We start from the raw sequence: 115,343 nt of genomic DNA, 5'->3' as shown, positions 1-115,343 counted from the left end.
AGGCTATGGCAGCATGAGGGATTCGCAGGCGGCGCAAAGCGATGCATATGACCGTTGGGGGGAATCGAGTTGTTAGCTTGGCAGTGGACAAAGGTCGAAGCGGGAATTTGGAAAGGGACGGTTGGGGTTACGGAGACGGTGACGCCGTTAAGCGCGGCCGCCGTGCAGCCGAAGCGGGATGCGCTGGAGCGGATGGGCGACGCCGCGATGCCGTTGTTTCCCGAAGCGATCGAAGCTTACGTGTCTCCTGAGGGCACGGTTATCCAAATGCCGCTTCAGGAAACGGAACGCATCTATGGATTCGGCCTGCAGTTCATGCGTACGAATCACCGCGGACGCACGCGGCATCTGCGCGTCAACAGCGACCCGAAGGAAGATACGGGCGAGACGCACGCGCCCCTGCCATTCTGGGTGACTAGCGAAGGGTATGCCATCCTGATCGACTCCGCCCGGCCCCTTACCGTCTATGCCGGCTCGGCCGTGAGAGTAGACAGCAAGCGACCGCCGGCGGCCAAAAATCGGGTGGATGACGCAGACTGGATGGCGACCCCGTTGTCGGACACGCTGGAGGTCCTGATTCCTTACGAGCAAGGAGCGACCGTCTATCTATTCGCCGGCAGCGCCTCCGGGGAGCGGAGCGAATCGTCTCTGCTGGACGCCGTGCGCCGATATATTCTGTTCAGCGGGGGAGGCGTTCTTCCGCCGCGGTGGGGGCTTGGATTCTGGCACCGCGTCTCCATCCATGCGAACGCAGAGGAGACGCTGCGCGAGGCGCGGCAATTCAGGGAACGGAATATACCGTGCGACGTGATCGGCTTGGAGCCGGGCTGGCATTCGCATGCGTATCCGGTATCTTACGAATGGAGCGAAGAGCGATTCCCGGACCCGGAGGCGTTCGTGCGGTCGATGGCCGAGGAAGGCTTCCGCATTAATCTCTGGGAGCATCCTTACGTGTCTCCGGAAGCGCCGATCTATGAGGAGCTGCTGCCTTATGCCGGCACGCATTCCGTCTGGTGCGGCATCGCGCCGGACTATACCTTGCCGGAAGCGGCGGCGATCTTAGAGCGGCAGCACGCGCAGCGGCATGTGAATATCGGCGTCTCCGGTTACAAAATCGACGAGGTCGACGGCAGCGAGCTTACGGGCAACTCCTGGATGTTTCCGGCGCAGGCCCGATTCCCGTCCGGGCTCGACGGCGGGCGGATGAGGCAGATTTACGGCCTGCTCATGCAGAATATAACGGAGCGCGCATTCAAGAAGAAAAACGTGCGTACGCTTGGCCTTGTCCGCGCTACGAACGCCGGCGGCGCCTCCAAGCCGTACGTACTCTACTCGGATCTGTACGGCCACCGCGAATATGTGCGTGCGCTTTGCAACTCCGGCTTCAGCGGGCTTCTGTGGACGCCCGAGCTGCGAGAGGCGGATACGGCGGAGGAGTTCATCCGCAGGCTGCAGACGACCTGCTGCTCGCCGCTGGCCATGCTGAACGGCTGGGCGAGCGGAACCGCGCCGTGGTCCTTCCCCGAATACGAGAGCATCGTAAGGTCGACGATCGAATTGCGCATGCGGCTGATGCCGTATTTGTATTCGGCCTTCGCCGCGTACCGCGAAGAGGGGATACCGCCTTTCCGTGCGATGGCGCTCGAGATGGGACGCCCATGCGAGAAGCAGCCGACGGATCAGGATCTCGGCCAGTTCGATTCTTCTTCCGCGCCGTACGGCTTGTACGGGGAGGACTTCAGCATCGACGACCAATATATGATGGGGGAGAGCATCCTGGTCGCCCCATTATTCGCTGGAGAGACGTCGCGGGACGTTTATTTGCCGCCGGGAGACTGGTTTGAATTCCACACCGGCGTTCGGCATAGGGGCGGGCAATTCATCGCGTATGCGGCAGGGCTCGACGAGATTCCGCTCTTCGTCAAAGACGGCGGGATTATTCCGCTCATGCCCGTTCGCCCGAGCGCGCCGCGGCCGGGGGAGAAGGTGCCGCTGGAGGTTAGATGCTATGGCAGCAAGCAATGCGTGTTCCGGCTGTACGACGACGACGGGGAAACGACGGCCCATGAAGCGGGCCATTGCCGCTGGATCGACCTGCATGCGGACGGCACGAGCGTCATGCACGCGGAATTATCGCAGAGAGCGGACGATCGGGCGTTCACGTACGGAGAAATGAAGTGGACGTACATGCAATCGAATGGATAAGCATGGCGCCTCGGCAGCCGAGATATCCTCTACACGAGCATCTTTGAAGCGCATCGCGCTTGAAGGATGCTTTTTTCTATTCCCGCCGGCAGTCGGCCGTCTTGGACTTTGGTCCAGCACGGACTCGACTGCGGTCCATTGCCGCTCCTAACCTGCCGATCTATGATGAAACAGTGACTTTCGGTTAACGGAATCGCAGGCAAAATGAAGCGCAATTGGAGCTGATGAAATGGCAGAGTTAAGTATGGGTATAGGCAAGAAAAAGAAGCGGACATGGAAGCGGATCGGAACGACGATCGGGGCTCTGATCGGAATCGTGATCGTTGCTGTCGCGGGCAGCTATATTCATCATAAGGTGAAATTAAATCAAGAGGCGAGGCTGTTTCAACCGCTCGGCCGGATGGTCGCCGTCGACGGACATCAGATGAGCGTATATACGGAGGGCAGCGGCCCGGCGACGCTGGTGTTTCTGGCGGGAGGCGGTACGGTATCCCCGATTTTGGACTTCAGAAGCCTGTATTCGCGCTTAAGCGATGCATACCGGGTCGCTGTCGTGGAGCGGGTGGGATATGGCTTCAGCGAAGCTGCGGATGTTCCCAGAGATCTGGACACCGTGCTGGAAGAGACGAGGGGGGCCTTGCGCGCCGCGGGCGAGAAAGGTCCGTACATCCTGTTCCCGCACTCGATGTCGGGATTAGAGGCACTGTATTGGGCGCAGAAGTACCCCGAGGAAGTGTCGGGGATCGTAGGACTGGATCCGGCGGTTCCGGGTGCGTATGCGGATGCGAAAATCCCCAACAAACTGCTGCTGGAGCTGTTCTCGTTCGGAGCGAAGACGGGCATTACGCGGTTCATTCCCGCGCTTGTCCAAGGCGAGCCGGCCCATGAAGCGGGCACGCTGACGGCGCATGACAAAGAGATTTATAAAGCCGTCTACTACCGCAGGACGGAGACGCGGCCGATGATAACGGAAATCGAGAGCGTGAAGGATAATGCCCGCCAGGTAAATGAACGGCCCCTGCCGCAGGTTCCGATGCTGTTCTTTACTTCGAACGGCAAGGGAACGGGAATCGATACGGCAGATTGGCAGCATTATCAGATCGAATTCCTAACCCATGTCAACGACAGCGAACAGGTCGTGCTCGATTGCGGACATTATGTTCAGGATTTCAAGTACGAACAGATCGCGCGCGAAAGCAAGGCCTTCATCGAGCATTTGATGGCGGGTAGTGACGCCTCAGAGTCGGATGAGGTCTAGCGGGATGCTATAAGCGGTGTTGGAGCGAAGGGGATTTCCTGACCAGGGGAATCCCCTTTTTGTTTCTTCTTCTTCTTCTTCTTTCTGCTTCGACTTCTTGAAATCCACACCAACGGCGTACACATTTGTATACAAGAGTTATGAGTATGCAAATGTATACGCGAAGCGGACCGCATACGCCAGACCTCGGTCACGTAACCCGGTCGAATGATCTAGATTACGTCTGTCGGATTCGCGCATAGATTACGGATCTCGGACCGTATGTCTCCGAGGGGACAAGACCGCAATTACTAATCCGATGCATATGGAAAATAGGTGTGGAAATGCAACTATTCCGCATGAAAAATTACAAATAAAAGGAATAAGTGCAAAAATGCAACTACTATAACCATAATCGTCATATGGGAGCAGAAACCTTGGGAATAAGTGCATATTTGCATCTATTCAGCCGCGAAGGCATGTGCCGCTGCGAAATAAGTGCATATTTGCACTTATTAATCGTTCTCGACGTCGCGCGCCGTGGCGACATGGGCAACTAACGCGTTCACAGATGGCCTAGCCACGTGACCGCGAAGGCCTCGTCCAGTGTAGAAAACGCGAAATAGTCGCGGCAGCCTGCCCTCAGACGGGACCTAGATAAAGTCCGATCAATGCGCGGATGTGCGTCCGATACCACAGCTCCCAGTCATTTGCATGTAAATAATGCACATGTTCATGCGTAATTGGCTTATGCTCCTCGAACGCAGCCCCGCCCAGCACGAATCGCATATAAGGCGCTTCTCGCAGGGAGGAACCGATCCAATCCCCGAGCGACCCGATTTTGTCCGAATCTGTAACGGATATGGCGACGATGGAGACGCGCTTCTTGCGCATCATGTCCAGCAGGCCGCCGAATGGCGTGTCCGGTCCGAGGTAGATGACCTCCGAACCCTTCTGTCTCAAGAACAGGCTGAAGAGCATCAGTCCCAAGTGATGGCTTTCCCCTTCGGGACAGAAGGCGAGCGTCACCGGAAGCGCGGCATCCACCGGGAACACGCGGAAGAACGCGCTGATCCGGGACATCACCAGCTGAGAGGCAAAATGCTCCTGCGCCACGGTAATCACACCCGCTTCCCATTCCGCTCCCGCGCGGTAGAGGACGGGGACGAGAATGCGATGGAAGACCTCGTCGACATCGCACATCGAGAAAGCGTAATCGACCCACTCGTTCGCTTTGGCCGAATCGTAGGCAATCAAGCTTTCGTAGAGCCGATTGATCGTGTTCGCATGCGCAGGCGCGTTAGGCGGTTCTTCCTTGGACCGGGACACAAGGTCCGCGGCCGGCTCCGATTGCCGCAGCAGACGAACGGCTTCGCTGATCTTAAGCCCGTTCTCATCGAGCTGCCGCTTCAGGAAACGGAGCGTGAGAACATCCTCCTCGCTGTAAATGCGATGTCCGCCTTCGCTGCGGCGGGGAGCAATCACCCCGTATCGATTCTCCCATGCGCGAATGGTGACCACCTGCATGCCCAGCAGTTCGGCTACTTTCTTAATACTATACATCCGATAACCCCTTCCATTGGGATTATTATACATAACCTCTACGGTTGTGACTATATGCAGTCATATCCATCTGTTATCGCGGAAGAAACTAGAAAAAACTTGCACATATTGTATAGGTTTTGTACAGTTGAGGTTAATAACTATACATAATCGCTACGAAACTGGAAAGGTGCAGGTGATTCCATAAATGAGGGAAAGCAAGTCGGTATCGGCCGCGTCCACGCAAGAACTGGATCGGGAGAGCGTTCTCGCGGCCATCGAACAATCGCTGGCGATGATTCAATTCGATCTGCAGGGATATGTGCTGTGGGCCAACGATAACTTTGCCATGGCGCTCGGTTACCGTTCCGAAGAGCTGATCGGGATGCAGCATCGCAGGTTCTGCACGCCTGAGTTCGCCGCGAGTCCGGCATATCGCGATTTGTGGGAAGGGCTGGGGAACGGAAGGGCGTTTCAGGACAAAATCATGCGCGTTACCAAGGACGGCCGCCTCATATGGTTAGAGGCGGCTTATATGCCCATCATGAATGAACATGGCCAAGCGCAGGCGGTTCTGAAGATCGCGACGGATATCAACGCCAGGGAGCAGGCGACGACCAAGATCACCGGCGAACTGCTGCATATGTCCGAGGAACTGCTGTCCCGGGCGAACGAGGGGATCGCCAGGAGTCAAGAAGTGGAATCCGCCATCGCCAAAGCCGTTCAAGGAGCCGGCGGCAACATCGAGTCGCTCCTGCAGCTTGAGCGGCAGATCGCTTCGATTCGGGGAATCGTGCGCACGATTCGCGAAGTGGCCTCGCAAACGACTCTTCTCTCGCTGAACGCTGCCATCGAGGCCGCGCATGCGGGCGAGCACGGCCGCGGCTTCAACGTGGTCGCAAGCGAAGTCCGCAAGCTGGCGGCGCAGGTTCAGGAAGCGGCCAAGGAAGTCGGCGGCTATGTGGAAGGAATCATCGCGCATGTGCAGGAGATGGCCCAGGGAACGAAGCATTCCCAGCAAGTCGTTGCCGAGAGCCAGCACCGCATCCGGCTGGCCCTCAACGAATTCATGAGCATCGGCGAAGCCTCGCGGCTTCTTGATGCGCAGGCCAAGGAATTGGGCGCCGCGATGGGCTGAGGCTGACGGGGTATTGCTGCCCGTTCGGACGGGGGACAACCGCCGACAATGAAATTTCGACATGCATGTTAAGCCTAGCAGTGATACAATATGTATCAATAGAGGCGAGGCGCCGTGCAGACTCGGTTGACCGCTTCATTGGCTGGCCTGCAGATGAGCAGAGGCTTGCCGGTCTGGCTGGCGGCGTTACCTTGCTTCGATGCCATGGCAACGGATACCGGCCTTCGCATGCAGGCGATTGAAGAAGCGAATCTTTTGCCGCGATGCTGTACGACACGGATATTCTCCTCTTCTACGCGTACAAGCTCATCCTGCCGCTGATTCTGCTGACGCTGGTCCGTCGCGTGAACAGGCCTTCGTTCATTGCGAAGGGGGTCCTTCCCGTAACGATGCTCTATGGCATCGTGGCCGTCTACCGCATCGCGTGGCTGGTCATCGTCTTGACGGGCTGGCAGTAGGGGTCGCGATCAAGCGGCACAAGAAAACAGAACCGGCTTCCCCGTCTCCGTACGGGGAGCCGGTTTTGTCTTGGAGGAGCGGCTAGGAAGCGCATCCGCTGGAGGACTATGAGGCTGCAGCGCGAATACCTATAGAGGCTTGATTATTCTTGTTGGAGGTGGCGTATGAAAGCGCTGTTCATCGGAGGAACGGGAATCATCAGTTCCGCGATCACGAAGCAACTATCGGAGACCGGGTGCGAGCTTTATCTTCTGAATCGAGGCAATCGTAACGAAAGTCTGCCGGCCAACGTAAAGACCCTGCAGGCGGATATTAACGACGAGGCACATGTCGCGCGGCTCATCGAGGACTTGTCGTTCGACGTAGTAGCGGACTTTATCGCCTTCCGGCCGGAGCAGCTCGAGCGGGATTATCGGCTGTTTGCCGGCAAGACGAAGCAGTTTATCTTCATCAGCTCGGCTTCGGCTTACCAGAAGCCGTTGTCCGATTACCGGGTATCCGAGAGCACGCCGCTCGCGAACTCGTATTGGGAATATTCCCGCAACAAAATCGCGTGCGAGGACTACTTGATGAAGCAGTATCGGGAGAACGGGTTCCCGATCACGATCGTGCGCCCGAGCCATACGTACGATGAGCGTTCCATTCCGCTCGGCGTCCATGGCAGCAAGGGCTCTTGGCAGGTCGCGAAGCGCATGCTGGAGAACAAGCCCGTTATCATCCACGGAGACGGCACGTCCTTGTGGACGATGACCCATAACGGCGATTTCGCGAGAGGTTTCATCGGGCTGATGGGCAATCTGCATGCCATCGGAGAGTCCGTGCAGATCACGTCGGACGAGACGCTGACCTGGAATCAGATCTACGCCGCGATCGCGGACGCGCTCGGGGTGAAGCTGCAGGCGGTGCATGTGTCGTCGGAATTTCTCGCGGCAAGCAGCAGCGAGGATTATACGGGCGGCCTGATCGGGGACAAGGCGAACTCCGTCGTGTTCGATAATGCGAAGCTGAAGCGGCTCGTGCCGGGATTCGTCGCGACGACGCGCTTCGATCAAGGGATCAGAGGAACGGTGGAACATATTCTGGCACATCCGGAGCTCCAAACGGAGGACCGCGAATTCGATGCCTGGTGCGATCGGGTAATCGGGGCGCTTGAAGGAGCGCTGGCGGCGATTAGGGAATAGCGGGGTCAACCGCAATCTCTCGAAGCCGCAGATATAGTTAGATTTGGGGAGCCGATTCCGGGCTCCCCTTTTTGCGTATCCGAAACCCTATACGATTCGACCAGAAATCAAAGGATTGTCTTCTACTGGCGCAAAGTCGGTTCTTCTACAATAAAGACACGACAGAAGCAAAGAGGGTGACGTCATGAGCAAGGTCGATCTTGCGATAGGGGGAAAAGCGGGTCCGGGCGAGCGGCCGCGTGCCGGAGAGCGGGCGCGCAAGCAGACCGGAGGCGCCAAATGGAAGCTGATCCGCGGCAATCTCGATATGTACGCGCTGCTGATTCCGGGGTTGATCTTCCTCCTCTTATTCAAATACACGCCGATGTACGGCATTGTGATCGCGTTTCAGGATTTCAACATCTTCGGCGGCATCAAGGGCAGCGACTGGGTGGGGCTGGAGCAGTTTCGGAAGCTGATTCACTCGGAAGAGTTTCTGCAGGTGCTCGGCAATACGCTCCTGATCAGCCTCTACAAGATCGTGATCTTGTTTCCGATCCCGATCGTGCTCGCGCTGCTGCTGAACGAAGTGCGGCGCATGTTCTTCAAGCGCACGATCCAAACGATCATTTATTTGCCCCATTTTCTCTCGTGGGTCATCATTTCCGGGCTGTTCCTGAATATCCTCTCGCCCTCCGGCGGGCTGGTGAACGAAATCATCCGCTCCTTGGGCGGGCAGCCGATATCGTTCCTGACGGACAACCATTTCTTCCGCAGCGTGGTCGTCTTCACCGCGGGCTGGAAGGAGATCGGCTGGAACGCCATCGTCTTCATCGCCGCGATCGCCGGCATCGACCAGGAGCAGTACGAAGCGGCGGCGATCGACGGCGCCGGACGAATCCGCCAGATGGCGTCGATCTCGCTGCCGGGCATGCTGCCCACGATCATGCTGATGTTCATTCTGCGGATCGGGAGCCTGCTGGAGGCGGGAACGGAGCAAATCCTCACGATGTACAATCCGCTGGTGTACAAGAGCGGAGACGTCATCGGCACGTTCGTGTACCGCATCGGGCTGGGGCAGCAGGATTACAGCTTCAGTACGGCGGTGGGCCTGTTTAATTCCGCGTTCGGCTTCCTGCTGGTCGTGATCGGGAACATGCTCAGCCGAAAATTTCTGCAGCGCAGCATATGGTAGGAGGCGATCGGGATGCGCGGTAAAAAAACGGGCGATTACGTGCTGGACGCCTTCATTTATATCTTTCTAACGGCGATGGGACTCATTACGCTGCTGCCATTCGCCAACGTATTCTCCAAATCGATCAGCGAAGAGTGGGCGATCGTGGCGGGCAAAGTCGGCATTTTCCCCGTCGGGTTCCAGCTCGATACGCTGCGGTACGTGGCGACGAACAACCAATTCCTGCACGCGCTGTTCATCTCGGCGCTCGTCACCGTGATCGGAACGCTGGCGTCCCTGCTCATTACGGCGATGACGGCGTACCCGTTATCGAAGCGGGAGCTGCCGGGCATGGGCGCGATCATCGTGCTCTTCATCTTCACGATGATGTTCAACGGCGGCATCATTCCGAATTACCTGCTCGTGCGGCAGCTTCACTTGATCGACAGTCTCGGCTCGCTCGTTCTGCCGGCGCTCGTTAACGTGTTCAACCTGCTGGTGATCAAGAGCTATTTCGAAAGCCTGCCGCGGAGCTTGGAGGAGTCCGCCCGGCTGGACGGGGCGCGGAATTACGCGATCCTGTTCCGTATCATCCTGCCTCTCAGCGGGCCCGTCCTCGCGACGATCGGGCTGTTCTACGCCGTGTATTACTGGAACGATTATTTCAACCCGATGCTCTACATCAACAGCTCGTCCTTGAAGCCGCTGCAATTGTACCTGCAGGACATCGTCATGAATGCCGACGCGTCCTCGGCCTTGAGCGCCGACGATCTGATGAACGTTCCGGCGGAAGGCGTGCGGTCCGCGACGGTGATCGCGTCGACGGTTCCGATCCTGCTGGTCTATCCGTTCCTGCAGAAATATTTTATCAAAGGCGTACTGATCGGCTCGGTCAAAGGGTGAACCCGGGCATGCGTTAATTCTTGCGGGGATGCTTGCGAGATTAATGATATATATTATATTTAGGAGGGTCATGCAATGCGCAATTATAAGAGATTAGGGATGGTTACCGCCATCGTCGTGCTGCTCGTGGCAATGATGGCGGCCTGCTCGTCCGGCAATAACGGCAACGGCGGCAGCAACGGGAACCAGGATGCGAATGCCGGCAATCAAGCGGCGAACGGGGAGAACGCGGCTTCCGGGGATGCGTCCAAACCGGAATTGAAACGGCTGGATGTCTGGCAGAACGAAGACTACAACACGTACCCGGTCGCGAAAATGCTGGAGGACAAAACAGGCTACAAAGTGAAATACGACATGCTCCCGCAAGACAAACCGTCCGAGAAGCTGAACCTGATCATGTCCTCCGGCGAACCGTACGATCTCGTTTCGGCCAGCAGCGACATGGCGCTCTATTCGGACTATGCCCAGAAGGGCGCGCTCGTCGACCTGCTTCCGCTGATCGACAAGTACGGTCCGAACATCAAGGCGGCGATCTCGCAGCCATCCATCGATGCGCTGAAGGTCGACGGCAAGCTGTACGCGATTCCGACGGCGGTCACGTATGCCGTGAACAGCAGCATCCTGATCCGGATGGACTGGCTGGAGAAGCTGGGCCTGCAGATGCCGACCACGACCGAGGAACTGACGACGGTATTGAAAGCGTTTAAAGACAAGGATCCGGGCAGCAACGGCAATCAGAACGTCCCGCTCACGATCCGCGGCGATCTTCCGATGCTGGATAACATCGTCGGCGCGTTCGGCCTGCCGAATGCATGGAACGACGTGGACGGCAAGCTCGTGCCGCGCGTCCTGGATCCGGCGTACAAGGATTACATCGCCTACATGTCCGACCTGTACAAACAAGGACTGCTCGACAAGGAATTCGTCGTCAATAAGGACGCGACGGCCAAAGAGAAATTCTCCAGCGGGAAAGCGGGCGCCATCATCGTCCACTGGGCCGACATTCCGACGATCTCCGATGCGATCGCGAAGACCGCGCCGGACGCCAAGTTCGCGTTCGTGCCGGCGCTCAAAGGACCGGCGGGCAAAGCAGGCTTCGCGGCGAACTCCGGCTTCGACCGCCTGACGTTCATTCCGAAGGCTTCCAAGCATCCCGAAGACGCGATCAAATGGATCAACGCCAGCCTGGATCCGGAGACGTTCAAGGACCTCGCGATCGGCGAGGAAGGCAAGCATTTCAAATTCGAGAACGGCGCGTATACGCCGATTCTGCCGATCTTCACCGATGAGCGCAACTTGGCGAACAACTACATGGCGGGCACGGACGAAACCAATTATCCGCTCTACTGGCAGGCCCGCGTGCGCAAGAGCCCGGTGATGTTCGAAGCGTTCGACTTCCTGAACAACAAGCAGCCGGACAACGTGAAGATCCCGAACAAGCTCGGACTGGCACCGTTTATGCCGGAATACGCGAAGGACAATCTGCAGCTCGAATCCATGGTCGGCGACTACACGATCAAGCTGATCGCGGGGGCGGAATCGCTTTCCGGCCTGGAGGCATTCCAAGCGAAGTACAAGGCAGCCGGGGAAGAAGCCAGCGCGAAGGAAATCAACGACTGGTACGCAGCAACGAAATAAACGTCGCAAGCGGCGGCGGCTCGCCTCGGGGGAGCTGTCGCCCGCTTGAATTGAGAGGAGTCCTATTCATGGAAAGCACTCATTATTCGTTTAACCGGAACGTCGAAACCTATTCGCATTCGGATGTCGTCGTCATCGGCGGCGGGCCCGCGGGCACGGCGGCGGCCATCTCCGCGGCCAGAAGCGGGAAACGGGTCGTGCTGCTGGAGAAATCCGCGCAGCTCGGCGGCATGGGCACGCTCGCGAACGTAAGCATCTTCATGCCGGTCGGCAACGTGACGGGCATCTACCGCGAGCTGATATCCGAGATGCTGGCGGAATACCTGCCGGAGGGCCATGATCAATCCATCGCGCCGCAGTACTCGCCCTTCCTGTTCCGGCAATATTTTAACGAGAAGATGAAGAAGGAGAACGTGCAGGTGTTCTTCCACAGCGAGTTCGTCGGCGCGGTGCGGGAGGAGCGCGAGATCAAGGCGGTCATCGTCTCGACACGCGAGGGCTTGCGGGCGTTCGAGGCCGACGTGTTCATCGACTGCACGGGCGATGCCCGGGTGGCGATCGATGCGGGCGTACCTTACCATGCCGGCCGGGAAGAGGACGGACTGACCCAGCCGATGACGCTCATGTTCACGATGCAGGATACCGGCAAGCCGGTCAAGCAGGTGCTGCCGGAGGGCTGCTACGTCTACAATGACGTCGCCGATCTGCCGCAAGGCCGGAGGCTCTACTGGGAGCGGAACGGCGACGGCTCGCTGCTGGTGAATATGTCCCGGGTCAAAGCGAACGGCGCGAAGATCGAAGACGTCAATTACGCGGAGACGGAAGCGCTGCGACAGGTCTTCTCGATCGCGAACTATTTGCAGCGTACCGGATTCGAGAATTATACGATCGCGCATATCGCGCCGCAGACGGGGGTCAGGGAGACGAATCAGATCGAGGGCCTCTACACGCTAACCGAGCAGGACGTCGTGCAGGGCACGCGATTCCCGGACGTGGTCGCGCAGACGAATTACGAGATCGACATCCACAGTCCCGATGCGCAGAAAACGACCGACGAACGCAAAGTCGACGGCTACGATATCCCGTATCGCTGCATGGTGCCGGAGGCGTTCGACAACCTGCTCGTGGCCGGCCGGGCCATCTCGGCGACGCACGTGGCGATGTCTTCGATGCGCGTCCAGGCAACCTGCTATGCGCTCGGGCAGGCGGCGGGCGCCGCGGCCGCGATCTCGCTGGACGGCGGCGGCGCGATGAAGGACGTTCCGATGGCTAAGCTGCATGCGGAGCTGGCGCGCCAAGGCGTTCGCTTCCTCGGGCAGTCGATCGAAGTCTGAGCTAACACAATAACGGATCCGCCGCCCCAGTCGACCTGCGCATGCGCAGCGACTGGGGCTCGGCCGTTTTCGAGAATCCGGCAGGGGAGGACAGCGCCTTGTACAAATTGCTGATCGTGGACGACGAGCCGACGGTGAGAGCGGGCTTGCGGTCGTATTTCAATTGGTCGTCGTTCGGCGTGGAAGTCATGGGAGAGGCGGACGACGGGGACGTGGCGCTCGGCATGATCGAGCAGCAGCCGCCTGACCTGATCCTGACGGACGTGCGCATGCCGACCATGGACGGCATTACGTTGTCGCGGGAGGTCTCCGCGCGCTTCCCGGGGGCGAAGATTATTTTCGTCAGCGGCCATGACGATGCCGATTATTTGAAGTCCGCGCTGAAGGTGAGCGCGGTCGATTATATATTCAAGCCGGTGAACCTGGACGAGCTCAGCGCGGTCATCAAGCGCGTCGTGGCGGATCTGGACGCGGAGCGCGCGGAGCGGCGGCTGAAGGAAGAGCTGCAGGTCAAGCTGAAGGAAGGCATGCCGCTGCTGCGGGAGAAATTCCTGCTGTCGCTGATCGGCAGCGGGGTGCCGAAGCAGGATCTGCGGGAACGGCTCGATTTCCTAGGCCTGCGGCTGCCGGTGGACGCTTCGTACTGGGTCATGGTGATTGCCGTCGACGATATGGCGGGCGTAATGGGAAGCCGGACGGAACGAGACCGTCAGCTGCTGTGGTATTCCGTGCTGAATATCTTCGGCGAACTGATTGACCGTTATCTCGGCGGATACGCCTTCGAGCACCGCGCGGGGGAGTTCATCGGGATTCTGCTGGGGAACGACGAGAGCGACACGGCTTCGTCGGATGCGGTCGAAGCGATACTCGCGCTGGCCGGAGAGGTGCGGTCCAACCTGGAACAGTGGCTGAAGATCGGCGTCACGATCGGCATCAGCGAGCGGGTGACGACGCTGTCCGAGCTGTCCGAGGCATATAGGGGAGCTCGAGAAGCCGCGGACCACAAGTGGTATTTGGGCAAAAACCGGATCATTTCGATGGACAGCCTTCGCGGCCCAGAGACGGATGACGGCGGTTATAAGCGCCATGATCCTCCGGATCACGAAGAGCTCTTGTCCGCTCTTAAGGCGGCGAATGCGGACAAGCTGAGGGACATTCTCGACAAGGTGTTCCTGGACTTGAATCGCGGCAGGCGGGACGGCCTGAAATACGGCCGCAACGTCTGCCTGCAGCTCGCGCTCGCGGTCGGACAGCTTCTCATGGAGCTGAACGTGCAGTCGCCCGAGCTGGAATCGGCGGAATCGACGCTGTGGGAATCGCTCCTCGCGCAGGAGACGTTAGGCGAGATGCGGCAGCTGCTGGAATCGCACGTAACCGCGGCCTGCGATCGGATCCGCGAGAAGCGGACCGGCAAGACGGCCAATCTCGTCGAGCGGGTTCGGGCCATCATCGAGCGAAGCTATGCCAACGGCGGGCTGACCGTTGCGGAGATCGGCAAGGAAGTGTATCTGACGCCGACCTATGTCAGTCTGCTCTTCAAGCAAGAGACGGGACAGACGGTCAACGAATATTTGACGCAGGTTCGGGTCGAGAAGGCGAAGGAGCTGCTGCGCGATCCGCAGTACAAGTTCTACGATATCTGCTACGCGATCGGATATACGGATCCGAGTTACTTCACGAAGCTCTTCAAGAAAGCGACGGGCGTCACGCCAAGCGTCTACCGGGAGAATTATGCCTAGCGAGGGCGGCGGCGTTCGGAGGACATGGGCAGCGAAGGCCGGAGCGGGCTTGAGGTTCCTGCGCCGCTTCACCATTCCGCGCCAGTGGCTGATCGCGTACCTGCTGCTGATCGTCGTGCCGGCGGGCCTCTTCCTCTACGGCTACTACGAACGCTCGGCCAAGATCCTGAAAGACGAGGTCGTTCGGACGATGCAGCAGACGCTGCGGCAAGCGGGCAGCAATTTGTCTTATCGGCTGGAGCATATCGAGGATATCAGCAACGCCGCGTTCATGAACGGGAATCTGCATTCGTACCTGTCTATCGGCCCTGACGACCGCTCGATCGCCGTTCAACTGCAGGTCATTAAGGATTTGCGGTATCTCGTGGATACCGTACAGTCGAATTCCGATGTCTTCCGCGTCCGGTTGTTCGTCGACAGCTCGAAGCTGTACGCGGGGGAGCGCGTGAACTTCTTCTCGCTCGACAGCCTGAAGGATCGGCCTTGGTATACGCCGATCATCGGCGCTGGTGGGGGCATCGTCTGGACGGGGGACTACGAGGAGAGCTACCTGGACGCCGGGAAGCTGCGCGTGTTCTCCGCCGCCCGGATGCTCCGCGATCCGAATCATTTCGACCGGATCTCCGGCGTGCTCATGATCGACGTGAAAGAGAGCATGATCGCGGATATTCTGGGCGATTTGCAGTTTACCCCGGGTACGCAGGTCTATCTCGTGGATGCTTCCGGCACCATCGTCTATCATCCGGATCGCACGCGGATCGGGACCAAGGTCGATTCGGCCGTCCAGGACGCATTAAAGCACGGCGGCGAGGGCAGCCATTCCTTCAAGCGGGGCAGCGACGTCAATGACGTGCTTTATACGACGTTGTCGCCCGTCGGATGGAGGCTGGTGGCGCAGGGGACCGACTCGCAGCTGTCGCACCGCGCGGTGAAGCTGACGCAGCGGTCGGAATGGGCGTCCTTGCTGGAATATATCGCGTTGTTCCTGGCGCTGCCTTTCGTGCTGCTCGCGATAATCGTCAGGGGGATGAACCGGCGGGTGAAGCAGGTCATTACCGTCATCCGGAAGGAAGGCTCGGAAGGCTTGAACGAGCTGTCGCCGGTCAACGGGGACTTCCACATGCTGGAGCGGAGCGTCGACCATCTGATTATCCGCGTACGGACGCTGGTCGAGGAGAAGTACAAGGCGGAGCTTCACGAACGCGAAGCGCAGCTGCAGGCGCTGCAGGCGCAGATCAACCCGCATTTCCTATATAACACGCTGGATACGATCAACTGGATCGCCATCGGCAAGGGGGCAAGCGATATCAGCCAAATGATCGACAGCTTGGCGAAGTATTTCCGGCTCAGCCTTAACAAGGGCAGAACGATCGTAAGCGTCGAAGACGAGCTCCGGCTCGCGCAGGTGTATCTCGAAATCCAGCAGAGCAGGTTCCCGAATACGTTCGCTTTCGAGCTGGACGTGCAGCCGGGCGTCGAAGCCTGCCAGATGCCGAAGCTCATCCTCCAGCCGATCGTCGAGAACGCGCTGCTGCACGGCATTCGCAAGGCGAAGGGGAAACGGGGCCTCATCGCGATCTCGGCCCGGGAGGACAACGGCGACCTTCTCTTCGTCGTGTCGGACAACGGCATCGGCATGGATGAAGGTCTGGTTCGCCAGCTGCTGACGGAGGCGCTGCCCGAAGTCAGGGGCGATGGCGACGGCGGAGGAAGCTCCTACGGTCTGTTCAACGTCAACGAGCGGATCAAGCTGTATGCCGGCGACGAGTACGGCATTCGCATCGTTTCGGAGCTCGGCGCCGGGACGACGGTGATGGTGCGGCTGAGGGCCAAGCGCGAGGAATTATAAGGGGGCAATGTGAGAAGCGGGCAGCTGTATCGCTCGCTCGAGCGTTGGTGGAGTCGGAAAAGCTGCTGCGAGACAGCTTTTTGTCTTCTCGAGCGTTGGCGGATCGAAAAAGCTGCATAGATGCAGCTTTTTAAGCTCCGTGTGGCTAGAATGTGCTGAAAAGCTGCAGTATGGCAGCTTTTTTGTCTTCTCGAGCGTCGGCGGATCGAAAAAGCTGTATAGATGCAGCTTTTTAAGCTCCGTGTGGTTAAAATGTGCTGAAAAGCTGCAGTATGGCAGATTTTTTGTCTTCTCGAGCGTTGGTGGATAGCAAGGCCGAGAACGGCGGGCAGCATTCGCTCCGCACTCTAGTACCTCAAGTCGACATCCACAGCCGATTCGCTCGGCGCGCCTCCGTAGGCGTCCTCCCGAACTTCGCCTTGAACTCGCGGCTGAAATGAAAGGAGTTGGCGAAGCCGCTCATCAGCGCGATCTCGGCAACAGGCATATCCGTGGTGCACAGTTTCCGATAGGCTTCGTTCAGGCGCGTGGATTTCACGTAGTCCATCGGCGATTGCTGGAACTGCTTGCGGAACAGCTGGAACAATAGCGAGCGCGACCCCGCGAACTTCCGGAGAAGCACGTCGATATCGATCGCATCCGCCCAATGATCGCGGATATGGGCCAGCACCGGCTGCAGCTCTTGGGCGGCGTTCAGCAGCGAGGCGCTTCGTTCGGTCGGCGTCGCGAGTTCCAGCAGCAGGGAGAGCAGCCGATAGGCCAGCTCATTGTTCTTCGCGATGACGGCAATCGACGAGGCTCCGTCCGGCCCCGTCTCCCGAAGCGCCAGCATCGCTTCAATCAGCTCCCCGAAGCGTCGTCCTGTCTCGGCGTCGCAGGTAAGCGGCAGCTCGTACAAGTGGAACAGGTCGAACGTGTCCATCACGACGAATTGAAAATGCACGAATCGCGCCGACATGAGGCCGGTATCCGGGTCGGCAATATGCGTGATGCGAAGCGGCAGGTGAGCGGGCGTCAGAAACGCTTCCGAACCCGTGACGACATACGTGCCCGACTCCGTCTGCAGCTTGTACGATCCGGCGGTGGCCTGCGCCACGATGCCGAACGGAACGGTCTTCTCGTGCACCCAGCCGTCGGGAAAGCCGGCGCTGCTTCCGACCTCCATGTGGGGAATGCGTATGCCGATCAGATCGACGCCTCTCATGAGCTTCCTCCTCGTTCATACGGCAAGATATATGTGACGGCCATCATGGTCAGCACCAGGCCGACTTGAAAACTGCTGAGGACAACCTATCCTCAGAATACACGATGCCAGCGTCGGCATACACTGCGATTTTCAGATATATTCTTCGCACTTCCAGCTATTCCGGCTCGGCGGCCGCAGTCGTATAGTGAAGAGGATAAAGGCCTGTCATTGGAGGGCGCTTCCTCCGGCTGCCGCGGTAGAAGAGGAAGAAGAAATAGAAGCGAGGGCACGCCGCATCGGCGCAGCCGCAGCGATTCAAGCGAGGAGGAGGATGAGCATGGAAGCCGAGATATTGATCACAGGCAAGCAGCAGGCGGGTCTCGGGGCCATCGAGAAGCCCGAGCGGCCGGCGCCGAACCATATGCTGGGGAGAACGCTCTATTCGTTCATCAGCCCGGGAACGGAGCTGCACTATTATTTTCTCAACGAGCGGACGGCGCCGGCGAAGCCCGGTTATGCGGCCGTGTTCGAGATCGAGCAGGTCGGCGAAGGCGTGGAGGGCTTCAAGCCCGGCGACCGCGTGTTCAGCATGAGCCCTCACCGAAGCTTCCAGCACATTCCGGCCGATGAAGCCGTCCTCGTTCCGGAGGGGCTGGATCCGGCCGCGGCGACGATCGCGCGGCTGATGAACGTCAGCATGACGACGCTGATGACGACCGCAGCCCGCCCGGGGGAACGGGTCGTCATCTCGGGTGCTGGCCCCGTCGGACTGCTGGCCGCCCATCTGTTCAAGCGCAGCGGCTATGACGTCCTGATCGTCGATCCGATAGAGAGCCGGCTGGAGACGGCAAGAGACTCCGGCATTTCGCAGACGGCGGCGGCAATGCCGCTCGAAAATCCGGCGTGGAAGCGGCAAACGGCGCTCGCGGTGGACTGCTCCGGCCACGAATCCGCGGTGCTGGACGCATGCCGCATCGTCCGTCCGCGCGGCGAGGTCGTCATGATCGGCGTTCCGTGGAAGCGCAGCACCGACCTCTACGCGCAGGAGCTGCTGCAGGAGGTTTTCTACAACTATGTCGTCCTGCGGAGCGGATGGGAATGGGAGCTGCCGATCCATCCGGGGCACTTCCAGCCGCACAGCATCATGGGCGGCCTCGCCCTGGCGCTGCGATGGCTCGCGGAAGGCTTCCTGGACGTGAAGCCGCATACGCGAACGATGTCTCCGCATGACGCGCAGGAGGCCTATGACGGCTTATTGAACCGCCGTTTCGAGGAACCGTTCGTGCTGTTCGATTGGAGCCGTCCGGGAGAGAAATAAGCGAAGCTGCCCGCCCTTTGCCCATACGTCGTTTCCGTTCCCGGCCAAACACCGAAGCCTCCGCGCTTGGGTGTTTTTCGGCATGCGGAAACAGGGCTACAGTCCTGCTGCCCGAGGAGAGACATTTATCGACAAAAAAATAGAAATCGTCTACAATACTATTAAAATACTTGCATTTTTTACCGGTTTTTTATCATTTGCTACGATGGGTGTCAATGGTCCCGTCGGAGCTTGACAAACCGCTTTTCTACTCATTAATGCCTCCGTACTTGTATTTGCGGTCAAACCTCATTTTCATCATCCTTGCTCATTCCAGACGCTCTATTATTCTATTGCCCGCATGACGAATGACGACAACTAGAAGAAGGACAATTTTATAAATGTAAGTTAATTACAAGTATGGCGTTCGGTTCAGCATTTCAACGCTTGCAAAGCGGTTAGCAAAATGGGGGCTAAATATGATTAGGACAGAAAAGCCTGGCTTTATTCTGGAATCAAATCGGTATTGTTTGGACATCGGCATGGACCCGAAAATCATCCCCTTCCCCCAGAAAATCCTGACTCCCGATGAACTCCGGAATTTACGGGAGGAGTACGACGAGATCCTGTCCGTCGTCAGCTTCTTCGGCGATAAGATCCTGCAGCTTCTCCAAGGGACGCCGCTGCTCTTGTCGGTCAACGACGACCGGGGCTTCGTGCTTCACATGATGGGCGACGAAACGATTCGCAAGACGATCAACGATCTCGGCATCCGGCCCGGCGTGCAGTTTACGGAAGCGAGCATGGGCACCAACGTGGTGAATCTCTCGCTGAAGTATAACCAGTCGCCCATCGAACTGATCGGCGACGACCATTACCACGAATATTTGCATGGCTCCGCATGCTATGCCGTCGCGTTCCATTACACGGACGTCAACGATCTGCTCGGCAGCGTCACGATCATGACGGCCAAGGAATTCCAGAATCCGATGATGATTACGATGCTGGCCACGACGGTCGATTCGATCGAACGGGAGCTGCTCCTGCGCAAGCAGAACCAGAAGCTCAATATTTTAAACCAGATCATCATGGACAATACCCGCAACGGCATCGTGCTCACGAGCCGGGAAGGGGAGATCATCGCCTTCAATCAATACGCGGAGCTGTTTACCGGAAGGTCCAAGGAGGAGATGCTGGGCACGGAAGTACGCTACCTGCCGAGCATGGGCGAATATATCTACGAGGTCATCCAGAACGGGACGACCTTCGAGGATATCCAAATGAGCTTCGAGCACAACGAGGCCGAGGACCGGCTCGTCTGCCTGTTCGACGCTTTCCCGCTCTACGACGAGAAGAAGACGCTGCTCGGCGCTTTCGGCCAATTCAGGAGCATCACGGATCGGGTCAAGGCCGAGGAGCGGTACAATTACTTGGCGAATCACGATGATCTTACGAAGCTCCCGAATCGCCGGTTCTATAAGAACAGAGTGACCGCGTTGATCCAGCAGATGCAGGAATCGGACAGGCAGGTTGCCGTCGTCTGCCTGGATTTGGACCGTTTCAAGATTATCAACGATACGCTCGGCCACTCGAGCGGGGACACGCTGCTCGTTATGGTTGCTTCCCGGCTTCGGGAGATCCTGGCGCCTGACGAATTCGTCGCAAGGATGGGCGGCGATGAATTCATGTTCGCCTTCTCCCATGTGAATTGCGAGCAGGAAGCGGTGAAGCGGGTCAAGGACATCCTGCAGGTCTTCAAGGAGCCGCTTAACCTGAACGGCTACGACTTCCATCTGACCGCAAGCGCCGGAATCTCGATCTATCCGAAGGACGGATCGAACTTGGAAGAGCTGATGATCACGGCGGATACGGCGATGTACAGCGCGAAGGGCCGAGGGCTCAACACGTATGCCTTGTATTCTCCGGATATGAACATTACCACCCGCGAGCGAATCGTGCTGGAGAGCTCGCTTCGCAAAGCGATCGAGAACAATGAGTTCCGTCTGTACTATCAGCCGCAGGTGGATATCAGCACCGGGGAGCTGAAGGGCGTGGAGGCGCTGGTCCGCTGGCAGCATCCCGCGAAGGGCTTGATTCCGCCGAACGACTTCATTCCCATCGCGGAAGAGACAGGCCTGATTCATCAAATCGATACCTGGGTGCTGCGCACCGCCTGCAGGCAGAACAAGAAGTGGCAGGAGCAGGGGCTTCCGCCATTCCGCGTCTCCGTCAACTTGTCTTCCATGGAATTTCTGGACGACGGCCTCGTCGACGTCGTGAAGGCGGCGCTGGACGAGACGGGCCTGAATCCGAAGTATCTGGACCTCGAGATTACCGAGACGATGACGATGAACGTCGAGCACGCCATCCCGATGCTGCGCAAGCTGCATTCGCTCGGCATCCAAATCAGCATCGACGACTTCGGAACGGGTTACAGTTCGTTGAGCTACTTGAAGAATTTCTCGATCAACCGCTTGAAAATCGATCAAAGCTTCGTGAGGGACATCAGCAGAGGGTTGAACGGGACGAATATCGTAAGCGTCATTATTGCGATGGCCCACAGCATGAATCTCGAAGTGGTTGCCGAAGGCGTGGAGGAGAAGGATCAGCTTCGTTTTCTGCAGGTTCAGAAATGCGATGAGGTACAGGGCTATTATTTCAGTCCTCCCATCCCTGCGGAAGAATTCGAACGGTCGTTTCCGGAGCTGGTTTCCAAGATGAAGAAGCTTTATTGATATCAAATAGGGGGATTTAGCTCAATGCCTACAGTAAGCAGCGTTCTCGTCAAGCATTTGGCCCGATGGGGTGTCACCCATACGTTTGGAATACCAGGGAAGCCGATTACGCCGCTCATTCTCGAGATGGACAACGCGGGCATCGCGTTCGTGCTCAGCAAGCATGAGGAAGGAGCCGGCCTCGCGGCAGCGGGCTATTCGTTCGTACGGGACGGCCTTGGCGTCGCGGTCGGAACGGCCGGACCCGGGGGCATCAATATGCTGACCGCCGCCGGGCAAGCGCTCTTCACCCATCTGCCCGTATTGTTCATTACCGGTTCTCCGCCTATTCGCGACATCGGAAAAGTGCTTGGCCAGGACAGCACGATGTTCGGAACGGATCTCGTCAAGATGTTCGAGCCCGTCACCAAATTCAGCGCTCGCGTGGACCGCGGCGGGCTGCTCCGGAACTACTTGGAGCACGCCATGGACCGCGCGTTCACCGGCGTTCGGGGACCTGTCCATCTATGTATCCCGCTGGATGTCCTGACGGAACAGATCGAGGACTTCGATCTGCAGCTTCCGGACCGATACCCGGGGACCGTGGCATCGAACTTGGACATGGCGGCATCCCTGCTGGCCGATGCGAAGCGTCCGCTGCTGCTCGTTGGCGGGGCGCTGCACGCGGAGCAGGCTTACCGCGAGATCGAGGCTTTTGCCGAGAAGTGGGCCCTTCCCGTGGCGACGACGCCAGGAGGCAAAGGGGTAATCCGCACCGATCATCCGCTGCATCTCGGGCCATACGGCCTTGGAGGTAACGCCAATACGGAAGACTATCTTCGCGAAGGCGTCGACTTGCTGATCGTCATCGGCAGCCAACTGAGCGATCTGGAGGTGCCGGGGCTCTCGCCAACCGTGTATCCGAAGCATGTGCTTCACTTCGATTTCGATTCGCGGTTTATCGGCAGGGCGCTGCCGATCCCGACGACGGCGGTGCTGGGAAACATTCGCTTGAACCTGCAGGCAATGTTGAAGTTCGCGGATATCGAGCTTCCTCGCCGGGAGCTTCCGGATACGCTCGAGATTGAACCGGAGCATGAGCCGAACGGTTATCTGCGCGGCCGGCAGGTGATGGACGTACTTCGCGAGCAGCTCCCTGCGGATACGATCGTTTACGGGGATGCGGGCAGTCATTCCTTCTATGCGATCAAATATTTCGACATTCAAGTGCCGGGCACGTTTTATTTCGAGGAAGTCTATGCCACGATGGGAAGGGGCATCGGCTATGCGGTCGGGGCGAAGTTCGGGGCTCCGGATAGAACGATCGCGTGCCTGACGGGCGACGGCTGCATGCTCATGAACGGCACGGAGCTGTCGACGTCCGTTAACTATGACGCTCCCGTGCTCTACTTCGTCGCAAACAATCAAAGCATCGACATGGTCGATAAAGGCATGGAACGGAACTTGGGCAGAGCGGTCGGGACGACGTACAAGGTACCGCTCGATGCGGCCAAGTTCGGCGAGGCGCTCGGCGCCAGAGGCTACCGCTGCACGACGGAGGAAGAGCTGCGAAGCGCCGTCGCGGATGCCATTCAATCCAATCAAACCTGCGTCATCGATATTATTATGGATCCTAGGGAAATTCCCCCGACCATGAAACGGGGCTAAGGAGGAGACGGCATGAATCCATCGCAAACCAATCAGGAACGTTATGACACGGGCATCGAGACGCTGAAGACGATGGTCGGCGACCATGGCGTGAGCATGATCAAGCAGATCGGGGAGTTCTTCCCCGATTTCGGCCATACGCTGATTGCGTTCGGCTTCGGCGACCTGTATTCGCGGGAGACGCTCAGCATTCAGCAGCGCGAGACCATCACGATCACCTCGCTCATCACGCAAGGAGCGATGGAACAGCTGCCCTTCCATCTTCACGCGGCGCTGAACGTCGGCATGCGCCCGGAGGAAATTCTCGAGATCGTCCTCCACTGCGGGGGATATGCGGGATTTCCGAAGGCCTGCGGCGCGCTCGACGTCGTTCGCAAGGTGTTCCAAGAACGCAATATCGTGCTGACGCACAAGTAAGCGGCGCAAGGTTTAGCGCAGCTTAACTTCGCTAGTCGGAGAAGCTTAGCGCTGCGCGATTCAACCACATAATGTCGGCGGCCGGTCGGGATATGGACCGGTACGAACCCCGTTCTACTCCGGCTTGGAGGGAGCGGGGTTATTTGTGCTGGGCGGGGCGTCCGTCCGGATGGCCGGCTTGGGGTCCGGCCGGGTGACCAGCCGGGTGTCCGACGGAGTCGCAGGGTACGCTTTCGTTTCTGCGAGATAAGCGGCATACTCCATCGGCCGCCGGAAGATATGCTGCTGGAAGGCACGCCCTTTTAAGTCCTCATAGATGCTCTTATGGGGCTTGCCGTTCAGCTCGATGATCCATAGCCGGTTCTCCGTATCGACGATAAAATCCACGCTCAGCTCCCCCAACAGACCGAGCTGCTCCTCGGCCGCCAGCGCGGCGCCGCGGCTCGTAACCTCGAGACCCTGCGCGATGTCTCCGATCTCGTTCGGCCCGAATACGAGCGGAAGAATCTCGGCCGCGTCCACGACGGCTTCGCAGACAGCCGTATTGAAGTATTGGCGATAAGCGAATCTCGTCACGATATTGGTAATGGCCCATTGGCCGCTCCGGTTCTTCTGCATCAGCACCCGAAAATCAAAATACCGCCGGCCCAGCAGCTGGCTGCGAATGCCTTGCTGCACGAGATATTTTCGTCCGTCCAGATGCTTATCCAGCAGCTTCTGCACGTCCTCGGGGCTGTTGCATATAAATTTCGCCGTCAGGCTGTGCAGGGCCACATGGATCTCGCCGGTTTCCATCCATTCGATCCGGTATACGAACTTGCCCATGGACCCGTACACCGGCTTGATGTACATCAGCCTGTACCGTTTCAGCAGCCCCGGCAGTTCGTCCCGATCATAGAGGTACGTATCCGGTACGTATGGCGAGACGCCGGATGGCTTTAGGATGTTGTACAGGTACCATTTGTTGAAGAAGTTGATGATGTTGAAGCACTTATTATGCCCGATCGCCGCTTCGAGACGCGCGATGGTCTCCGTTTTCTGGTTGAAGCAGCGATTATAGACGACGTCCGGCAAAGGGAAGACCCGCTGCTTCCGGCGGCCTTTGTAAGCGGACAGCCCGATAACCCGCCGTTTGGCCCAGAGCAGATCGTTCGGACAAAACGCGATCAGTCGGATGGAAGGATCGCAATAACGTTGATAGATGCGCAAGGTGCGTGCCCGGCTGCTTCTGGTCGGCACCATGATCGCGATAAGTTTGAGCTTCTCCACTCTTGTCACTCCCCGGCAGACAATCCTCTTACATGTAATGCAAATGCTGCCGAACGGTATGGGACAATGGCATGCCAGGACGGAAAATCAGCCAATGGTGCGCGTGCTCAGCCTATTTTTGCCGGCGTGGGCGTATGTCGTGCGCCTTATCGCTCCCGTTTTGTATGATGTCGTAAGTCTATAATTAGGGAGATGAGTGAATGGGCAGACATCCAGGGCCTCCCGGTCCACCGGGACCGCGCGGAGCAACAGGAGCGACAGGAGCAACAGGCTCGACAGGCGCAGCCGGACCTGCAGGAATAGGAATCACCGGACCTACGGGACCAACGGGAGCTACCGGCCCGGGAGTAGGTGCAACAGGCCCGACGGGGCCGACAGGAGCGGCGGGAGCAGCCGGCGCTACGGGAGCAACGGGAGCAACGGGAGCTACGGGCCTGACCGGACCAACCGGGCCGACGGGATCAAGCGCGCTCATCCCGTTCGCTTCGGGGACGCCGGCCATCCTGACGACGGTGCTCGGCGGGCTTGTCGGTACGACGACGCTGGTCGGTTTCGGCAGCTCTGCTCCGGGAGTTGCGCTCCTGGGTACGACGATCGACCTCACCGGTGCCGCAGGTACGCTGCTGAACATGGCATTCTCCGTTCCGGATGCCCGGACGATTACATCCATTGCGGCTTATTTCAGCACGACCTTGGCTCTGACGCTTGTAGGCACGACCGTTACCATTACGGCACAGCTTTACAGCTCTCCGACGCCAAACAATATCTTCAACCCGATTCCGGGAGCGGTCGTCGTCTTGACGCCTCCGCTTACGGGCATCCTCGCGCTCGGCGCCATCTCGAGCGGAATCACGACGGGGCTTGCGATACCCGTAACGCCGGGAACGCGGCTATTAATGGTCTTCTCCGCGACAGCGACGGGGGTTGCGCTCGTCGATACGGTTGTCGGTTATGCGAGCGCGGGTCTCTCGCTGGCTTAAGGAACAAGAAACGCGCAAGCGCCCCTGTACGTTTAACCATGAGTGGCAGGGAGCAGCAGCTTTATCCCATCTGGAGGCCGATCGCGGAAGGCGGATTTGCGCCGGTCGTATCTTCGTCCGTCCGCCCCGCGCTGTCAGAAAGAAAGGCTCCGGTTAGGCGGGAGCCTTTTTTTCGCATCCAGTCCGCGTGTGCGTTTGCCGGTATTTCATGATGGACAAGCAGATGAATCGTGTTGAACCGTCGTGGACATCTTAATAAGATCAATTTGTGACAGCAAGAGGCGCAAGCAAAAGTTAACGTTGACGTTAACGTTAGATTGGAATATGCTTGAATCATATCACCGGATGTGTACGAAAGGGAGGCATTCACGTGGAGCATCTTAAGATAGACGACGTCGCCAAAGAGTGCGGGTTAACGAAGCGGACCATTCGCTACTATGAGGAACTGGGTCTTATACCGCCCCCGGAACGCAGCGAAGGCGGCATGCGGCTCTATACTCGAACGCATATCGAGCGGTTGAAGCAAATCATGAACGCCCGCGACGTGCTCGGTTTTTCCCTGCAGGAGATCCTGGATTTCGTAGCGGTCGGCGAGAACTTGGATGAACTGAAGGAGCAGTACGTGAAAATCGAAGAGGTCGACGCGAAGCTGGCGCAGCTGCGCGATATCGAGGCGATCGTAAGCCGGCAGTTGGATATGGTGGATCAGAAGCTCGCCAAGATGAACGAGTTCCGCAAGGACATCGAACGCATCCAGAAACGCGTCACGGACGGCATTGCCAAATTCTCGAAAGAAAAGGAGTCCTAAGAAACATGCAATCCTCAGCAAGCACCAGCACGAGCGCTGCGACGAACGCGCAGCCAGCGAAGAAAGTCAGTATGTTCAGCCAGCCGATCGCGGTATGGGCGGTCGTATTCGCCAGCATTATCGCTTTCATGGGACTGGGTCTCGTCGACCCGATTCTCCCGGCCATCGCCAAGAAGCTTCATGCCTCCAGCAGCGATGTCACCTTATTGTTCACCAGCTATAATGCCGTTATGGCGATCGCCATGCTCATTACGGGCGTCGTTTCCTCCAGACTCGGCATGAAATGGACGCTGCTTACGGGCATTATCGTCATTGCCGTCTTCTCCGCGCTGGGCGGCATGTCGAATAGTATATGGTCCCTTGTATGGCTGCGCGGCGGCTGGGGTCTCGGCAACGCGATGTTCGTTGCCACGGCGCTGGCGGCGATCGTATCGATGTCCAAGACGGGCGTCGGCAAGTCCATCATTCTATTCGAGGTAGCGGTCGGCCTCGGCATCTCCGTCGGCCCGCTGCTGGGCGGCGAGCTCGGCTCCGTCTCCTGGAGAGGTCCGTTCTTCGGCGTCGCATGTCTCATGGTTCTCGCCTTCATCCTGATTCTTGTTCTGATGCCGTCCCGTGCCAAACTAATGGCGTCGCTGCCGGCTTCCGCGGCCAAGAAGAAGAAAGCTTCGCTCGCCGATCCTTTCCGCGCGCTGAGATTCCGCGCGCTTCGCACCTTCGGTATCGCGGCTATGCTGTACAACTTCGGGTTCTTCACGCTGCTTGTCTACGCAGCGCTTGTCCTCGGCCATCTGGGACTGGACGAGCATCAGCTTGGCCTCGTATTCCTGGGCTGGGGTTTGATGCTGGCCTTTACATCCGTCTTCACGGCACCCGTGCTGCAGAAGCGCTTCGGAACCTTGCCTTCCATGGTCGTGCAGCTGCTGCTGTTCGCCGCAACCTTGTTCGTGATGGCGTATTGGACGACGGATAAAACAGTCATTATTATTATGGTTATCGTAGCCGGCGCTTTCCTCGGCAACAACAATACGCTCATTACGACAGCGGTCATGAATGCCGCGCCGGTCGAGCGTCCGACGGCTTCGGCTGCCTACAGCTTCCTGCGTTTTATCGGCGGCGCGATTGCGCCTTACCTGGCCGGTAAGCTGGCAGAGTGGTTCAACCCGCACATGCCGTTCGTCGTAGGCGGGGCGTTCGTTGTGATTGCGGCGTTATATCTTCTGGTTAATACGAAGCATCTGAAGCACGTAGATGATGTGGAGAGCGCGCATTAAGCTAATTCGCAGCAAGCATATCATTGCCAAAATGATTGGGAGGTCGTCACGATGTACAAGCATATTCTTATTCCCATCGACGGGTCGGAACAAGCCGGCAAGGCATTGGAAAACGCAATCGGATTAGCCCGTGCACTATCCGCGGATGTCCGATTGACCGTGCTTCACGTGAACCCGGCGTTGACGCTGAACGAGCCGGTCATCGGCATGGATCTAGAGCAGGCGTTGGAGGAAGAAGGCAAGCATATTCTTGAGCCTGCAGCGGTCAAGCTGAGAGCAGCGGGCTTTGCATTCGATACGCTTACCGCGGACGGCGATCCGGCAGCGGTGATCGTCCGGACGGCGAAGGACGCAGATGCCGATCTGATCGTCATGGGTACGCGCGGCGTCGGCATCGTCTCCGAGCTACTGCTCGGCAGCGTCAGCCACGGCGTCGTACAGCATGCGCATTGCCCGGTCCTGTTAGTAAAGTAGTATCCTGACTCTAAGGATACAAGTCGAGAGAAGAAGAGCCGAATTCCCTTCAACGGGGATTCGGCTCTTCTTGGTTTTGTCGTTCTACGAGCTGCCGCAGCGCCCATTCCGACCAAGACAGATCGGATTCGAAATGGTATTCGGCCTTCTTCATCAGCAGGAGGGTGCCCAAAGGCGGCGGAGGCTGCTGCAAGCTATACACCTCCAGCTTGGCCTGAAGCCACGCCAGCTTGTCCTGACTATAAGCGACGCGCGTTTCCAGCAGCCGGCGGATATCGGCGAGTTCGCCCTGTTCCATGCAGTAGAGCTTGAGCACCAGCTCGTCGCGCGTATTCGGCTCGCACGCCGGCTCCGTCAGCCAGCTTCGGAGAGCTTCCTTTCCGATGGGCGTGATGGAATAGACTTTTTTATCCGGCTTGTCGGATTGGACGACGAGCGTGTGCTGGACATAGCCGCCGCTTTCCAGCTGGGCGAGAAGCGGGTAGATTTGACTGTGCTTGGCCGGCCAAAACGGCTGAATTTTCCGCATGAGATCGTAACCGGAATCTGCCGAATTGGAGAGCAGACTGAGCAGACCGTACGAGAGCGTATTCATTGCATTCCCCTTCTGTATATATATTTTGACATATGATTGGGAGGCGATTTATAATAGTCCTGCCTTCAAATTATATGTAAAAATCAACATAGGGGCAAATGAAACGGAGAGATGGGGAAACGATGGAACAACAGGGGGAACAAACGGCGCCGAAAATCAGCTTTTGGCCGATTATGATCGCGATATTCGTCGGCTCGTTCTTATGCGTGCTGGCATCCAGCACGATCAATATCGCACTTCCGATTTTGCAGGATCACTTCCATACCAGTCTGGGTACGATTCAATGGACGCTGACCGGCTTCATGCTGGCAATGGGAACGTTCGCGCCGATCGTCGGTTACTTGGGCGAGAAGTTCAGCTATAAACGGCTGTTTCTGTTCGCGCTTGGCGGCTTCACGCTGGCTTCGGTGCTCTGCGCGCTCGCTTGGGATGAATATTCCCTGATCGCGTTCCGTGTTATGCAGGGTATTTTCAGCGGGTTGATCCTGCCGGCATCGATGGCCATCATCTACCAGGTCGTCCCGCGGGATAAGCAAGCGATGGCGATCGCCTTATGGTCGCTCGCCGCGATGATGGCACCGGCGCTCGGACCGACCTTCAGCGGCTGGCTGCTGCAGAACTTCGATTGGCAATGGCTCTTCTGGATGAACCTTCCGATCGGTCTGATCGCCATCGTCCTCGTAGCTGCCTACATTCCGTATTACCGGCTCAGCGTGCCGAAGAAATTCGACGCGATCGGGTTCGTTACCGTGCTGTTCGGCAGCGTCGCGCTGCTGCTCGCGCTTGGCCAAGGCCATGCCTGGGGCTGGGGCTCCGCCAAAGTCATCTCGCTGTTCATTGCCGGCGGTATCCTGCTGGCGGCGTTCGTCTGGCAGGAGCTTCGTACGGAATCGCCTCTGCTGGAGCTGCGCGTTCTGGCGAACGGACGTTATACGCTCAATCTGATCATCACGATTATTCTGACGATCAGCCTTTATTCCGGTACGCTGCTAACGCCGCTCTTCCTGCAGCGCATCCAAATGGTATCCACGATGGATACGGGGCTGATCCTCCTTCCCGCCTCGCTCGTCATGGCGCTCGTCATGCCGATCATCGGGAAGCTCTATACGTCGGTCGGTCCGCGCTGGCTGATGGGCATCGGCATTCCGCTCCTCGCGCTGGGCACGCTGATGCTCAGCTGGTCGAGCATCGATATCTCGCACAGCTACATTCTGTGGTGGATGATCGTGCGTAACCTGGGGATCGCGATGGTCATGATGCCGGCGAGCAACGCGGCGATGGAACGCATCTCCCGGACGATGACCGGGCATGCGTCCTCGATCTCGAACTGGCTGCGGAACGTGTTCGGCTCCTTCGCCATCGCGCTGTTCACGACCATGCTGGCCTCCCGTTCTACGCATCATGCGACGGACCTGGCGAAGGCCGGAGATACGAACGAGGTGCATATCGGCATGATGTCGTTCACGATGAGCGTCAACGATGTCTACGTCGTCGCGACGATCGTTGCCGTAATCGCGCTGCCGCTGGCCATGTTCGTCGGCCGGGTGAAGCCTTCGGCCGCGGTGCCGGTCGAGTCGCAAGCCGCGAAGGATCGCACGGCGTCCGCGAAAGACGGACTTCCGGGAACAGCGGCTCCTGCGGATGTGTAACTAGAATCATAGGGATCGCGACTAAAGAGAATTTGAACGCTACGACAACGAACCTTGGGACGCATGCAGCGTTTCAAGGTTTTTTGCCGTCTCCGTCCGGGGACGGACTGAACGGCGGCGGACTTGTGCTACGATAGAGCTATTATAGGCGGTCGTCTGCGCATGGATGGGATGATTGTCGTTCGGGAGCGTGCATGGGGTTGGGCATGAAAAGAAGCTGGTGGCTGCTTGTCATCGTATCGCTGGGCATCATGATTGGGTTTTCCGCGCCGTACCTGACGTTCGATTCGGCGAACAGCCGCGTGGACACGGCACCGGGGAGTCTGCAGTTTCCGGTACTGGTCACGCACATTTTATTTGCCTTCGCGGCGCTGGTGACGGGCTTCACGCAGTTCATGGAACGCGTCCGAACGCAGCGGCCGAAGCTGCATCGGAATCTGGGCCGAATATATGTGGTCAGCGTGATGATCAGCGCCTTGCTGGCGCTGCCGCTGACCGGCTACATGGACGATTTCTCGAAAGCGGTCGGATTCATCGCCTTGGCGTTGATCTGGCTGTTCACCACCTGGCGAGGATATCGCAGCGCCGTTAATCGGGACTTCACTGCCCATCGCAGATGGATGATCCGCAGCTTCGGCATTACGCTCGTCGCGGTAAGCGGCCGGCTGCTCGTGCCGGTGCTGCTGCTGACGTACGGCGTGCTGCACGGCTTCTCGCTTCCGGAAGGCAGGGAGGGGATGGTCGATGCCGTGCTGAACGTGAACATTTGGGCAGGCTTGATCGTGAACTTCATGCTTGTGGAATGGGTATTTCTGAAGCCGAAGCGCTGATGGCCCGCTGGTGGTACAGGAGCGCGGGGTCGCGGGGTCGGAGGGGCGGTAAACCTAAGGAGGCGCTGCATGCCCCGAGCTATGCAAACAAAAACCGCTTCGCTACGGATGGATGGCATCCGAGGCGAAGCGGTTTTTTTGCGTGGAGCCGAATTGATGCGGTTCCTGCGCTGCTGCAAGTGGGCGGAGAGGTTCTAACGAACCTCACAAGCGTTATTCAGGTCAAAAATGGCCAATTGGAAATCTAACGCAACTCACAGACGCTATTTGCCTGAAATGCTACAGTTTCCACTCCAATTTGAACTAATAGCGATTCCTACATTCGTTAGCGCTGGAAAAGAGGGCAAAACGCGCGAATAGCGCTTTCTATATTCGTTAGAATTTTCGTGCTTGGGGGTACAGGGGGCTGCCCCAACGCATTAGTCGCGAAGCGCGTCCATGGGTTGTGTCCCAAGCCGAAGGCAGCAGCCGTGCTTGTCCCTATGCGCGGAGCGCGTTTGTGCGTTTAGCCCCGAGCGGCGCAAAGCGCGCCCATGCTCTTGGCCAGAGGCCGAGCGCAAGCGCCGGCATGCCGAAGGAGAGCGACTTTGGTGCGGAGCACCACGGGAGCGCTCATCGGCAATGCCAGGACACTGGAGCGCAGCTGCCATGCTGCCCTAAGCGCGAAGCGCGTCTATGTGTTCCCCCCAAGCGCAAAGCGCGCGCATACTCTTGGCCAGAGGCCAAGCGCAAGCGCCGGCATGCCGAAGTAGAGCGACTATGGTGCGAAGCAACACGGGAGCGCTCATCGGCAAAGCCGGGACTGGAGCGCAGCTGCCATGAGCTTCAAGCGCGAAGCGCGGCAATTCGCTCTGCCCCAGCCGAAGGCAGTGCATCTGCCTCAAGCACAAAGTGCGCCCATGCTCTTGGCCAGAGGCCGAGCGCGAGCGCCGGCATGCCGAAGGAGAGCGACTTTGGTGCGAAGCACCACGGGAGCGCTCATCGGCAATGCCGGAACTGGAGCGCAGCTGCCATGCCACTTCAAGCGCGAAGCGCGTCTATGCGTTCTGCCCCAAGCGCGGAGCGCGTCCATGCTCTTGGCCAGAGGCCGAAGCGCAAGCGCCGGCATGCCGAAGGAGAGCGACTTTGGTGCGGAGCACCACGGGAGCGCTCATCGGCAATGCCGGAACTGGAGCGCAGCTGCCACGCTGCCCTAAGCGCGGAGCGCGTTCATGCTCTTGGCCAGAGGCCGAAGCGCAAGCGCCGGCATGCCGAAGGAGAGCGACTTTGGTGCGGAGCACCACGGGAGCGCTCATCGGCAATGCCGGAACTGGAGCGCAGCTGCCATGCCGCTTCAAGCGCGAAGCGCGTCTATGCGTTCTGCCCCAAGCGCGGAGCGCGTCCATGCACTGAGCCAGAGACCGAAGCGCAAGCGCCGGCATGCCGAAGGAGAGCGACTTTGGTGCGAAGCACCACGGGAGCGCTCATCGGCAATGCCGGAACTGGAGCGCAGCTGCCATGCCACTTCAAGCGCGAAGCGCATCTATGCGTTCTGCCCCAAGCGCGAAGCGCGTCTATGCGTTCTCCCCAAGCGCAAAGCGCGCCCATGCGTGCTGCCTTATACGTTTGCCCCCGCTCAGCTGCCCAGCGCTTCCCGCAAATAGCGGCCCGTATGCGACTGGCGCACCTGCGCCACCTGTTCCGGCGTGCCTTCCGCGACGACCGAGCCGCCGCCTTCGCCGCCTTCGGGGCCGATGTCGATGATCCAGTCGCATTCGCGGATCAGCTCCAGGTTGTGCTCCACGACGATCACGGTGTTCCCGGCATCGACGAGCTTGTCGAGCAGCAGCGTGAGCTGGCGGACGTCGGCGGGATGCAGGCCGGTCGTCGGTTCGTCCAGCAAATAGAGCGTATGCTTCTTCGTGCGTTTGGCGAGCTCCTTGGCGAGGCGCAGCCGCTGGCCTTCGCCGCCGGACAGCGTGCGCACCGATTGTCCCCAGTGCAGGTAGCCGAGGCCGACTTCGCAGAGGAGGCGGATCGTTTCGGCCATTTTGTCGTTGTTTTCGAACACGGCGAGGCTCTCCTGAACGGTCATGTCGAGCAGATCCGAGATCGAGTAGCCTTCATAGGTGACCTGCAGCACCTCATCCTGGAAGCGGCGCCCTTTGCAGGCCGGGCAGCGGACTTCGATATCCGGCAGGAAGTGCATGTCCACGGTCAGCACGCCGAGGCCTTGGCAGTTCTCGCAGCGTCCGCCGGCCGTGTTGAAGGAGAAATGCTTGGACGTCAGCTTCAGCTTCTTCGCTGCCGGCAGACCGGCGAACAGATTGCGCATCGCCGTGAAAAGATCGGTGTACGTCGCCACGTTGGAGCGCTGCATCCGCCCGATCGGCGATTGGTCGACGGTGATCCAATTGCCGACGTTGTCCGTGCCTTCGATGCCTGCGCAGCCCTCCGGGCGCAGATTGTCGTTCGCGCCTTCGGCAAGCAGGTCAAAGAGCAGCGTGGATTTGCCGGATCCGGAGACGCCGGTCACCGCAACGAGGCGGCCGAGCGGGAACGACACCGTGACGTTCTTGAGGTTCCGCGCAGTGGCGCCGCGTACGGTAAGCGCGCTGCCGTTGCCCGGGCGGCGGCTAGGGCGTGCTCGATAAGCGGACTCCTCCCGCAGGTAGGCGCCGGTGACGGACTCCGGCGATGCCATCAGATCCGCAAGCGTGCCTTCGCCGACGACGCGTCCACCCATGCTGCCGGCCCCGGGCCCCATGTCGATGACGTGGTCGGCAGCCCGCATCATGTCGACATCATGCTCGATGACGAGCACCGTATTGCCGAGATCGCGCAGCTGCTTCATCACGAGAATGAGGCCAGCCGTGTCGCGGGGATGGAGGCCTGCGGTCGGTTCATCGAGAATATACAGCACGCCGGTCAGACCGGAACCGAGCAGGGAAGCGAGCCGCAGGCGCTGGGCTTCGCCGCCGGAGAGGGTCACCGTCTGCCGGTTCAGCGACAGATAGCCGAGGCCGACATGCAAGATCCGCTTCAGGCGGGAGGGGATTTCGTCGCTGATGAAGGTTGCCAGCATCTCCAGAATGGCAGAGGGCAGCTCGGCGGTTACGCGCTCCGTCCAAGCCAGCACCTCTTCGAGCGGCAGCTCCGTGACCTCGTGGATAGCCGAGCCGCCTACTTGGACCGAACGGCTGACCGCGTTCAGCTTCGCTCCGCGGCAAGCCGGGCATTCCTGCTGGTGGAAGAAGTCGGCCGCGTTCATGCCGCCTTCGGCTTCGACGCCTTTTTCCTTGTACCGGCGCCAGATGCCGGTCACGATGCCTTCGAATTTGCCGAGCGCCACCGTTCGCGGGGGCTTCACGTCCGGGTAGTGGCGCGTGAACTGCTCGCTCTCCGTGCCGTAGTAGAGCAGGTCCAGCTGTGCTTCGGGGTAATCTTTCAGCGGCAGCTCGGGATCGAAGGCGAATCCGTAATGCTTTGCGCTGGCAGTCAAAATATTCGCGTAATACTCCACCATCATGTCATAGAGATGCGGAACGCCGCCGCCGCGAAGCCCTTTGTCCGTATGGAAAATCGCATCCATCCGCAGCGTCGCCACCGATCCGAGTCCGGAGCAGGTTTCGCAGGCTCCCTGCAGCGTGTTGAACGAGAAATGCGTCATCGTGAGCTTCTCCAGCTTGGCGTCGCAGTGCGGGCAGTGGATCCATTCCTGACGCTCTTCTTCATTCGCGATATTCATGCCGGCCGCTTCCGCCGGGGGAGGCGGCACGAGGCCGCCGCAATGCGGGCAAGGGCGCTCGCCTGCCCGGGCATAAATCGTGCGCATGTACGTGTAAATGTCCGTCACGGTGCCGACCGTGGACCGCGGATTGCGGTTCGTCACATGCTGCCCGACGCTGATGGACGGCGAGAGCCCGACGATGGCGCCGACCTTCGGCTTGTTGATGGAATCCGATACCATGCCCATGGACTCCATGTATTGGCGCTGGCACTCCCGCTGCAGCGTGTCCATGGCGAGCGTCGATTTGCCGGATCCGGATGGCCCCGTCAGCACGACGAGTTTGTATTTCGGGATATGCAGCGAGACGTTCTTCAAGTTATTCTCGAAGGCTCCTACAATTTGAATCGTATCTTTCAATGGACACAGCTCCTTCTTAAGCGTGATCATCCTTATTATAGAACATTGGTGCAAGTTGGAAGGTTGGATAAGAGGACAGCTATACGCACAAAGCAGATCCTATTCCAAACCTTATCATCGTGCTTAAAGCTTAAGCGTTAAGCCTTTTGGACAGCGGACACGCTTCCGAAATATGGTATAGTGGAGAGACCTCAGTGCTAGGAGGATCGCCATTCCATGCATCTCTTTCCTGCCAGCTATACGCTGCTCTCCCGGGAGGCGCTGCTCGCGCACATCCGGCAGCAGTACGACATCGACGAACCTCGTTTCTTGCACTATTTCCTGCGGGGGATGAATGACACGTATCTCTTGGAAACGGAGACCGCCCGTTATATGTTCCGCGTCTATCGGGCGGATCGACGGACGATCTCCGATATCGCGTTCGAGCTTGACCTGTTAACCCATCTCGCCGGGAAGGGGGTGCCGGTATCGACGCCGATCGCGAGGCGCGACGGTACGCTCATTAACGCGTTCCCGGCCGCGGAAGGGACGAAGCACGGCGTGCTGTTCACCTTCGCGGAAGGAACGGAGCGGCGGGTTCGGACGGCGGATGACAGCCGGGGATTCGGGCAGTCCGTAGCGCGAATGCATGAAGCGGCGAGCACGTTCGCAAGCGGGCATCCTAGAAGCCGAATCGGATTGGACGTTCTGATCGATCGACCGCTGGACGTCATCGGGGAGCATCTCGCTCATCGCCAAGAAGATATTGCTTTCCTGCGGCAGCGCGTTACGGAGCTGAGAGAGCGGCTGCAGCCGTTGATCGACGAAGGATTGGACTTCGGCATCTGCCACGGCGATCTGCATGGCAACACCAACGTGGCTTATACGGAAGACGGGCGGATGACGCATTACGACTTCGACTTGTGCGGCTATGGCTGGCGGGCCTACGATATTGCCGAGTTCCGTTTGGCGCGGGAAATTCACAGCGGGCACGATCCGGCGGAAGTCGAGGCGTTATGGTCGGCTTTTCTGGACGGCTACCGGTCGGAGCGAATCTTGCGCGCGCAGGATGAGCAGGCCGTGCCGATCTTCGTCGCGCTGCGCCAGTTATGGCTCTTTGCCCTGTGCTTCAGCGAGTCGGAGCTGATTGGGGCGGCGGATTTCGACGATGGCTTCATCGACGGGAAGATGGCGTATTTTCGAGCGCTGACGATCTAGCGGCGATGCAGCATAGGAACATGGACAAGAGGAGTGAGCGAAGTGGCAGAGGCGGGCAGACGCAAAAGGCTGGCAGTCATGCTTCCGATGTTCGTTGTCGCTGAGCCTTGACCGGGATCCGCGGCGGGCCGATTTATATTGTCATCCCTTTTATCGTACTATAAGAGGGAAGCACCTACAGAAAGAGGGACAACGATGAGTGAATTCCTGGAAGCCTTATTGACGCAAGAAGAAGAGCTGCAATTCGAATCGTTTACGAACGAGGACGCCTATGAGCTGGGCTGCATTATCGTCAAGCATGCCAAGGACGTGCTCGGCAAAGGCATTGCCGTACATATCGAGAACGGCGAGTATCCGCTCTTCACGCACTATATGACGGGGACGTCCAAGGACAACATTTACTGGATCAACACGAAGAAGAACGTCGTCGACCGTTTCGGCCACAGCTCGCTGTACGTGGGCGAGAAGTACAAGGCGGAAGGCACCACGTTCAAGGACGGCTCGGGGTTATCGCTTGACGAATACCAAGGCGAAGGCGGCTCGTTCCCGCTGGTCGTGCGCGGTCAAGGCAAGGTCGGTACGGTTACCGTGTCCGGGCTGACGGGCGAGGAAGATCATCAAGTCGCCGTGGACGGCCTTCGCAAATACTTGACCAGATAGCGAACGCAGCGTGTCACAGGGGAGAAGGAGGACGGGGGAAATGAAGCAGCAAGAACTTAAGCAGCCGATCCGCGCGATCGTTACCGGCGCAACCGGGATGGTCGGCGAAGGCGTGCTGCATGAATGCCTGCTGCATCCGGGCGTGGAGCAGGTGCTGGTTATCGGCCGGAAACCTTGCGGCGTCACGCATCCCAAGCTTCGGGAGCTCGTGCTTCCGGATTTGTACGACTTATCGCCGGCGGCTGCAGAGCTGACGGGCTATAACGCCTGCTATTTCTGCCTGGGCGTCTCCTCGGTCGGCATGAACGAAGCGGATTATACCCGCGTGACGCATGACTTGACGCTTCATGCGGCGGAGCTGCTCGCGCGCTTGAACCCGGACATGGTGTTCTGCTACGTGACGGGTTCGGGAACGGACAGCACCGAGCAGGGCAGAAGCATGTGGGCGCGGGTGAAAGGAAGGACCGAGAACGAGCTGCTGCGGCTGCCTTTCCGCCGGGCTTACATGTTCCGTCCCGGCTATATTCATCCCACGCCAGGGCTCAAGAACGTGCATCCGTATTACCGCGCGCTGAAGTGGCTGTATCCGATCTTGAGGACGGTTCTGCCGAGCGGCGTCATTACGCTGCGCGAGCTCGGGCAAGCGATGGTTCATGCTGCCGATGGGACGTACGAGCCGTCGATTCTTCCCTGCAAAGAAATCCGTAAGCTGGCCCGGCTGGGCGAGCTTTCGTGAATGGCTCATGGATAGGCGACCCGGTACGCTCCGAATCGAGCGGACCGGGTTTTTCTTGTCGTCATTGCCAGCCGGCCTTGTCGAACAAGCCGCTATTCGCGCACCTGCATGCTCAAGGTGGCGGCTCCCGTTCGAATAGGATTCCATTTGGGCGCCTAACGCGGAACTTTAAGATATTTTTTAGTTTTAAATGGTAGACTACCTCTATAGCCTATTGAAAATCGGCAAGTCTGCGCTTGCCGGATCGGGAGCTGGAAACGAATGAAGCGAAATACGATATTGATCGCGGACGACGAGGCGGAGATCGCCGATCTGGTCGAGCTGCATTTGGAGAAGGAGGGTTATCGCTGCATTAAGGCGGCCTCCGGCCAAGAAGCGGTGCAAGCCGTTCAGTCGCAGACGATCGACCTTGCGATTCTCGATATCATGATGCCGGGGCTGGACGGGTACGAGGTGACCCGGCGCATCCGGGAGCATTCCGCGATGCCGATTATTTTCCTCAGCGCGAAGACGAGCGATCTCGACAAAATCACGGGACTCGTCATCGGCGCCGACGATTATATGACGAAACCGTTCAACCCGATGGAGCTGGTCGCCCGCGTGGGCGCCCAATTGCGGCGCGCGACTCAATTCAATCAGCAGGCGGGCGGGAGCTCGTCGGTGCTGGAGATCGGCGGACTCGTCATCGATACGGGCAGGCATACGGTAACGAAGTACGGCAGCCCCATCGAATTGACGCCGAAGGAATTCGATATCCTGTATCTGCTTGCCTGCCATCCGAAGCAAGTGTTCAGCGGCGAGCACCTGTTCGAGCGCGTGTGGGGGGAGACTTACCTGGAGAGCGGCAATACGGTCATGGTGCATATCCGAACCCTGCGCAAGAAGCTGGGCGACGACAAGGACAAATGGATCAAGACCGTTTGGGGCGTGGGGTATACCTTCAATGGATAAGCCGGCCTTCAGCTTCCGATCCAAGATGCTCCTGCTGCTCGGAGCGAGCATGCTTCTGTCGGGGATTGTCATATTCCTCGCCTACAGGGCGCTGGAAACGTATTATTTATCCCACGTCTGGTTTGCGAACGATCCGTTGTTCCGGGTGAGGCGGTATATCGAGAACATCGGCGATTTCCAGTTCGCCATCATCCTGATGATTCCGTTCACCATCTTGTTTTTCTATCTGTTCACGAAGCCGTACGCGGCCTATTTCGGGGACATATCTGCGGGCATACGAAGACTGGCTCAGGGGGACTTCAGCAGCCGGGTCGTCATCCGGTCGCAGGACGAGTTCGGCCGCATCGCCGATGATCTTAACCAAGCGGGCGATAACCTTCAGATGGCGATGGAACGGGGGGATTTTGCGGAGAGCAGCAAGCATCAGCTCGTGCTCAACCTGGCGCATGATCTCCGGACGCCGCTGACGTCGGTGCTGGGTTACTTGGATATTCTCCTGCGGGACGAGAGCCTGTCCAAGGAGAAGGTTCGGCACTACATGGGAATCGCCTTCACGAAATCCCGGCGGCTCGAGAAGCTCATCGACGAGCTGTTCGAGATTACCCGCATGAACTACGGCAAGGCGCCGCTTCACCTGGCGACGCTGGATGTCAGCGAGCTGCTCGTCCAGCTGAACGAGGAGCTGTTTCCGGTCTTCGAGAATGCCGAGCTGACGGTCCGGCTGCACATCGATTCGCAGGTCGTCATGAGCGGCGACGGCGAGCTGCTGGCCCGCGTTTTCGAGAATTTGCTGACCAATGCCGTCCGGTACGGCGGGGACGGGCAGTTCATCGATATCCATTGCGCGGCGGAGGCGGGCGAAGCCGTCATCCAGGTCGTCAATTACGGGGATACGATTCCTCCGCAGCAGCTGCCGCATATCTTCGATATGTTCTACACCGGCGATCAGGCGCGGACGACGCAAAGCGGCGGGACGGGCATCGGTCTGTACATCGTCCGCAATATCGTCGAACAGCACGGCGGCACGATCACGGTCCAAAGCGATGTCGAGCGCACTTGTTTCGAGGTGAGGCTGCCGCTGGACGGCGGGGAAAGCGCGGCTGCCGCCGAGAGTGCCGGCGCCGAGGAAGGCGTAGAGAAGGAAATTACGCGGCGTTCCCGCCGCTGACAGCAAGCGGTTCTCGGCATATTGTGGGGAAGTACGATTGGCTATAGCTCGTCGTTAGTGGAGAGCGCGCTCTGCAGCGCATCGTACTATACGGTTTTGCAGACGCAGTCGCGCGCATCTGTTAGGCTCACTGCGCTTCCTCTCGTCGAAACCGCCATCTTTTGACGGAGGGTTGACGGAAGCGATCGATATGTTTTATGATTAGAACGATCATTCGATCTATACGAAAACGAATCGGAAAGGAGGAGCGGGCGAACATGTTCGAGCGTTACAACAAAGTCCAGCGGGCCGTATTGGAGACGACGCTTCATCTGATCATCGACAAGGAGCTGCAGGCAACGTCGATGTCGCTGATCGCGAAGGAGTCCGGCGTATCCACGGGCAACATTTATCATTATTTCAGCAGCAAGGAAGACATCATCAACGAGCTGTATAAGGCGATCGTCCTGTTCAACGGAGAGTTCGTGACGAAGAATCTGAACGCGGCCGATTCCGTGCAGGAACAGTTTCGGCGGGCTTGGCGCAGCGTCATCGAGCTGGGCAAGAACCATCCGAAGGGCTTTCGGTTCATCGAGCAGTATTCGTTCTCGCCGTATATTTACGAGCAATCCAAGCTGGAAGCTTACAAAGGCGGATGGTGTGGACCGATGGAGAAGATTTACCGGCAAGCTATTGACCAAGGGTTATTCGTTGAATTGGAGCCGCACATGATGGTACAGATGCATTACGGTTCCATCGTTTATCTCCTGAAGAGTCACCAGCAGAACATGCTGGAGCTGACTGCAGACGTCGAAGAGCAGGCGCTTCGATCCTTCTGGAACGCGGTAAGCAAGGAAAAGGGTTGGAACGAGTAGGTTCGGCGGCCGGCTCTTTCTTTTCGCGATTTATAGATCGAACGTTCGGTTTAATGCGCGATAGGCGATATTGGGGAGGCGGCAGGATGGTTTCTGTCGTGAAACTCGCCATTCGCACCGTTGTCTCAAGCTTCAGGCGGATCGAAGCCTAGCCCGCTAGTCGTCCCGTCTGCATGTGAAGGTTTGCAAGGCATAGAATGAACGTTCAATTTAAAATCTACGACTATTCGGAGGCGTTACTTATGACGACAAAAACGATCTTTATTACAGGAACGAGTTCAGGACTCGGCAAGCTGACGGCCATTCATTTCGCGAAGCTCGGCTGGAACGTCGCCGCAACGATGCGCACCCCGGAGAAAGAAACGGAGCTGATGGCTTACGACAACATCAAGCTGTTCAAATTGGACGTCACGAACCTGGCTGAGGTCGACTCGGCCGTCCATGAAGCGATCGCGGCTTTCGGTAAGATCGACGTTGTCGTCAACAACGCGGGAATGGGATCCTACGGGGCGCTGGAATTGGCCGAGGAAGCGACCATCGATTGGCAGTTCGCGGTGAACGCGCGCGGTCCGATCAACGTCATTCGCAAGTTTCTGCCCCACTTCAGAGCCGAGGGCGGCGGCATGTTCATCAACATCAGTTCCTTCATGGGAGTCACGACGGCCGTACCGCTGGGCTCCTTGTATAACATGTCCAAGTTTGCGCTGGAGGGCTTGACGGAGGGCCTCTATTACGAGCTCAAACCGCTGAATATCGAGCTTCGCCTCATCGAGCAGGGCGGTTCGACCGGCAACAATTTCGTAAACAGCATTCGCTGGAACAAGGACGAGAACATCACGGCCTACGATGATATGATGAACAAAATCGTCGGCATGATGAGCAGCGGGGATAGCAGCCGGCTGGACGACCCGCAAATCATCGTCGATGCCATAGCGGCGCAGGCTACCGGGGAGAGCAAGCAGTTCCGCACGGTCGTGGGCGAAGCGGGCAAAGGGCTCTTGGCGCTGCGGAATTCGGTTCCGATCGAGCAATATTTGGAGACGATCGCGCGGAACTATAACTAAGACGCGTCCCATGCACGCTTGGCTGATGCTCCGACGGCGTGATTTAAGAAAAAGTTAAGCTTTGCGAAAGGTCTTCTTTAACCGTTTGCCCTATTCTTGCAAGACGAACGTTTTTGCGAGAGGAATGGAAACGAGAATGAAGAACATGCGAATGGCAGGCCTGCTCCTGTTGGTGCTCGTCGGCGTGCAAGCCGCGCAGCATGCGGAGGAATGGACAGGCGGCGGCGAGGCCGCCGCGAGAGCTCCGCTCGCGACGCCGATGCGCACGGTAACGGCGGGCATGCATCAGCTGCGCCAAGGGAACCTGCTGCTCGTCGATCAGCTGCACCCCGTCGATGACGATGGCAGACTGACCGATATCGTTAACCTCTTCGAGCATCCCGAGCTGAGGCATGGTTACGGCTTGCTGGATACGAAGATCATGCTCTCGAAGCGCGTGGCCGAGAAATGGCAGGTGCTGGTCGACGCTGCGGCGAAGGCCGGCATCAGCCATTTTGTCATTAACAGCGGCTATCGGGACGATGCGCAGCAAGAGGAGTTGTTTGAGGAGAAGGGATCGGACTATGCGCTGCCGCCGGGATACAGCGAGCATAATCTGGGCCTGTCCATGGACGTTGGTTCGACCGCAGCGGAGATGAATCGGGCTCCCGAAGGAAAGTGGCTGAGCAATAATGCGTGGAAATACGGCTTTGTCCTCCGCTACCCCAAGGATAAAACGGACATCACCGGCATCCAGTATGAACCGTGGCATTTTCGATACGTCGGGCTGCCGCACAGCCAACTGATGCATGCGCATGACTGGACGCTGGAGGAATATCTGGCCGCTCTGAAGAAACAGGGCGCGATGACGGCTAAGGTAGACGGCGTGAGCTATACGGTCACTTATTATCCTGCTTCCGACACCGCGGACACGGCGATTCGCGTCCCGGCCGATGGGGCCTATACGGTGAGCGGCAATAATGCGGATGGCATTATCGTGACGACGCAGAGCACAGCCGGGACTAATTGAGGGGCCGGATGTCCGGTGCCTGGCAGCCGGCGCGGCGAAACGTCGAAGGAAGGGAATAAGCGCGGAGACCGAGAACTACTAGGTAGGATCCATTCCGAGGAGGAACATACCCGTGATCAAGGCGATTATTTTCGATTTCGACGGTTTGATTTACGATACCGAGGTGCCGGAATATAAGGCTTTTCAAGAAATTTACGCCGAGCACGGCCATGAGCTGGAGCTTGGCGTCTGGGGGCAGTGCATCGGCACGTACAATAGCGCGTTCAACCCGTACGATCATTTGGAAGCCTGCTTGGGACGGACGCTCGACCGCCAGGAGCTCAGGAGCAGGCATAAAGCCAAATTCGATCGTTTGATGGAAGCCGAGACGATTCGTCCTGGCGTGGAATCCTATTTGGCGACGGCGCGGGCGCTTGGACTGCGCGTCGGACTCGCTTCCAGCTCGAGCCGGGAATGGGTAACGGGGCATCTCGCCAAGCTGAACGTGGCGACGTATTTCGAGTGCATTCGGGTACGCGACGACGTCCGGTTGGTGAAGCCGGATCCCGAGCTGTACGTGCAGGTTATCGAAGCCTTCGGCATAGCGCCGAACGAGGCGGTCGCATTCGAGGATTCGCCGAACGGCGCGAAAGCGGCCAAAGCGGCAGGACTCTATTGCGTTGCCGTTCCCAACGGCATCACCCGCGAATTGACGTTCGGCGAGGTTGATCTGCGGCTGGACTCGATGACGGACATGAAGCTGGAGGCGGTTATCTCGCGGCTGTCGTCATGAGGAACGGCCTGACAAGAGAAGGGGTCGGAGAGGAGGACGCGGATCATGACGGAGCGCAGCGATAAAGCGAATGCCGCGTCAAGCAATGGGGCAGGCGCCGGGTCAAGCGCCGAGTCGAGAGCCTGGTCAAGCAAGGGGACAGGCAGCAGTCACTTGGCGGCGGGACTATCCATAATCGCGGGCTGCAAGGCTCGGACGGGCGATATCTGGCAGGCACACTACGGCGCCGCGGCCATCGCGAGCGTCTCCTTCCGGTGGGACAACCGGCTGGCTCCCGGGACGGCGGATGCCGTCGCACGTCAGACGGAGGCAATGCTAGCCGTGTATGCGCCGCAAGCCGAAGACGGCGCGGCGATTGCCGCGCACGAGGCGGAGCAGGCGATCGTTCGTGCGCTGGGCGAGACGCTCGAAGGGCTGCACTGGGTCGGCCATAACTTCATCTATGCGGCGCATGCCCTCTCGGCGCTGCGCGAGCTTGGTGGCTGGGGAACGGCGGAGGATATCGCCGGCATCGCGTCGCTCCTGCGGTCGTTCCGAGGCACGATACCAGGCCGTTCCTGGATCGGCTATCGGGTATCCGAAGTGAAGAAGCTGTCCGCTTCGGAAGAAATTTCCGCATTGTCGGCCGCAATCGATGGACCTGCGGCGTTATCGGGGCTTGTACTGTCGGAGCTTGCGGCGTTCAAGCGCATCTATCGGGCGGAAGCGCATCATGATTTGATCGGTCATATGCTTACCTTCTCGCACGCGCTTAATTTGCTGCATGATCTCGGCCGCGAGGAGCTGTTCCGTGCCGGTCTGCCGCAGCTGCTGGCCATCGCCGCGGTGCTCCGGACGAGCCGCGACCTTGGCATGGAGAAGCCGATTCGGCTTATGTCCCCGGTAGACCGGCTGCCGCTCGAGCTTGCTCGGCGGTCGGAATGGCTGCCGGCGGAAGCGGCGTTCTGGCTTCGCGACTTTGCTGCGATCGACTGGGATTTCGGCCATGTCTTCAAATTCGCCTGCAGCTTCTACGATCATTCGAACCGCGCCGCATGCACGGCCCATGGCGGGGCCGAGGACAACTTCCGGTTCCTCCTTCCGACCTAAGGCTCCGCGGGCGCGGTTGACAAGGCTGCAACCCTATCTTGACGCTGCCCGATTAGTTGTCCGCCGGGATTATGAAGCCGTTCCCGATCGCTTCCACTAAGATATGGTAAATTCCCAACCCTGGAATACAAAAAAGCTCTTCGCCCCGAGCGGGACGAAGGGCTTTTCGACATGAAATGGCGCGAGGCGAAACAGCCGGCGAAGGCCTTATATCTTCTTCAGCAGCAAGTAGACAAAATACGGCGCGCCGATGAGCGCGACCACGATGCCTGCCGGAATGCCGTCGGCCGCGCTGGACACGTTCCGGCCGATCGTATCCGCGAGCACCAGCAGCCATCCGCCGATCAACACGGCGACGGGGACGAAGAGCTGGTTGCGCGGGCCGACCAGCGACTTGGCGATATGCGGCGCCATCAGGCCGATGAAGGCGATGCCTCCCGCGACGGATACGGCGGAAGCAGCCAGCGCAACGGCCGCGAGCAGCAGCACGAGGCGTTCCTTGGTCAAGGAGACGCCGACGCCGATCGCGACGGAATCGTCCAGCGCCAGCAGATTCAATTTGTTCGCCTTATACAACACGAACGGCACGAGCACAATCAGCCATGGGAGGAGCGCCCAGATGAACGGCCAGTCCGCCCCCCATATGTTGCCCGCGAGCCATTTGGAGATAAAGTCGACCTTCTCCCGATCGGCGGAAGAGATCAGGACGATCATGACCCCGGAGAGCGCCATGGAGAAGCCGACCCCGGTCAGCACGAGCCGGACCGGCTGCAAGCCGGCATGCCGCTTGTACGAGAACAGATAGATGAGCACAGACGTCGCCAGCGCCCCGCCGAATGCGACCATGGGCAGCACGTAAGCGAACGTGCCCGCATCGATCGGCATGAACAGGAAGTAGAGGGCAACGCCGACCCCGGCGCCGGAATTAATGCCGATAATGCCGGGATCGGCCAAGTCGTTGCGCGTCACGCTTTGCAGGATGGACCCGGACAGCGCCAGCGCCATGCCTGCCAGGACCGTGATAATGATGCGCGGGAGCCGAACGTCGAACAGGACGAAACGTTCCTTGAACGTCCCGTTCCCGAGCAGCGTCGGGATGATACGGCCGTAGGACACTTTGGAATAGCCGAGTCCCATGCTGACGAAGACGGTAAGCAGAATCAGGACGGCGAACGACAGCAGAATGAGCCGCTGCCTGCGGATAAGCGCTTGGTGTATCATTTGATCGCTTTCCCCCCTCTGCGCATGATGACGAGGAAGAAGGGCAGACCCACGACGGCCACGATCGCGGCGATCGGCGTTTCAAAAGGAGCATTGATCACGCGGGCCACCGTATCGGCGATCAGCATGAACGAAGCGCCGGCAATGGCCGACATCGGTACCACGAATCGATAATCCGTACCGACGATCGCCCGAACGATATGCGGAATCATCAGGCCAAGGAAGGTCAGGTTGCCGACCAGCGCCACCGAAGCGCCGGCGAGCAGCACCGTAACGAGAAACAGCACGGCCTTGATCAGGCCCGTCTTCTGTCCGAGTCCGACGGCGACGTCCTCGCTCAGGCTGAGAATGGTCAGCTGGCGCGACATCACGAGCGCGATCAGGATGCCGACCGTAATGAATGGAATGATAATCTGGAGCTGGCTCCAAGACGTGCCGATCATGCCGCCGGCCGTCCACATGGAGACGTCCTTGGATACCTTGAAGGCAAGGCCGATGCCTTCGGCAATTGCGTAGAGAAACGCAGAAATGGCCGAACCGGCCAGCACGATGCGCAGCGGCGAGAAGCCGCCCTTCTTGGCGGATCCGACGCCGAGCACGAGCAGGGAACCGACCGCGGCGCCGATAAAGCATGTCACGGTGATCCAGAAGTAATTGGCCGATGGCGCGAACGCGACGGTAAATGCGAGTGCCGCGTTGGCACCGGCAGTGAGGCCGAGCAGACCGGGATCGGCCAGCGGATTGCGCGTCATGCCCTGCATGACGGACCCGGATACGGCAAGCGCCGCTCCGACGAAGATGGCCGCGATTTCGCGCGGCAATCGGATTTCGCGGAGGATGGAGAGATTCTCTCCCGACCGGTTGGTCGTCAATGCGAGCCAGACGTCCTTCACCGTGGTGTGGGCGGCGCCGAAGACCATGGCGATGAAGAACATCGCCACGAAGAACAGCAGACCCGCCGTCAGCTTGAGAACAAATGGATAGGGGCGCGTTGTTTCGCTTGCCATCGCCTTATTGTCCCAGGAATTTCTGCTTGAAGAAGTCGAGCTGATAGTCCAGGGTCATCGGATCGTTGAAGTAGAAGGCGCTGCCGTCGACGTCGAAGACGCGGCCGTTCTTGACCGCCGGAATGTTCTTGTACGCCTCCGTCTGTTCGAACGAATTATCGGAGTCTTTGAATTTGCTGACGATCATGTAATCGCCGGCGAACTGCGGAAGCACTTCCGAGGAAAGCGCGTAGTACCCGTCTTTCAGCGCCGTATCGATAACCTTCTGCGGCATCTTCAGCTTCATCTCCTGATAGAGAATCTCCGTGCCGCGTCCCCAGCTGTCGCCGTATACGTAGAGCTGCTTGTCGAAGCTCTCGACTACGGATACGGTCGCGTTCTCGCCGATCTTCGCTTTGATCTCCGTGCCGGCTTCGGCCGCGCGTTGCTTGAAGTCGTCGACCCAGGCCTGCGCTTCTTGTCCTTTGTTCAACAGCTTGCCGATTTCGACGAACTGGGCGAGATAGTCGACTTTGTTGTAGGTGTAAACGACCGTCGGCGCGATCTCTTTGAGCTTGTCGACGTTCTTGACGTTATCCAGTCCGATGATCAGATCGGGATCGAGTTCGATGATCTTCTCCAGGTTATCGTCGGAGACCTCTTGGGCATCCTTCAGCTGATCCTGGAAACGGGGGTTCTGCTTGGACCAGGAGTCCACGCCGACGACGGGAACGCCGAGTTTCATGACGCTGCCGGCGAAAGCGGCGAGCACGACGACGCGCTGCGGATTGGCGGGGACGTCGACCGGACCGCTTTGGGATTCGTACGTAATCGTGCCGGTCGCCGCCGTATCGTTGGCCGCCGTGTTATTTGCGTCGGCATTATTGCTTTGCGCGTTATTCGCCGCCGCCTTGTTGGAACTGCTGCTTCCTTCGTTGGCGTTGTCGGCATTGTTCTTCGAAGTGCCACACGCGCCGAGAACCAGGATGAGGATGGCGAGGACCGGAATAAGTGCTTTTCTCATGATAGGGGAGAGCTCCTTTAAATTAGTTTCTGTGGATCACGAACAATGATAATGATTATCAGTATCGGTGACACTAATTAAGATAATTGACATGAGAATGATTGTCAATATCATCTTGTGTTTACGAGAGATGCCGTGTATATTAATACATGTCGAGATATTGAGAATCATTATCAATGAAAATGAGCGGCGAAGGGGCGATCGGCCATGAACGCGGAGAACATATTCGATATCACCATTATCGGGGGCGGCCCTGCGGGGCTTTACTCGGCATTCTATAGCGGACTGCGGGAAATGAAAACGAAAATCATCGAGTTCCAGCCTTTTCTCGGCGGCAAAGTGCATGTTTATCCGGAGAAAATGATCTGGGATGTCGGCGGGCTGAAGCCGATTCCGGGCGCCCAGCTGATCGATCAGCTGGTGGAGCAGGGGCTCACCTTCAATCCCGAAGTAGTCCTGAACGAGAAGGTGGAATCGATCGGCCGCAACGAAGAAGGCTTATTCGAGCTTCGCGGTTCATCCGGTCAGATCCATTATTCCAAAACGGCAATCATCGCGGTCGGCGGCGGCATCCTGAATCCGACGAAGCTGGATATCGAGGGCGCGGAGCGGTACGAGGTGAGCAACCTGCATTATACGGTCAAGTCGCTGCGTCAATTCAAGGGCAAGACCGTCATCGTCTCGGGCGGAGGCAATTCCGCCGTCGACTGGGCCAACGAGCTGGTGCCGATCGCGGATCAGGTTATCGTCGTCTATCGCAAAGGCGGGTTGTCCGGGCACGAGGCGCAGGTACAGCAGCTCTTGAACAGCTCCGCCAACGTCGTGTTCCACTCATCGATCACCAAGCTGCTCGCAAGCGAGAATCATGAGACGATCGAGCGCGTGGAGCTGACGAACCATCAGACGGGCGATGTAACGACCGTCGAGGTGGACGAGATCGTCATCAATCACGGGTACGACCGCGACTCGACGCTGCTGCAGGCGAGCGACCTGAACATCGACATGCTGGAGGATTTCTATGTCTCCGGCAGCGTCAGCAGCGAGTCTTCCGTGCCGGGCCTCTACGCGGCAGGCGATATTCTGATGCACGACGGCAAGCTGCATCTGATCGCGGGCGCTTTCCAGGACGCGGCGAACGCGGTGAACCGGGCGAAGAGCTTCATTCAGCCGGAAGCCGAGAAATACGGCATGGTGTCGTCGCACAACCATCGCTTCAAGGAGCGCAACCGTGAGCTGGTCAATCAAATGATGAAGTAGCCAGCAGTTTTAAATATAAATGCCTGCAAGCTCGGCCAAGATGGCCGCATGCTTGCAGGCATTTTCTCGTTGCGCAGCGCTTAATAACCGTCGGTTTCGCGTCCTGCGTTCTCGGCCATCTCCGCTCCTTCGCGGAGGGATACGGCGCCGATGTGGGAGCTGTCGACGCTGGCTTTCGCGAGGCTGTCCGCGACCCGCTTGCCGTAGTCCGGATCCGCCTGCGTGAAATAGCCGATCATCGTCTCTTGAATCTGCGGCTGGCATACTTTCAGGGCATCGGCGAGATTGGCGATGAGCTCTTCCCGTTCCCAATCCTCGAATTTCCGGTACGTCTCGCCGGCTTGCTTGAAATCATTGGACCGCTCGAGCTTCTGGCGCACGAGCTTCGCGTCGTAAGAAGGCTGATGATCCTTGCCCCCCGCCGGCGCTTCCTTCAGGCCGCCAAGCAGGGAAGGCTCATAATTGACATGCGGATTCTGCCCGCTCGCCCGGTCGACGATGATGGCCATCTGTCCGTCGCGCTGATTCGTGGCTACGGGCGCAAGCGGGGCGTTGACCGGCAATTGCAGGTAGTTCGTGCCGACGCGGTGCCGCTGCGTGTCGGAGTAGGAGAACGTCCGTCCCTGCAGCAGCTTGTCATCGGAGAAATCCAGCCCGTCCACGAGAACGCCGGTACCGAACGCGGCCTGCTCGACTTCGGCGAAATAATTCTCCGGATTGCGGTCGAGCACCATCTTACCGACAGGGAGGAACGGGAATTGCTCGGTGTCCCACAGCTTCGTCGGATCGAGCGGATCGTAGTCGAGCTCCGCATGCTCGTCATCGCTCATCAGCTGGACGAACAGCTCCCACTCCGGATAGTCGCCGCGCTCGATCGCCTCGTACAAATCCTGCGTCGCATGGCTCGCATTCATGCCCTGAATGGCATTCGCCTCGGCCTGCCGCAGGTTCTTGATGCTGTGCTTCAGCGGCTCCCAGTGGTATTTGACCAGCATGGCTTCGCCGTCCGCGTTTACCCACTTGTATGTATTGACGCCGGATCCTTGCATCTGCCGGTAGTTGGCCGGAATGCCCCATGGCGAGAACAGGAACGTCACCATATGAACCGCTTCCGGGGAACCGGATATGAAATCGAACATCCGCTCGGGATTGGACAGGTTCGTGACGGGGTCGGGCTTGAACGCATGCACCATATCCGGGAATTTCAGCGGGTCGCGGATGAAGAAAATTTTCAGATTGTTGCCGACGAGATCCCAGTTGCCGTCCTCGGCGTAGAACTTGACCGCGAAGCCGCGCGGATCGCGAAGCGTCTCCGGCGAGTGGCCGCCGTGAATGACGGTCGAGAACCGGACGAACACCGGCGTCTGCTTGCCGGCACCTTGGAACAGCTTGGCGCGCGTGTATTTGGATACCGCCTCGTCGCCGACCTTGCCGTAGGTCTCGAAGTAACCGTATGCGCCCGCGCCCCGTGCATGCACGACGCGTTCCGGAATGCGCTCGCGGTCGAAATGGGAGATCTTCTCGATAAAATGGTAATTCTCCAGCGTCGACGGACCGCGGCTGCCGACCGTACGGATGTTTTGATTGTCCGAAATGGGATGGCCCTGCCGGTCCGTCAGCGTCATGTCATCTTTCTTGTCGTTAGGCATAAGAGGGCTGCCACCTTTCTGGGAGTGTTCAGTCCTTACTTTGCGCCAATGAATGGGCAATTATGCCGGAATATCGCAATCGCGGCATGCAACCGGCAAAAAAAGGCCGAACCGGTGAAAGCGCCGGTCCAGCCGTTTAGCCGTTTTGACGAAAAGCTTACTCGTTGGCGGTCCAATGAAGCCGATTATTGGATGCTCTCGAGCTCCAAGGTGATCGTCTCGATCATTTGCACGAAGGACGTCAGCTCCTGCGAGCTCGCGGCCTGGTCGCGCGCCAGCGTGGACGTCCGTTCGGCGTCCTGCATGACCTCGCCGATGACGCCCGTGATTTCCTGCAGCTTTTCGCGCACGGTGACCAGCGACTCCTTGGAATGGCTGGCCAGCTTGCGGATCTCGTTCGCGACGATGCCGAAGCCGCGGCCGTGATCGGCTGCGTGCGCCGCTTCAATGGCGGCGTTGATGCCGAGCAGCTGGCTTTGGTCGGAGATTTCCTGGAGCAGCGACCCGATGCCGTCGATCTCGCCGATCTTGGACTGCAGCTCGCGTACTTTGACGTTCGCCTGGTCCTGGATGTCTGCCGTATGGGTGGCGGAATCCGCGACGGACTGGCTGCTGCTGCTCAGTTCCACGATCATGGCCGAGAGCTCTTGAACGATTCGGCTGATGGTCGTCAGCGTCGTCTGTTTGGCATCCGACAGCGCCTGGATTTTATCCTTCTCGTCCTTCTCGTAGGCTTCGAGCACCAGCTGGGAGTCGAGGTTGAACATTTTGGACAGCGCCAAGATAATGGTCATCCACGAATCCGGAGCGATGCGCTTGAAATGCTGCACGGCCGTGTCGAGATAGAGCATATAGGTGCCCAAATACCAGTCCGTCGTCAGTCCGATCCGGGAATGGATGTTGCCGATCAGAATGCGGCGCTCGATAAAAGCCTCGTCGATGACGCCGTTCGTCAAGGACATGAAGTACCAGCGCTGCGTTTCCTTGAGCCGGTCGAGCGTGCTGTGCTGGCGGATAATGGCCGACAGCTCGGGAACGGCCACGACTTGCTCGTACAGCTGGTCGACCACCTGGCTCGTGATTTGTTCAAAAAGCTCGCGTTTTCCGTGCAGGTACGCCAAATCCTCGTCCGTAATGCCGATATAAGCAAGCTGTTTTTTGCGTTGTTCGTTCAATTGAATCGTCATCGTTAATCTCCCCTGGTAGGTAAGGCCTACATTTATGCTTATTTCATTCGACAATATCCATCATATTCCTTCGTAATTACCAGCTTATGGCGAATTCGCTGCCTGGGGAGTTCAATAAATGGACTTACTTCGCCTTCATAATCCGCTGATTTGTCCTGCTGTCACCGTTTGTTCCCAAACGCTGTGATTGCAATCACAGTCCAGTCGGCTGCCGGGCCTTATACTTAAGCCATATCCAATACACGCAAGAGGAAAGCGAGGCGTTCAAGCATGTTAAGCCAAGCCAACATTGATATTATCAAAGCAACGGTACCGGTGCTGGAGATCCACGGAACGACGATCACGAAACGGTTCTACGAGCGGCTGTTCCAAAGTCATCCGGAGCTGCTGAATATATTCAACCACGCGAATCAGAAGCAGGGCAGGCAGCAGACGGCGCTTGCGAACGCGGTCTACGCGGCAGCCGTGAACATCGAGAAGCTGGAGGCCATTCTGCCGGTCGTCCGGGGCATCGCGCACAAGCATCGGAGCCTCGGCGTTAAGCCGGAGCATTATCCGATCGTCGGGGAACATCTGCTGGGCGCGATCAAGGACGTGCTGGGCGATGCGGCGACGGATGAGATCTTGGGCGCATGGGCGGAAGCGTACGGCATTATCGCGGATGCGTTTATCGGCGTGGAGGCGGAGATGTACCGGCAGGCCGAGTCGCAGCCCGGCGGCTGGGAAGGTTATCGTCCCTTCAAGGTGGCGAGGAAGGTACAGGAGAGCGAGGTCATTACGTCGTTTTATCTGGAGCCGGTGGACGGCGGAGCCATCGCGGATTTCGAGCCTGGACAATATATCAGCGTTAAAATGGACATTCCGGGCGAAGAGCACACCCACATTCGGCAGTACAGTCTGTCGGGGCACCCGGGGGCCGCGTATTACCGTATCTCGGTGAAACGGGAAAATACGGCGGATGATCGTCAGGCGGGAAGAGTGTCCGTCTACCTGCATGCGGACGTTCAAGAAGGAAGCGTGCTGCAGGTGTCCGCGCCTGCCGGCGAATTCAAACTGGATCGGACGGATGCGCGTCCCGTCGTGCTCATCAGCGGAGGCGTGGGTCTGACGCCGATGGTGAGCATGCTGCGGACGCTTGCGGAGGAACGGCCGGCACGGAGCGTAACGTTCATTCATGCCGCGCAGCATGGCGGCATGCATGCGTTGAAGGATGAAGTCGAAGGCATGGTGAGCGGGCGGCCGGAATTCTCGACCTTCTGGATCTACGCCGCGCCTACGGCGGATGACCGGGCAGCGGGCGCGTACCACAAAGAAGGCCGGATCGACCTTCCGTGGCTGCAGGAGGTCGTTGCCTCGAAGGAGGCCGTATTCTACTTCTGCGGGCCGCAGCCTTTCATGCAGACGGTGAATCGGGCGCTGAAGGATTGGGGCGTTCCGGCGCAAGACCGCCGCTTTGAGTTCTTCGGTCCGGCCGGTGCGCTGGATTGAGGCTGGCTTTGGGGGATGGGAAAGAACCGGCAATGCGGGAATGTGCAATGCAGAGCAGGGCGAGGCAGGGCAAGGCAGGGCAGGGCGAGGCAGGGCAAGGCAGGTCAAGGCAAGGCAGGGCAGGGGAGTCAAGACTTGGCTCGTTGGACGCGGAGGAGCCGGTTGACGGTTTCGCGGCGCAAGCCGATCAGCTGGCCGACCTCGTCCTGCGTCAGCACGTCCGTCAGCGGCGCCTCGCCGATATACAAGTGAAACCAGGCCTGCAGCTTGCGCAGCTTATCCGCGGGCGCGATCTGCGTGAGCTGGTCGATGCGCTGCTGCATCATGCGCAGCTTGTCCTGCAGCAGCAGCGCGATTTCCCGGCACCGGTCGGCATCGTCCTGCAGCTGCCGATACCAGTCCGCTGCAGAGATGACGTCGATCTCGGAGGCGGCCAACGCGACGGCCGTGCCGAAATACGGATTCGGACTGATGAGGGAATGATGCGGGATCGTTTCTCCGGGCGTGATGATATTGACGAGAAACGGCGTCCCGTCCGGATGGACGCGCATGATTTTGAGCAGGCCGCTGCGCAGATGGAAGAGGGGGCCGGATTCCCCTTGGCGGAATAAGATCTCGCCTTTGTTTAACTGCATGGATGGGCTCCTTTCTGGTTGTATTATTCGATGAAGCAGAATTATTGCTGCTCGATCAAGCGGGATGAATGCCGCATTCCCCGACTTCCGTCGGTGAACGCAAACCAATCCTATGCTTACGAAGCGGCTGAATGCTGCATGTTCAATCTCCGGTTGTACACGCAAACCAATCCTATGCTTACGAAGCAGGCGAATGCTGCATTCTCGTCTCGCGACGAGAACGCAAACCAATCGCCTCTATCATACCAATAGCTTCACCTTCTCTCCACGCTTGTATTTTCTTGCCGTACGGCGAGACGGGCAGGAGACAAGGCACGATCAACGAGGGACAGTCGCATTCTTCGGCGTGCGCGAGCGGAGCTCCCTTGGACACCCGAAGTCAGATCATTGTACGCGACGAAACCGCCTGCGCCGTTTTTCAACCCGGCATCGAACAGGACCGATCGGCCTGAGCCGATCCGGCAGCCCGGCTGCTACGGATCGTTGGTCGCCGTGGCACGTTAAGCAAGCCCGAAGGCTGAGCTGAGGCAACAATCCGCATAGATTAAGTTGTCGCAAACGCCAAACAGGAGCCGTGCTTGCCGCCATGTGAGATGGCGGAAGACAGCTCCTGTTTGGTTAGGCCGATCCAAGGCGGGCGGTCAATAACTGCCGCTGCCGGCGAACGTTCCGTCATCGAAATTCATGACGCTCGGCGACTCGACGTCACCGGCTTCGTCGGTGCTGTAGTACTCGACGGTATGCGTATCTTCCGCATAGATCGCGAACGGGCCGGTGTAATCGGTCCAAGCCCCGCCGTTGATCCGGTATTTCGTCCCCGTCGCTTCATTGTTCGAGGCAGTCGCTTGCAGCGTCACCGTAAAGCCTTGGATGTACTGATACCCCTTCGCGGTGGTGGCCATGATCGGCTCGAAGTGGTATTTGGTAAGCACGGAGGTCTCGGCGGCCGGACTGCCGATCGATACCGTCGACGTCGGTCCCGCCGATCCGTCGGGCTTCTGCATCGTATACTTGAACAGCATGGACTTGGCCTGCAGCTTCAGCGTCTCTTCAAGTCCGGCTTCCGAAGATCCGCCGACCTCGTAGTCCGTCACGACAATTTCGGACAGGTGCACGATCATGTAAGTGAAGCTTCGATCCGCGCCGCGGGTTTGAAAATACAGGTAGCCGTCCTTGACGTGCTTGCCGGTCGCCAGCATCTTCAACAAGGGCAAGGAGGCGGCATCTGCCCGCTTGGCCAGCGTTATCTCGCTAAAGGACGGCTTTACCTGTTGGCCGCCGGGAGACGAGAGGGATGCTTCGGCTCCGAAGCCATAGCTATCGACGGGGATGGCATCCTTGATCTTGCTGTCGGAGTACTCGCCTTTGATGCCGTCCAGCGTAAGCAGGATGGAAGGAGCGCCGCTCGCCGCGTAAGCGGGCGGTTGCGACGGGAAGAAAAGCAGGATCGCGGACAGAATAACCGCTGCCAGGCTCACTTGAAGCATTCTCGCGAACAAATCGATCTACTCCTTTATAGGACGATTGCAATGAAGACGCCGGTTTGCGGCGCACTCCGGCACGGCGGCTGGAGCCGCCGCGGATTCAGCTGTCGAACTGGTTCCGTTTGTAGAATCCGTCGTTCGGGAGGAACTGCCACGGCTTGTCGGGACCGCCTTCCGTTTTCATGACGCTCAGCACCTGCAGCACGGGGGCCTCCCAAGGTCGCTTAAGGTTCTTGAGGCTGCCCGCATGTTTCAAATTCTCCGTTTGAGAAAAGCTCATCGTCATCTGCCTCCGTTCATCTTAAGTTAGCTGACTTTGCCGGCGTTTTGATCGATCTCCAGCGTTTGGAGTGGAAGCGGGCGGCCTGCCCCGTCGTAGGCCTGGTAGGAGAACGTCATCTTCGAGGCGCGAAGCGAGAACGATTCCGTAAAGGGATTTCCGCCAGCTGAGTCCGAGTATTGACTGGACGTGATGAAGATCTGCTCCAGCTTGACCGTCAGATAAGGCTTGGAATCTCCAGATCCGTAGAAATACAGCGTGCCGTCCTTGATCGCTTTACCGCTCGCCAGGTTACCCAGGAGCGGCAGAGAAGAGGAATCCAAATATTTCATGAAGCTGAAATCGTTATACTGAGGCTTGCCCGCACCGCCTCCGCCGCCTCCGACGACCGTTGCGGTGTTTGTTGCGCCGAACGAGAAGCTTAAAATTTCGATGCCGCCTTTATGGCCGGCATCCTTGCTCTCGCCCTTGATATTGGCGAGTTCGAGAATCATGCGCGTAGTCCCGGGTGCGGCGGAAGCGGTTACGGGAATTGCAAGTGCGGCGATCATAAGGGCCAGCATAACGATAAAGGGTCTCGGCAGCAAACATTTAAACAATACGATCAGCTCCCTTGAATGATTTTAATGATACATTTTGTATCATTGTATCATATTCCAGAAGCGTACGGCTACCATCAAATAGACAAACCCGAAGTGATTCGGACAATATTACGCCGGCTTCGATATGGGCGGTCTTGCCGCCGCGCGAAAGCGAGGCGCTGGGCCGTGGACCGGCGTCATTCGTCCGCGGTCCGGACCGGCGTCATTACGTAAAGCCATTCATCCTCGCCGAAAGCCGGGGCGGTAATGACGATCGGCTTGCGCGGATCGGAGAAGGATAGCGTAATCAAGCTTCCGCTGACGGTTTGGAGCATGTCCCGCATGTAGGCTCCGTTAAACGTAATCTGGAGTGGCATTCCGCTTACTGTGCAGAAGGGGAGGATTTCTTCGGCATCCCCTGTTCCTTCGGCATGCGAGGAAAGGGTTACGCGCTCGTGATGGACGACGAGCTTCACGAGCCGGCGCTCCCCCGCGAAAGCGGCCGAGCGCTCCAGCGCTTGGAGCAAATCGACCGCTTGGAGACGGAGGAAGGTGGTCGGTTCGTCGGAGGCGATGCGGTCGAGAGAGGGGTAAGCGCCTTCCAGCAGCGGCAGCTGAAGACAGACTCCGTCGCATTCGAACCGCACGCCGTTCGATCCGGCCGTCATCGTCGTCGCGGGGCCGTCTTCGTACTTCGGCGCATTGACGAAAGCCAGGAGCGGATGCGCCGGGATGATGATGGTGCGCGAAGAAGGGGTGGCTGCGGCATCGCCGGCTTTCCAAGGCAGGCGCAGCATCGAGCACCGTACGCCGTCCGTTGCGGTGAAGGTCATGCCGGCCATCGTCATGCTGCAGCAAATCCCCGTCAGAACCGGCCGGGCGTCGGAGCTTGCGGCGGCGAAGGCGAGACGCCGGACGAGCTGCTTCAGCCTCGAGCTCTCGAAACGCAGCTGATGGGCCGCTTCCGGAAGAGCCGGCTCCGGGTAATGCTCGGCAGCGAACGCGCTTAACCGGAAAACCGCGCTTGCCGTTCGAATATTCAACCTTGAGCTGCTTGCGGATTCCAGCGAGAGGGAGCCGGCAGGCAAGCATCGGACGAGGGCTAGCAGCGTTCGCGCCGGGACGACGAGCTGTCCCGATTGGCGGACGGCTGTATCTCCTGCACCGGCTCCTGCAGAGAGACGAGCTTCGATCGTCATCCCTCCGTTGCCGGCCGTCAGCCACAGGCCGTCGGCGCCTGCTCGCAGGCGAATCCCGCCGAGAATCGGAACAGCCGGTTTAGCGGGAATCGCGGGCGTCAACCGCTGAAGGGCGGCATGGAGCGCCGCTTGCTGGACGTCGACGAGCATGGCTTCACTCCCTCTCGTTGTGGTTCGTATTCGCTGCCAAATGCAGGTAGCCGTGGATGATCTCGCGGAGCAGCTCGGATTTGGAGCAGGGACGATCCTGGCAGATGGCCTCGAATGCTGCCCAATCATCCTCCGTCAAGGTCAAGGACACCTTCCGCGTGCCGCCGATTCCTTTGCGCCCTGCGCCTTCTCTGGGACCGCCTTGCGTATACAGCATGGCCAGCTGATTCTCTTGCGGGATGAAGCCGAGCTTGAGTTTATTGGGCATGGATAAGGACTCCTTGTATTTTGAATTAGGTAACTTAAATCATAATAGGATAGTTTTACCATACCATATCGATCTCCATTTGGCAAAAGAGGCCGGCTCTTGTATTCGCCGTTGAATTTTGGGAGAATGAAAGGGAATATGAACGCAGTACTGCTATTGAAAAGAGGACTTGGGCAATGAATAAACCTTCTATATATGGATTAACGCTCGAGCAGCTGACCGCTTGGCTTCAGGAGCATGGACATAAGAAATCGCGTGCGCTGCAGGCGTGGGACTGGCTCTACCGAAAGCGCGTCACGTCGTTCGAAGCGATGGAGGACGTGAATGCAGAGTGCCTCTCGCTGCTCGCGGCGCACTACGACATCGAGACGCTGACCGAGCATACGAAGCAGGAATCGGCGGACGGCACGGTCAAATTCCTCTTCAAGCTGCAGGACGGCAATCTGATCGAGACCGTGTTCATGCGGCACAAATTCGGCTTGTCCGTCTGCGTGACGACGCAGGTCGGCTGCAACATCGGATGCAGCTTCTGCGCGAGCGGGCTGATCAGCAAGAGCCGGGATCTCTCGGCGGGCGAGATCGCGGAGCAGATCATGAAGGTGCAGCTGTACCTGGACGCGGCCGGCCGGGGCGAGCGCGTGAGCCACGTCGTCGTCATGGGCATCGGCGAGCCGTTCGATAACTTCGAGAACCTCGTCGACTTCCTGGACGTCATCAAGGATCACAAAGGGCTCGCCATCGGGGCCAAGCATATCACGGTATCGACGAGCGGACTCGCGGACAAAATCATCGAATTCACCGACCGCGGCCTCGGCGTGAATCTCGCGATCTCGCTGCATGCGCCGAACAATGAGCTGCGCACGCGGATCATGAAGATCAATCGGGCGATCCCGATCGAGAAGCTGATGGCGGCGATCGATTACTACATCAGCAAGAACAAGCGCCGCATTACGCTGGAATATATCTTGCTGCGTGACGTGAACGACCGGGAAGAGCATGCCCTGGAGCTTGCCGACTTGATCGGCGAGCGCCGCGCAAGCGTCAACGTGAACCTGATCCCGTACAATCCCGTCGACGAGCACAGCCAGTACCAGCGGAGCGAGCAATCGTCCATTCGCGGCTTCTACGACGCGCTGAAGAAGCGTCAGGTCAGCGTCAGCGTTCGTTTGGAGCACGGCACCGATATCGACGCCGCCTGCGGACAGCTGCGCAGCAAGCAAATGCGAGCCTCCGGCTAAGAATGCGAGCTACCGGCAAAGGGAGAGCTGTCCATACCGTTCGGACGCGCTCGGAATAAGATAAGGCAGAATCTTATTTCGAAAGGATGGCGGCGGCGAATGGTCAGAACGAAAGCAACGAAGCTGGAGAATCAAGTGTATTCGAATCGAGTGGCGCGCTCGGAGTTCGACCGGAATTGGCGATCGCATATCACCCGTTCCGGGTACTTCGTATACGTGGCCAAGTGCGACGGCGCTTCCGTCACCGTGCTGCTCACGACGGGAGCCTCCAAGCTGATCACGTTCGTGCGAGGCGGAAAAGTATGGGTCGGCCAGGGCGGAACGAGCCATTACAGCAAACCGCATGTGGCGAAGGATTTGTAAGCCTGCCGCTCATGCCGGAACCATGAAGGCACCTTTCCGCAAGGTGTCTTTTTTGCTGTCCGTTCTTATATGCGTTTGCATTTTGGTCAAGAATAACGGGATGAGACGAAGGGTTGTTGGCCTCTTCACGGACAAACGGCCTGAAATAAGGTACACTAGAGTTATCTTATTGAACGGGAGCGGTTAGCATGTCGAAGGAACAAGTGATTTTGACGAAAGAAGGGTTCGATAAACTACAGGAGGAGCTGGATGATCTCAAGTACGTCAAACGCAAAGAGCTGGCGGCGCGGATCAAGCTGGCGATCAGCTACGGGGACTTGAAAGAAAACAGCGAGTACCACTCGGCTAAGGAAGACCAGGCGTTCATGGAAACGCGGATCATGGTGCTCGAGAAAATGCTGGCCACCGCGCGGGTCGTGGAAGGCGGCAATACGGACAGCGTGCAGATCGGCGCCACGGTTATCCTGCATGACGTGGAGTTCGACGAGAAGATCGAGTATCAGATCGTGGCACCGGCCGAAGCGGACGTGGCGGATAACAAGATTTCCTACGAAAGCCCCCTCGGCAAGGAGCTTCTTAACAAAAAGATCGGAGCAATCATCAAAGTCACCGCGCCGATGGGCGTTATCGAATATAAGCTGCTCGAGATCAAATAGCGCATTACGCGCTGCTCGCGCAGTAACTGCCAGAACGGCTATCTTACCAAACAACGGGTGCTCGCTGCCGGTTCCTTTACGGGAATCGCGGCGGGCATCTTTTTGTGCTGCCTGTGTCGATACCCGCGCGCATCCTCGTATCCTCGCATCCTCGTGCAACCGGGGCGGCCATCGGACTTCTAATTTCATATTCCGTTTTCCTCGGTTGGTTATCTGTCCTGCGGTCATCCTGCGTGGCTTCTAGTCTCCCGCCTCTTACTACCTCTTCCTCTGCCTCCTTCGGTCCGACTTCTCTCCCTCCTCTCCCTCCAACGGTCTGTTTACTCTTCGTCTCGTTTATCCCCATGCAGCCCTTCCAACGGACTCATTCAAGCTCATCGGCAAGTTTTTACGATCTATTCGGCGTTCATTCGCCTAAACCTGACATGCCCTCCCTCTTTTTCGCTGCGGTTCAACCCCGATTTACAGCAATCGACGGCGCCTTGTCGGGACTGGATTGGAAATCGAATGCCAAGGCTCCCTTTTATATGATATATTGAATATAAATATTTAGTGGAGGAGGAAATCGGCGATGAGCACGGACAGGGAGCCGTTATATATACGCATTCAGAATCATTTTAAGGATGCGATCCGTGCGGGACGGCTGCGGACGGATGATAAGATCCCGACGGAAAAGGAGCTGCTGGAGCAGTTCGACGTCAGCCGAATAACGGTCGCGAACGCGCTCGGCGAGCTGGCCCGGGAAGGGTGGATCCGGCGTATACCGGGGCGCGGCACTTATGTCCAAGGCGTGCCGGAGGATGACGGCGGCTTTGCGGCGGAGGATGCTTCGGAACCGGAACGGCTGCAGGCGCAGGAAGGCAAGGGCGCGCGGCCGCGGATCGGCGTCGTTATCCCGTTTATCGGCGATTACTTCGCCATCCGGCTGCTCGCGGGGCTGCGGGCTGCCGTGGAGGGCGCGGGCTGCTCGCTGATCGTGATGTTCACGTTCAACGACAAGGAACGGGAGACGGAGTTGATCCGCGAGCTGCGGGACACAATGGATGGAATGGTTGTTTTTCCGGTGGACGCGGCTGTTTACAACGAGGAAATCATCGGGCTCAAAATGAGCGGTTACCCGTTCGTGCTGATCGACCGCTACCTGCCCGGCGTCGAGACGAATACCGTGCTTGCGGACGGTGCGCTTGCCGCGAAGCTGGCCGTGGATCACCTGTGGGCGCTCGGGCACCGGCGCATTGCGATATGCGCGGATACGCCGGTCGCGACGGTCTCGGTCGACGAGCGGATCAACGGCTACATGAGCGCGCTTAAGGCGAAGGGAGCGCTTATCGATCCGATGCTGCTGCTGACCGATTTCAACGTGCACGGCGTGGGAAGGGGCGGGGGCAATCCGCTCGCGCAAGCGATCGCAAGCCGTGCGGCTACGGCCTATATTGCGCTCAACAGCACGCTCGGGCTGCATATCGCGGCGCTTGCCAAAGCGGCGGATCTCGAGGTGCCGCGGGACCTGTCCATCGTGGCGTTCGATAACCCGAGCGGAGGGCTGCTGAAAGAACGGGGAGCGTTCACGTACCTCGATCAGAATGAAGGCGAAATGGGCCGCAGGGCAGGGGAATTGCTGTTGGAATCGCTGCGAAGGAAAGGTCGGGGCGCGTCGTCTTATAAGCGAATCGTGCTTGAGCCGGAGCTCGTCGTGCGAGAGACGACGGCGAAGGCGCCGCCCTCCGAATAGGCGAGCGAAGAGATGCGCCTGGAACGGGTGCATTTTTTATTTTAGAAAACCGATTGATCTATTATATATATATAATATATTATTATGTCATATACAACTGAGTAAAGGGATGGTGACGGATCGAATGCCGCATACACCGATTAAGATGGACGTTCTCCGAAAAACGCTGCAGGGGATCGAATCACGTATCTATACAAAGCTGGCGCCGCTCGAGCTGACGGCTTACGCCACGAAAGAGCCGGTGACGTTCGCGGAGCGCGCGTCCGGCGAACGGCTGGAGCTGCAAGCCGGCGACAAATGGGGCGAGCGGTGGGACTGCGCATGGTTTCATTTCCGCGGCCGGGTGCCGGATTCGGCGGCGGGCGCCAAGATCGTATTGCTGATCGACGTAAACGGCGAGCTGTGTATCTTTGACGAGGAAGGCACGCCGCTCCAGGGACTGACGAACGTAAACTCGGAATTCGATCTGACGCTGGGCTTGCCCGGCAAACGCGTGCTGCCTTTCGCGGAGCGCGCGGCCGGCGGGGAAACCGTCGACCTGTGGGGCGATGCCGGCAACAACGACCTGTTCGGTTTCTACCGCAGCGGTACCGTGAAGGAAGCCGACATCGCGATCTGCCATGAAGAGGTTCGTCAGCTGTACTACGATTATGAAGTGCTGCTCGACTATATCGAAAATATCGAAGACAAGTCCGCCCGGACGGCGCGGATTACCCAAGCGCTGTACGACGTCCATCTGCTGCTGCGTTACCCGTCGGACGAGACGGTAGCCGAGTCGCGCAGGCTGCTCGGCGCTGAACTAGCGAAGCAGGGCGGCGACCCGACGATCACGGCGACCGCGGTCGGCCATGCGCATATCGATCTGGCGTGGCTGTGGCCGATCCGGGAGACGTTCCGTAAAGGCGCGCGGACGTTCGCGACGGCGCTTCGCATGATGGAACGCTACCCGGACTACGTGTTCGGCGCGAGTCAGCCTCAGCTGTACCAGTGGGTGAAGGAGCAGCATCCGAACCTGTATGCGCAGATCAAACAGCGCGTCGCGGAAGGGCGCTGGGAAGTGCAGGGCGCGATGTGGGTCGAGCCGGATTCCAACATCGCCGGGGGCGAAGCGCTCGTTCGTCAGATCCTGCACGGCAAACGGTTCTTCCAAGAGGAGTTCGGCCTGGACATGCGCATGCTGTGGGTACCGGATATTTTCGGTTATTCCGCGAGCCTGCCGCAGCTGTTGAAGCAGTCCGGCGTCGACTACGTCATGACGCAGAAGCTGTCCTGGAGCGTGCACAACGATCATCCGCACCATACCTTCTTCTGGGAAGGCCTGGACGGCAGCCGCGTGCTGACGCATCTGCCGCCCGAGGATACGTACAACGGTCCGGCGCTGCCGCGTTCGATCATGAAGGCGGAGCGGGACTACTACGATAAGAACGTCTCCGAGCACTGCCTCGTCGTATTCGGTATCGGCGACGGGGGCGGCGGGCCGGGCGAGGAGCATCTGGAGCGTCTCTCGCGTCTTAAAAACCTGCAGGGGCTCATTCCGGTGAAGCAGGAGCCGGCCATCGACTTCTTCGACAAGCTGAACGCGAACGCCAGCCGGTACAAGACGTGGAAAGGCGAGCTCTACCTGGAGAAGCATCAGGGCACGCTGACGAGCCAAGCGCGCAACAAACGCTTCAACCGCAAGCTCGAGAAGGCGCTGCGCGAGCTGGAATTCGCGGCTTCGCTTGCTTTTGCGGCGGGAGGCGGCGCTTATCCGGCCGAGGAGCTGGACAGCATTTGGAAGGAAACGCTGCTCTACCAGTTCCATGATATTCTGCCGGGCTCCTCGATTACGCGAGTCTTCGACGAGTCGCTGGCACGGTACGAAGCGCTGCTTGGCCGCGTGAACGATCTGACGGCTGCGGCGTACAGAGAAGCGGCGGCTTCGGTCGCGGCAGGCACGGAAGCGAAACGTCCTGCGGTGCTGTTCAACTCGCTGCCTTGGACGCGCAAGGAGTGGATCGGCCTCGGTCAAGGTCAGTGGCGCGAGGTGGAAGTTCCGGCCATGGGCTATGCGGTTATCGATTCGGATGCACAATCGGTACTGGCGGAACAGGAGCTTCTGCAGGCGGCGGATGACCGTTTGGAGAATGACCTCATTCGCGTGAGCTTCCTTGCGGACGGCAGCGTCGGCTCCGTCTACGACAAGGCGCTCGGCCGCGAAGTGTTGGCTGCCGGCGAGCGGGCCAACGTGCTTACGGTGTACAAGGACGACGGCGATGCGTGGGACTTCCCGGAAGATTATGCCGCGGCAGGCTCCGAATCGATGAAGCTGACGGGCACGCGCGCGTTCGTCGATGGTCCGCAAGCGATCGTCGAGCAGCGGTATGCGTACGGCCAATCCACGCTGGTCCAGCGCATCTCGCTGACCGCCGGCAGCAAGCAACTGAAGTTCGGCACGGAAGCGGACTGGCAGGAGGACGGCTGCATGCTGCGCGCGATTTTCCCGCTGAACGTCTATACCGAGTTCGCCAACTGCGAAATTCAATTCGGTCACCTGAAGCGGCCTACCCACCGCAATACGATGTGGGATTATGCGAAAGACGAAATTTCCGCGCATCAATGGATCGATCTGTCGCAGCCGGACTTCGGCGCCGCGATTCTCAACGACTGCAAATACGGCTACAGCGCGAACGGAAGCACGATCAGCATCAATTTGCTGCGCAGCCCTTCTTACCCGGACCCGTCCTGCGACCGTGCGCAGCATCAGTTCGACTATGCGCTGCTGCCGCATGAGGGAGATTTTATCGCAGCGGAAGTTTATAAAGCGGGCTATGCGTTCAACACGCCGATCGCGGTCGTCGAAGCTGGCGGCTCCCGTTCCGGCATCCTGCCGGCAGACGGTTTCTCGGCGATCGATCTGGAGGGCCGCGGCGTGATGATCGAAGCGGTGAAGAAAGCGGAAGACGGGAACGCGCTGATCGTGCGTCTGTACGAGACGTCCGGCGCGAACGCATCCGTCCGTCTGCGCGTCCGTCTGCCGCATGCAGCGGCATCGTTGGCCGATCTGATGGAGCAGGAGACCGCTGCGCTGACGGCTGATGATTCGAGCAGCGACGGCGGCTATGCGTTGTCGTTCGCGCCGTTCGAGATCAAGACGGTGAAGGTAAAGCTATAAATTTCAACGTTGGCGTGAATGCTGGCGGTTCGAAGGCCTCGGTCTCCTGTTTGGGAGGCCGGGGCTTTTTATGCGTCTGTGGGATAGGAGGGAGGGGCTGGTTACCCGCGACTGGAATTTCTATTCAACCATCCTCTTCAAGCACAACGGGCTCGAGCGCCAAGCATGCGGATGGGGTATACTGGCATCATAGACAACATGTGCGCGAAGGAGATCGGGTAACGAATATGGGCATGGAGATAAAAGGACAAGCATTCAAGGATTATGGGCTGAGCGCGGAAATTTTCCGGGCGGTCGACAGCCTGGGCTACGCCGAACCGACGCCGGTGCAGCGTGAGGTGATACCGCATGTGATGGCAAAGCGGGACCTGACCGTCCGCGCGCAGACGGGAAGCGGGAAGACGGCCGCGTTCGGCATCCCGATCTGCGAGGGGATCGACTGGGCGGAGAACCGTCCGCAGGCGCTCGTGCTGACGCCGACGCGCGAGCTGGCGGGGCAGGTGAAAGAGGACCTCGTCAACCTTGGCCGCTTCAAGCGGATTAAGGCGGTTGCCATCTACGGCCAGCAGCCGTTCGCCGCGCAGAAAATCGAGCTGAAGCAGAAGGTCCATGCCGTTGCGGGGACCCCTGGCCGCGTATTGGATCATATCCAGCGCGGCACGTTGAATGTGGAGCGGATCCGGTATCTCGTTATCGACGAGGCCGACGAGATGCTGAACCGGGGTTTTATCGGGCAGGTCGAGGCGATTCTGGAGCTGCTGCCGAAGGATCGGGTTACGCTGCTGTTCTCCGCGACGCTGCCGGCGGACGTGGAACGGCTGTGCCGGACGCATCTGCGCGATCCGCTTCATATCGATATTGAGTCGCCCGGCGTGGCGGTGGATCGAATCGCGCATCGGCTGTACATCGTCGAAGAATCGAACAAGCTCGCGCTGCTGAAAGCGGTCACGGTCGTGGATAACCCGGACAGCTGCATCGTCTTCTGCTCGACGAAAGAGGCGGTCGACGAGGTCGCCCGCGAGCTGCGGCGCAGCGGATATCCCTGCGACAAAATCCACGGCGGCATGGAACAGGACGACCGCTTCGCCGTCATGCACGCGTTCCGGCGCGGGGAGTTCCGGTACCTCGTGGCGACGGACCTCGCGGCCCGCGGGATCGATATCGAGCAGGTCACGCATGTCGTCAATTACGACCTGCCGATGGACAGCGAGAAATTCGTGCACCGGATCGGACGGACGGCCCGCGCGGGCTTGACCGGCGAGGCGATTACGTTCGCGGCGCCCCGCGAGGAGCGAAGGCTGGCCGAGATCGAAGGCTATCTGGGGTTCTCGCTGCCTCGCTTCGAGGCGCCTTCCGGGGAAGCGATCGAATCGGCGCGTGCGGCCTTCGAGCGCAAGCTGGCGTCGGTCGAGCGGCCGCGGCCGGACAAGCGGGAGCTCCTCAGCCAGGACATTATGAAGCTGTACTTTAACGGGGGCAAGAAGAAGAAGCTCCGCGCGGTTGATTTTGTCGGGACGATCGCGAAGCTGGAGGGCGTGACGGCGGCCGATATCGGCATTATCGCGATGCAGGATAACGCGACGTTCGTCGATATTTTGAACGGCAAAGGGCCGCTTGTCCTTCGCGCCATGAAGACGACGACGATCAAGGGCAAGCAGCTGAAGGTGCACGAAGCGAACAGTTAGGGCGGACAATAGGCTGTTATTGCAGATGGACGCAGCGAATGTTATACGGTAACAAGTTGGCGATGCGAGGCGGACAAATGCTGCATTCACCGCCAGTCAGAGCTGCTTCTCGCGGGCCTCTATCAGCGTTTTATGGATCCATATCGCGGCTTGCGCCCCATCGCCCATGGCGACCGTGGCCTGTTCGGAGTGCAGGGCGATATCGCCGGCTGCCCAGAGATTCGGGACGCTGGTCAGCTTGGTACGGGCATCCGTCCAAACATGGCGGTTGCGATGGAGACGCGCGCCGAGCCGGTCGGCCAGCTGCGTACGAACCTCGTTGCCGCCGAAGGCGACGAACGCCCGATCGGTGGCAAGCTCCGAGCCGTCTGCCAGCACGACGCCATGCATAACGCCGTCATTCCCGGCGGCGATGGCCTGGACGGGCTCGACGCGGTGCGGAATGCCGGCCGCCGCCAGCCGTTCCTCGAGCTCCGGACTCAGCGGATGCGTCTCCTCTTCTTGGCGCAAGTAAAGCAGGCGGTTTGTCCAATTTAGCAGCGTCAATGCCATATTGGCGCCGACATCGCCGGATCCGAGCACGAGCGTCTCGCGTCCGCGGATCTCGTAGCCGTCGCAGTCGGGGCAGACGAAGACGGTCAGCCCGAGGCATTCCCGCAGCCCCGGCCAATCGGGCAGCCGGTCCATGACGCCGGTGGCGAGCAGCGCCGTGCGCGCGTCATACACCGCGCCGTCCGCGCCATGGAAGCGGAAGCCGCCCTGCTCCAGATGCTCGGCCTCCGCGATCCGATCCTGGGCGATCCCGATGCCGTATTCGGAAGCTTGTCTGCGGCCTGCCTCGCGAAGCGTTATGCCGGATACGCCGTCCGGATATCCGAGCAGGTTGCGGTAATTCCGGCAGATCGAGGAACGGCCTCCGTCCGAATCGATGACGAGCACGTCGTGGGCGGCATAGCGCCCGAGCTGGATCGCGGCTTGCAGGCCGGCAAGGCCTCCGCCGATGATGAGGCAGTCGATCATCCGAGGCAACTCCTTTAATGGGGATTGACGCCGGGTAATCGTGCCCGGACATGCGTTATTTTCCATCGGGTCATCACTCCTCTAGTTTGGCAGGAATTCGTCGTTCTATGTGTCGGGCTGCTTAGGCGGACGAATCAACCTCGGCGTCTCATGCGGCCTATTCGATAGGAATGGTAATGGCATTTGGATGCGGCAAGGAAGAAGGTCGACTCCTTCGCCGAATCGGAACTTTATTACGAACGGAGGCTGCTGGCAGACCATGATCAAATTGCGAAAAGGCGCGCTTACGCTCTTCGAAAGCGCGTCGTACAAAACAACCTCCGCCGTCATCCAGAGCGAGGATGCGGTGCTTATCGTCGATCCGAGCTGGCTCCCGCACGAGGTGCAGGAGATCCGGCGGTACGCCGACGACGCGGCGGTGAACGGGAAACGGAAGTACGTGCTGCTCACGCACTCGGACTTCGACCATATCCTCGGCTGCGGCGCTTTTCCCGATGCGGAGATTATCGCGTCGGCCGCGGCAGCCGGTAAGGATGAGGCGGCCAAGGAGCGTATCGTGGAGCAGATCCGGGCGTTCGACGACGATTATTACTTGGAGCGACCGTACGAGATGCGGTATCCGACGATCACGCATGCCATTGAAGGAGACGGCGTGAGGCTAAGACTCGGCGCTTCGGGATCGCTTGCGCTCGTCTTCTACCAGTCGCCCGGACATAACGACGACGGCCTGTTCACCGTCGTAGAACCGCTCGGACTCCTGTTGGCAGGCGATTATTGGTCGGATATCGAGTTTCCGTATATTTACCACAGCAGCACGCTGTACGAAGCATCGCTTGCCAAGCTCGACAGCATGCTCGGCTCGCACGCTATCACGCGGTTGATTCCGGGGCACGGTGCCTCGACGACGGATCGGGCGGAGATGAAGCGTCGGCAGACGGCGGATTATGCGTATATCGCGGCCATGCGGGAGGCTGTCCGGGAGAGCGATCAGCCGGCGATCGACGCGCTCATCGCAGGCTGCCGGTTCCCGCGCAACATGCGGAAGTTTCACCGGGGCAATCAGGAGCTGTTCGAACGGGAGCTGCGCGGGGAGTAGGGCGGCGGCTTGTAGTTGGGCGCTGCGGCGGCCCCTGTTCCACCTGTCATTTACTCGTCGAGCAGGACCATATACGGCACGAAAAACACTTCCTCCGCGGAAGTGTTATTTGTTGTTCATTGATAGTCGTATACCCGCACAGCCGTACACCCTGCCGATCTGCGTAAGTCGGAGACTTGGTTCATCGGACTCCGTCACCAGTCAGCCTCCGTTCCGGCTGCCGCTGCCCTGCCGAAGTTCTTCGACGATGCCGGCGAACAACGATGCTTCGCCCGCTTGGATTTTCATGACGAGCGGATTCAATGGCATCCTGCTCTTGCTCTTGTTCATATAACGTTGCGTTCACCTCCCGTCGGTTCCTGTGTCTATAACAATCGATGACGCGAAAAAGTGCCTGCCGGCACAAAAAAACAGCCAAAAACGTCATTTCGCGTCGTTGGCTGCTCCTTGGGGGCTATGTGATGAAGGGTGATTAAGCGCGCAGCTTGGCAAGGTCGAACTCCGGCACGAGACCTTCCCTCATGGCACGGCCGAGCAGCGATTCGATGGCGGCGTAACCGCTGGCGCCAAGATTGGCGGTGAATTCGTTGACGTAGAGCGAGATATGCTGCTTCGCGACATCCGGCGACATCTCCTGCGCGTGCGCCATGACATAGTCCTGCGAGGCTTCGGGATGCCGCCAGGCGTATTCCACGGATGCATGAATCCAGTTGGTCAGCGAAGCCGTGTCCAGGGAACGGCGGACGATAATGGCCCCGAGCGGAATCGGCAGGCCGGTATCGGATTCCCACCAGCTTCCCATATCGGCGACCAGGCTCAGGCCGTAGTTCTGGTACGTGAAGCGCGCTTCATGGATGACGAGTCCGGCGTCGATCGCGCCGTCCCGAACGGCGGGCATGATCTCATGAAACGGCATGACGACGATGTCGAGGTTGCCGCCCGGGATGTTCTGCGCAGCCCACAGGCGGAACAGCAGGTAAGCCGTGGAGCGCTCGCTGGGCACGGCGACCCGTTTGCCGGCCAGCTCGGCGGGATTGCCGAGCTTGTCCTTGGTCAGCACGAGCGGTCCGCAGCCGCGTCCGAGCGCGCCGCCGCATGGCAGCAGGGCGTAATCGTCCAGCACCCAAGGCAGCGCGGCATAGGAAATTTTCAGCACCTCCGGCCCTTCGCCGGCGGAAGCCCAGTTATTCGTGATGTCGATATCGGCATACGTGACTTCGAATTCCGGCGCGCCGGGCACGAGGCCATGGACGAGCGCATGGAAGACGAACGTGTCGTTCGGACAAGGGGAGAAAGCGATTTTCATTCGAGCACCTCTTTCAAAATCTGGCTAGCGCGTTCCAGCGCTTGCAATGCGTCGCCGATCCGCCAAGCGGACCGATCCCGCGGGCCGACGGCGTTGGAGATGGCCCGCAGCTCCAGCGCGGGCAAGTCCAGCTGCCGCGCGGCCGTGGCGGCGCCGAAGCCCTCCATGGCTTCAGCCGCGGCACCCGGCACGCGCCGTTCATGCTCCGCGGCGGCATGGGCCGAGCCCGTCGCGGTGGACACGGTGAGCACGGGTCCCAGGCTCACCGGAAGACCGGCCGCGGCGATGCCCGCGGCCAAGGCGCCCGCGATGCGGGCATCGGCGGCGATACGGGCCGAGCCGAAGCCGAGCTCGTCCACGCTGGCGAAGCCGTCCGGGGTCTCGGCTCCGAGGTCGGCGGCGATGATGTCGCTCGCCACGACGATGGACCCGACGGCTGCGCGGCCGGGGAAGCCCCCGGCGATGCCGGCGCTGACTACAAGCGCATAGCGGTCGGCGTCCGCTGCCGCTGCGCCGCCTGCCGCGAGCGCGAAGGCTGTTCCCGCGGCGGCCGACGCCGGGCCGACGCCTGCGGCGATCACGTGAAACCGATCGTCGCCGGCGACGCCGCGAAGCACCGCTTCGCGCTCCGCGTCGACCGCGGTTACGACGAGCACGCGGCCGCGGATCGTACGATCCCTATTTTGCATGAAGTAAACTCCTCTCGAATCGAACAGCGTGTAGTCGGCGGGCTAAGAGAACTGTATCCCGTGCCCGACATAACGCCTAAATGGTTGCGTTGAGCCAAGAACTGCATCTCGTACATCACATGACCGCCGCCCAGCGCGGGTGAACCTAGCACCTGAAATCAACCTGAACAGTCCATGGTGGCGGGCACCTTAGTTGGCTTTTATTTTACTCCTGACGTTCGGCACATTCAACCTAAGCAGGTATCGGTTACGCTTCGATAGCTCCACCCGAACCGGCGCATGAGTTGATTGAGATGCCTCGAATGGAGGTTGACTTCATCGTCAGGGGATGGTAAAGTCAATTTAAATTGTATGCAATTAAATTTATAAAAATCAATTGGAGGAATACGTTCATGACAACGCTATACGACCTGCAAGCGACGACCATTCAAGGCAAGGAGCAATCATTGGCGGATTACAAAGGCGAGGTGCTGCTCATCGTCAACACGGCCAGCAAATGCGGATTCACGCCCCAATACGAGGAGCTGCAGAAGCTCCATGAGCAATTCGGCGATCAAGGCCTGCGCATTCTTGGGTTTCCTTCTAACCAATTCGGCGAGCAGGAGCCAGGGGCTAATTCCGACGTGCAAAGCTTCTGCCAGTTGAATTACGGCGTGACGTTCCCGCTGTTCGCCAAGACGGACGTACGGGGCGAGGACGCCCATCCGGTCTTCCGGCACTTGACGGAGCGGGCGCCCTTCCTCGGCTTCAACACCGACGAGCCTAGCGGCAAGATGCTGCATTCCTTCCTGAGCGAGAAGCTTCCGGAGTGGTTGGGCGACGACTCCATCAAATGGAACTTCACGAAATTTCTCGTCAACCGCCGCGGCGAGGTCGCGGGACGTTACGAATCCACGGTCGAACCGTTGTCCATGACGGCCGATATCGAAGCGCTGCTGAGCGACGCGAAATAACCAGCCCTTCTTCTCGAACCGAACAAGCCTTGCGCCTCCCGCCAAATCCTTCTCTTGGGATTCGGTTACACTAGAGAGAGACGACAGGAGGGATACGCAAAATGAAAGCATTGGTGTTTCATGCCTTCGGCGGACCGGAGGTGCTGGCGCTCGAGGATATCGCCGATCCGGCGCTTGCGCCCGGAACCGTGAAGGTACGAACGAAAGCGATCGGCCTCAACTACGCCGATGTTTATCGACGGCGCGGGCATTACCATTTGGCCGGTGAGCCGCCCTATATCCTCGGCTACGAGGGAGCGGGAGTTATAGAAGAAGCAGCTCCAGACGTAAACGGAGTCCAAGTCGGCGATCGCGTCGGCTTTGCGGACGCGCCGCATGCCAACGCGGAGCTCGTCGTCGTCCCGGCGGATAAAGTCATTCCGCTCCCGGACGAGATCAGCTTCGAGACTGCCGCCGCGGTACTGCTGCAAGGGCTGACTGCCCATTACCTGGCGAACGACAGCTTCGCCGTCGGGCCGCAGGACCGGGTGCTGGTTCATGCCGCTGCCGGCGGGGTCGGCCAGCTGCTCGTACAGCTGTGCAAGGCCAAGGGCGCCCGCGTGCTCGGGCTGACGTCCAGCGAGGAGAAGAGGGAAGCGGCGCTTCGGGCCGGCGCGGATGAAGTGCTGCTCTACGGTGAGGATTGGGCGGATGGCTGCCTGCGGTGGTCGGCCGCGCATGGCCGGGGCGAGCCTGGGATGGACGAGCCCGGCATGGACGTCGCTTACGATTCCGTGGGCGCTACGCTAATGGACAGTTTCCGGGCGGTCCGCACGCGCGGGACGGTCGTGTTCTTCGGCATGGCCGGCGGGGATCCGCCGCTCGTCGATCCGCGGATGCTGATGGACGCGAGCAAGACGCTGACCGGCGGGGACTTGTGGAACCATGTCGCGACGGCGGAAGCGCGGATCTCGCGGTCGGCTTCCTTGTTCGAGGACGTGCTCGCGGGCAGGCTGAGGCTGGAAGCGCCGCGAATATTTTCGCTTGCGGATGGCGCGGATGCGCACCGCCTTATCGAGAGCCGGACGAGCACGGGTAAGATCCTGTTGATCCCGTAGTTTTTGGAGTACGCGGGGACGCTGTGTTACAATGGCGCTACATGACCATAATGCACAGGGGGCAACCGAAGTGAGCGAGCAAATCAACATGATCGAGCTGGTGCAGTACATTGCCGGCAAAACAAAGGCGGACGCCAAGCTGATCGAGCAGGTGCTGCAGCACGAGCAGACGTTCATCAACGGCGCGAAGGAAGACAAGAACGGCGAAGTGAATATCGACAGCGACGAGCTGACGGACTATATTTTGAGCCGCCCGGGTTTGAAATCGGACGAGCTGACGGTAGAGAACATTTTGGACGCGGAAATGGACTACCTGATGGACAAAGGCATCGCCGGCTACATCGACTAAGCGGCCGAAGAGGATCAAAGGCGGAGAAGGACAGCAGCCATTGCTGTCCTTTTTTGCTATTGTGGGGACTGATTGAAAGGGCCGGTTTTCGCCGGGGGGACGAGCAGGATTTCGGACACCGGAATTTCGAACCTCAATTCGGCGGGTAGCCATCGAAAACAGCCTGGGGCCTCTAAAGTTGCATAAAAGGCACAAATTCGGCGTCCCAAAGGGAGGAAGAGTCTCTAAAGTTGCACAAAAGGCATAAATCCGGCCTCCTGGAGAGAGGATTGGCCTTTTCGACCTCTAACACCGCGCCATCAGGCTCAATCTTCACCCAGATGGAGGAGATGAGCTCCCAAATCGTGTGTTCCCTTTGCCCAACTTCGAGGAGCCCCATGGCCGGAATTAGGGTCCGCCCCTCTCGCACCCGGACCCGGCTCATATCTGCCCTGCGCAGCGGAGAACGGCACCAATTTGCATAGAATAGAACGTTTCTCTCTAACGCCCGCAATGGATTGGCGGGTATTTTGTCGTCCTATAGCGAGCTTTGGCAGGTAAGCGGAATATCTAAAAATAAAGTTGCCAAGCGGCAGGTTGCGACAATTTACACCCTTGTTTGCCTCTATGAAAGCGCTACAATTATAGTAATCGAAGCCCAGGAGGTGAGTACCATGAGCCATGAGGAAGAGATTGTAGAGGTGAACGCCGAAGCAGCTTCTATCGAGCTCGAAGCGGTTGAAGAGATCGCAGCAGCCAGCGAAGAAGCAGCGGAAGAAGCGGCTGAAGAAGCAGCTGAAGAAGCCGAAGCAGCCGACGAATCCGAAGAAGCCGCCGAAGAAGCGGACGATGCATCGGATGCATCCGAGGAGCAAGAATCGCAAGCCGGCGAATCCGAGGAAGAAGCTGAAGAAGCTGCTGCCGAAGAGGAAGTCGAAGCTGCTGCCGAGGAGGCAGCGGGAGAAGAAGCGGAATCATGATCTTGATCATTTCGAATAAACGGTAAGGGCTTTCCCGAAGTCCGGCGAGGACGCGGGGAAGCCCTTATTTTTGCATGCGGATCGGACTTGCAGCGCGTGCATGGCTTACCGCTTGATCATGCGATTCTAAGCCTATGGATGGGAAAAGAACGGCTAGTTCGCTATAATGGTACCTATATCCGCTGAAGCCGTCATATGCTGTCGAACCGAGGCCTGGCAGCGTGCCGGTCGCCGCTCGAAACGGATGTGCGGTACCCATTATGAAATGCGATATGAGGTGCGAATTCGTGTATCCAGCCGTTATGATGTGGGACATGTCCACATTGCTTGCCATGTTCGTATTAGGCCTTGCGGCTTCGACATTCGGAGCCATCGTCGGTCTTGGCGGCGGGGTGATTATCGTGCCCGCGCTGCTCCTTCTTGGCCCGACCTTGCTTGGCATGAAAATCGATACGGCGATGGCGGTCGGCGTATCGCTCGGCACGCTCGTTTGTACGTCGTTTACGTCCACGTTGACGTTCGTGAAGGAAGGCAAAGCGGATTTGCGAAGCGCGCTCTTCTTCGCGATTTCGAGCGGGCCGATGTCGATGGTCGGGGCAAGCTTGACCGCGCTCTTCGACCCGGATGCCTTTCGCCGACTATTCGGCTATTTCATGCTGTCCATGGTCGTCCTGCTGCTGCTTCGCAGCCGGATCAAGCCTTATCAAGGCAAATGGCGCTATGTGCGCGCTTATACCGACGCAGACGGGACGCAGCAGGAATACGGATTCAATGCGCTGCCTGCGCTGCTCATCGGCGGATTGGTCGGGCTCATTGCCGGTCTGCTTGGCATCGGCGGCGGGGTGCTGCTTATCCCGGCCATGCTGCTGCTGTTCCGCTTCCCGCCGCATATCGCTTCCGCCACTTCGATGGCGGTTATCTTCGTCTCCGCCTTGTTCGGAAGCGGCATGCATATCATCCGCGGCGAATGGGATTGGCTGCTTGTCTTGGCGCTGGCGCCGGGTGCGCTGCTGGGCGGCTGGCTGGGGGCGCGCATCTCGCGCCGCATCGGCAGCGTACTGCTCATTCGCATTATGTGCGGCGCCCTGCTGCTGTTCGCGCTGCGCATCATCTTGACCTAGAAGGGGGCGGGGAGCCTGGCTACGACCATTCCGATCGGGCTGCAGCAGCTGGCCCCTTATGTGCGTTATGTCCATTACAATGAAGGCGACGATACGTACAGGGTGCCGCGCCGGATCATTTATGACTACGAGTTTATTTATATTACAAGCGGCAGCGCGCTCTTCACCCTCGGCGACGAAGAAGTGCTGCTCGGGGCTGGCGATCTTCATATCATTCCGCCGCTCACGCTGAATGCTTGCCGGGTGCCGGCGGGCGGGGCGTTCGCGTATTACGCCTGCCATTTTGATCTGGTCTATATGGGGCGGGAGCTGGATTTCTCCGACGATATCTACGTGCAGGTGGATTATGCGAATCTTCCCGAGGTGCCCGTGCAGGAAGAGCTGCTGGAGCGGCCGGTGCAGACCGTTACGGACTTCGCGCTGCCTTCGTTCTATTCGACGGGCGCTTCGCACAAGTACAGCGAGCGGTTCGTCGACCTCCAAGCGCTTTTCGATCGCAAACCCTTCGGTTATCAAGCGCGCATGCGCGCCTGCCTGCTCGACATCATCGGCCTGCTGCTGGAAGAGACGCACACGTCGGAAGGCATTCGGCAGGACAACCCGCACAAAGCGATGATCGCTGAAATGATCGCTATCATGCACGGCACCGGCCTGCGGGCAGAGGCCGATCTGGAGCGGGTCGTCGGCCGTTACGGCATGACGCTGAAGTACGCGCGGACGTTATTCAAGCAGGCGACGGGATTATCGTGGACGCGCTATCTCACCCGGGTGCGCATGGAGCGGGCGAAGGAGCTGCTGCGCTTAGGCGGGCTCTCCATCGGGGAAGTGGCGGAGCGCTGCGGCTATGAAGATCTTCATTATTTCAGCCGTTTATTCAAGAAACTGGAGGGTCTGCCGCCGCGGGCCTACGCGGATTCCTTACGGGGCTCGGAGCAGGCAGCCGACGGATGATGAGCCTTTAAGCGCAAAATTCGCATCAACCTGCAGTTGTGGATACACGGTAATCTACCTCCACGGCGTGATGCCGACTCGTCATCCCCCTTTTCCCCCTTGCTTTCGCTGTTTGTGCAAAAGATGGCGCTCTCACTCCAAATACAGAACCCGTCCGGTAGCGTACGATGAAGTCAGCAAATCGGATTCTTACCAGCTGGAGGGGTTAACGAATGACGAAACCGTACGAGGTCGCGGTCTATTATTTTCCGAATTATCACGTCGATAAGCGCAATGAAGCCTGGCATGGCGAGAACTGGACGGAATGGGAGCTCGTGAAACGGGCGACGCCTCGATTCGAGGGGCATGATCTGCCGAAGGTACCGATGTGGGGATATACGGATGAAGCGAATCCGGACCACATGGCGCAGAAGATCGATGCCGCTGCCGACCATGGCGTGGATACGTTCATCTTTGATTGGTACTGGTACGAGGACGGGCCTTATCTGGAACGGGCGCTCGAGGAAGGGTTCTTCGGCGCAGCCAACAACGAGCGGCTCAAATTCGCGCTCATGTGGGCGAATCATGATTGGATCGACATTCATCCGGCGCTTCGGAACAAGCCGTATAATACGCTGGCGCAGGGAACGGTTAGCCGCGAAGCATTCACGAAGGCGACGGATCATATGATCGCTGCCTACTTCACGCGCCCGAACTACTGGCGGGTAGAGGGCAAGCTGTATTTCTCCGTGTACGAGCTGATGAGTCTCGTGAAAGGCTTGGGCGGCATCGAGGAAACGCGCGCGGCGTTGGAGGATTTCCGGGACCGCGTGCGCGCGGCCGGGCTTGGCGAGCTGCATGTAAATGCCGTCGTCTGGGGCGTTCAGATCTTGCCGGGCGAAGAGAAGATCACGAACGGCAATGAAATGCTGGCCGCCCTCGGCGTCGACAGCGTCTCCTCTTACGTATGGATTCATCATCAGGAGCTGCCTTCGTTCCCGGAGACGCCGTATGCCGACATTGCCGAGAAATCGGCCGCGGATTGGGAGAAATTCGCCCGCGAATACGGACTGCCTTATCTGCCGAACGTGACGATGGGCTGGGATTCCTCGCCGCGTACCGTGCAGTCCGATGTCTTCGACAATTTGGGCTACCCGTTCATGGGCATGCTGTCAGGCAATACGCCGGAGCGGTTCCAAGCGTCGCTGGAGCAGATGAAGCTGTTCCTGGAGCAGGACCTCAACGGGTTCCCCGCGTTCACGATCAACGCGTGGAACGAATGGACGGAAGGCAGCTATCTGGAGCCGGATACGAAGAACGGCTTGGCTTATTTGGAAGCCATCCAACGGGTATTCGGTGTCTGATAACCGCAAACAAGGCTCTGCGCGCCGTATCGGCGTGCAGAGCCTTGTTCGTGTTCGATCGCTTGATGAGAGACAAGCATGGCGCCGCTCCGCCAAAAACGAAATGAGCCTGTCATATCGTCATGGCGACCTGAGCGTAGCAATTACATCTTGCCTTCGGTGAAAAATTGGAACGTAATGCCGAATTTATCGGTAACGCTGCCATATGCAGGGCTGAAATGCGTTTCCATGAGCGGCGTGACGACTTGTCCGCCGTCGGACAGCGCGTTGAAGATGCGATGCGCCTCTTCGACATCCTGCAGCGTGATGCAGATCGTCACTTGATTGCCGATCCGGGCTTCATCGCCTCCGAACGTGTCGGAGAACATCAAGTCGGATTCGCCGACCTTAATCATGGCATGTCCGATCAGGTTGTTCGCGGAATCCGGCAGCGGGTAGTCGGGATTGGACGGCATCTCGCCGAATGTCTGCTTAAACAGCACCGAAGCGCCGAGCGCGCGCTCATAGAATTCGATCGCTTCCTGGGCATTGCCGTTCATTACGAAATACGGGGTCAGACGCAAAGACATCATCAACAGCTCCTCTGATTCTAGATTGGTATGGGCATCCAAAGAGTCAACAACCCTATCCAGTATCGCCACAAATCAAGTATATAATATCGAACACTTGTTCGCAATGGGATATATAAAAAAACCTCCCGAAGGAGGTTGAAGCGCGATGGAACTCAGTGCGATCGCCTATCGCGCATACCTTGCTGTCGCCGCACTTGCTATCGCCGCAGTTCGGCTGACGGCGCCCTGCGTCCGCGTCCGACCAGCAGAGCGAAGACCAGAACCGCGCCAAGGTCAAGGCAAGCGATCAGAATGCCCATCGGGACAGCCGTGTCGCTGCCGGCTATGCCGACGAACGGGGCCACGATGGAGCCGAATAGGAACGATAGGAGTCCTTGAAGCGCGGAGGCGCTGCCGGCGGCATGGCCTTGATTGCGCATGGCCAGCGAGAAGCCCATGGTCGAGACGATCCCGACGCTTGCGACGACGAAGAACAGCGGCGGAAGCACGAAGCCGAGCGGTGCGCGAGCGAGCAGCATGGCGAGCAGCGCGGTGCCGCCGGCTGCGGCGAGGCCAAGGCCGATGACGAGCAGCTTCGTTTCGTTGATCCGGCCGGCAAGACGCCCCGCGATCTGACTGGCGGCGATAATGCCGAGGCCGTTGACCGCGAAGCAGAGGCTGAACGTCTGAGGCGATACGCCATAGACGTCCTGCAGCACGAACGGCGAGCCGGAGATATAAGCGAACATGGCGGCCATGACGAAACCCTGCGCCAGGGCGTAGCCCATGAACGCGCGGTCCCCGATCAATCCGCCGAACGTGCCGAGCGTGTTCATAATCCCGCCTTTGGAACGACGCTCGGCAGGGAGCGTCTCGGGCAGACCGAACAGCACGGCGATGAACATGGCCAATCCGATTGCGCCAAGCACGAGGAACACGCCCTGCCAGTCCGTGAAGCGGAGAAGCTGCCCGCCGAAGATCGGGGCGGCGATCGGAGCGATTCCGTTCACCAGCATGAGCAGCGAGAAGAATTTCGTCAGCTCCGTGCCGCTGTACAGGTCGCGCACGATCGCTCTGGAGATGACGATTCCCGCAGAGCCCGCTAGACCCTGAATGAAGCGCAGCGCAATGAAAGTGCCGATACCGGGAGCCGCGGCGCAGAGCAGCGAAGATACGGCGTAGAGAAGCAGACCGACGAGCAGCGGGCCGCGCCGGCCTCGCACATCGCTGATCGGTCCCGCGAAGAGCTGGCCGAGCGCAAGCCCGATCAAGCAGGCCGTCAGACTGAGCTGGGCAAGGGAGGTGCTGGTATGCAGATCCTCGGCGAGCTTCGGCAGCGCGGGCAGGTACATATCCAGCGAGAGCGGCCCGAAGGCGCTCAGCGAGCCGAGCACGCCGGCCGTCCATAGACGCCTGGAACGCGGCATCGCCGCGGATAATTCCGATGATGAGGGCATGGATGGATTCCTTTCCTTGAAGCTAAATGAGTCGCTTTCGCGCGAGCATCGCAAAGGCTGGAACCATTATAGGGACTTCGTTCGCGGACTGTCAATGAAGCTCTCCCGAGGTCTCGCGGCCGAATCCGGCGGAATAACGAAGCATCCCTGCCCGAGGTCCGGCGATGAACCTGCCTTTCCTTTCCGTCGGGTCGTCGGGTTATTGTATACCGGGGCTGGAAGAAACATGTCTGAAACGCCAAAAGGCACCCCCGAGGAGGTGCCGTCTATCTGCGATCTGCACGTTTCGTTAACGGTAGGTCAAAGACCGCTGCGGCGACCGGCCGGCGTTCGCGAAGCTGCGGCGTACCTGAAGCGCGCCGGCGCCGGCGGCTTTATGAAGCCCGCCTTTCATGAGCGCGAACATGGTGCCGTGATCGTGGGACCGCGGCGTCAGCGAGCCGAAGGTCATCATATGGTTGAAGCGCACGATAAATGCGAAATCGTCGTAAGACATGGGGGTAAGTCTCCTTTTTGGCCCTGTGCGGCCGCTTGTTGATCGGATAAGGATCTTTACCCTTGTCGATATCCGGTTAAACAAGCGGCAATCGGTTCCGTCTCCGGCAGGCAGCTTGCGTGCAGGCGAGATGCCTTGCGTCAACTCAGATTCGCGGGCAGTTTCACCGCATGCAGCGTGCCGCCGGAACGGACGTACAGCATCGCGCCGGATTTGAGCGTCGATTCGAAGTCTCGCGAGCCGGTCTTCAGGCTGAAGACCGGCTTAACGGCCGCGAAATCGTACGCATCGAGCGTACCGTCGGCTTTTGCGACGAAGAGGCCGTTGCCGTACAGGTCGGTCTGGACCGGCTGGATCCCGTTCGGGAAGCGAAGGATCTGGCCGGTCGAGGTCTTCAGCACTTCGATGGCGCGGTCGTCGAAGCCCTGATAGAGCAGCCGGCCGTTGTGGACGCGGTACAACGGCCCGTAATCGCGCGGATCCGGCGCGGCCCAGCGCTGCATAGGCTTGCCGCCCGGACTGTAGGCGGCAAAATCATACTTCGCCACGCCCTGGTCCTGAAATACATACAGATCGCTGCCATCCAGGAACGCAGAGCCGTATGCGCCGCCGAACCGGTACTCGCCGGGATTCGCCGGCTGCGCGTTCCAGCCGTAGACGCGGTCGCCTTTCAGGGCACCGGTTTTCAGGCTCATTACGGCGATATGAAGCGTCTTATGGACGGGATCGTTGTCGCCGGCCATGAACGTGTCCGTCACGGAGTAGACGAGTCCGTCCTTCACGGCAAGCGGAGGCGATTGGCGGAACGACGTCCACAGCTGCTTGCCCGTCATCTTGTCGTAGGCGTTGATCTGGGTCGAAGAGAGCGCGCCTTGTACCATGTAATTGCGCAGCACGACGCCGTCGTCCTCGGTTATGCCGGTCAAGCCGCCCTCATATTCACCGCTCGTTTCCGTATGCTTCCAGAGCAGCTTGCCCGTCGCGCGCTCCAGAGCGTAGAGCGTCAAATTCTCCGTGACGTAGACCATGCCGCCGATCGGCTCGATGCTGGCAGCCTTGTCGGCATGGATCGCCGCCGTCCATTTGCGGCTGCCATCCGTCCCGAGCGCATAGATAGCGCCGTCCTTCGTCAGGCCGAAGACGGTGCCTTGATTATAGACCAACAGCGGCCTCAGGGCCGTGCCGTATTTCCACAGCTGCTTGCCGCTCGCGCCGTCGTAGGCTGCGAGCTGTCCGCCCTTCACGAGCGCGAACACGCGGCCGCTCTCGGCCAGCGCGGCGGTCATGACCGCTCCGTCCTGCTTGAACGTCATCAGCTGCAAGCTCCACAGCGGCTTCGCGGCCGGGGCCGACACCGTGCCGTAGAGGGGAGTGCTGCTGCTGACAATGGCTTTATCGGCATGAGCAACCGATGCCCCCGGCGGCAGTGCGGCCAGCGCGATTAATGCCGCGGTACCGAGCGCGGTAAGGGCTTTCATTTGTAAACGGCGATTTAACTTCATGTATAAATCATCCTTCCTAATATATAATTGCACCGCCATCCGCAGTCTCTGTCAAGAATGAAAGGCGTGGTGCGCGGAGAGATGCGACGATATGCTTCCAAACGCAGCTTGCCGGCATAAAATTGCTGGAGGGGGATCGACGCAGAAAGCGCCGGCTCCCATCATACGTTTCGTACGAGGAGGCCGGCGCTATTCATCCGAGCTGAATATCCGATTAAAAGGGCTGTAACAGACCGATCGTTGGAGGCGGAGGCGGAAATGCATCATGCGAACAGCGCCGTCAGTACGGCCTGAATCCGTTTCAGAATGCCCTTCGGCCGGGAAATGGCTCCCGCCTCGATTGCCGGCTCATGCATCCATTGCTCATCCGCCCGTTTACGGATGGCGTCCTCTTTCATTTCAGCCAGTTTTTGATGCTCGTAGTGGTTTAACATCGTTCATCACTCCATTGACACATAAATTGCAGTTTTGGTACTCATTCCCTTTCACTGCCTGAAGAAAGTTTATCATGTACTTCGATATCGCAGTTATCTATAATATTCGATAACGACAATCGGTTTTTTCGATGGAAGCAAGGGGGCGGCGAGCCTGGACATTCAGCATTTCCTTACCTTTCGAGAGGTGGCCAAGTGGCAGAACTTCACGAAAGCGGCCGAGAACCTCGGCTACGCGCAGTCAAGCGTAACGACGCAAATTCAGAAGCTGGAGCAGGAGTACGGCGTTATCCTGTTCGAGCGGTTCGGACGCAAGATGCGGCTGACCCAATCCGGGGAGCAAATGCTGCTTTACGCGAATCAGATCGCGGACCTCTTCCAGGAATCGAAGGCCGTCATCGGGCGGCAGGAATGCGGAACCCTCTGCATCTCGACGATCGAAACGATGGCCGCCTTCTATCTTCCGAAGTATCTGCATCGCTTCAGGCAGGTGTTTCCCCACATTCAAGTCATGCTCGAACCGGCTCAGGAGGAACGCGTGAAGCAATCGATCCGGGAGGGCGAGGCGGACATGGGCATCCTGCTCGACGTGCCGCTGTCCGACCCCGAACTGACGAGCATTATCATCCGGAAGGAAGAGATGGTCGTCGTCGCGAACAAATCGCATCCGTTCGCGCTGCTGGAGAAGGTGGAGTGGAAGCAGTTGAGCGGGGAGTCCTTCATCATGACGGAGCAGGACTGCACGTACCGCGGCGCGCTCGAGCGCGAGCTCAAGACGAGGCAGATCCCTTATCGGCTCGCGTTCGAGCTCGGCAGCATGGAAGCCATCAAGCAGTGCGTCTATTACGGCCTCGGCATCGCCCTCATCCCGAAGATCACGATCCTCTCCGAACTCGAGAAAGAAATGCTCTGCACGGTACCTCTCTGTATGGAAGACCTGTCGTTCTACACGCAGCTGGTCTACCACAAGCGCAAATATATGACGCCGTCCATGAACTACTTGATCGAACTCTTGACCGAAAGCCCGCAAGCGGTATAAGAAGCCCCGACAGATCCGAACATAACTAAAAAAGGAGCGTAGCGGCTATGGATATGTGGCATGCATTGCCGAAGGTCGATCTTCATGTCCATCTCGACGGAAGCCTGCGCCCGGATACCGCGATGGCCATTGCCGCAGCCGAAGGAATCGAGCTGCCGACGGCCGTAGAGGCGGATCTCATTCCTTATATGCAGGTGGACGATGATTGCCGGAGCTTGCCGGAATACTTGAGCAAGTTTGATTTTACGACCCGGTTCCTTCAATCCGGCGCCGCGCTGGAACGCGTCGCTTACGAAACGATGGAGCAGGCGGCCGCGCACAACTGCCGTTACATGGAAGTACGCTTCGCTCCGCAGCTTCACCGCCGCGGAGGCCTGCATGCGGAAGAAGCCATTCACTATGTTATAGAAGGTTTGAAGCGCGCGGAGCGGCAGTTCGATATCCAGGGCCGCGCGATCGCGATCTGCATGCGCAACCATGACCGCAAGGACAATCTGGAGGTCATCGAAGCAGCTGCCAAATACGCGGGCCGCGGCTTGGCGGCGGTCGACCTCGCAGGGAACGAGGCGGCGTATCCGCCGGAGCTGTTCCGCGACGTGTTCGCGCTCGCGCACAAACGCGGGCTGCCCGTCACGATCCATGCGGGCGAGGCCGCCGGCGCGGAAAACGTGTACGAAGCGGTCAAGCATTTGGGCGCATCGCGCATCGGCCATGGCGTCCGTCTGCGGGAGAACCCGGACATTCTGCGTCTGGTACTGGAGCAGCGCATTCCGCTCGAGCTGTGCCCGGTCAGCAACATTCAGACGAAGGCCGTATCCGATTGGGACGTCTATCCGATTCGGGACTATTTCGAACAGGGGCTGTTGATCACGCTGAACACGGATAATCCGAGCGTGTCGGGAACCGACATAACGCGCGAATACCGCATCGCGGCGGAGAAGTTCGGCTTCCAAGGCCGCGAGCTGGCGGCGATCGTGCGCAACGGGGCGGGGGCGGCGTTCCTGGAGAATGCCGGGAAGCAGGCGCTTATGAAGCGCATCGACGGGGAACTGGCGGCGCTGGGCCTGTAGCGCCCGCGGCCATAGGACGAGCGGAGCGCCATCTCCTTCGATGGGGAAAGCTCGTCCGAAATTTTTTGAAATCGTGATTCATTTTCTTCCTGGGCGTGTATATATATCTTGTCGACGGCATATAATAGCATTGGCAAGCAGTTGCAGCGCGCCCGCTTTGCAGTATAATGATAAAAAATTTGTAAAAGCTTGTAAGCTCATTGCAATTCAAAATCGGATATGATAAGATAACCTTAGTCATAAAAACACCTGAATTCACGTATTGAAAAGGGTTGTCATTTTGTGCAATGGTACCTTTTTCAATGTGTGATTTTTTTATTTCGCAAACACGAATAAAAAGTACATGTTAATTTAATTTATGGAGGAATTCCCCATGCAAACAGGAACAGTTAAATGGTTTAACGCAGAGAAAGGTTTCGGCTTCATCGAAGTTGAAGGCGGCAACGATGTATTCGTACACTTCTCCGCAATCGTCGGCGAAGGCTTCAAAACTCTTGACGAAGGCCAACGCGTTGAGTTCAACGTTGTTCAAGGCAACCGTGGACCACAAGCAGAAAACGTTGTAAAACTGTAGTTTTACCGTTTTCCTTAAAAACAGCCTCGCGCATCATGCGCGAGGCTGTTTTATTTTGTTCGGAATCGGCGTGGACCGGACCCCGCTGAACGGGCATCGCAGGGACCGATCGAAAATGAGCGAGCCGGTCGTCAGCTCCCCTTGTTTCAGCTTGGACAAACGCGGGTAAGGGAAGGGTATTGCATTGCAGTCTGGGTGGAATGCCGGGAGGTTTGGTTATGTCGCTTCAGAAGGGTTTTTTTCGCGTATGCCTGGGGATCATCGCATTGCTGCTAATCGTATACTTAACGGCGAAGATCAGTTTTATTTTCAGGCCTTTGCTGACGATTTTTAATATTTTGATCGTGCCGTTCATGCTGGCGGGCTTCTGCTATTACTTGCTCCGCCCGATCGTGAACGTGATGGTGGAACGGCGCGTCAATAAAGTTTTTGCGATTCTGCTGATTTATCTGTTCGTGGCGGCGATCATCAGCTTATTCGGCATCGTGGTGTGGCCGCAGCTGAAGACGCAGGTGGAGAATTTCGTGAAGGGGGCGCCCGAGCTGATCGAGGGCTTCAAGAATCAGCTTAACCGCCTGCAGGACAACCGGATGCTCTCCGCGTTCGCGGGCGAAGACGCGGATCTGTCCACGAAGCTATCGGACTACCTGAACAAAGGCATCACGGCGGCATCCGATTACGTGGCGAACGTCGTGGCGATCGTGACGAATTTCCTGATCATCATCGCTACCGTGCCCATCATCCTGTACTACATGCTGAAGGAGAGCGACCACATCCCGTCGTCCATTCTGGCCGTCGTGCCTCGGCGCTACCGCAAGGACGGACAAGAGGTGCTGAAGGAAATCGACTCGGCGCTCAGCGGATTTATCGTCGGGCGCGTCATTATTACGTGCCTGCTCGCCGTCATGCTGTATATCGGATTTCTGATTATCGGCCTGCCGTATTCGCTGCTGCTCGCGATCGTGGCGTTCTTCCTTAATATCATTCCCTACATCGGCCAATTCCTGGGGGCGATCCCGACGATTATCGTCGCGTTCACGGTGTCGCCGACGATGGTGTTCTGGGTCGTCGTGGTCACGATTATCGCGCAGCAGATCGAAGGCAACGTGCTGTCGCCGAGCATTTACGGCAGGCGTCTCGATATTCATCCGTTGACGACGATCATTCTATTGCTCGTGGCGGGCGAGGTTGCCGGATTTATCGGCATCATCTTGGCGATTCCGGGCTACATGGTCATCAAGATCATCATCGTTCGCATCTACCAGCTGTTCTTGGCGGAGAAAGTGGAAGAGCTGGTCGATTGACAGCGATTCGAAGCAACGGTTCATTTTTTCATGAACGTTGCTTTTTTGCGTGCCGGCAATGTTGAATTCAAGCCTGTCGAAGCCGATTAATGTGATAGAATCAATAGAGTTGCAAGTTACGCGATGGTGGAGGGACGACTAGGATGTTGAAGAACGTCAGATTTACGATCAGGTCCAAGATCATTCTCGGCTATTTGATCGTGCTCGTGAGCGTCGGGGTTTCGATCGCGGTGCTGAGCGGCAGAATGAGTACCATGGACAGGGAAATCGATTTCATAAATAGCCATGATATGGCCGTGCATGATTTGGCGAACCAGATCGAAGCTCGCGTGCTGGATATGGAGACGGGTCAGCGGGGGTACGTGATTACCGGCGACGCGTCCTATCTGGATCCATACACGGCCGCCAGGACGGATTGGATGGAGAACTACAGCCAGCTGTACCTGCTGGTAAACGATAACCCGGGCCAACAGGCCAATTTGCGGGAAATCAAGGCCAACGTAGAGAAATGGATCGAGATTGCCGGGGATCCCGTCATCGCCGCGAAGAAAGCCGGAGACGACGCGCAGGTGGCGGAGTTCTTCAAGCTGGATTCCGGCAAGAAGATCATCGATACGCTTCGGTTCGAGCTGAGCGATTTCCTCAGTATCGAGAAACAGCTGACGGATAAACGGGTCAACGATCTCGATGCCAAAAACGCCAGCTTCAAAATCGGTCTCTATATTATGCTGCTGATCGTGACCGTACTGGCGGTCCTGGTTTCAATTATCATCTCCGGGACGATCGTGGGGAGCATCAAACAGGTTGTCAAAGCGATTCACGATATTGCGACCTCGGAGGGCAAACAGGAGCTGCGGCGCATCGACGTGAGGACGCGCGACGAGGTCCGGGATCTATGCGAAGCGACGAACGGGCTGCTCGAGAAGCAGGAGCGGACGAACTGGCTCCAGTCCGGCATCGCCGAAGTCGCGGTCGCGAGCCAAGGCTCGTCGCATGTCAGCGAGCTCGGGCAGGCTTACATGGCGAAGATCGCGCTGCTGCTGGGCGCGAGCTGCGGCGTATTCTACGTTCGGCAAGAAGACAAGCTGGTCCGCAGCGCTTCGTTTGCCGCTTCGGGATCCCCGGCCGGCGTCGACCGGTTCGCGATCGGCGAAGGAATCGTCGGCCAAAGCGCGCAGGAGAGGCGGGTGTTCCTGCTGGATGAAGTGCCTGAACGCCATCTTCGCATCACGACGGGTCTGGGGGATTCCGCGCCCGCGAGCATCCTGGTGTTCCCGATCGAATTCGAAGGCAGAGTCGAAGGCGTGGTCGAGCTTGCCTCCCTGCAGCCGTTCACGCCGCTGCACGTGGAGTTGATCGAGCAGAGTCGCGGCAATGCGGGTACGGCGCTGAACAACGTCAAAGCGCAAATGGAAGTGGCGCGCCTGCTCGAGGAGTCGAAGACGCTTACCGAGGAGCTGCAGGTGCAGACGGAGGAGCTGCAGCAGCAGTCGGAAGAGCTGCAGGCGCAGTCGGAGGAAATGTTCGCCCAGCAGGAAGAGCTGCGCACGTCCAACGATTTGATGAAAGTGTCGGAGGAACGGCTCCAGCGGCAGCAGGAGGAACTGGAAGAGAGCAATCTCGAGCTGGCGAAGCGGTCCCAACGGCTGGAGGCTCAGATGAAACAGGCCGATGCGTTCAACAAGCAGATCGAGCAGCAGAACGCGGTCTTGGCCAAACAAGCCACCGATCTCGCAACGGCGTCCCGGTACAAGTCGGAGTTCCTGGCCAATATGTCGCATGAGCTGCGCACGCCGCTGAACAGCCTGCTCATCCTCTCGCAGATGCTGGCGGATAATAAGTCCGGCAATTTGCAGCCGAAGCAAGTGGAATTCGCGAATACGATTCATTCTTCGGGCACCGATCTGCTTCGTCTGATCGACGAAATTCTCGATTTGTCCAAGGTGGAAGCCGGACAGATGAAGATCGAGAAGGAAGCGGTCTACCTGGCCGATATTCGCGAAGGCATGCAGCGCAGCTACGAACCGCTGGCCGCCAAGAAGGGCATTGAATTCCGCGTGGAGCTGCAGCGCGATTTGCCGGAGTCGGTCTTCACGGACGGGCACCGTTTGCAGCAGATTTTGAAAAATCTGCTGTCCAATGCGTTCAAATTCACGCATCAGGGGCATGTCACGCTTCGGGTGCATCGACCGGGAGGCGCGGTGCCGAATGTCGCGGGCGGGGCAGAAGGCATCATCGCCTTCTCCGTCATCGACAGCGGCATCGGTATCCCTGCCGGCAAGAAGGAGATCATTTTCGAAGCGTTCCAGCAAGCCGACGGCTCGACGAGCCGCAAGTACGGCGGAACGGGCCTGGGCCTTACGATCAGCCGGGAGTTGTCCGCGCTCATCGGCGGCCATATCGCGATCGAGAGCGAAGAAGGCTCGGGCAGCGCATTTACGCTTTACCTGCCCGAGGAAGCGGATGAAGAAACCGCCGCCCGTCCCGTGCTGGAGGAAACCGGCGCCGCCGCCGAAGCTTTCCTCGCGACCGAGAGTCAAGGGGCGAAGCGCAAAGAAGAGCTGCTTGCGCCAAGCATCGAATGGTCCAGTCCCGAGCTGCTCTTGCCGTCTTCCCTGGAGGATGACCGCGACAGTATTCAGAACGGCGACCGGGTGCTGCTCATCATCGAGGATGATATCCGTTTCGCGAGCATCCTGCTCGATATGGCCAGATCCCGCCACTTCAAGGGGCTGGTCGCGCTCGAAGGCGACAAAGGCTTGGCACTCGCCCATGCGTACAGACCGGACGGCATCCTGCTCGACATTCAAGTTCCGGTCTTGGACGGCTGGTCTATCCTGGAGCGGCTGAAGCAGCATTCGGAGCTGCGCCATATTCCGGTGCATGTCATCTCCGTCGTCGACGAGCCGCAGAAAGGACTGACGATGGGCGCGATGGCATTCCTGCAGAAGCCGGTCGACAAAGCGCATATCGAGCAAGCGCTCGCCCGCGTCGAGTCGTTCATGAGCCGCGATCTGAAGCGGCTGCTCATCGTGGAGGATGACCTCGTGCTGCGGAGCAGCATGGTAGAGCTGATCGGGCACGACGACGTGCTGATAACCGCCGTATCGACCGGCCATGAGGCGCTCCGCGAACTGGAGCGGGAACATTTTGACTGCATGGTGCTCGACTTGGGCTTGTCCGATATTACGGGCTTCGAGCTGCTGGACCGCATCCGGCGTCTGGATCATCTGAAGCAGCTGCCGATCATCATCTATACCGGCAAGGACTTGGATATGCGGGAAGAACTGGAGCTTAAGAAATACGCGGAGAGCATCATCATCAAGAACGTGAAGTCGCAGGAGCGTCTCTTCGACGAGACGGCGCTGTTCCTTCACCGGGTGAAAGCGGACATGCCGGAGGATCGCCGCCAGATACTGGACCGCCTCTACAACAACGAGGCTGCGTTCGACGGCAAGCGGCTGCTGCTCGTGGAGGACGACATTCGGAATATTTTCGCGTTATCGAACGTGCTGGAATCTTACAATATGCGGATTTCCTTCGCGGAGAACGGCCGCGAGGCGCTCGAGCTGCTGGAGAAGGATCCGGACTTCGATCTCATTCTGATGGATATTATGATGCCGGAAATGGACGGCTACGAGGCGATGAAGGCGCTGCGAGCGATGCCGCAGTTCGAGAAGATGCCGATCATCGCGCTGACGGCGAAGGCGATGAAGGAAGACCGTCAGCGCTGCCTGGATGCCGGCGCCTCCGATTACATCAGCAAGCCGATCGATATCGAGAAGCTGCTGTCGTTGTTGAAGGTGTGGCTGTACACGTAACACTTCATTCCGACCGCGATTACTGGTACAATGGAAGAACAAATGTTCTTGCGGGAGGCGGAGGCGGCGAGATGAATCCAACCATTCAACTGTCGGTGCGCGCATTGGTCGAGTACGCGCATCGCGGCGGCGACATCGAATCCGGCTTCCGGACCGCGGTTGCGCTGACGGAAGGCACCAAGATCCATCAGCGCGTGCAGAAGCAGTACGGGGAACAAGACGAACGGGAAGTATATGTCAGAGGGGAGATCGTCATGGACGATCTCCTCTTTATCGTGGATGGACGCTGCGACGGCTTGCTTGCGGGCGAAGAGACAGGGAGCGTCATCGTCGACGAGATCAAGTCTACCTCCGGCCGGCTGCCGGGCGGGCTGGAGGAGACGTATCCCGTCCACTGGGCGCAGGCGCGCTGCTATGCGGCCATGATCGCGGCGGACCGCGGACTTCCGGCCGTTACGGTTCAGCTGACTTACGTCCAGGTTCAGAGCGGGGAGGAAAGGCGTTTCCGGCAGCTCTGGACGCGGGAGGAATTGGATCGGTTCCTGGAGGAAATGGTGCGCGCCTATTACGATTGCGCGCTGCAGCAGGTGCGGCATGCGGACGCGCGCGACCGCAGCATCAAGGAGCTGCCGTTTCCGTTCGCGGCCTATCGCGAAGGGCAGCGCAAGCTCGCGGGCGCGGTATACAAGAGCGTCCTGGACGGGCGGAAGCTGTTTGCCAAAGCCCCGACGGGCATCGGCAAGACGATCTCGACGATCTTCCCCGCGGTCAAGGCGATCGGCGAAGGACTGCTGCAGCGCGTCGTCTATTTGACGGCGAAGACGATCGCCCGCGTGGCCGCGGAGGATGCGTATGCCCTGCTGCAGTCGAAGGGGCTGCACGTGCAGGCCGTGACATTGACGGCGAAGGAGAAGATCTGCTTCCAGGAGGAAGTCCGGTGCAGCAAGGAGCATTGTCCGTTCGCCGACGGGTACTATGATCGCATCAACGCGGCGCTGCTCGATCTCCGAGAGCATGAAACGTTAATGACGCGGGACGTCATCGAGGCCTATGCGCGCAAACATCGCGTCTGCCCCTTCGAGTTCTCGCTCGACGCCGCTTATGGCGCGGATGCGATCATCTGCGATTACAACTACGTGTTCGACCCGCGCGTCAGTCTGAAGCGGATGTTCGAGGAACAGAAGCGCAAGACGGCCGTGCTTGTCGACGAGGCGCACAATCTGGTGGACCGGGCGCGGGAGATGTATTCCGCCGAGCTGCATAAAGGCGCATTTCTGGAGGTGCAGCGCGCTTATAAAGGCGTGAACGCCGGCGTGTACGGAACGGCCAAGGCGGCCAACGATTATTTGCTCGCGCAGCGCAAGCGAATCGGCGGAAAGCAGCAGGAGGCTGTCGGCGAAATGCCGGAGGAATTGGTTGCGCTGGCGGAGGCGTTCGTCGTTCAGGCGGAGCGGGCGCTGCTGGATGCGGAAGGGGCTGCATGGCCGGGAGGCCGGGTGAGCGGGCCGGCTGATGCCGGCGACGGTGTCGGAGCGGCGGACGAAGCCGTCGATTATGCGGGGACAAGCGACGGTTTGTTTGCGGATTTCGCGTTAAGCGACGATCCCGCTGAGGCGGGCAAGAGCGGCTCCGCTTCCGATCTCGCCGCCGCAGAAGCGGGTAACCCGGAATCGGGCGACGGAAGCGCTGTTCTTGGCGCAGGAACGCTCCCGCGGGCGGAAGGCGTCCCCGCCGCGAATGCCCGTCCCGGAAGCGGGGCGGGTACGGCGCAGCTGCTGGAGCTTTATTTTGTCTGCCAGAACTTCGTTCGGACGGCGAAGCTCTACGACGAGCGATACGTGACCTATACGGAATGCGCGCGGAGCGAGGTGCGGGTCAAGCTGTTCTGCTTGGACCCGTCGCATCTGCTGCGAACGATGGGCAAGGGCTACCGAACGACGGTGTTCTTCTCCGCCACGCTGACGCCGCTCCCCTACTACATGGACATGCTGGGGAGCGACGGCGAGGAGGATTACGCCGTCGTGATTCCGTCCCCGTTCTCCGCGGAGCAGCTGGACGTGTACATCAGTCCGATGTCTACCCGGTACGTGGACCGGGAACGGACGAAGGAGCCGATCGTAACGCTGCTGAGCAGGGTAACGACGGAGCGAAAGGGCAATTATCTGCTGTTCTTTCCTTCTTACGCCTATATGGAAGATGCCTACGAGCGGTTTATGGCGCAGCGGGAGGGACGGACGGAGTCGGAATCGGAGGCGGAGCCGCAGCAGGAATCGAAGACGGAAGCAGGGACGGATGCAAAGGCAGGGGTAAGGGTGGAGAAGGCAGCCGGTTCCTCGACCGTCATCATGCAGAGCGCGCGCATGTCGGAGGAAGAACGGGAGCGGTTCCTTGCCGCCTTCCAAAGCGACGCGGAGGAGCAGGTGATTGGCTTTGCGGTGATGGGCGGTATTTTCGCGGAGGGGATCGACCTGGTCGGCGACCGGCTGACCGGCGTTGCCGTGGTCGGCGTCGGATTGCCGCAGGTCGGATTCGAACGGGATATCATGAAGGCGTATTTCGATGGGACGGGACGCAGCGGTTTCGATTATGCGTTTCTGTTTCCCGGCATGAACAAGGTGCTGCAGGCAGGAGGCCGCCTCATCCGCTCGGAGCAGGATCGGGGCGTCCTCCTGCTTATCGATGACCGCTACCTGCAGCCCTCGTACCGGAGGCTGCTGCCTCAGGAATGGTTGAATTATAAGGTGCTGTAGCGCAGCGAAACCAGCCTTCGGCTATGCCCGCCGCTCTTAAACGGAGGTCTCGAGCAGCGTCTTCTCGTACACGTTAACCCAGAAGCCGTCGATGACGGATGCGCCGCGATGGGCATAGCCATTGTTCAGGAACAGCTTCTTCGCGCCAAGCTGATTGGTCAGCGCATCGAGGTAGAGATGCCGGTAACCAAGCTCCGCGGCCTGCTCCTCCAGCCTGGATAGAATGAGCTGTCCATAGCCGCGCTGCTGGAAATCGGGATGAACGCGCAGGCGCTTGATTTCGGCAGCATCGACATCCAGCTTCTTCAGCCCGCCCATGGCAACGACCATGCCGTTCTGGGCCGTGCCGACAAGGAACTCGCCCCCGCTCGATAAATACTGCTCGTCGATATGAAAAATATCATGGTAATGCTGGTGCGTCGGCTCAACGCCGGCGGCGGCGATAACAAGAAGATGCAGTCTCCAGATATCGTCGTGGTCTGCGGTGGAATAGCGGCGGATTTTCAGCATCGCGCTCTCTCCTCTTCTGTGGGTCATAAAAAAATAAGACTATATGTAATATAATCTAACATATTAAATGGGAGTAGGGAATGGTTTTTCTGATTGAGCGGGGTTGGAGTTTATTTTTTCTGCATTATTGCGGAAGGTTCATGTGAGGATTGTCCTTTTCTCCTCGCGCTATTGAACGAAGTTCGTTTTTGCCCAATAATGAAGGTATAAGCGTCTCAAAGCCATGGACTGAAGGCGGCTCGACGGGCGCGGCGAAGGAGTGGAGCGGACATGAAGATTGTTGTGGTTTCCGATACGCATATGTCGCGCATGGCTAAGAAGCTGCCTGACCGGCTGATTCGAGAACTGGTGGACGCCGATGCGATCCTGCATGCGGGCGATTGGATGACGATGGCGGTATGGGATATGCTGCGCACTTATGCGGAGACGTATGGCGTGGCGGGCAATAACGACGGCTCGGACATCGAGGCGAAGTTCGGCGGGCGCAAGATCGTCACGCTCGGCGGCGTGCGCATCGGTATCGTGCACGGCCATGTCGGGCCTGGGAAGCGCGAGGATACGGAGACCAACGCTTTCAAATCCTTCCCTCGAGGCAGCGTCGACGTAATCGTCTTCGGGCATTCGCATGTGCCGTTGAAGCGCGAACGCGACGGGGTGCTGATGTTCAATCCGGGGTCGGCGGCAGACAAGCGCAGGCAGCCTCAATATTCCTTCGGACTATTTACGATAACGGGAGGCCGGCTGGTTCAGGCGGAACACATCTACTATGACGATAAAAGCTGAAGCAAGAATCGATCTGCGCAACGTCGGAATCTTTGCCCATGTCGATGCGGGCAAAACGACAACGACGGAGCAGATGTTATATCAAAGCGGGCATATCCGTTCCCTCGGCAGCGTGGATGCGGGGACTGCGCAGACGGATTGGATGGACGTGGAGCGGGAACGGGGCATCTCGGTTCGCGCGGCGGTGACGCGGTTTGCATGGAAGGGGACGGCGATCAATCTGGTAGACACGCCGGGGCATGTCGATTTTCTGTCCGAGGTGGAGCGTTCGCTGCGGGTGATGGACGGGGCGGTTCTGATCGTATCGGCGGTGGAAGGCGTGCAGGCGCAGACGGAGATTATTTGGCAGGCGCTGCGCGAGCTGAACATTCCGACGATCGTCTACGTGAACAAGATGGATCGGATGGGCGCAGACGCGCTGCGGGTGCTCGAAGACCTGCGGCGTCTGCTGTCGCCGGGCGTGGTGCCGATTGCGGCGCCGATCGGGGCGGAGGCTGATTTTGCCGGCTCGGCGGATCTGCTGGATGGGCAGTCGCTGGCGGACAACCCATGGGCGGACTCGTATCGGCAGCATCTGCTGGAGGCAGCGGCGGAGCAGGACGAGACGCTGCTTGAAGCCTACCTGGAAGGCCGTCCGTTGGACGATCGGAGCATCGCGGAGGCGCTTGTGGAAGGCGCGCATCGTTCAACGTTGTTTCCGGTGATGTTCGGGGCTTCGAACCGCGGCATCGGCGTGAAGGAGCTGCTGGATGCGGTGCTGATCTATATGCCTGCTCCGGCGGGATCGGAGTCGGCGCCGGTAGCGGGCGTGATATTCAAGATGGAGCGGGATCCCGTCATGGGGAAAATCGCATACGTGCGCCTCTATCAAGGCACGATCCGCAATCGCGATACCGTGCACAACCACACGCGGGACATGCAGGATAAAGCGACGCAGATCCGACGCGTGCACGGGCAGAAATCGGAGGATATCGGCGTGCTCGCGGCAGGCGACATCGCTGCCGTATACGGACTCAGCCGCGCGCGCATCGGCGATGTGCTCGGTACGCCGGAGGGGGTGCCCGGCGAGAAACGGCTGGCGGTTCCGCTGCTCACGGTACAGGTGCAGTGGAGCAGCGAAGGGGATTATCCCGCGGTCGTCGCGGCTTTCCAGGAGCTGGCGGACGAGGATCCGCTGCTGGATCTGCAGTGGCTGCAGGATGAACGGGAGCTGCACTTGAAGGTCATGGGTCCGATTCAGATGGAGGTGCTGACCTCCATCCTGCTCAGCCGGTTCAAGCTGGCGGTGACGTTCGGCGCGCCGTCCGTCATCTACAAAGAAACCCCGGCCGCGGCAGGCGAAGGGTTCGTCGCGTACTTGGCGCCGAAACCATGCTGGGCGATTCTGCGGTTTGTCATCGAACCTGGCGAGCGAGGCAGCGGTCTCGTATACAAGTCCCTCGTGCGGGGCGAGCGTCTGATGGAGAGTTACCAGAACGAGGTGGCGCGGCGCGTGCCGGAAGCGCTGCAGCAGGGGCTGCGCAACTGGGAGGTGACGGACTTGTCCGTGACGCTCGTCGAAGGCGAGCATCATGTGTGGCATACCCATCCGCTCGACTTCGTCATCGCGACGCCGATGGGCATCATGAACGGGCTTGCCAACGTCGGCACGAAGATGCTGGAGCCGATGCTGCGCTTCCGCATGTCGGTGCCCGAGGAATACGGCGGCAAGGTAATGAACGAGCTCGTCGTCATGCGCGGCGAATTCGAAGCGCCTGTGCTGCGTCAGGAACGGATGGAGCTGGAAGGGCTGCTTCCGGTCGCGACGACGCTCGATTTTCCGGCTCGTCTCGGCGCGATGACCAAAGGGCGCGGCACGCTCACGACGTTCTTCGCCGGCTACCGCGAGTGTCCGCCTGACGTGGAGGTATCGCGCCGGCGGCGGGGCGTCAATCCGCTGGAGGAGGCGAAGTATATTCTCTCCATGCGCAATGCGCTGAGCGGGTAATTGGCGAAATCCCGGCAGATTCAAACAAAGAGGTGCACCACGTGCGCCACAATCGGAACAAAATGAAAAAGCTGCCAAACGGCAGCTTTTTCACTTATACATCGCACCCCGCGCGTTGACTGTTGGGCCGAAGTGCCGCGGATGGATCGTGTTCGCTCCGCGGATATGCGCCCGGCATTCTACCCTTTTACCCCGGTACTCACGATTCCCTCGATAAAATAGCGCTGCGTGAACACGAACAGCACGAGCAGCGGCAGCACCATGATGGTCGTGCTGGCCATCATGAGATTCCACTGCGTTTGGTTCTCGTCGCGGAACACCGTCAGTGCGAGCTGCACCGTCTTCATATGCTCCGAGCTGGTAATGATGAGCGGCCACGTATACTCGTTCCAGGAGGCCACGGCTTTGAGCGCGATGAGCGTAGCGAATACCGGCTTACTGAGCGGCACGTAGATATTGAAGAACGCGCGGACCCGCCCCATCCCGTCGATCTTCGCCGCATCGTCCAGCTCCTTCGGGATTTGCAGGAAGAATTGCCGGAACAAGAAGACCCCGAACGAGCCGGCCACATAAGGCGCGATCAGCCCGTTGTACGAATCGATCCAGCCGAGGCCGCCGTGCCCGACCCAGTCGTTGCCGCCGGCGAGCGGGATATGCTTCAGGATGATGAACACGGGAATCATCGTCACCTGCGGCGGAATCATCAGACCGACGAGCGAGATGAAGAACAAGAGATCGCGGCCCTTGAAATTCAGCTTCGCGAACGCGTAACCGGCGAACGAATTAATAAGCAGGCTGAGCACGACGGTGACGACGGTCACGTAAGTCGTGTTGAAATAGTACCTTCCCCAGTCACCCTGGGAGAAGGCTTCCTTATAATTCGACCATTGCCATTTGTCCGGGATCCACACGAAATGCGGAGCGAATATCTCATCCATCGTCTTGAGCGAAGTCAGCACCATCATTAGAAACGGAACCAGCATGGCGAGCGAGACGAATACCATGACGACCGACACGGGAATCGTTACCGATTTTTTGACCATTGCGCCATCCCCCTATGATTCATGGCTGCGGCTGCCATACCAGAAATTAGCCGCCGTGAGGAGCGCGACGAGGAACAGCAGGACGATGGACATCGCCGCCGCATAACCGATCAGGAATTCCTGGAAAGCCCGGTTGTAAATCTGGTGGACCAATGTCGTCGTCGAATTGAGCGGTCCGCCGCCCGTCATGATTTGAATCTGCTCGAACACGTTGAAGTTGTTGATCAAGCCGGTAACGATCAGGAAGAAGGTAACCGGCATCAGCTGAGGGATCGTGATCTTCAGATACTGCCGGAAGCCGCCTGCGCCGTCGACCGCGGCCGCTTCGTATAAATCGCGGGATATGCCCTGCAGGCCGGCGAGGAAGATGACGACGTTATAGCCGAGAAATTTCCAAAAACCCGTAAAAATAACCGCCGGCATCGCCCACTTCGTATCCTGCAGCCATTGAACCTTATTCAGGCCGATGGCTTCGAGCAGCGTATTCGCGACGCCGTGGCTCGGCTCGTAAATCCAAAGCCAGATCATCGACGCGGCGACCATCGAGATGACGTACGGCGAGAAGAAGCTCATGCGCACCCATTTGATGCCGCCCCATTTGTAGTTGAGGAACACGGCGAGGATCTGTCCGAACGCCACGGTCAAGACGAGCGTGAAAAAGGCGTAGATCGCCGTATTCTTTAGCGCGATTCCGAAGAAACGGTCGTAGAACAAGGCTTTGTAATTATTGATCCCCACGCCATGCATCGTGTCCAAATTGTAGTTGGTAAAGCTGAGAAACAGATTGTACCCGATCGGCGCCAGCACGAATAGGAGCAGAAACAGATAAAACGGCAGGATAAGCAGGTATCCGATCGGATCGGCATCGAGCCTGCGCTTCCGTCTGCGAACAACGGCTTCGGCTCCTGCCGATCGTACGGCGGGGATGTCGATGTCGGCCGCGCGTTCCATGCGATCGCCTCCTATTTGATCGTCTTCAATTCCTGAATCAGCGCATCCTGGGCGTCTTGCAGCGCTTGAGCGGCCGGTTTGGCCTTGGTTACCGATTCTTCGTAAGCTTGGTGAATGTATTTGTTGTATCTTGTGGTGAACGGCGTGACGGGCTTGCCTTTTCCGCTCTTGACGTAATCGATGAGCACGCTGTTGATGGCAGGATTGGCCGCGATAAATTGGTCTTCCAGCGACTTGCGCACGATCGGAATTTGCAGCTGTTTATACCGTTTCCACATTTGGTCCTTGCTCATCATGAAGGTGATGAATGCCCACGATTCGTCCTTGAGCTTGCTGGTGCTGCCGATCGTGAACAAGCGGTAACCGGTAAAAGCGACATGGTTTTTCCGCTCCAGCACGGGACCGAAACCGATTTTATCCTTGAGATCGGGTTTGTCTTTCAGCAGATTGCTGATGGCCGCCGGCGTCAGGTAGGAAATGGCCGATTTGCCGCTCACGAACGGAACCGTGTCTTTCTTCTGATAATCGTAAGGAATGGCGCCCAACTGGTACAAATCGGTCAAGTATTCGAAAGCTTCCGTCGATGCCTGGTCCGCGAATGCCGGCACGCCCTTCTCCTCGTCGATGATGGGGGAGCCGTTCTGGCGCATGAACGCTTCGAAGAACGGGCTTGCGTTGTTCAGCGGAACGTCGACGCCGGCGCGAACGATATTGCCCTTGTCGTCCTTTACGGTCAGCTTCTCGGCGTCGGCTTTCAATTCCTCCCAATTGGTCGGCGGCTTCTCCGGATCAAGACCGGCCTCGGTGAAGAAGTCCTTCCGGTACGTCATGATTTCCGGAGCGGGGAAGTAGCCGACGCCGATCGATTTGCCTTGATACTTGCCCAGGTCCAGCGCGCTCTCCTGGATATCGCTCTTATCTTCCCACTTGTCCAGGTAACCGCCCAGATCCGCGAATTCGTTGAGCGCGCCGCGCGTTCCCATGAAGATCAGATAGGCGGAGAACACGTCCGGATAAGTGCCGCTGAGCTTCGCGGCGTTCAGCTTCGCATCGATTTCGTCCGCTCCGGAGGGCAGCACCGTCACGTTCACTTTAATATGGGACTGCGAGGCTTCGAACTCCTTCGCCGCGTTGATGAAATAGTCCTCCAGCACCTGGCTCTCGCCGGGGAACCAGAAGTTGATCGTGACCGGCTTCTCGGACGGCTCGTTCTTGGAGGCGTCCGCGTTCGCGGCCGCGCCCGACGTACCGCCGGCGGTTGCGGCATTGTCCGAACCGGCGTTCGGGCTGTTCGAATTGCCGTTCGGGCTTCCATTGGCGCCGCATGCGGCGAGCAGGCTGGCTAACAGAGTCAGCGAAACGGCGCTGCCCAGCCAAGTTTTTTTCGTCATGATAAGGTCATCTCCCGAATATGAGTTGATATTTATTTTTGAATGAAATGCGCTCCGCCCGAGATGTCCTCGCCGCGCGCCTTGGAATAGATCTCCAGAATCTTCTCCCGAGGAACGACGCCGGCTCTTGCCGCCCATTGCTCGTATAAGCCGCTGAGCTCCCGTACCTTATCCGGGTAGTCCGCAGCCAGATCGTTCAGCTCCGTGCGGTCCGCTTCGATATCGTACAGCTCCCAGGCTTCCGGATAATTCCGCACCAGCTTCCACGGCCCGGTCCGAACGGCGCTATTGCCTTCGTGCTCCCAGAAAAGCGGTCCTCTGCCGCGGTCGTCGGATTCCGCCTTGAAGAGAGGGGCCAAGCTCTCGCCTTCGAACGGCAAAATGTCGCGTCCTTGATACGTCTGCGGGTACGGCGCCCCGGTAACTTCGAGCACCGTCGCCATAATGTCCGTCAGCTGCCCCGGCGAATGGCGAATGCCGCCTTGCTCCCCGATGCCTGCCGGCCAGTGCGCGATGAGCGGCGTAGAGATGCCGCCTTCGTGGATCCAGTGCTTATACAGCCGAAACGGCGTATTGGATAAGTTCGCCCAAGCGACGCCGTAGCTCTGGTAGGTGCGCTGCGAGCCGGGCAGTTCCCTCGGATTGTTGCCGTACACGATGGGGCTGCCGTCCTTCGCTCGCTCGAGCAGGCTTCTGCGCTTCTTCAAGAAGCTCGTGAACGGTTCGTCGAGCTCTTCCGCGCAGCCGCCGTTGTCCGCAAGGAACAAGATCAAGGTATTGTCCAGTTGGCCGGTGTTCTCGAGCGCTTGCAAAATACGTCCGATTCCCTGATCCATCCGGTCGATCTGGGCCGCATAAACTTCCATTCGCCGCAGCCGCCACTCCTTCACGTCCGCGTCCTCCCAAGCCGGTTGAGAAGGATCGCGTTCCGACAATGCCAAGGAAGGATCCAGGAGCCCCTGTTCGACGAGGCGTTTCAGACGCTTCTCGCGAAGAACATCCCAGCCCTCGTCGAACCGGCCTTTGTATTTCGCGATATCCTCCTCGGGTGCATGCAGCGGCCAGTGCGGCGCCGTGTAAGCGACATAGTGGAAGAACGGTTGATCCGGATTGGCCGCGGCATGGTCGCGGATATTGCGGACTGCGTCGTCGCTGATCGCATCCGTCAAATAAAAGTCGTCCGCCAGTGCCTCATGCTCCGCGTTGTCGTTATCCCGCGTCAGCGTCACCGGCTGGTAATAATCCGCCGCGCCGGTAATGATGCCATAATAGCGGTCGAAGCCGCGCTGTCTCGGCCAGGTGTCGTTCGGATTGAAAATATCCGTGGCGACATGCCATTTGCCGCTCATATAGGTATGGTAGTCCTGAGCCTTCAGCACTTCGGCGATCGTCACGCCGCGCTGGTTCAGGTTGCCGGCGTACCCTTCGGGACCGTCATCGTCGACCAGGATGCCGACGCCCGTCTGATGCGGATGCAATCCGGTCAAGAGCGATGCGCGCGTAGGGCTGCAGCGGGCCGTGTTATAGAATTGCGAGAAGCGCAGGCCGTTCGCGGCCAGGCGGTCCAGGTTAGGCGTGCTTACTTCCCCGCCGTAACAGCCGATGTCCGAATACCCCATATCGTCGTTCAAAATCAAAAGCACGTTCGGTCGTTGACTCACGTTTAACTCCCCCTTAGTGAATAAAAAAGAGGTTCCCATTGCATGGCATGGGAAACATGCGATGCAACGGGAACCTCCAGATAACTGGTCGGTCGATTGGCTATGAAACTGAACGGGACTGCCGATCTAATGCCGAGTAATTCAATGCGAATTAATGAGTTTACTATATCCGTTCGCAGTTTCAGCGTCAATCCTTTTTTTTACATTGTTAGTTGCTGCTTCGGTGAAGGCAGCTTTTTACGGTAAAGAAAATAGGCAAACCTTCAAATGAGCTAAGTATTACGTCCTAGATCTAAAGTTTTATATTCGGAACCCCGATAGAAATATAGTCGCATTATTCGGATCCGCACGGATTGAGTATAGGCCTTATTGCCGTGAAGAACCACACAACTCCATGCTGGTCGCTCATGCGCTTCAAATTCATTTCATTGCTGTTGTTGTCTGTCGTTGGAACTAAGAAAAGCAGCTTAGCTAGGAGGAAGAAGAATGAACAAGAAAATCATGTCGGCGGCACTGTCCGCCGCGCTGCTCGTGGGCTCCCTCGGCGCTGCCGGAACGGGCCTGGCCGAAAACAGAACCTTCACGGACATCGAAGGCTCTTACGCGAAAGACGCGATCCAAAAACTGTTGGAAGCCGGTATTATCAATGGTCTCGGGGATGGTAAATTCGATCCGACAGGCCAGCTGACGCGCGCGCAGTTCGCCATTATCATCGCAAAAGCATTGGGCTTGAAGGTAGAAGGCGCTTCGGAGTCAAGCACGTTCAAGGATGTGCCGGATTGGGCTTCGGACTACGTCGGGGCGTTGTTCAAGGCGGGGATCGTGACGGGTCTCAGCACGGATACGTTCGGTTCCGACATGCCGCTGACCCGCGAGCAGGCCGCTGCGATCATGGTGCGGGCGCTCGGCAAACAGCCTGACGCCTCGAACGAATCGCTTCCGTTCAAGGATGCCGACAGCATCTCTGGTTGGGCGAAAGGTTACGTCGCGGCGGCGTTGAAGCTGGGACTGATCAAGGGCAACGCCGACGGAACGTTCAATCCGAAGGGAGATGCGACCCGCGAGCAGGCGGCGCAGATGGGAGCCGGCTTTCTCCAAACCGTGAAAGAGAATACGGACACGGGTACGAATCCGGGCACGGATTCAAAGCCCGATACCGATTCGAAACCGCAAACGGATCCACCGGTGGTCGTGGTGCCGAGCGGCGATACGTCCGCTCCTTCCATCCCGCAAGACCTGCACGAAGGCAGCCTGACCCAAACGAGCCTGACGCTCACGTGGACGGCTTCCACGGACAATTACGGCGTCTATGCCTACGACATCTACCAAGACGGCGTCAAGATCGGCTCGCCGACATCGACGTCCTTCAACGTCACGGGCCTGACGGAAGGCACGGCTTACCTGTTCACGGTCAAGGCTAGAGACGCGGCGGGCAATGTATCGAATGCGAGTACGGCATTGAACGTCACGACGGTGAATGCAGCGTTTGCCGTAACGGCCGTTCATATTCAATCCAGCAATGCGGTACCGACGACGGCGACGATCGGCGATACGATCACGCTGACGTTCCGTACGGCGACAAAAGCGTCGAAGCTGGGCAGTTTCAAGATTAACGGCGGCAACCCGGCAAGCTTCGCTTCCGTAGCGGATAACGGGTCATTCCTGAATACAGCCACGTATGTCGTGGATAGTTCCGACCCGCTTGGCGCAGTTAGCTTCCAAATCAACGTAGCGAATGCGGGCAACGTGTATTCCCAAACGATCGAAACGACAAGCGACGAGTCCTCCGTCAGTGTCACGGACTTGGTTCCGTACCTGAGCATAGGGGCTGACGATATTACGGACGCCGTAGGCGGCGAGTATTTCGAGCTCCCCGTGACGGTTTCCGGCGTGGTACCGCAAGCAGACCTGAATGCCAATTTCGTCATCGAAGCCACGGTGATCGGCGATATCGGCTCGGATGATATTCATATTGAGGATATAGAGGGCAGTTCGCCGAATGTTATTGCCGAAGAAGGCGGCAGGACTGTTTATCGTTGGGGAGGAAGCGGGCTTCCCTTGGCCGCCTTTGCGGAAGGGTTCGGCGATGACGACGGATCGACTACGCCGTATTGGGTCACGTTCGAAAAGCCGGGCAATTATCAAATCGAATTCACGGTGTACGTCGTGGATGCAAACGGTAATCACGTGAGACAAATCGGTACGGATACGCCGATGAACCTGACCGTCCTTGATCTTACCCGTTTGAACATTCAAGCGAACGGAATGGTTTTTGCCAACTATGGCGTGGAATTCAATAATGCGGTCACGGTTCAAGGCCATGTAGGGAGCGCCGATGCGGACAAGAAGGTACGCATTTACGCATCCATTCATAAAAGCCCCGTTGAAGGCATGCCCTATGAAGGAATCACCTCGGACGACATTACGATCGATCCCATCCTAGGGGGAGCACCGGAAGTGGTACAAGAGGGAGACACGAGTCAAGACCTCGTGCTGGCTTGGGGACCGCCGGACGGCTTCCTGCTCAGCAGCGTTGAAGCTGCATATGAATCGGACGAAGGGCTGACGACGATTTTCCCGACGACGTTCAAGAAAGTGGGCACGTTTACGGTCAAGTACACGATCAAGACAGTCGATGACCAAGAACTTGCCAGCAGTTATAGTTTCGTTGAAGTGTCGGCGCCTGACTGAGTACCGCCATATCAAGCATCTTCCACGCAAAAAGCGGCAGCCTCGGAATCATTCCGAGGCTGCCGCTCTTTCGCATGCGCGCTATTGCTTTACGATCTTGCTGGGATTATTGATTTTGTACGGCACGGGATGCTTGGTGAGCTTCTTGGCGACGATCTTCGCCTCGAACGTGATCGCGTCGCCGACTTCCAGCTCCAGCTTCTTGAGGGTGTTGCTATGGCTGGACCAGGCGTCGCCGAGCTCGAGCTCCGGCTCCACGATCGCCACGTTCTCGTAGACGATGACTTCGTCGTCTTCGTCGGCGAAGTGGTTCGGGACGGTCGTGAATTCCTTGACGACGGCCGTCAGCTTGACCTTCTCTTCCGGAAGCTGAGGCTTGGCCGACTTCTTCTTGGCCGGTTTCTCCTTCGCGGCCGTCACTGGCTGTTTTTCCGCTTGAGGCTTGTCCGGCGTAGGCGGCTGCTTGTCGACGACCGGCGCTGCTGCACCAGGCTTCGCGTCCGAAGCAGCCTCGTTCGTCTCGTCGTCCAAAGCTTCCTTGACGGCGACCGCTTCCGCAAGCGACGCTTCTTCCGACGCGTCCGATGTCTCGGCTTCCGCCGTTTCTACGGCACGCTGCCTCTGCCCGTAAGTGGAAGCCTGCATCTCCTTGAGCAGCGAAGGGTGGATCAGATGCCGCTGCTTGTTCTCGAATTCAATGACGGCCGTCATAAAATCGACGATGCCGACGATCGTGCAGGGGAGGGTGCTTCCGCCGCGCTTGTAGACGAATGCTTTCGACTTGACCGCTTTGTCGGACAACAGGCCCCATTCCTTGCACTGCCCGATCAGCGCGTCTTCGTCCTCGAAAGCGCTGAACCCGCCCGGCTCGATCGTAAACGTATGTTCCATCCGATACCCAGCCTTTCCTGATTCCTTGTGGTTAGCCTCAGTTTATCATGTTTTAACGAGAATGCGAACGCAGGGAGACGGGGCGCGCGGTCAACCGTCCGTTACTTGTAAAAGCCCTGCTCCTCCGCGTACCGGCCCCAATGCGGACGACGGCCGTCGATGTCCTCGATGCCGTATTGGTCCGAGAGCCCCCACGAGGTGAGGACTCGACCGGACTGATCCAACTTGTTCGGATCGGCGGACAGCGCGGCAATCCCCCGACCGACGAAGAACGGCGTCTCGGATTGCAGAAAATGCGGATCCTCGGCCGCGCTGTCACGCCAGTTCGCCTCGGTCACGCCGAAGTAGTCCAGCATTTCCTCCGAGCGGAGAAATCCCGGCGTCACGGCCGCGGCGGCCACGCCGTACGACTTCAATTCCGCGGCTTGGGCTTCGGCCAAGTGAATACCGGAGATTTTCGCCAGGCTGCAGGGCAAATTGCCGCGATAGCGGTAATCGTCCGCCGTTTCCTCGATCGTCTCCCGGCGTCCGATATCCGACGGATTTCCGCGCACGCTTCGGCCGGTCGCGTACACGAATGCGCCGGCTTCAGCCAGACTGACGGCGATGGCCCGCCCTGCGCCCCTCGTCGCTCCCGCCACGACGGCGATTTGTCCTGCCAATGGTTTCATGAGAATGCCTCCTTGGATAAGCTGTCGATTAGAAAGGCGGCCGGTTCAGGGCTTCACGTACTGCTTCGGCGTGGCGCCGTACGTCCGCTTGAACATACGGATAAAATAACTCGTCTCCATGCCCAGCTGCTGCGCGACCTTCTCTACCGGAATGCCGGGATGATCGCCCATGAGCTGTACCGACCGCCTCATTCGCAATTGGAGCAGGTACTGCTGCGGCGTCATGCCGTAGCCGGCGACGAACAAGCGGTGAAAATGCTGCACGGAGTAGCCGACGGCCCGTGCGATATTCGCGATCAGCAGCCGTTCGTTGTAATGGTCATGCATGAGTTTGACGGCGGCCTGCAGGGCGGCATTGGACTGCGGGAACGGATATAAGCCGCCTTGCTCCTGGCGTGCCGGCGCTTGTCCCTCGAGCAGGGTAAGCAAAATATCGTAGAGCCGCTTGGACGCCTCCCAATACGCATGTTCGCCGTTCAAGCTGATAAGATGCCACAGCGCCGCGAGCTGCTCCCACAGCGTGTCGAAGTTCTGTGCCTTGACGGCAGTCAGCGCGAACCTGCTCATCTGTTCCAGAAGCGAAGGGGCAAGGCTGCCTTCGAAGGCGATGAAGCCCAGATCCCACGCTTCGTCATCGGCATCCGACGGCGCATAGTCATGCGGCACCCCCGCAGGAAGAAGAAGCGCCATTCCAGGCGTCATGGACAGGCTGCGACCGCCGGCGAGGCGGAATGTCCCTCTCCCGCGGCGGCACAGAAACAGCTGATGCGCAGGGTAGCCGCCTTGGCGCTGCAGCTGCTTCTGCTCATGGCTGCCGATGCAGCAGACGTAGAGCGGCAATTCCTTTTCCCGGTTGGCGAATTCGGCTAGCAGGAAGGGCATCATGCAAACGATCAACTCCATGTTCGGATTGTACGATTATTGGCGGCGAATCTTCTACAAGTATACGCCAGGCTTGCTCTAAGATAAAAGCAGATGAGCGAATATGACGATGCGACGAGGAGCGAAATTAACATGAAGAGCATGAGCAAGCTGCCACCGGTAAGCGCCAAACTGCCCGTATTGATGCACGGAGCCGACTATAACCCCGACCAATGGCTGCATGACCCGGACGTGCTCAAGGAGGATATCCGGCTGATGAAGCTGGCCGGCTGCAACGTGATGGCGGTCGGCATTTTCTCGTGGGCGGCCTTGGAGCCGGCGGAAGGCGTATTCGAATTCGGCTGGCTGGACGGGGTGCTGGATACATTCGCGGAGAACGGCATCTACGCGTGGCTTGCGACGCCGAGCGGCGCGCGACCGGCCTGGATGTCCGAGAAATATCCCGAGGTGCTGCGCGTGGAAGCGAACCGCGTCCGCAATCTGCACGGCATCCGGCACAATCACTGTTATTCGTCGCCGGTATACCGCGAGAAGACGGCCGTCATCAACGGGCTGCTGGCGGAACGATATGCGCAGCATCCCGCGGTCGTCGGGTGGCATATCTCCAACGAGTACCTCGGCGAATGCCACTGCGGCTATTGCCAGGCCGAATTCCGGGAATGGCTGCAGGCCAAGTACGTGACGCTGGAGGCGCTTAATTTCTCTTGGTGGACGTCGTTCTGGGCGCATACCTTCACGGATTGGTCGCAGATCGAATCTCCGGCGCCGCATGGCGAATACGCCGTTCACGGGCATAATCTCGATTGGCGGCGGTTCGTCACGGATCAAACGATCGCATTTTGCCGCCACGAGATCGAAGCCGTCCGTTCGGCCAACCCGGCGCTGCCCGTCACGACGAACATGCATATGATCGAATCGCTCGATTACCGCAAGCTGGCGCGCGAGCTCGACGTCATCTCGTGGGATGCGTATCCGACCTGGCACGAGGCAAAGGACGACAGCGGCATCGCATCTTCCTTCGCGTTCTATCACGACCTGTACCGCTCGATGAAGCGGCAGCCGTTCCTGTTGATGGAAAGCGTTCCGAGCGCGACCAACTGGCAGGCGGTCAGCAAGCTCAAACGTCCCGGCATGCACCGGCTTTCCTCGCTGCAGGCAGTGGCGCACGGCTCGGATTCGGTGCAATATTTCCAATGGCGCAAAAGCCGCGGAGCGAGCGAGAAGTTCCATGGCGCGGTCGTCGACCATGCAGGTCACGAGCATACCCGCGTCTTCGAGGACGTAGCCGCCCTTGGCCGGACGCTGGCGGCGGTATCGGAGATCACGGGAACGCCGACGCCTGCGGAGACCGCGATCCTCTTCGACTGGGACAACCGCTGGGCCGTGAAGGACGCCGGGGGACCGCGCAACACCGGCATTCATTACGAGGAGACCGTCATGGCCCATCATCGGGCGTTCTGGGAGCTGGGGGTACCGACGGACATCGTCGGCTCGGAGGATGATTGGGCCGGCTACCGGCTGATCGTGGCGCCGATGCTGTACCTCTGCCGGGAGGAGACCGGCCGTAAGCTGGAGCAGTTCGTCGAGGGCGGAGGTACGCTCGTGACCACGTACTGGTCCGGCATCGTGGACGAACGAGACCTCGTCCATCTGGGCGGATGGCCGGGACCGCTTCGCAAGACGCTGGGCATCTGGGCCGAAGAGATCGACGGCTTGTACGATGGCGATCGTAACGGCATCGAGCTTGCCGCAGGCAATCCGCTCGGCATCGAAGGCCGCTTCGGGTCGCACGAGCTGTGCGAGCTGATCCATGCGGAGACCGCGGAGGTGCTTGGCGTGTATACGGACGACTTCTATGCCGGCCGGCCGGCGCTGACGGTCAATCGGCTGGGTCGGGGACGGGCGTACCATATGGCGACGCGCTTGAAGGGCGATTTCCTGCTTGCGTTCTATGCACGCGTCGCGGAGGAGGCCGGCGTACCGCGGACGCTGCCGGCAGACCTGCCAAGCGGCGTGACGGCGCAGGTGCGGACGGACTGCGAGTCGGAATATGTCTTCCTGATGAACTTTAGCGGCGAAGCGCAGCAAGTTGAGCTGGACGCCCGCGGTTATGTCGATTTAGAGTCGGGCGAGCAGGTCGAGGGCAGCGCGTCGCTGCCGATTTACGGCGTGCGCATCTTGAAGCGCCGGGCGTAGGTTTCCCCGAACCGGATAGGCATCGAAAAAGTCCCCAAGTTCCGCTAACCGGCGGGAGCTGGGGACTTTTCGTGCTGCAAGAGTTTGTAGATTTCTAGAGACTTTCGTGAGCCATGCTTGCTAGGGGCAGGTAATCATGCTCCCCTAAGCAAATGCCGATCAGTATCCGCGCTGGTACTGCCGCGGAATAAACCCGGAGGCGACGGAGCCGGCGTCGGAACCGGCGTTGGCTTGGATGGCATGCAGCGCCCAGTATGGATCGCGAAGCATGCCTCGGCCGACGGCGACCAGATCCGCGTCGCCTTCCGCCAGCGTCGCCTCGGCGAGCTTGGCATCGTCGAGCATGCCTACGGCGATGACGGGCACGCCTAGCGCGGCTTTCAGCTCGCGTGCGAGCGGGACCTGGTAGCCGGGATGGAAGCTCGGCTTCCGGCTGCCCACCGGCGCTTCGCCGCCGCTGGAGACGTGGAACAGATCGGCGCCGGCATCCCGGTAACGCCGGAAGACGTCGATGACCTCGGCGAGCTCGTAGCCGCCGTCGGCGTATTCCGCCGCGGATACGCGGATGATAAGCGGCATATCCGGCGGCATCACGGTGCGAACCGCTTGGATGACCTGCTCGCCGAACAAGGCGCGGTCCTGGCCGTATTCGTCCGTCCGGTCGTTAATGAGCGGCGAATGGAACTGATGGATCAGATAGCCGTGCGCGCCGTGCAGCTCGATCGTATCGACCCCGGCCTCGACCGCGCGGCGGGCAGCGTCCTTGAATTTGCCGACCATGGCGAGGACTTCTTCGGTGCTCAGCGCGCGGGGCTTGCGGTAAGCGTCGCTGAACGCTTTATCGGAAGGCCCGACCGGCTGGTCGACGTGCTCGGCCTTGCGCCCGGCGTGGGCGATCTGGATGCCGATCTTCGCGCCGTGCTTATGCACCTCCGAGATGATGCGCTTGAACGCCGGGATGTGCGCATCCGACCATAAGCCGAGGCAGTAATCGGTAATGCGGCCGTCCGGCTCGATATCCGTCATTTCCATGATGATCAGGCCCGTTCCGCCGACGGCGCGGGACACATAGTGGACGTAATGCCATTCGTTCGGAATACCGTCCTTCGCGTCGACGGCATATTGGCACATCGGCGCCATCACGGTCCGATTGCGCAGCGATAAGCTTTTCAGCTCGTAGGGTGAAGATATATGGGGTTGGGTCAAGCGGGATCACTCCTTCTCACGGATACGAATACAATCTTCCGTTCATTATAATGCAGTAACTTACTTAATTAAAGTACATTCACAGGATTGACCTCCTTACCCCGGAAAACGGGGGGTGAATCTTGATATAATAAGGCGAATGGTTAAGCCAAACTCAGTTAAGCGGGCAGGGATCTCACAATGACATTACATCAATCGACCGCCGTCGGCCGTCAGGAGCTGTTGGAGGAAGCCAGTCGTTTTATCGAGCAATACGGAGCGGAGCTCGGCTTACCGCGGCAGGAGACCGAGGCTAGAATGTCGCGGATCGCGGACGAGCTCGCGGAGTCCGGAACCTACACGCATACGAGCGGGGAGCTGGCCTACGGCGCGAAGCTGGCTTGGCGCAACAGCAACCGCTGCATCGGGCGGTTGTTCTGGGATTCGCTGATCGTTCAGGACGCACGCGCGGCGAAGACGGAAGACGAGATCGCGGACGCGGTCTTTCGACATATCGAATATGCCACCAATGGCGGGAAGATATTGCCCGCGATTACGATTTTTGCTCCTTCGGCGAGTGCGGACCGGCCACGAATCCGGATTTGGAACGAACAGCTGGTTCGGTATGCGGGGTATGCGCAGGCAGACGGCTCCGTCATCGGGGATCCGATCTCGGCGGAGCTGACGCGGTTCTGCGAAGAGCTCGGCTGGCGCGGGGCAGGGACGCCCTTCGACGTGCTGCCTCTTGTCGTTCAGCTCGAAGGACGTGAGCCGCGCTGGTACGATTTACCGGAGGGAATCGTGCTGGAGGTGCCGCTCGTTCATCCGGATCTGCCGTCCTTCGGGCGGTTGGAGCTGCGATGGTACGCCGTGCCTTTCGTCTCCAACATGCGGCTGGAAATCGGCGGGCTGCATTACACGGCGGCGCCTTTCAACGGCTGGTACATGGGAACGGAGATCGGCGCGCGCAATCTGGCGGACGCTGCCCGCTACGATATGCTGCCCAAGCTGGCTGCCTTGATGGGGGGGGATACGTCCAGGGAAGCCGCGCTGTGGCGGGACCGGGCGCTCGTGGAACTGAATGTGGCGGTGCTGCATTCGTTCAAATCGAAGGGCGTGACGATCGTCGACCATCACACGGCAAGCAAGCAGTTTGCCTTGTTCGCGGAGAAGGAGCGGCAGAGCGGCCGCACGCCGACGGGGCGATGGTCGTGGCTTATTCCGCCGTTGTCTCCGGCAACGACGGGCATCTTTCACACGCGCTTCGACGACACGGAGAGGACTCCGAATTATTTCTACCAGCAGGCGCTGCCACGCATGGACCGGGAGGGGAAGAACAAGGGATGAAATCGGACTTGAATCGTTACGAATTGGATTATACCGACCGGAGAGATAACAGAGTCGCCTCCTGGCTGACCGCTCTCGCATGGACGATCGGGGCCATGGGAACCGTCGGCTCGCTGTTTCCGCTGGTGAAGGAGGATTATGCGGCGTTCGCCGTAACCTTGGTTGCCGCAATCGCGGCAGGGCTGCTCTTTCGAGGCGTCGCCGAGATGATCCGGCTGCTGCAAGCGATATTGCTCCGATTGAAATGATAGCCGCCGGGCCTTGAGCCCGGCGGTTTTTATTTGTCCGCCGAACGTTGGCCGGGCGGCTTGAGGATGACGACCTGCGGTGCACCTGCGGCAGGGGTGTTCATCGTCTTGCGGGCCGTCGTGAGCCCGAGCAGGAGCGCAGCGGATAAGCCGTACAGGAGACGGATGCCGAACATCTCGCTGTCGCTGCCAAGGAAGAAACCGTGCAGCAGCGCAAGCAGGTAGACGGGATAGGAGAGCAGATGGAATATCAGCCAGACGGGACGCTTCAGCTTATTGCGCAAATCGGTCGTGAGAATAATCAACAGCATGCCGTAGCCGCTCAGCGTGCCCAAGCCGCTCCAAACGGGCGCATAATCCGAGCTGAAAGGAACCAGCAAGCCGAACCAGGAATAAGGCACATAGGTGTCGATAACCGTAAACGCGCCGTGAAGCAGGCCGATGGCCGTGCCGGCAACCGTGCAGAAGGAGTGAAACCGATATAAGCGGCGCTTGGAGCCGCGCGGCCAGAAGGCGAAGTTGTACGAGATGCCGATAGCCATGCCGAGCGTCAGCAGACAGAACGAGGCGATGCCGGCGACGCGAATCATGTCCCACGTGGGGAGCTGCAGCAGCAGGTCGATCATAGGGCTTCCTCCAATCCGTTATGGGAGTCGCTTAGTCAAGATGTTGAACGGGCCGTAATCAGGCGCGTCACGGGAACGTCCCGCCACTTGGAGCCGATCGAAGCGGCTGCGCCATAGAAGAGGATTTCCCTGTCGCGGCCGAACAGGAGCGCTTCAATCGGCGGCTGCTTGCGGGCAAGCAGAGCGATGCCGGATGCGCTGCCGAGAATGCAAAGCGTCTTGGCCCATACCTCGCAGGCGACGGGATCTCCGCCGCTGACCGTGCATTGGACGATGTCGCTCTCGGCGGGAAGCAGCGTGACGGGATCGATCAAATGATGCATCGGCCCGGCAGCCGTCTGCCAGCGTCGTCCGAGCGTGCTGGACGTGGCAGCCGCGCCTTCGACAAGCGAAAGCATGCCGATGTGGCTGCTTTCCGCCTCCGGCCGCGGATGCTCGATGCCGATCCGCCAGGGGCGCCCTTCGGAAGAATCATCTCCGCCCGGTCCATCGCTCCAGGCAGCGAGATCGCCGCCGGCATTGACGAGACCGCTCGTCACGCGTTGTTTGCGGCGAAGCCAATCGGCCAACCGCCGGACGGCCCAGCTCTTCACGATGCCGCCAAGGTCGATCGAGGTGCCGGCGGGTAGTTTGACGGACTTCATACGAGGATTGATGGCGATCGCATGCATGCCTAATTCGTCGGCTGACAGCGCGGGCAGCTCTCTTGGTGAGCATGCCGTCATGAAATCCGCCAAGGCCAGCCGTTCGAACGAATCCTCGTAGCCGCAGCGCTCCAGGGCGTCCAGTATGAACGGATTAAAGGCGCCGTCCGTGCGCCGACGGTACGTTTCCGCGAGCTGAAGCACCTCGAGCATGGCGGAGGAGACGAGGCAATCCGCGCCGGCCCGGCGGTTGAGATAGACGAGTTCGCTCGTGGGAAGGAAGCGGCTGAATTTCTCCTCCGCATAACGGAACCAAGAAACCGCATCCCGCCGAAGCCGGTCGGCCTGCTCCTCGCTCTCGTAGGCCAAGGTGCAGGCAATGGACGTGTTCATGGCACGAAAACGAAACGTGAACAACCGGTCGGACGCTGCGTGATTCGTAAGCTTCATGCGAATCAACTCCTATCTATCGCGGAGGAAACGGCCATTTTACGATCGGCCCGTGCTGGCGTCGAACCCGCCGCTGTTTTGCTGCTGCTGCCCGCCGGCTCGACTGCCGTGCCGGGAGAAGGACCGGTTCTCCGTGCGGCTCGTTCCGCGATAGGAATCTCCGGGCTCCTGATCCTGCCAGTCCTGCATGATGTCATCCTCGTCGTCGGAGCGAAGGTCGCCAAAGTCTGGCGCGGTTTTGGCGGCTGCGGTGACGTCGAGCTGGTTTTGATACGCGGGACTGGACTTGATGAGCTGGAATACGAGGACAAGCAGGACCGTGCACGCCGCGCCGACCTTCCATTTTAGCCATTTTGCCGCTTTCACCTGGACCAGCCTCCTTAAGGACCAATAATCCGGGTAAACTAGAGTATAACGGTTATGCATGAAGAACGTTTGAAGCACAAGGGCCGCGCATGAAATCTTTTCCGGCGCCGCGCGTTTGGGAACATTCGGTACATGGGACCCCCGCGAATGTGGTACGATAGGAAATGCCGGTTGATGAGACGGGATGTTTCAAGGGGTTCGAATATAAAATGAGGTGGAAGAATTGGCAGGTTTTGAACAGTTAGGCATCGCGAAGGAACGGGCGCAATCCCTTCGTAACGAAGGCATTACGGAAGCGACACCGATTCAAGAAGGCGCGATACCGGTCATTATGCAGGGCAGCGACGTGATCTGCCAGGCGCAGACGGGAACGGGCAAGACGCTTGCATTCCTGCTGCCGATGCTCGAGAAGACGCGGGCGGAGCGGGAAGACGTACAGGGCTTGATTTTGACGCCGACGCGGGAGCTCGCGCTGCAAATTACGACGGAGCTGAAGAATCGGCTCGCGACGAAAGACGAATTCAGCGTGCTCGCCGTGTACGGCGGCCAAGACGTGGAGTCGCAGCTGCGCAAGCTGAAGCGGGGCGTGCATCTCGTGGTGGCGACGCCGGGACGGCTGCTCGACCATATCCGCAGGGGCACGATCAAGCTTGGCGCGGTCAAGATGCTCGTCTTGGACGAAGCGGATCAAATGCTGCACATGGGCTTCCTGACCGAGGTCGAGGAAATCCTGACGCAAATGCCTTATCGCAAGCAGACGATGCTGTTCTCGGCGACGATGCCGACGGGCGTGCGTTCGCTCGCGGCGCGGTTCATGATCGAGCCGAAGGATATTACGGTGCGCGCGCCGCAGGTGACGGTGAAGGCCATTCGTCAGCTGACGGTCGGCGTTGACGCGAAGAACAAGCAGGAGCAATTGAAGCGCCTGCTGGAAGAGCATAACCCGTATCTAGGCCTTGTCTTCTGCCGGACGAAGAAGCGCGCGAGCGCGCTGAACGACTACCTGCAGGAAAACGGCTTTAACAGCGCCGAGCTGCACGGCGACTTGTCGCAAGCGAAGCGGGAGCAGGTCATGAAGAAGTTCCGCGATGCGAAGATTCACGTGCTGGTCGCCACCGACGTGGCGGCGCGCGGACTCGACGTGGAAGGCGTGACGCATGTCTTCAACTACGACATTCCCGAGAATGCGGAGAGCTACATTCACCGGATCGGCCGTACGGGCCGTGCGGGCGAGAACGGGCTCGCGATCACGCTCGTCTCGCCGCATGACCGGCTGGAGCTGGCTGCGATCGAGAAAGGCATCCAGATGTCCATCCCGCGCGAAGGTCTCGCGATAGGCGCGCCAGCGCGCGCACCGCGCACGCGCGAAGATCGTCCGCGCGAGGGCGGCGCGGGCGGACGCAGCGGCGGCGGCCGTCGCGGCGCATCCGCAGGCGGCCCTTCGGGCGGACGCAGCGGACAAGCCGGCCGCGGCGGGCGTTCCGCCGCGGGCGGCAGAGGCGGCGCGTATGCAGGCGCAGCCAAACGCGGCTCCGG

97 protein-coding genes and 1 pseudogene are annotated in these 115,343 nt (G+C 59.0%); 61 read left to right on the top strand and 37 right to left on the bottom strand.

The window, feature by feature from the left end:
• The first annotated feature begins 69 nt into the window (after nucleotides 1–69).
• Both GT003_RS17080 and GT003_RS17075 read left to right on the top strand, forming a co-directional pair.
• Complete coding sequence (locus GT003_RS17080) at nucleotides 70–2,205, top strand: TIM-barrel domain-containing protein (protein ID WP_239566028.1); 2,136 nt, start codon at nucleotides 70–72, stop codon at nucleotides 2,203–2,205.
• Between the two features lie 229 nt (nucleotides 2,206–2,434).
• Nucleotides 2,435–3,463, top strand: coding sequence for an alpha/beta fold hydrolase (locus GT003_RS17075; protein WP_239566027.1), 1,029 nt, complete (start codon nucleotides 2,435–2,437; stop codon nucleotides 3,461–3,463).
• A gap of 621 nt (nucleotides 3,464–4,084) precedes the next feature.
• Here GT003_RS17075 and GT003_RS17070 read toward each other — a convergent pair.
• Entirely contained in the window at nucleotides 4,085–5,005 is a 921-nt protein-coding gene (locus GT003_RS17070) for a MerR family transcriptional regulator (RefSeq protein WP_161699950.1), read from the bottom strand.
• 187 nt (nucleotides 5,006–5,192) lie between these two features.
• On the opposite strand from GT003_RS17070, the gene GT003_RS17065 reads away from it, so the two are divergent.
• The 9 genes from GT003_RS17065 (at nucleotide 5,193) to GT003_RS17025 (ending at nucleotide 16,378) form a co-directional block, all read left to right on the top strand.
• A complete protein-coding gene (locus GT003_RS17065) occupies nucleotides 5,193–6,122 on the top strand; it encodes a methyl-accepting chemotaxis protein (protein WP_161699948.1) in 930 nt (309 codons plus the stop codon).
• A gap of 263 nt (nucleotides 6,123–6,385) precedes the next feature.
• The gene (locus GT003_RS17060) at nucleotides 6,386–6,580 is read left to right on the top strand and encodes a hypothetical protein (RefSeq protein ID WP_161699946.1); all 195 of its coding nucleotides are present in this window, start codon (nucleotides 6,386–6,388) and stop codon (nucleotides 6,578–6,580) included.
• A 165-nt stretch (nucleotides 6,581–6,745) separates the two neighbouring features.
• Nucleotides 6,746–7,762 carry an SDR family oxidoreductase gene (locus GT003_RS17055; RefSeq protein ID WP_161699943.1) on the top strand — a complete coding sequence of 339 codons (1,017 nt, stop codon included), beginning with the start codon at nucleotides 6,746–6,748 and terminating at the stop codon, nucleotides 7,760–7,762.
• 307 nt (nucleotides 7,763–8,069) lie between these two features.
• On the top strand, nucleotides 8,070–8,936 hold the full coding sequence (locus GT003_RS17050; protein ID WP_239566040.1) for an ABC transporter permease: 867 nt from the start codon (nucleotides 8,070–8,072) through the stop codon (nucleotides 8,934–8,936).
• A 12-nt stretch (nucleotides 8,937–8,948) separates the two neighbouring features.
• Nucleotides 8,949–9,818, top strand: coding sequence for a carbohydrate ABC transporter permease (locus GT003_RS17045; protein ID WP_161699939.1), 870 nt, complete (start codon nucleotides 8,949–8,951; stop codon nucleotides 9,816–9,818).
• Between the two features lie 75 nt (nucleotides 9,819–9,893).
• A complete protein-coding gene (locus tag GT003_RS17040) occupies nucleotides 9,894–11,456 on the top strand; it encodes an extracellular solute-binding protein (RefSeq protein ID WP_161699937.1) in 1,563 nt (520 codons plus the stop codon).
• A 68-nt stretch (nucleotides 11,457–11,524) separates the two neighbouring features.
• On the top strand, nucleotides 11,525–12,790 hold the full coding sequence (locus GT003_RS17035) for an FAD-dependent oxidoreductase (RefSeq protein ID WP_161699935.1): 1,266 nt from the start codon (nucleotides 11,525–11,527) through the stop codon (nucleotides 12,788–12,790).
• Between the two features lie 98 nt (nucleotides 12,791–12,888).
• Nucleotides 12,889–14,529 (top strand): response regulator, encoded by a 1,641-nt coding sequence (locus GT003_RS17030; RefSeq protein WP_161699933.1) that lies wholly within the window; start codon nucleotides 12,889–12,891, stop codon nucleotides 14,527–14,529.
• Nucleotides 14,522–16,378: a sensor histidine kinase gene (locus GT003_RS17025; RefSeq protein ID WP_161699931.1), complete on the top strand. Its 1,857-nt coding sequence runs from the start codon at nucleotides 14,522–14,524 to the stop codon at nucleotides 16,376–16,378. Before GT003_RS17030 ends, GT003_RS17025 begins: the two co-directional genes overlap by 8 nt.
• A 355-nt stretch (nucleotides 16,379–16,733) precedes the next feature.
• Here GT003_RS17025 and GT003_RS17020 read toward each other — a convergent pair whose 3' ends face one another.
• Nucleotides 16,734–17,582, bottom strand: a complete 849-nt coding sequence (locus GT003_RS17020) for a helix-turn-helix transcriptional regulator (RefSeq protein WP_161699929.1) — start codon at nucleotides 17,580–17,582, stop codon at nucleotides 16,734–16,736.
• 319 nt (nucleotides 17,583–17,901) lie between these two features.
• On the opposite strand from GT003_RS17020, the gene GT003_RS17015 reads away from it, so the two are divergent.
• The 4 genes from GT003_RS17015 to GT003_RS17000 all read left to right on the top strand — a co-directional run bounded on the left by GT003_RS17015 (nucleotide 17,902) and on the right by GT003_RS17000 (nucleotide 23,660).
• The gene (locus GT003_RS17015; RefSeq protein ID WP_204798949.1) at nucleotides 17,902–18,882 is read left to right on the top strand and encodes a zinc-dependent alcohol dehydrogenase; all 981 of its coding nucleotides are present in this window, start codon (nucleotides 17,902–17,904) and stop codon (nucleotides 18,880–18,882) included.
• A 458-nt stretch (nucleotides 18,883–19,340) separates the two neighbouring features.
• Nucleotides 19,341–21,596 carry an EAL domain-containing protein gene (locus GT003_RS17010; RefSeq protein WP_161699927.1) on the top strand — a complete coding sequence of 752 codons (2,256 nt, stop codon included), beginning with the start codon at nucleotides 19,341–19,343 and terminating at the stop codon, nucleotides 21,594–21,596.
• Between the two features lie 24 nt (nucleotides 21,597–21,620).
• Complete coding sequence (locus GT003_RS17005) at nucleotides 21,621–23,243, top strand: thiamine pyrophosphate-binding protein (RefSeq protein ID WP_161699925.1); 1,623 nt, start codon at nucleotides 21,621–21,623, stop codon at nucleotides 23,241–23,243.
• Nucleotides 23,244–23,255: 12 nt separating this feature from the next.
• Nucleotides 23,256–23,660: a carboxymuconolactone decarboxylase family protein gene (locus GT003_RS17000; RefSeq protein ID WP_161699923.1), complete on the top strand. Its 405-nt coding sequence runs from the start codon at nucleotides 23,256–23,258 to the stop codon at nucleotides 23,658–23,660.
• A gap of 114 nt (nucleotides 23,661–23,774) precedes the next feature.
• On the opposite strand, the gene GT003_RS16995 is transcribed toward GT003_RS17000, so the two are convergent.
• Nucleotides 23,775–24,929 carry a YheC/YheD family protein gene (locus GT003_RS16995; RefSeq protein ID WP_161699921.1) on the bottom strand — a complete coding sequence of 385 codons (1,155 nt, stop codon included), beginning with the start codon at nucleotides 24,927–24,929 and terminating at the stop codon, nucleotides 23,775–23,777.
• 200 nt (nucleotides 24,930–25,129) lie between these two features.
• On the opposite strand from GT003_RS16995, the gene GT003_RS16990 reads away from it, so the two are divergent.
• The 4 genes from GT003_RS16990 (at nucleotide 25,130) to GT003_RS16975 (ending at nucleotide 28,465) form a co-directional block, all read left to right on the top strand.
• Entirely contained in the window at nucleotides 25,130–25,909 is a 780-nt protein-coding gene (locus GT003_RS16990) for an exosporium glycoprotein BclB-related protein (protein WP_161699918.1), read from the top strand.
• Nucleotides 25,910–26,279: 370 nt separating this feature from the next.
• Nucleotides 26,280–26,717 (top strand): MerR family transcriptional regulator, encoded by a 438-nt coding sequence (locus GT003_RS16985; protein ID WP_161699916.1) that lies wholly within the window; start codon nucleotides 26,280–26,282, stop codon nucleotides 26,715–26,717.
• Between the two features lie 5 nt (nucleotides 26,718–26,722).
• Nucleotides 26,723–27,991, top strand: a complete 1,269-nt coding sequence (locus GT003_RS16980; protein WP_161699914.1) for an MFS transporter — start codon at nucleotides 26,723–26,725, stop codon at nucleotides 27,989–27,991.
• A 51-nt stretch (nucleotides 27,992–28,042) separates the two neighbouring features.
• A complete protein-coding gene (locus GT003_RS16975; RefSeq protein ID WP_161699912.1) occupies nucleotides 28,043–28,465 on the top strand; it encodes a universal stress protein in 423 nt (140 codons plus the stop codon).
• Nucleotides 28,466–28,514: 49 nt separating this feature from the next.
• Here GT003_RS16975 and GT003_RS16970 read toward each other — a convergent pair whose 3' ends face one another.
• A complete protein-coding gene (locus GT003_RS16970) occupies nucleotides 28,515–29,060 on the bottom strand; it encodes a PadR family transcriptional regulator (RefSeq protein WP_161699910.1) in 546 nt (181 codons plus the stop codon).
• Between the two features lie 122 nt (nucleotides 29,061–29,182).
• On the opposite strand from GT003_RS16970, the gene GT003_RS16965 reads away from it, so the two are divergent.
• The 3 genes from GT003_RS16965 to GT003_RS16955 all read left to right on the top strand — a co-directional run bounded on the left by GT003_RS16965 (nucleotide 29,183) and on the right by GT003_RS16955 (nucleotide 32,735).
• The gene (locus GT003_RS16965) at nucleotides 29,183–30,709 is read left to right on the top strand and encodes an MDR family MFS transporter (protein WP_239566026.1); all 1,527 of its coding nucleotides are present in this window, start codon (nucleotides 29,183–29,185) and stop codon (nucleotides 30,707–30,709) included.
• Between the two features lie 206 nt (nucleotides 30,710–30,915).
• Nucleotides 30,916–31,539, top strand: coding sequence for a DUF2306 domain-containing protein (locus GT003_RS16960; RefSeq protein ID WP_239566039.1), 624 nt, complete (start codon nucleotides 30,916–30,918; stop codon nucleotides 31,537–31,539).
• A 956-nt stretch (nucleotides 31,540–32,495) separates the two neighbouring features.
• Nucleotides 32,496–32,735: a hypothetical protein gene (locus GT003_RS16955; RefSeq protein ID WP_161699906.1), complete on the top strand. Its 240-nt coding sequence runs from the start codon at nucleotides 32,496–32,498 to the stop codon at nucleotides 32,733–32,735.
• 419 nt (nucleotides 32,736–33,154) lie between these two features.
• Here GT003_RS16955 and uvrA read toward each other — a convergent pair whose 3' ends face one another.
• Complete coding sequence (uvrA, locus tag GT003_RS16950) at nucleotides 33,155–35,665, bottom strand: excinuclease ABC subunit UvrA (RefSeq protein WP_161699904.1); 2,511 nt, start codon at nucleotides 35,663–35,665, stop codon at nucleotides 33,155–33,157.
• Nucleotides 35,666–35,881: 216 nt separating this feature from the next.
• Here uvrA and GT003_RS16945 point away from each other — a divergent pair, with 216 nt between their 5' ends.
• The 10 genes from GT003_RS16945 to GT003_RS16900 all read left to right on the top strand — a co-directional run bounded on the left by GT003_RS16945 (nucleotide 35,882) and on the right by GT003_RS16900 (nucleotide 45,165).
• Complete coding sequence (locus GT003_RS16945; RefSeq protein ID WP_161699902.1) at nucleotides 35,882–36,862, top strand: phosphotransferase enzyme family protein; 981 nt, start codon at nucleotides 35,882–35,884, stop codon at nucleotides 36,860–36,862.
• Between the two features lie 195 nt (nucleotides 36,863–37,057).
• Nucleotides 37,058–37,522, top strand: coding sequence for a heme-degrading domain-containing protein (locus GT003_RS16940; RefSeq protein ID WP_161699900.1), 465 nt, complete (start codon nucleotides 37,058–37,060; stop codon nucleotides 37,520–37,522).
• A 40-nt stretch (nucleotides 37,523–37,562) separates the two neighbouring features.
• Nucleotides 37,563–38,258: an NAD-dependent epimerase/dehydratase family protein gene (locus GT003_RS16935; protein WP_161699898.1), complete on the top strand. Its 696-nt coding sequence runs from the start codon at nucleotides 37,563–37,565 to the stop codon at nucleotides 38,256–38,258.
• A 261-nt stretch (nucleotides 38,259–38,519) separates the two neighbouring features.
• Nucleotides 38,520–39,209: a response regulator transcription factor gene (locus GT003_RS16930; RefSeq protein WP_161699896.1), complete on the top strand. Its 690-nt coding sequence runs from the start codon at nucleotides 38,520–38,522 to the stop codon at nucleotides 39,207–39,209.
• Entirely contained in the window at nucleotides 39,202–40,377 is a 1,176-nt protein-coding gene (locus GT003_RS16925) for a HAMP domain-containing sensor histidine kinase (RefSeq protein ID WP_161699894.1), read from the top strand. Before GT003_RS16930 ends, GT003_RS16925 begins: the two co-directional genes overlap by 8 nt.
• A 257-nt stretch (nucleotides 40,378–40,634) precedes the next feature.
• Nucleotides 40,635–41,231, top strand: a complete 597-nt coding sequence (locus GT003_RS16920; RefSeq protein ID WP_161699892.1) for a TetR/AcrR family transcriptional regulator — start codon at nucleotides 40,635–40,637, stop codon at nucleotides 41,229–41,231.
• A gap of 242 nt (nucleotides 41,232–41,473) precedes the next feature.
• Nucleotides 41,474–42,295, top strand: a complete 822-nt coding sequence (locus tag GT003_RS16915; RefSeq protein WP_161699890.1) for an SDR family oxidoreductase — start codon at nucleotides 41,474–41,476, stop codon at nucleotides 42,293–42,295.
• A gap of 136 nt (nucleotides 42,296–42,431) precedes the next feature.
• The gene (locus tag GT003_RS16910) at nucleotides 42,432–43,304 is read left to right on the top strand and encodes a M15 family metallopeptidase (protein WP_161699888.1); all 873 of its coding nucleotides are present in this window, start codon (nucleotides 42,432–42,434) and stop codon (nucleotides 43,302–43,304) included.
• Nucleotides 43,305–43,416: 112 nt separating this feature from the next.
• Complete coding sequence (locus GT003_RS16905; protein WP_161699886.1) at nucleotides 43,417–44,076, top strand: HAD-IA family hydrolase; 660 nt, start codon at nucleotides 43,417–43,419, stop codon at nucleotides 44,074–44,076.
• A gap of 45 nt (nucleotides 44,077–44,121) precedes the next feature.
• The gene (locus tag GT003_RS16900; RefSeq protein ID WP_239565919.1) at nucleotides 44,122–45,165 is read left to right on the top strand and encodes a hypothetical protein; all 1,044 of its coding nucleotides are present in this window, start codon (nucleotides 44,122–44,124) and stop codon (nucleotides 45,163–45,165) included.
• 207 nt (nucleotides 45,166–45,372) lie between these two features.
• Here GT003_RS16900 and GT003_RS16895 read toward each other — a convergent pair whose 3' ends face one another.
• The 3 genes from GT003_RS16895 to GT003_RS16885 are packed head-to-tail and all read right to left on the bottom strand — an operon-like array spanning nucleotide 45,373 to nucleotide 48,396.
• Nucleotides 45,373–46,386: a FecCD family ABC transporter permease gene (locus GT003_RS16895; RefSeq protein ID WP_161699884.1), complete on the bottom strand. Its 1,014-nt coding sequence runs from the start codon at nucleotides 46,384–46,386 to the stop codon at nucleotides 45,373–45,375.
• Entirely contained in the window at nucleotides 46,383–47,393 is a 1,011-nt protein-coding gene (locus tag GT003_RS16890; protein ID WP_161699882.1) for a FecCD family ABC transporter permease, read from the bottom strand. Before GT003_RS16890 ends, GT003_RS16895 begins: the two co-directional genes overlap by 4 nt.
• 4 nt (nucleotides 47,394–47,397) lie before the next feature.
• Nucleotides 47,398–48,396: an iron-hydroxamate ABC transporter substrate-binding protein gene (locus GT003_RS16885; protein WP_161699880.1), complete on the bottom strand. Its 999-nt coding sequence runs from the start codon at nucleotides 48,394–48,396 to the stop codon at nucleotides 47,398–47,400.
• A gap of 207 nt (nucleotides 48,397–48,603) precedes the next feature.
• On the opposite strand from GT003_RS16885, the gene GT003_RS16880 reads away from it, so the two are divergent.
• Nucleotides 48,604–49,653 carry an NAD(P)/FAD-dependent oxidoreductase gene (locus GT003_RS16880; RefSeq protein WP_161699878.1) on the top strand — a complete coding sequence of 350 codons (1,050 nt, stop codon included), beginning with the start codon at nucleotides 48,604–48,606 and terminating at the stop codon, nucleotides 49,651–49,653.
• An 80-nt stretch (nucleotides 49,654–49,733) separates the two neighbouring features.
• Here the strand turns inward: GT003_RS16880 and GT003_RS16875 are convergent.
• Both GT003_RS16875 and GT003_RS16870 read right to left on the bottom strand, forming a co-directional pair.
• A pseudogene (locus GT003_RS16875) lies at nucleotides 49,734–51,275 on the bottom strand (catalase); the annotation flags it as partial.
• 212 nt (nucleotides 51,276–51,487) lie between these two features.
• A complete protein-coding gene (locus tag GT003_RS16870; protein WP_161699873.1) occupies nucleotides 51,488–52,489 on the bottom strand; it encodes a globin-coupled sensor protein in 1,002 nt (333 codons plus the stop codon).
• A gap of 270 nt (nucleotides 52,490–52,759) precedes the next feature.
• Here GT003_RS16870 and hmpA point away from each other — a divergent pair, with 270 nt between their 5' ends.
• Entirely contained in the window at nucleotides 52,760–53,977 is a 1,218-nt protein-coding gene (gene hmpA, locus GT003_RS16865) for an NO-inducible flavohemoprotein (protein WP_161699871.1), read from the top strand.
• A gap of 128 nt (nucleotides 53,978–54,105) precedes the next feature.
• Here hmpA and GT003_RS16860 read toward each other — a convergent pair whose 3' ends face one another.
• The 6 genes from GT003_RS16860 to GT003_RS16835 all read right to left on the bottom strand — a co-directional run bounded on the left by GT003_RS16860 (nucleotide 54,106) and on the right by GT003_RS16835 (nucleotide 58,574).
• Nucleotides 54,106–54,612 (bottom strand): Crp/Fnr family transcriptional regulator, encoded by a 507-nt coding sequence (locus GT003_RS16860; RefSeq protein ID WP_161699869.1) that lies wholly within the window; start codon nucleotides 54,610–54,612, stop codon nucleotides 54,106–54,108.
• 641 nt (nucleotides 54,613–55,253) lie between these two features.
• On the bottom strand, nucleotides 55,254–56,111 hold the full coding sequence (locus GT003_RS16855) for an Hcp family type VI secretion system effector (RefSeq protein WP_161699867.1): 858 nt from the start codon (nucleotides 56,109–56,111) through the stop codon (nucleotides 55,254–55,256).
• Nucleotides 56,112–56,196: 85 nt separating this feature from the next.
• Nucleotides 56,197–56,376 carry a hypothetical protein gene (locus tag GT003_RS16850; RefSeq protein ID WP_161699865.1) on the bottom strand — a complete coding sequence of 60 codons (180 nt, stop codon included), beginning with the start codon at nucleotides 56,374–56,376 and terminating at the stop codon, nucleotides 56,197–56,199.
• Between the two features lie 26 nt (nucleotides 56,377–56,402).
• The gene (locus GT003_RS16845) at nucleotides 56,403–56,975 is read right to left on the bottom strand and encodes an Hcp family type VI secretion system effector (protein WP_161699863.1); all 573 of its coding nucleotides are present in this window, start codon (nucleotides 56,973–56,975) and stop codon (nucleotides 56,403–56,405) included.
• Between the two features lie 179 nt (nucleotides 56,976–57,154).
• Nucleotides 57,155–58,306, bottom strand: coding sequence for a DNA polymerase III subunit beta (gene dnaN / locus GT003_RS16840; RefSeq protein WP_161699861.1), 1,152 nt, complete (start codon nucleotides 58,304–58,306; stop codon nucleotides 57,155–57,157).
• 4 nt (nucleotides 58,307–58,310) lie between these two features.
• Nucleotides 58,311–58,574, bottom strand: coding sequence for a hypothetical protein (locus GT003_RS16835; protein ID WP_161699859.1), 264 nt, complete (start codon nucleotides 58,572–58,574; stop codon nucleotides 58,311–58,313).
• 176 nt (nucleotides 58,575–58,750) lie between these two features.
• Here GT003_RS16835 and rlmN point away from each other — a divergent pair, with 176 nt between their 5' ends.
• The 6 genes from rlmN to GT003_RS16805 all read left to right on the top strand — a co-directional run bounded on the left by rlmN (nucleotide 58,751) and on the right by GT003_RS16805 (nucleotide 67,402).
• Entirely contained in the window at nucleotides 58,751–59,812 is a 1,062-nt protein-coding gene (gene rlmN, locus GT003_RS16830) for a dual-specificity RNA methyltransferase RlmN (RefSeq protein ID WP_161699857.1), read from the top strand.
• A gap of 99 nt (nucleotides 59,813–59,911) precedes the next feature.
• Nucleotides 59,912–60,175: a hypothetical protein gene (locus GT003_RS16825; RefSeq protein ID WP_161699855.1), complete on the top strand. Its 264-nt coding sequence runs from the start codon at nucleotides 59,912–59,914 to the stop codon at nucleotides 60,173–60,175.
• 188 nt (nucleotides 60,176–60,363) lie between these two features.
• Complete coding sequence (gene greA, locus GT003_RS16820) at nucleotides 60,364–60,831, top strand: transcription elongation factor GreA (protein ID WP_161699853.1); 468 nt, start codon at nucleotides 60,364–60,366, stop codon at nucleotides 60,829–60,831.
• 571 nt (nucleotides 60,832–61,402) lie between these two features.
• Nucleotides 61,403–62,563 (top strand): GntR family transcriptional regulator, encoded by a 1,161-nt coding sequence (locus GT003_RS16815; protein ID WP_161699850.1) that lies wholly within the window; start codon nucleotides 61,403–61,405, stop codon nucleotides 62,561–62,563.
• Nucleotides 62,564–62,687: 124 nt separating this feature from the next.
• Nucleotides 62,688–65,717 carry an alpha-mannosidase gene (locus GT003_RS16810; protein WP_161699848.1) on the top strand — a complete coding sequence of 1,010 codons (3,030 nt, stop codon included), beginning with the start codon at nucleotides 62,688–62,690 and terminating at the stop codon, nucleotides 65,715–65,717.
• A 233-nt stretch (nucleotides 65,718–65,950) separates the two neighbouring features.
• Nucleotides 65,951–67,402, top strand: coding sequence for a DEAD/DEAH box helicase (locus tag GT003_RS16805; protein WP_170312254.1), 1,452 nt, complete (start codon nucleotides 65,951–65,953; stop codon nucleotides 67,400–67,402).
• Between the two features lie 96 nt (nucleotides 67,403–67,498).
• On the opposite strand, the gene GT003_RS16800 is transcribed toward GT003_RS16805, so the two are convergent.
• Entirely contained in the window at nucleotides 67,499–68,488 is a 990-nt protein-coding gene (locus tag GT003_RS16800; protein ID WP_338045958.1) for an NAD(P)/FAD-dependent oxidoreductase, read from the bottom strand.
• A 193-nt stretch (nucleotides 68,489–68,681) separates the two neighbouring features.
• On the opposite strand from GT003_RS16800, the gene GT003_RS16795 reads away from it, so the two are divergent.
• Nucleotides 68,682–69,518: an MBL fold metallo-hydrolase gene (locus tag GT003_RS16795; protein WP_161699846.1), complete on the top strand. Its 837-nt coding sequence runs from the start codon at nucleotides 68,682–68,684 to the stop codon at nucleotides 69,516–69,518.
• A 201-nt stretch (nucleotides 69,519–69,719) separates the two neighbouring features.
• On the opposite strand, the gene GT003_RS32860 is transcribed toward GT003_RS16795, so the two are convergent.
• The 3 genes from GT003_RS32860 to GT003_RS16785 all read right to left on the bottom strand — a co-directional run bounded on the left by GT003_RS32860 (nucleotide 69,720) and on the right by GT003_RS16785 (nucleotide 71,513).
• The gene (locus tag GT003_RS32860) at nucleotides 69,720–69,848 is read right to left on the bottom strand and encodes a hypothetical protein (RefSeq protein ID WP_275589167.1); all 129 of its coding nucleotides are present in this window, start codon (nucleotides 69,846–69,848) and stop codon (nucleotides 69,720–69,722) included.
• A gap of 142 nt (nucleotides 69,849–69,990) precedes the next feature.
• Nucleotides 69,991–70,824, bottom strand: a complete 834-nt coding sequence (locus GT003_RS16790; RefSeq protein WP_161699844.1) for a 1,4-dihydroxy-6-naphtoate synthase — start codon at nucleotides 70,822–70,824, stop codon at nucleotides 69,991–69,993.
• Nucleotides 70,821–71,513 (bottom strand): futalosine hydrolase, encoded by a 693-nt coding sequence (locus GT003_RS16785; protein WP_161699841.1) that lies wholly within the window; start codon nucleotides 71,511–71,513, stop codon nucleotides 70,821–70,823. The genes GT003_RS16790 and GT003_RS16785 overlap by 4 nt, the downstream gene beginning before the upstream one ends.
• A gap of 392 nt (nucleotides 71,514–71,905) precedes the next feature.
• Here GT003_RS16785 and GT003_RS16780 point away from each other — a divergent pair, with 392 nt between their 5' ends.
• From GT003_RS16780 to GT003_RS16750, 7 genes are all read left to right on the top strand, one after another.
• Complete coding sequence (locus GT003_RS16780) at nucleotides 71,906–72,466, top strand: glutathione peroxidase (protein WP_161699839.1); 561 nt, start codon at nucleotides 71,906–71,908, stop codon at nucleotides 72,464–72,466.
• Between the two features lie 101 nt (nucleotides 72,467–72,567).
• Entirely contained in the window at nucleotides 72,568–73,563 is a 996-nt protein-coding gene (locus GT003_RS16775) for a quinone oxidoreductase family protein (protein WP_161699837.1), read from the top strand.
• 70 nt (nucleotides 73,564–73,633) lie between these two features.
• Nucleotides 73,634–73,912: a hypothetical protein gene (locus tag GT003_RS16770; RefSeq protein ID WP_161699835.1), complete on the top strand. Its 279-nt coding sequence runs from the start codon at nucleotides 73,634–73,636 to the stop codon at nucleotides 73,910–73,912.
• Nucleotides 73,913–74,421: 509 nt separating this feature from the next.
• Entirely contained in the window at nucleotides 74,422–74,871 is a 450-nt protein-coding gene (locus tag GT003_RS16765; RefSeq protein ID WP_161699833.1) for a hypothetical protein, read from the top strand.
• A gap of 287 nt (nucleotides 74,872–75,158) precedes the next feature.
• Nucleotides 75,159–75,992 (top strand): sulfite exporter TauE/SafE family protein, encoded by an 834-nt coding sequence (locus tag GT003_RS16760; RefSeq protein WP_338045957.1) that lies wholly within the window; start codon nucleotides 75,159–75,161, stop codon nucleotides 75,990–75,992.
• A gap of 60 nt (nucleotides 75,993–76,052) precedes the next feature.
• The gene (locus GT003_RS16755; protein WP_161699831.1) at nucleotides 76,053–76,943 is read left to right on the top strand and encodes an AraC family transcriptional regulator; all 891 of its coding nucleotides are present in this window, start codon (nucleotides 76,053–76,055) and stop codon (nucleotides 76,941–76,943) included.
• Nucleotides 76,944–77,155: 212 nt separating this feature from the next.
• A complete protein-coding gene (locus GT003_RS16750; RefSeq protein WP_161699829.1) occupies nucleotides 77,156–78,286 on the top strand; it encodes a glycoside hydrolase family 99-like domain-containing protein in 1,131 nt (376 codons plus the stop codon).
• 143 nt (nucleotides 78,287–78,429) lie between these two features.
• On the opposite strand, the gene GT003_RS16745 is transcribed toward GT003_RS16750, so the two are convergent.
• From GT003_RS16745 to GT003_RS16725, 5 genes are all read right to left on the bottom strand, one after another.
• The gene (locus GT003_RS16745) at nucleotides 78,430–78,855 is read right to left on the bottom strand and encodes a VOC family protein (RefSeq protein ID WP_161699827.1); all 426 of its coding nucleotides are present in this window, start codon (nucleotides 78,853–78,855) and stop codon (nucleotides 78,430–78,432) included.
• A gap of 200 nt (nucleotides 78,856–79,055) precedes the next feature.
• Nucleotides 79,056–80,294 carry a multidrug effflux MFS transporter gene (locus GT003_RS16740; RefSeq protein ID WP_161699825.1) on the bottom strand — a complete coding sequence of 413 codons (1,239 nt, stop codon included), beginning with the start codon at nucleotides 80,292–80,294 and terminating at the stop codon, nucleotides 79,056–79,058.
• Between the two features lie 289 nt (nucleotides 80,295–80,583).
• Nucleotides 80,584–80,790 (bottom strand): hypothetical protein, encoded by a 207-nt coding sequence (locus tag GT003_RS16735; protein WP_161699823.1) that lies wholly within the window; start codon nucleotides 80,788–80,790, stop codon nucleotides 80,584–80,586.
• A gap of 140 nt (nucleotides 80,791–80,930) precedes the next feature.
• Entirely contained in the window at nucleotides 80,931–82,292 is a 1,362-nt protein-coding gene (locus tag GT003_RS16730; RefSeq protein WP_161699821.1) for an outer membrane protein assembly factor BamB family protein, read from the bottom strand.
• Nucleotides 82,293–82,555: 263 nt separating this feature from the next.
• Nucleotides 82,556–82,726 carry a hypothetical protein gene (locus tag GT003_RS16725; protein WP_161699818.1) on the bottom strand — a complete coding sequence of 57 codons (171 nt, stop codon included), beginning with the start codon at nucleotides 82,724–82,726 and terminating at the stop codon, nucleotides 82,556–82,558.
• Nucleotides 82,727–82,835: 109 nt separating this feature from the next.
• Between GT003_RS16725 and GT003_RS16720 the strand changes: the two genes are divergently transcribed.
• The 6 genes from GT003_RS16720 (at nucleotide 82,836) to GT003_RS32520 (ending at nucleotide 93,284) form a co-directional block, all read left to right on the top strand.
• Nucleotides 82,836–83,765, top strand: coding sequence for a LysR family transcriptional regulator (locus tag GT003_RS16720; protein ID WP_338045960.1), 930 nt, complete (start codon nucleotides 82,836–82,838; stop codon nucleotides 83,763–83,765).
• A gap of 47 nt (nucleotides 83,766–83,812) precedes the next feature.
• A complete protein-coding gene (gene add / locus GT003_RS16715; protein ID WP_161699816.1) occupies nucleotides 83,813–84,835 on the top strand; it encodes an adenosine deaminase in 1,023 nt (340 codons plus the stop codon).
• Nucleotides 84,836–85,208: 373 nt separating this feature from the next.
• Nucleotides 85,209–85,409 (top strand): cold-shock protein, encoded by a 201-nt coding sequence (locus tag GT003_RS16710; RefSeq protein ID WP_112884929.1) that lies wholly within the window; start codon nucleotides 85,209–85,211, stop codon nucleotides 85,407–85,409.
• 218 nt (nucleotides 85,410–85,627) lie between these two features.
• Nucleotides 85,628–86,713 carry an AI-2E family transporter gene (locus GT003_RS16705; protein WP_161699814.1) on the top strand — a complete coding sequence of 362 codons (1,086 nt, stop codon included), beginning with the start codon at nucleotides 85,628–85,630 and terminating at the stop codon, nucleotides 86,711–86,713.
• 143 nt (nucleotides 86,714–86,856) lie between these two features.
• Nucleotides 86,857–90,534: a response regulator gene (locus tag GT003_RS16700; RefSeq protein WP_161699812.1), complete on the top strand. Its 3,678-nt coding sequence runs from the start codon at nucleotides 86,857–86,859 to the stop codon at nucleotides 90,532–90,534.
• Between the two features lie 71 nt (nucleotides 90,535–90,605).
• On the top strand, nucleotides 90,606–93,284 hold the full coding sequence (locus tag GT003_RS32520; protein WP_239565918.1) for an ATP-dependent DNA helicase: 2,679 nt from the start codon (nucleotides 90,606–90,608) through the stop codon (nucleotides 93,282–93,284).
• Between the two features lie 36 nt (nucleotides 93,285–93,320).
• Here GT003_RS32520 and GT003_RS16685 read toward each other — a convergent pair whose 3' ends face one another.
• Nucleotides 93,321–93,794, bottom strand: coding sequence for a GNAT family N-acetyltransferase (locus tag GT003_RS16685; RefSeq protein ID WP_161699810.1), 474 nt, complete (start codon nucleotides 93,792–93,794; stop codon nucleotides 93,321–93,323).
• Nucleotides 93,795–94,064: 270 nt separating this feature from the next.
• Here GT003_RS16685 and GT003_RS16680 point away from each other — a divergent pair, with 270 nt between their 5' ends.
• Nucleotides 94,065–94,577: a metallophosphoesterase family protein gene (locus tag GT003_RS16680; protein ID WP_161699808.1), complete on the top strand. Its 513-nt coding sequence runs from the start codon at nucleotides 94,065–94,067 to the stop codon at nucleotides 94,575–94,577.
• Complete coding sequence (locus GT003_RS16675) at nucleotides 94,561–96,564, top strand: GTP-binding protein (RefSeq protein WP_161699806.1); 2,004 nt, start codon at nucleotides 94,561–94,563, stop codon at nucleotides 96,562–96,564. Before GT003_RS16680 ends, GT003_RS16675 begins: the two co-directional genes overlap by 17 nt.
• 179 nt (nucleotides 96,565–96,743) lie before the next feature.
• Here GT003_RS16675 and GT003_RS16670 read toward each other — a convergent pair whose 3' ends face one another.
• The 4 genes from GT003_RS16670 to GT003_RS16655 are packed head-to-tail and all read right to left on the bottom strand — an operon-like array spanning nucleotide 96,744 to nucleotide 101,610.
• Nucleotides 96,744–97,607, bottom strand: a complete 864-nt coding sequence (locus GT003_RS16670; RefSeq protein WP_161699804.1) for a carbohydrate ABC transporter permease — start codon at nucleotides 97,605–97,607, stop codon at nucleotides 96,744–96,746.
• Between the two features lie 12 nt (nucleotides 97,608–97,619).
• Nucleotides 97,620–98,558, bottom strand: coding sequence for a carbohydrate ABC transporter permease (locus GT003_RS16665; protein WP_161699802.1), 939 nt, complete (start codon nucleotides 98,556–98,558; stop codon nucleotides 97,620–97,622).
• A gap of 11 nt (nucleotides 98,559–98,569) precedes the next feature.
• Entirely contained in the window at nucleotides 98,570–99,949 is a 1,380-nt protein-coding gene (locus GT003_RS16660; RefSeq protein WP_161699800.1) for an ABC transporter substrate-binding protein, read from the bottom strand.
• A 32-nt stretch (nucleotides 99,950–99,981) separates the two neighbouring features.
• The gene (locus GT003_RS16655; protein ID WP_204798925.1) at nucleotides 99,982–101,610 is read right to left on the bottom strand and encodes a sulfatase-like hydrolase/transferase; all 1,629 of its coding nucleotides are present in this window, start codon (nucleotides 101,608–101,610) and stop codon (nucleotides 99,982–99,984) included.
• 486 nt (nucleotides 101,611–102,096) lie between these two features.
• Here GT003_RS16655 and GT003_RS16650 point away from each other — a divergent pair, with 486 nt between their 5' ends.
• Nucleotides 102,097–104,301 (top strand): S-layer homology domain-containing protein, encoded by a 2,205-nt coding sequence (locus tag GT003_RS16650; protein ID WP_161699796.1) that lies wholly within the window; start codon nucleotides 102,097–102,099, stop codon nucleotides 104,299–104,301.
• 81 nt (nucleotides 104,302–104,382) lie between these two features.
• On the opposite strand, the gene GT003_RS16645 is transcribed toward GT003_RS16650, so the two are convergent.
• The 3 genes from GT003_RS16645 to GT003_RS16635 form a co-directional block, all read right to left on the bottom strand.
• On the bottom strand, nucleotides 104,383–105,192 hold the full coding sequence (locus GT003_RS16645; protein WP_161699794.1) for a hypothetical protein: 810 nt from the start codon (nucleotides 105,190–105,192) through the stop codon (nucleotides 104,383–104,385).
• A 101-nt stretch (nucleotides 105,193–105,293) separates the two neighbouring features.
• Complete coding sequence (locus GT003_RS16640) at nucleotides 105,294–105,863, bottom strand: SDR family oxidoreductase (RefSeq protein ID WP_161699792.1); 570 nt, start codon at nucleotides 105,861–105,863, stop codon at nucleotides 105,294–105,296.
• A 45-nt stretch (nucleotides 105,864–105,908) separates the two neighbouring features.
• Nucleotides 105,909–106,748: an AraC family transcriptional regulator gene (locus tag GT003_RS16635; RefSeq protein ID WP_161699790.1), complete on the bottom strand. Its 840-nt coding sequence runs from the start codon at nucleotides 106,746–106,748 to the stop codon at nucleotides 105,909–105,911.
• Nucleotides 106,749–106,877: 129 nt separating this feature from the next.
• Between GT003_RS16635 and GT003_RS16630 the strand changes: the two genes are divergently transcribed.
• Entirely contained in the window at nucleotides 106,878–108,941 is a 2,064-nt protein-coding gene (locus GT003_RS16630; protein WP_420831457.1) for a beta-galactosidase, read from the top strand.
• Nucleotides 108,942–109,100: 159 nt separating this feature from the next.
• On the opposite strand, the gene GT003_RS16625 is transcribed toward GT003_RS16630, so the two are convergent.
• Nucleotides 109,101–110,147 carry an NADH:flavin oxidoreductase/NADH oxidase gene (locus tag GT003_RS16625; RefSeq protein WP_275589166.1) on the bottom strand — a complete coding sequence of 349 codons (1,047 nt, stop codon included), beginning with the start codon at nucleotides 110,145–110,147 and terminating at the stop codon, nucleotides 109,101–109,103.
• A gap of 180 nt (nucleotides 110,148–110,327) precedes the next feature.
• Here GT003_RS16625 and GT003_RS16620 point away from each other — a divergent pair, with 180 nt between their 5' ends.
• Nucleotides 110,328–111,473, top strand: a complete 1,146-nt coding sequence (locus GT003_RS16620; RefSeq protein WP_161699788.1) for a nitric oxide synthase oxygenase — start codon at nucleotides 110,328–110,330, stop codon at nucleotides 111,471–111,473.
• Entirely contained in the window at nucleotides 111,470–111,721 is a 252-nt protein-coding gene (locus GT003_RS16615) for a hypothetical protein (protein ID WP_161699786.1), read from the top strand. Before GT003_RS16620 ends, GT003_RS16615 begins: the two co-directional genes overlap by 4 nt.
• A gap of 29 nt (nucleotides 111,722–111,750) precedes the next feature.
• Here GT003_RS16615 and GT003_RS16610 read toward each other — a convergent pair whose 3' ends face one another.
• The 3 genes from GT003_RS16610 to GT003_RS16600 are packed head-to-tail and all read right to left on the bottom strand — an operon-like array spanning nucleotide 111,751 to nucleotide 113,807.
• The gene (locus tag GT003_RS16610; RefSeq protein WP_161699784.1) at nucleotides 111,751–112,347 is read right to left on the bottom strand and encodes a ferric reductase-like transmembrane domain-containing protein; all 597 of its coding nucleotides are present in this window, start codon (nucleotides 112,345–112,347) and stop codon (nucleotides 111,751–111,753) included.
• A gap of 35 nt (nucleotides 112,348–112,382) precedes the next feature.
• The gene (locus GT003_RS16605; RefSeq protein WP_161699782.1) at nucleotides 112,383–113,441 is read right to left on the bottom strand and encodes an FAD:protein FMN transferase; all 1,059 of its coding nucleotides are present in this window, start codon (nucleotides 113,439–113,441) and stop codon (nucleotides 112,383–112,385) included.
• 39 nt (nucleotides 113,442–113,480) lie between these two features.
• Entirely contained in the window at nucleotides 113,481–113,807 is a 327-nt protein-coding gene (locus tag GT003_RS16600; RefSeq protein WP_161699780.1) for a hypothetical protein, read from the bottom strand.
• A gap of 214 nt (nucleotides 113,808–114,021) precedes the next feature.
• On the opposite strand from GT003_RS16600, the gene GT003_RS16595 reads away from it, so the two are divergent.
• Nucleotides 114,022–115,343, top strand: a 1,322-nt coding sequence (locus GT003_RS16595) for a DEAD/DEAH box helicase (RefSeq protein WP_346266594.1), incomplete at its 3' end; no start/stop codon positions are given.

Origin of the sequence: Paenibacillus sacheonensis (genome assembly GCF_009909195.1) — a bacterium.
Taxonomy (GTDB): Bacteria; Bacillota; Bacilli; order Paenibacillales; family Paenibacillaceae; genus Paenibacillus_Z; species Paenibacillus_Z sacheonensis.
The sequence above is the reverse complement of the archived record's forward strand: the minus strand, read 5'-3'. Positions and strand labels throughout refer to the sequence as shown.

Coding starts and splice junctions, on each gene's coding strand:
- GT003_RS16940 (WP_161699900.1), top strand. CDS start 37,058: ATGAGTGAATTCCTGGAAGCCTTATTGACGCAAGAAGAAGAGCTGCAA.
- GT003_RS16895 (WP_161699884.1), bottom strand. CDS start 46,386: ATGATACACCAAGCGCTTATCCGCAGGCAGCGGCTCATTCTGCTGTCG.
- GT003_RS16735 (WP_161699823.1), bottom strand. CDS start 80,790: ATGTCTTACGACGATTTCGCATTTATCGTGCGCTTCAACCATATGATG.
- GT003_RS17060 (WP_161699946.1), top strand. CDS start 6,386: ATGCTGTACGACACGGATATTCTCCTCTTCTACGCGTACAAGCTCATC.
- GT003_RS32520 (WP_239565918.1), top strand. CDS start 90,606: ATGAATCCAACCATTCAACTGTCGGTGCGCGCATTGGTCGAGTACGCG.
- GT003_RS16975 (WP_161699912.1), top strand. CDS start 28,043: ATGTACAAGCATATTCTTATTCCCATCGACGGGTCGGAACAAGCCGGC.
- GT003_RS16945 (WP_161699902.1), top strand. CDS start 35,882: ATGCATCTCTTTCCTGCCAGCTATACGCTGCTCTCCCGGGAGGCGCTG.
- GT003_RS16705 (WP_161699814.1), top strand. CDS start 85,628: ATGTCGCTTCAGAAGGGTTTTTTTCGCGTATGCCTGGGGATCATCGCA.
- GT003_RS16965 (WP_239566026.1), top strand. CDS start 29,183: ATGGAACAACAGGGGGAACAAACGGCGCCGAAAATCAGCTTTTGGCCG.
- GT003_RS16710 (WP_112884929.1), top strand. CDS start 85,209: ATGCAAACAGGAACAGTTAAATGGTTTAACGCAGAGAAAGGTTTCGGC.
- GT003_RS16725 (WP_161699818.1), bottom strand. CDS start 82,726: ATGTTAAACCACTACGAGCATCAAAAACTGGCTGAAATGAAAGAGGAC.
- hmpA (WP_161699871.1), top strand. CDS start 52,760: ATGTTAAGCCAAGCCAACATTGATATTATCAAAGCAACGGTACCGGTG.
- GT003_RS17005 (WP_161699925.1), top strand. CDS start 21,621: ATGCCTACAGTAAGCAGCGTTCTCGTCAAGCATTTGGCCCGATGGGGT.
- dnaN (WP_161699861.1), bottom strand. CDS start 58,306: ATGCTCGTCGACGTCCAGCAAGCGGCGCTCCATGCCGCCCTTCAGCGG.
- GT003_RS17050 (WP_239566040.1), top strand. CDS start 8,070: ATGTACGCGCTGCTGATTCCGGGGTTGATCTTCCTCCTCTTATTCAAA.
- GT003_RS16920 (WP_161699892.1), top strand. CDS start 40,635: ATGTTCGAGCGTTACAACAAAGTCCAGCGGGCCGTATTGGAGACGACG.
- GT003_RS32860 (WP_275589167.1), bottom strand. CDS start 69,848: ATGAACAAGAGCAAGAGCAGGATGCCATTGAATCCGCTCGTCATGAAA.
- GT003_RS16750 (WP_161699829.1), top strand. CDS start 77,156: ATGACGAAACCGTACGAGGTCGCGGTCTATTATTTTCCGAATTATCAC.
- GT003_RS16730 (WP_161699821.1), bottom strand. CDS start 82,292: ATGAAGTTAAATCGCCGTTTACAAATGAAAGCCCTTACCGCGCTCGGT.
- GT003_RS17055 (WP_161699943.1), top strand. CDS start 6,746: ATGAAAGCGCTGTTCATCGGAGGAACGGGAATCATCAGTTCCGCGATC.
- GT003_RS17025 (WP_161699931.1), top strand. CDS start 14,522: ATGCCTAGCGAGGGCGGCGGCGTTCGGAGGACATGGGCAGCGAAGGCC.
- GT003_RS16890 (WP_161699882.1), bottom strand. CDS start 47,393: ATGGCAAGCGAAACAACGCGCCCCTATCCATTTGTTCTCAAGCTGACG.
- GT003_RS16835 (WP_161699859.1), bottom strand. CDS start 58,574: ATGCCCAATAAACTCAAGCTCGGCTTCATCCCGCAAGAGAATCAGCTG.
- GT003_RS16780 (WP_161699839.1), top strand. CDS start 71,906: ATGACAACGCTATACGACCTGCAAGCGACGACCATTCAAGGCAAGGAG.
- GT003_RS16915 (WP_161699890.1), top strand. CDS start 41,474: ATGACGACAAAAACGATCTTTATTACAGGAACGAGTTCAGGACTCGGC.
- GT003_RS16680 (WP_161699808.1), top strand. CDS start 94,065: ATGAAGATTGTTGTGGTTTCCGATACGCATATGTCGCGCATGGCTAAG.
- GT003_RS16990 (WP_161699918.1), top strand. CDS start 25,130: ATGGGCAGACATCCAGGGCCTCCCGGTCCACCGGGACCGCGCGGAGCA.
- GT003_RS16745 (WP_161699827.1), bottom strand. CDS start 78,855: ATGTCTTTGCGTCTGACCCCGTATTTCGTAATGAACGGCAATGCCCAG.
- GT003_RS16675 (WP_161699806.1), top strand. CDS start 94,561: ATGACGATAAAAGCTGAAGCAAGAATCGATCTGCGCAACGTCGGAATC.
- GT003_RS16910 (WP_161699888.1), top strand. CDS start 42,432: ATGAAGAACATGCGAATGGCAGGCCTGCTCCTGTTGGTGCTCGTCGGC.
- GT003_RS16930 (WP_161699896.1), top strand. CDS start 38,520: ATGAAGCGAAATACGATATTGATCGCGGACGACGAGGCGGAGATCGCC.
- GT003_RS17065 (WP_161699948.1), top strand. CDS start 5,193: ATGAGGGAAAGCAAGTCGGTATCGGCCGCGTCCACGCAAGAACTGGAT.
- GT003_RS17045 (WP_161699939.1), top strand. CDS start 8,949: ATGCGCGGTAAAAAAACGGGCGATTACGTGCTGGACGCCTTCATTTAT.
- GT003_RS17035 (WP_161699935.1), top strand. CDS start 11,525: ATGGAAAGCACTCATTATTCGTTTAACCGGAACGTCGAAACCTATTCG.
- GT003_RS16650 (WP_161699796.1), top strand. CDS start 102,097: ATGAACAAGAAAATCATGTCGGCGGCACTGTCCGCCGCGCTGCTCGTG.
- rlmN (WP_161699857.1), top strand. CDS start 58,751: ATGAATAAACCTTCTATATATGGATTAACGCTCGAGCAGCTGACCGCT.
- GT003_RS16960 (WP_239566039.1), top strand. CDS start 30,916: ATGAAAAGAAGCTGGTGGCTGCTTGTCATCGTATCGCTGGGCATCATG.
- GT003_RS16885 (WP_161699880.1), bottom strand. CDS start 48,396: ATGAGAAAAGCACTTATTCCGGTCCTCGCCATCCTCATCCTGGTTCTC.
- GT003_RS17015 (WP_204798949.1), top strand. CDS start 17,902: ATGGAAGCCGAGATATTGATCACAGGCAAGCAGCAGGCGGGTCTCGGG.
- GT003_RS16810 (WP_161699848.1), top strand. CDS start 62,688: ATGCCGCATACACCGATTAAGATGGACGTTCTCCGAAAAACGCTGCAG.
- GT003_RS17010 (WP_161699927.1), top strand. CDS start 19,341: ATGATTAGGACAGAAAAGCCTGGCTTTATTCTGGAATCAAATCGGTAT.
- GT003_RS16870 (WP_161699873.1), bottom strand. CDS start 52,489: ATGACGATTCAATTGAACGAACAACGCAAAAAACAGCTTGCTTATATC.
- GT003_RS16860 (WP_161699869.1), bottom strand. CDS start 54,612: ATGCAGTTAAACAAAGGCGAGATCTTATTCCGCCAAGGGGAATCCGGC.
- GT003_RS16635 (WP_161699790.1), bottom strand. CDS start 106,748: ATGATGCCCTTCCTGCTAGCCGAATTCGCCAACCGGGAAAAGGAATTG.
- add (WP_161699816.1), top strand. CDS start 83,813: ATGGATATGTGGCATGCATTGCCGAAGGTCGATCTTCATGTCCATCTC.
- GT003_RS17070 (WP_161699950.1), bottom strand. CDS start 5,005: ATGTATAGTATTAAGAAAGTAGCCGAACTGCTGGGCATGCAGGTGGTC.
- GT003_RS16775 (WP_161699837.1), top strand. CDS start 72,568: ATGAAAGCATTGGTGTTTCATGCCTTCGGCGGACCGGAGGTGCTGGCG.
- greA (WP_161699853.1), top strand. CDS start 60,364: ATGTCGAAGGAACAAGTGATTTTGACGAAAGAAGGGTTCGATAAACTA.
- GT003_RS17000 (WP_161699923.1), top strand. CDS start 23,256: ATGAATCCATCGCAAACCAATCAGGAACGTTATGACACGGGCATCGAG.
- GT003_RS16670 (WP_161699804.1), bottom strand. CDS start 97,607: ATGGTCAAAAAATCGGTAACGATTCCCGTGTCGGTCGTCATGGTATTC.
- GT003_RS17075 (WP_239566027.1), top strand. CDS start 2,435: ATGGCAGAGTTAAGTATGGGTATAGGCAAGAAAAAGAAGCGGACATGG.
- GT003_RS16645 (WP_161699794.1), bottom strand. CDS start 105,192: ATGGAACATACGTTTACGATCGAGCCGGGCGGGTTCAGCGCTTTCGAG.
- GT003_RS16700 (WP_161699812.1), top strand. CDS start 86,857: ATGTTGAAGAACGTCAGATTTACGATCAGGTCCAAGATCATTCTCGGC.
- GT003_RS16795 (WP_161699846.1), top strand. CDS start 68,682: ATGATCAAATTGCGAAAAGGCGCGCTTACGCTCTTCGAAAGCGCGTCG.
- GT003_RS16660 (WP_161699800.1), bottom strand. CDS start 99,949: ATGACGAAAAAAACTTGGCTGGGCAGCGCCGTTTCGCTGACTCTGTTA.
- GT003_RS16610 (WP_161699784.1), bottom strand. CDS start 112,347: ATGATCGACCTGCTGCTGCAGCTCCCCACGTGGGACATGATTCGCGTC.
- GT003_RS16925 (WP_161699894.1), top strand. CDS start 39,202: ATGGATAAGCCGGCCTTCAGCTTCCGATCCAAGATGCTCCTGCTGCTC.
- GT003_RS16630 (WP_420831457.1), top strand. CDS start 106,878: ATGAAGAGCATGAGCAAGCTGCCACCGGTAAGCGCCAAACTGCCCGTA.
- GT003_RS16825 (WP_161699855.1), top strand. CDS start 59,912: ATGGTCAGAACGAAAGCAACGAAGCTGGAGAATCAAGTGTATTCGAAT.
- GT003_RS16605 (WP_161699782.1), bottom strand. CDS start 113,441: ATGAAGCTTACGAATCACGCAGCGTCCGACCGGTTGTTCACGTTTCGT.
- GT003_RS16640 (WP_161699792.1), bottom strand. CDS start 105,863: ATGAAACCATTGGCAGGACAAATCGCCGTCGTGGCGGGAGCGACGAGG.
- GT003_RS16880 (WP_161699878.1), top strand. CDS start 48,604: ATGAACGCGGAGAACATATTCGATATCACCATTATCGGGGGCGGCCCT.
- GT003_RS16970 (WP_161699910.1), bottom strand. CDS start 29,060: ATGAATACGCTCTCGTACGGTCTGCTCAGTCTGCTCTCCAATTCGGCA.
- GT003_RS16935 (WP_161699898.1), top strand. CDS start 37,563: ATGAAGCAGCAAGAACTTAAGCAGCCGATCCGCGCGATCGTTACCGGC.
- GT003_RS16665 (WP_161699802.1), bottom strand. CDS start 98,558: ATGGAACGCGCGGCCGACATCGACATCCCCGCCGTACGATCGGCAGGA.
- GT003_RS16620 (WP_161699788.1), top strand. CDS start 110,328: ATGACATTACATCAATCGACCGCCGTCGGCCGTCAGGAGCTGTTGGAG.
- GT003_RS16785 (WP_161699841.1), bottom strand. CDS start 71,513: ATGCAAAATAGGGATCGTACGATCCGCGGCCGCGTGCTCGTCGTAACC.
- GT003_RS17020 (WP_161699929.1), bottom strand. CDS start 17,582: ATGAGAGGCGTCGATCTGATCGGCATACGCATTCCCCACATGGAGGTC.
- GT003_RS16900 (WP_239565919.1), top strand. CDS start 44,122: ATGACGGAGCGCAGCGATAAAGCGAATGCCGCGTCAAGCAATGGGGCA.
- GT003_RS16805 (WP_170312254.1), top strand. CDS start 65,951: ATGGAGATAAAAGGACAAGCATTCAAGGATTATGGGCTGAGCGCGGAA.
- GT003_RS16685 (WP_161699810.1), bottom strand. CDS start 93,794: ATGCTGAAAATCCGCCGCTATTCCACCGCAGACCACGACGATATCTGG.
- GT003_RS16800 (WP_338045958.1), bottom strand. CDS start 68,488: ATGGAAAATAACGCATGTCCGGGCACGATTACCCGGCGTCAATCCCCA.
- GT003_RS16980 (WP_161699914.1), top strand. CDS start 26,723: ATGCAATCCTCAGCAAGCACCAGCACGAGCGCTGCGACGAACGCGCAG.
- GT003_RS16815 (WP_161699850.1), top strand. CDS start 61,403: ATGAGCACGGACAGGGAGCCGTTATATATACGCATTCAGAATCATTTT.
- GT003_RS17040 (WP_161699937.1), top strand. CDS start 9,894: ATGCGCAATTATAAGAGATTAGGGATGGTTACCGCCATCGTCGTGCTG.
- GT003_RS16790 (WP_161699844.1), bottom strand. CDS start 70,824: ATGAAAATCGCTTTCTCCCCTTGTCCGAACGACACGTTCGTCTTCCAT.
- GT003_RS16850 (WP_161699865.1), bottom strand. CDS start 56,376: ATGAGCTTTTCTCAAACGGAGAATTTGAAACATGCGGGCAGCCTCAAG.
- GT003_RS16615 (WP_161699786.1), top strand. CDS start 111,470: ATGAAATCGGACTTGAATCGTTACGAATTGGATTATACCGACCGGAGA.
- GT003_RS16740 (WP_161699825.1), bottom strand. CDS start 80,294: ATGCCCTCATCATCGGAATTATCCGCGGCGATGCCGCGTTCCAGGCGT.